Source organism: Actinoplanes sp. NPDC000266, assembly GCF_042899005.1.
Taxonomy (GTDB): Bacteria; Actinomycetota; Actinomycetes; order Mycobacteriales; family Micromonosporaceae; genus Actinoplanes.
The window spans coordinates 1-111,389 of sequence record NZ_JBIAZI010000010.1; the positions used below are offsets into that span (position 1 = coordinate 1).

112 protein-coding genes, 2 tRNA genes, 2 pseudogenes and 1 riboswitch (1 of these 117 running past the window's edge) are annotated in these 111,389 nt (G+C 70.7%); of the genes and pseudogenes, 60 read left to right on the forward strand and 56 right to left on the reverse strand.

Going from position 1 to position 111,389, the window contains the following annotated elements:
- Window positions 1-92: 92 nt before the first annotated feature.
- Genes ACFY36_RS35290 through ACFY36_RS35305 form a run of 4 tightly spaced genes read right to left on the reverse strand, consistent with a single transcriptional unit; the run spans window position 93 to window position 4,259 of the window.
- Complete coding sequence (locus ACFY36_RS35290; protein ID WP_499750246.1) at window positions 93-743, reverse strand: response regulator; 651 nt, start codon at window positions 741-743, stop codon at window positions 93-95.
- Entirely contained in the window at window positions 740-2,347 is a 1,608-nt protein-coding gene (locus ACFY36_RS35295; RefSeq protein WP_499750247.1) for a sensor histidine kinase, read from the reverse strand. Before ACFY36_RS35295 ends, ACFY36_RS35290 begins: the two co-directional genes overlap by 4 nt.
- 45 nt (window positions 2,348-2,392) lie before the next feature.
- Window positions 2,393-3,139: an SDR family oxidoreductase gene (locus tag ACFY36_RS35300; protein ID WP_499750248.1), complete on the reverse strand. Its 747-nt coding sequence runs from the start codon at window positions 3,137-3,139 to the stop codon at window positions 2,393-2,395.
- Window positions 3,140-3,161: 22 nt separating this feature from the next.
- Complete coding sequence (locus ACFY36_RS35305; protein ID WP_499750249.1) at window positions 3,162-4,259, reverse strand: saccharopine dehydrogenase family protein; 1,098 nt, start codon at window positions 4,257-4,259, stop codon at window positions 3,162-3,164.
- An 85-nt stretch (window positions 4,260-4,344) separates the two neighbouring features.
- Here ACFY36_RS35305 and ACFY36_RS35310 point away from each other — a divergent pair, with 85 nt between their 5' ends.
- Complete coding sequence (locus ACFY36_RS35310; protein ID WP_499750250.1) at window positions 4,345-4,905, forward strand: TetR/AcrR family transcriptional regulator; 561 nt, start codon at window positions 4,345-4,347, stop codon at window positions 4,903-4,905.
- Window positions 4,906-4,909: 4 nt separating this feature from the next.
- Here ACFY36_RS35310 and ACFY36_RS35315 read toward each other — a convergent pair whose 3' ends face one another.
- The 3 genes from ACFY36_RS35315 to ACFY36_RS35325 all read right to left on the reverse strand — a co-directional run bounded on the left by ACFY36_RS35315 (window position 4,910) and on the right by ACFY36_RS35325 (window position 7,722).
- The gene (locus ACFY36_RS35315) at window positions 4,910-5,713 is read right to left on the reverse strand and encodes an energy-coupling factor transporter transmembrane component T family protein (protein ID WP_499750251.1); all 804 of its coding nucleotides are present in this window, start codon (window positions 5,711-5,713) and stop codon (window positions 4,910-4,912) included.
- Entirely contained in the window at window positions 5,710-7,131 is a 1,422-nt protein-coding gene (locus ACFY36_RS35320) for an ABC transporter ATP-binding protein (protein WP_499750252.1), read from the reverse strand. The genes ACFY36_RS35315 and ACFY36_RS35320 overlap by 4 nt, the downstream gene beginning before the upstream one ends.
- Before the next feature lie 18 nt (window positions 7,132-7,149).
- Window positions 7,150-7,722 carry an ECF transporter S component gene (locus ACFY36_RS35325; RefSeq protein ID WP_499750253.1) on the reverse strand — a complete coding sequence of 191 codons (573 nt, stop codon included), beginning with the start codon at window positions 7,720-7,722 and terminating at the stop codon, window positions 7,150-7,152.
- Window positions 7,721-7,824: riboswitch (TPP riboswitch) on the reverse strand. It overlaps the preceding gene by 2 nt.
- A 60-nt stretch (window positions 7,825-7,884) precedes the next feature.
- Between ACFY36_RS35325 and ACFY36_RS35330 the strand changes: the two genes are divergently transcribed.
- Both ACFY36_RS35330 and ACFY36_RS35335 read left to right on the forward strand, forming a co-directional pair.
- The gene (locus ACFY36_RS35330; RefSeq protein WP_499750254.1) at window positions 7,885-8,703 is read left to right on the forward strand and encodes an alpha/beta fold hydrolase; all 819 of its coding nucleotides are present in this window, start codon (window positions 7,885-7,887) and stop codon (window positions 8,701-8,703) included.
- 52 nt (window positions 8,704-8,755) lie between these two features.
- A complete protein-coding gene (locus ACFY36_RS35335) occupies window positions 8,756-9,274 on the forward strand; it encodes a DUF6328 family protein (RefSeq protein WP_499750255.1) in 519 nt (172 codons plus the stop codon).
- Here the strand turns inward: ACFY36_RS35335 and ACFY36_RS35340 are convergent.
- Genes ACFY36_RS35340 through ACFY36_RS35370 form a run of 7 tightly spaced genes read right to left on the reverse strand, consistent with a single transcriptional unit; the run spans window position 9,240 to window position 13,433 of the window.
- The gene (locus ACFY36_RS35340; RefSeq protein WP_499750256.1) at window positions 9,240-9,848 is read right to left on the reverse strand and encodes a hypothetical protein; all 609 of its coding nucleotides are present in this window, start codon (window positions 9,846-9,848) and stop codon (window positions 9,240-9,242) included. The genes ACFY36_RS35335 and ACFY36_RS35340 overlap by 35 nt on opposite strands.
- Before the next feature lie 26 nt (window positions 9,849-9,874).
- Window positions 9,875-10,276 carry a Fur family transcriptional regulator gene (locus ACFY36_RS35345; protein ID WP_499750257.1) on the reverse strand — a complete coding sequence of 134 codons (402 nt, stop codon included), beginning with the start codon at window positions 10,274-10,276 and terminating at the stop codon, window positions 9,875-9,877.
- Window positions 10,273-10,563 carry an ArsR/SmtB family transcription factor gene (locus ACFY36_RS35350; RefSeq protein WP_498657737.1) on the reverse strand — a complete coding sequence of 97 codons (291 nt, stop codon included), beginning with the start codon at window positions 10,561-10,563 and terminating at the stop codon, window positions 10,273-10,275. Before ACFY36_RS35350 ends, ACFY36_RS35345 begins: the two co-directional genes overlap by 4 nt.
- A gap of 2 nt (window positions 10,564-10,565) precedes the next feature.
- A complete protein-coding gene (locus ACFY36_RS35355; protein ID WP_499750258.1) occupies window positions 10,566-11,435 on the reverse strand; it encodes a metal ABC transporter permease in 870 nt (289 codons plus the stop codon).
- 1 nt (window position 11,436) lies between these two features.
- Window positions 11,437-12,219, reverse strand: coding sequence for a metal ABC transporter ATP-binding protein (locus ACFY36_RS35360; RefSeq protein WP_499750259.1), 783 nt, complete (start codon window positions 12,217-12,219; stop codon window positions 11,437-11,439).
- A complete protein-coding gene (locus ACFY36_RS35365; protein WP_499750260.1) occupies window positions 12,216-13,130 on the reverse strand; it encodes a metal ABC transporter substrate-binding protein in 915 nt (304 codons plus the stop codon). Before ACFY36_RS35365 ends, ACFY36_RS35360 begins: the two co-directional genes overlap by 4 nt.
- A gap of 48 nt (window positions 13,131-13,178) precedes the next feature.
- On the reverse strand, window positions 13,179-13,433 hold the full coding sequence (locus tag ACFY36_RS35370) for a DUF6703 family protein (protein WP_499750261.1): 255 nt from the start codon (window positions 13,431-13,433) through the stop codon (window positions 13,179-13,181).
- A gap of 37 nt (window positions 13,434-13,470) precedes the next feature.
- Here ACFY36_RS35370 and ACFY36_RS35375 point away from each other — a divergent pair, with 37 nt between their 5' ends.
- The 3 genes from ACFY36_RS35375 (at window position 13,471) to ACFY36_RS35385 (ending at window position 15,767) form a co-directional block, all read left to right on the forward strand.
- Window positions 13,471-13,812: an antibiotic biosynthesis monooxygenase family protein gene (locus tag ACFY36_RS35375; RefSeq protein WP_499750262.1), complete on the forward strand. Its 342-nt coding sequence runs from the start codon at window positions 13,471-13,473 to the stop codon at window positions 13,810-13,812.
- Window positions 13,813-13,829: 17 nt separating this feature from the next.
- Window positions 13,830-14,330 carry a hypothetical protein gene (locus ACFY36_RS35380; RefSeq protein ID WP_499750263.1) on the forward strand — a complete coding sequence of 167 codons (501 nt, stop codon included), beginning with the start codon at window positions 13,830-13,832 and terminating at the stop codon, window positions 14,328-14,330.
- 63 nt (window positions 14,331-14,393) lie between these two features.
- Entirely contained in the window at window positions 14,394-15,767 is a 1,374-nt protein-coding gene (locus ACFY36_RS35385; RefSeq protein ID WP_499750264.1) for a glycine--tRNA ligase, read from the forward strand.
- Window positions 15,768-15,773: 6 nt separating this feature from the next.
- Here the strand turns inward: ACFY36_RS35385 and ACFY36_RS35390 are convergent, their stop codons facing one another.
- Window positions 15,774-16,220: an XdhC family protein gene (locus ACFY36_RS35390; protein WP_499750265.1), complete on the reverse strand. Its 447-nt coding sequence runs from the start codon at window positions 16,218-16,220 to the stop codon at window positions 15,774-15,776.
- 451 nt (window positions 16,221-16,671) lie between these two features.
- Between ACFY36_RS35390 and dusB the strand changes: the two genes are divergently transcribed.
- A complete protein-coding gene (gene dusB, locus ACFY36_RS35395; protein WP_499750617.1) occupies window positions 16,672-17,790 on the forward strand; it encodes a tRNA dihydrouridine synthase DusB in 1,119 nt (372 codons plus the stop codon).
- 7 nt (window positions 17,791-17,797) lie between these two features.
- Here dusB and ACFY36_RS35400 read toward each other — a convergent pair whose 3' ends face one another.
- The 6 genes from ACFY36_RS35400 to ACFY36_RS35425 all read right to left on the reverse strand — a co-directional run bounded on the left by ACFY36_RS35400 (window position 17,798) and on the right by ACFY36_RS35425 (window position 22,520).
- Complete coding sequence (locus ACFY36_RS35400) at window positions 17,798-18,898, reverse strand: MFS transporter (protein WP_499750266.1); 1,101 nt, start codon at window positions 18,896-18,898, stop codon at window positions 17,798-17,800.
- A 54-nt stretch (window positions 18,899-18,952) separates the two neighbouring features.
- Window positions 18,953-20,029: a DUF2786 domain-containing protein gene (locus ACFY36_RS35405; RefSeq protein WP_499750267.1), complete on the reverse strand. Its 1,077-nt coding sequence runs from the start codon at window positions 20,027-20,029 to the stop codon at window positions 18,953-18,955.
- Window positions 20,030-20,106: 77 nt separating this feature from the next.
- Window positions 20,107-20,478 (reverse strand): hypothetical protein, encoded by a 372-nt coding sequence (locus ACFY36_RS35410; protein WP_360252011.1) that lies wholly within the window; start codon window positions 20,476-20,478, stop codon window positions 20,107-20,109.
- A gap of 77 nt (window positions 20,479-20,555) precedes the next feature.
- Window positions 20,556-21,041 (reverse strand): roadblock/LC7 domain-containing protein, encoded by a 486-nt coding sequence (locus ACFY36_RS35415; RefSeq protein WP_499750268.1) that lies wholly within the window; start codon window positions 21,039-21,041, stop codon window positions 20,556-20,558.
- 45 nt (window positions 21,042-21,086) lie between these two features.
- Window positions 21,087-22,151, reverse strand: coding sequence for a DUF4388 domain-containing protein (locus tag ACFY36_RS35420; protein WP_499750269.1), 1,065 nt, complete (start codon window positions 22,149-22,151; stop codon window positions 21,087-21,089).
- Window positions 22,152-22,172: 21 nt separating this feature from the next.
- Window positions 22,173-22,520 carry a roadblock/LC7 domain-containing protein gene (locus ACFY36_RS35425; protein ID WP_360252020.1) on the reverse strand — a complete coding sequence of 116 codons (348 nt, stop codon included), beginning with the start codon at window positions 22,518-22,520 and terminating at the stop codon, window positions 22,173-22,175.
- Between the two features lie 266 nt (window positions 22,521-22,786).
- Between ACFY36_RS35425 and ACFY36_RS35430 the strand changes: the two genes are divergently transcribed.
- The 18 genes and pseudogenes from ACFY36_RS35430 to ACFY36_RS35515 all read left to right on the forward strand — a co-directional run bounded on the left by ACFY36_RS35430 (window position 22,787) and on the right by ACFY36_RS35515 (window position 43,550).
- On the forward strand, window positions 22,787-23,164 hold the full coding sequence (locus tag ACFY36_RS35430) for a VOC family protein (protein WP_499750270.1): 378 nt from the start codon (window positions 22,787-22,789) through the stop codon (window positions 23,162-23,164).
- Between the two features lie 10 nt (window positions 23,165-23,174).
- On the forward strand, window positions 23,175-24,389 hold the full coding sequence (locus ACFY36_RS35435) for a deoxyguanosinetriphosphate triphosphohydrolase (protein WP_499750271.1): 1,215 nt from the start codon (window positions 23,175-23,177) through the stop codon (window positions 24,387-24,389).
- A gap of 11 nt (window positions 24,390-24,400) precedes the next feature.
- Window positions 24,401-24,595 (forward strand): annotated as a pseudogene (locus ACFY36_RS35440) (CHC2 zinc finger domain-containing protein); the annotation flags it as partial.
- 696 nt (window positions 24,596-25,291) lie between these two features.
- Window positions 25,292-27,163 carry a DNA primase gene (gene dnaG, locus ACFY36_RS35445; protein ID WP_499750618.1) on the forward strand — a complete coding sequence of 624 codons (1,872 nt, stop codon included), beginning with the start codon at window positions 25,292-25,294 and terminating at the stop codon, window positions 27,161-27,163.
- Window positions 27,160-27,714 (forward strand): hypothetical protein, encoded by a 555-nt coding sequence (locus ACFY36_RS35450; protein WP_499750272.1) that lies wholly within the window; start codon window positions 27,160-27,162, stop codon window positions 27,712-27,714. Before dnaG ends, ACFY36_RS35450 begins: the two co-directional genes overlap by 4 nt.
- A gap of 36 nt (window positions 27,715-27,750) precedes the next feature.
- Complete coding sequence (locus ACFY36_RS35455) at window positions 27,751-28,674, forward strand: ABC transporter ATP-binding protein (protein WP_499750273.1); 924 nt, start codon at window positions 27,751-27,753, stop codon at window positions 28,672-28,674.
- Window positions 28,674-29,423 (forward strand): ABC transporter permease, encoded by a 750-nt coding sequence (locus tag ACFY36_RS35460; protein WP_499750274.1) that lies wholly within the window; start codon window positions 28,674-28,676, stop codon window positions 29,421-29,423. The genes ACFY36_RS35455 and ACFY36_RS35460 overlap by 1 nt, the downstream gene beginning before the upstream one ends.
- Window positions 29,424-29,454: 31 nt before the next feature.
- Window positions 29,455-30,222: an ABC transporter permease gene (locus ACFY36_RS35465; protein WP_499750619.1), complete on the forward strand. Its 768-nt coding sequence runs from the start codon at window positions 29,455-29,457 to the stop codon at window positions 30,220-30,222.
- A gap of 161 nt (window positions 30,223-30,383) precedes the next feature.
- Window positions 30,384-31,517, forward strand: coding sequence for a YihY/virulence factor BrkB family protein (locus ACFY36_RS35470; protein WP_499750275.1), 1,134 nt, complete (start codon window positions 30,384-30,386; stop codon window positions 31,515-31,517).
- A gap of 195 nt (window positions 31,518-31,712) precedes the next feature.
- Window positions 31,713-32,954: an ROK family transcriptional regulator gene (locus ACFY36_RS35475; protein WP_499750276.1), complete on the forward strand. Its 1,242-nt coding sequence runs from the start codon at window positions 31,713-31,715 to the stop codon at window positions 32,952-32,954.
- A complete protein-coding gene (locus ACFY36_RS35480) occupies window positions 32,951-34,489 on the forward strand; it encodes a sugar ABC transporter ATP-binding protein (protein ID WP_499750277.1) in 1,539 nt (512 codons plus the stop codon). The genes ACFY36_RS35475 and ACFY36_RS35480 overlap by 4 nt, the downstream gene beginning before the upstream one ends.
- Window positions 34,486-35,502: an ABC transporter permease gene (locus tag ACFY36_RS35485; RefSeq protein WP_499750278.1), complete on the forward strand. Its 1,017-nt coding sequence runs from the start codon at window positions 34,486-34,488 to the stop codon at window positions 35,500-35,502. Before ACFY36_RS35480 ends, ACFY36_RS35485 begins: the two co-directional genes overlap by 4 nt.
- Window positions 35,503-35,547: 45 nt before the next feature.
- On the forward strand, window positions 35,548-36,594 hold the full coding sequence (locus ACFY36_RS35490) for a substrate-binding domain-containing protein (protein WP_499750279.1): 1,047 nt from the start codon (window positions 35,548-35,550) through the stop codon (window positions 36,592-36,594).
- A gap of 10 nt (window positions 36,595-36,604) precedes the next feature.
- Window positions 36,605-37,780: a Gfo/Idh/MocA family protein gene (locus tag ACFY36_RS35495; protein WP_499750280.1), complete on the forward strand. Its 1,176-nt coding sequence runs from the start codon at window positions 36,605-36,607 to the stop codon at window positions 37,778-37,780.
- 142 nt (window positions 37,781-37,922) lie between these two features.
- Complete coding sequence (locus ACFY36_RS35500) at window positions 37,923-38,912, forward strand: endonuclease domain-containing protein (RefSeq protein ID WP_499750281.1); 990 nt, start codon at window positions 37,923-37,925, stop codon at window positions 38,910-38,912.
- A 2-nt stretch (window positions 38,913-38,914) separates the two neighbouring features.
- On the forward strand, window positions 38,915-39,550 hold the full coding sequence (locus ACFY36_RS35505; RefSeq protein WP_499750282.1) for a hypothetical protein: 636 nt from the start codon (window positions 38,915-38,917) through the stop codon (window positions 39,548-39,550).
- A complete protein-coding gene (locus ACFY36_RS35510) occupies window positions 39,550-43,224 on the forward strand; it encodes an ATP-binding protein (protein WP_499750283.1) in 3,675 nt (1,224 codons plus the stop codon). Before ACFY36_RS35505 ends, ACFY36_RS35510 begins: the two co-directional genes overlap by 1 nt.
- 110 nt (window positions 43,225-43,334) lie before the next feature.
- Window positions 43,335-43,550, forward strand: a complete 216-nt coding sequence (locus tag ACFY36_RS35515) for a hypothetical protein (RefSeq protein ID WP_097320188.1) — start codon at window positions 43,335-43,337, stop codon at window positions 43,548-43,550.
- Between the two features lie 7 nt (window positions 43,551-43,557).
- Here ACFY36_RS35515 and ACFY36_RS35520 read toward each other — a convergent pair whose 3' ends face one another.
- On the reverse strand, window positions 43,558-44,583 hold the full coding sequence (locus ACFY36_RS35520) for a glycoside hydrolase family 18 protein (protein WP_499750284.1): 1,026 nt from the start codon (window positions 44,581-44,583) through the stop codon (window positions 43,558-43,560).
- Window positions 44,584-44,746: 163 nt separating this feature from the next.
- Between ACFY36_RS35520 and ACFY36_RS35525 the strand changes: the two genes are divergently transcribed.
- A complete protein-coding gene (locus ACFY36_RS35525) occupies window positions 44,747-46,924 on the forward strand; it encodes a bifunctional polysaccharide deacetylase/glycosyltransferase family 2 protein (protein ID WP_499750285.1) in 2,178 nt (725 codons plus the stop codon).
- Window positions 46,925-46,929: 5 nt separating this feature from the next.
- Here the strand turns inward: ACFY36_RS35525 and ACFY36_RS35530 are convergent, their stop codons facing one another.
- The 6 genes from ACFY36_RS35530 to ACFY36_RS35555 form a co-directional block, all read right to left on the reverse strand.
- Window positions 46,930-47,628, reverse strand: a complete 699-nt coding sequence (locus tag ACFY36_RS35530) for a WXG100 family type VII secretion target (RefSeq protein ID WP_499750286.1) — start codon at window positions 47,626-47,628, stop codon at window positions 46,930-46,932.
- Window positions 47,625-47,936 (reverse strand): type VII secretion target, encoded by a 312-nt coding sequence (locus ACFY36_RS35535; RefSeq protein WP_499750287.1) that lies wholly within the window; start codon window positions 47,934-47,936, stop codon window positions 47,625-47,627. Before ACFY36_RS35535 ends, ACFY36_RS35530 begins: the two co-directional genes overlap by 4 nt.
- The gene (locus ACFY36_RS35540; protein ID WP_499750288.1) at window positions 47,929-48,312 is read right to left on the reverse strand and encodes a YbaB/EbfC family nucleoid-associated protein; all 384 of its coding nucleotides are present in this window, start codon (window positions 48,310-48,312) and stop codon (window positions 47,929-47,931) included. The genes ACFY36_RS35535 and ACFY36_RS35540 overlap by 8 nt, the downstream gene beginning before the upstream one ends.
- A gap of 25 nt (window positions 48,313-48,337) precedes the next feature.
- Window positions 48,338-48,694 carry a hypothetical protein gene (locus ACFY36_RS35545; protein WP_499750289.1) on the reverse strand — a complete coding sequence of 119 codons (357 nt, stop codon included), beginning with the start codon at window positions 48,692-48,694 and terminating at the stop codon, window positions 48,338-48,340.
- 3 nt (window positions 48,695-48,697) lie between these two features.
- On the reverse strand, window positions 48,698-49,294 hold the full coding sequence (locus tag ACFY36_RS35550; protein WP_499750290.1) for a hypothetical protein: 597 nt from the start codon (window positions 49,292-49,294) through the stop codon (window positions 48,698-48,700).
- A gap of 112 nt (window positions 49,295-49,406) precedes the next feature.
- Window positions 49,407-50,594 carry a DUF2786 domain-containing protein gene (locus ACFY36_RS35555; RefSeq protein ID WP_499750291.1) on the reverse strand — a complete coding sequence of 396 codons (1,188 nt, stop codon included), beginning with the start codon at window positions 50,592-50,594 and terminating at the stop codon, window positions 49,407-49,409.
- A gap of 137 nt (window positions 50,595-50,731) precedes the next feature.
- On the opposite strand from ACFY36_RS35555, the gene ACFY36_RS35560 reads away from it, so the two are divergent.
- The 3 genes from ACFY36_RS35560 to ACFY36_RS35570 are packed head-to-tail and all read left to right on the forward strand — an operon-like array spanning window position 50,732 to window position 53,178.
- A complete protein-coding gene (locus tag ACFY36_RS35560) occupies window positions 50,732-51,469 on the forward strand; it encodes a matrixin family metalloprotease (protein ID WP_499750292.1) in 738 nt (245 codons plus the stop codon).
- A gap of 21 nt (window positions 51,470-51,490) precedes the next feature.
- Window positions 51,491-52,381, forward strand: coding sequence for an NAD-dependent epimerase/dehydratase family protein (locus ACFY36_RS35565; protein WP_499750293.1), 891 nt, complete (start codon window positions 51,491-51,493; stop codon window positions 52,379-52,381).
- A 14-nt stretch (window positions 52,382-52,395) separates the two neighbouring features.
- A complete protein-coding gene (locus ACFY36_RS35570) occupies window positions 52,396-53,178 on the forward strand; it encodes an aldo/keto reductase (RefSeq protein WP_499750294.1) in 783 nt (260 codons plus the stop codon).
- Window positions 53,179-53,217: 39 nt separating this feature from the next.
- Here the strand turns inward: ACFY36_RS35570 and fdhA are convergent, their stop codons facing one another.
- Complete coding sequence (gene fdhA / locus ACFY36_RS35575; RefSeq protein WP_499750295.1) at window positions 53,218-54,444, reverse strand: formaldehyde dehydrogenase, glutathione-independent; 1,227 nt, start codon at window positions 54,442-54,444, stop codon at window positions 53,218-53,220.
- The gene (locus ACFY36_RS35580) at window positions 54,437-54,682 is read right to left on the reverse strand and encodes a hypothetical protein (RefSeq protein ID WP_499750296.1); all 246 of its coding nucleotides are present in this window, start codon (window positions 54,680-54,682) and stop codon (window positions 54,437-54,439) included. Before ACFY36_RS35580 ends, fdhA begins: the two co-directional genes overlap by 8 nt.
- Window positions 54,683-54,891: 209 nt before the next feature.
- Between ACFY36_RS35580 and ACFY36_RS35585 the strand changes: the two genes are divergently transcribed.
- The 4 genes from ACFY36_RS35585 to ACFY36_RS35600 are packed head-to-tail and all read left to right on the forward strand — an operon-like array spanning window position 54,892 to window position 60,898.
- Window positions 54,892-55,860 carry a hypothetical protein gene (locus tag ACFY36_RS35585; protein WP_499750297.1) on the forward strand — a complete coding sequence of 323 codons (969 nt, stop codon included), beginning with the start codon at window positions 54,892-54,894 and terminating at the stop codon, window positions 55,858-55,860.
- 59 nt (window positions 55,861-55,919) lie between these two features.
- Window positions 55,920-58,190 carry a CHAT domain-containing protein gene (locus ACFY36_RS35590; RefSeq protein ID WP_499750298.1) on the forward strand — a complete coding sequence of 757 codons (2,271 nt, stop codon included), beginning with the start codon at window positions 55,920-55,922 and terminating at the stop codon, window positions 58,188-58,190.
- Between the two features lie 23 nt (window positions 58,191-58,213).
- Window positions 58,214-60,736 carry a hypothetical protein gene (locus tag ACFY36_RS35595; RefSeq protein WP_499750299.1) on the forward strand — a complete coding sequence of 841 codons (2,523 nt, stop codon included), beginning with the start codon at window positions 58,214-58,216 and terminating at the stop codon, window positions 60,734-60,736.
- A gap of 12 nt (window positions 60,737-60,748) precedes the next feature.
- The gene (locus tag ACFY36_RS35600) at window positions 60,749-60,898 is read left to right on the forward strand and encodes a hypothetical protein (protein ID WP_499750300.1); all 150 of its coding nucleotides are present in this window, start codon (window positions 60,749-60,751) and stop codon (window positions 60,896-60,898) included.
- On the opposite strand, the gene ACFY36_RS35605 is transcribed toward ACFY36_RS35600, so the two are convergent.
- Entirely contained in the window at window positions 60,875-61,609 is a 735-nt protein-coding gene (locus ACFY36_RS35605; protein ID WP_499750301.1) for a hypothetical protein, read from the reverse strand. The genes ACFY36_RS35600 and ACFY36_RS35605 overlap by 24 nt on opposite strands.
- Before the next feature lie 123 nt (window positions 61,610-61,732).
- Here ACFY36_RS35605 and ACFY36_RS35610 point away from each other — a divergent pair, with 123 nt between their 5' ends.
- The 5 genes from ACFY36_RS35610 (at window position 61,733) to ACFY36_RS35630 (ending at window position 66,482) form a co-directional block, all read left to right on the forward strand.
- Window positions 61,733-62,059: a PadR family transcriptional regulator gene (locus ACFY36_RS35610; RefSeq protein WP_499750302.1), complete on the forward strand. Its 327-nt coding sequence runs from the start codon at window positions 61,733-61,735 to the stop codon at window positions 62,057-62,059.
- Window positions 62,056-63,276, forward strand: coding sequence for a hypothetical protein (locus ACFY36_RS35615; protein ID WP_499750303.1), 1,221 nt, complete (start codon window positions 62,056-62,058; stop codon window positions 63,274-63,276). The genes ACFY36_RS35610 and ACFY36_RS35615 overlap by 4 nt, the downstream gene beginning before the upstream one ends.
- Window positions 63,277-63,304: 28 nt before the next feature.
- Window positions 63,305-63,856 carry a Pycsar system effector family protein gene (locus ACFY36_RS35620; protein WP_499750304.1) on the forward strand — a complete coding sequence of 184 codons (552 nt, stop codon included), beginning with the start codon at window positions 63,305-63,307 and terminating at the stop codon, window positions 63,854-63,856.
- Window positions 63,857-64,326: 470 nt separating this feature from the next.
- Entirely contained in the window at window positions 64,327-65,337 is a 1,011-nt protein-coding gene (locus ACFY36_RS35625; protein WP_499750305.1) for a sugar phosphate isomerase/epimerase family protein, read from the forward strand.
- A gap of 137 nt (window positions 65,338-65,474) precedes the next feature.
- Window positions 65,475-66,482, forward strand: coding sequence for a sugar phosphate isomerase/epimerase family protein (locus ACFY36_RS35630; RefSeq protein ID WP_499750306.1), 1,008 nt, complete (start codon window positions 65,475-65,477; stop codon window positions 66,480-66,482).
- Between the two features lie 57 nt (window positions 66,483-66,539).
- Here the strand turns inward: ACFY36_RS35630 and ACFY36_RS35635 are convergent, their stop codons facing one another.
- Window positions 66,540-66,836 (reverse strand): hypothetical protein, encoded by a 297-nt coding sequence (locus ACFY36_RS35635; protein ID WP_499750307.1) that lies wholly within the window; start codon window positions 66,834-66,836, stop codon window positions 66,540-66,542.
- A 189-nt stretch (window positions 66,837-67,025) separates the two neighbouring features.
- Here ACFY36_RS35635 and ACFY36_RS35640 point away from each other — a divergent pair.
- Window positions 67,026-67,098 (forward strand) — tRNA-Asn (locus ACFY36_RS35640).
- Window positions 67,099-67,147: 49 nt separating this feature from the next.
- Here ACFY36_RS35640 and ACFY36_RS35645 read toward each other — a convergent pair.
- Window positions 67,148-68,428 carry a threonine/serine exporter family protein gene (locus ACFY36_RS35645; RefSeq protein ID WP_499750308.1) on the reverse strand — a complete coding sequence of 427 codons (1,281 nt, stop codon included), beginning with the start codon at window positions 68,426-68,428 and terminating at the stop codon, window positions 67,148-67,150.
- A 186-nt stretch (window positions 68,429-68,614) separates the two neighbouring features.
- On the opposite strand from ACFY36_RS35645, the gene ACFY36_RS35650 reads away from it, so the two are divergent.
- Window positions 68,615-69,886 carry an NAD(P)/FAD-dependent oxidoreductase gene (locus ACFY36_RS35650; protein ID WP_499750309.1) on the forward strand — a complete coding sequence of 424 codons (1,272 nt, stop codon included), beginning with the start codon at window positions 68,615-68,617 and terminating at the stop codon, window positions 69,884-69,886.
- A 72-nt stretch (window positions 69,887-69,958) separates the two neighbouring features.
- Window positions 69,959-70,032, forward strand: a tRNA-Ile gene (locus tag ACFY36_RS35655).
- 205 nt (window positions 70,033-70,237) lie between these two features.
- Here ACFY36_RS35655 and ACFY36_RS35660 read toward each other — a convergent pair.
- The 3 genes from ACFY36_RS35660 to ACFY36_RS35670 form a co-directional block, all read right to left on the reverse strand.
- The gene (locus ACFY36_RS35660) at window positions 70,238-70,522 is read right to left on the reverse strand and encodes a hypothetical protein (RefSeq protein WP_499750310.1); all 285 of its coding nucleotides are present in this window, start codon (window positions 70,520-70,522) and stop codon (window positions 70,238-70,240) included.
- Between the two features lie 106 nt (window positions 70,523-70,628).
- Window positions 70,629-71,147 (reverse strand): hypothetical protein, encoded by a 519-nt coding sequence (locus ACFY36_RS35665; protein WP_499750311.1) that lies wholly within the window; start codon window positions 71,145-71,147, stop codon window positions 70,629-70,631.
- A gap of 119 nt (window positions 71,148-71,266) precedes the next feature.
- Window positions 71,267-71,467 (reverse strand): hypothetical protein, encoded by a 201-nt coding sequence (locus ACFY36_RS35670; protein WP_499750312.1) that lies wholly within the window; start codon window positions 71,465-71,467, stop codon window positions 71,267-71,269.
- Between the two features lie 460 nt (window positions 71,468-71,927).
- Here ACFY36_RS35670 and ACFY36_RS35675 point away from each other — a divergent pair, with 460 nt between their 5' ends.
- Window positions 71,928-74,129 (forward strand): pectate lyase-like domain-containing protein, encoded by a 2,202-nt coding sequence (locus ACFY36_RS35675; protein WP_499750313.1) that lies wholly within the window; start codon window positions 71,928-71,930, stop codon window positions 74,127-74,129.
- 57 nt (window positions 74,130-74,186) lie between these two features.
- On the opposite strand, the gene ACFY36_RS35680 is transcribed toward ACFY36_RS35675, so the two are convergent.
- From ACFY36_RS35680 to ACFY36_RS35705, 6 genes are all read right to left on the reverse strand, one after another.
- Complete coding sequence (locus ACFY36_RS35680) at window positions 74,187-75,278, reverse strand: SGNH/GDSL hydrolase family protein (protein ID WP_499750314.1); 1,092 nt, start codon at window positions 75,276-75,278, stop codon at window positions 74,187-74,189.
- Window positions 75,279-75,347: 69 nt separating this feature from the next.
- Window positions 75,348-75,818 carry a hypothetical protein gene (locus ACFY36_RS35685; protein ID WP_499750315.1) on the reverse strand — a complete coding sequence of 157 codons (471 nt, stop codon included), beginning with the start codon at window positions 75,816-75,818 and terminating at the stop codon, window positions 75,348-75,350.
- A complete protein-coding gene (locus ACFY36_RS35690; protein WP_499750316.1) occupies window positions 75,818-76,165 on the reverse strand; it encodes a GntR family transcriptional regulator in 348 nt (115 codons plus the stop codon). Before ACFY36_RS35690 ends, ACFY36_RS35685 begins: the two co-directional genes overlap by 1 nt.
- Window positions 76,166-76,178: 13 nt before the next feature.
- Window positions 76,179-77,282 carry a sensor histidine kinase gene (locus ACFY36_RS35695; RefSeq protein ID WP_499750317.1) on the reverse strand — a complete coding sequence of 368 codons (1,104 nt, stop codon included), beginning with the start codon at window positions 77,280-77,282 and terminating at the stop codon, window positions 76,179-76,181.
- Window positions 77,283-77,346: 64 nt separating this feature from the next.
- The gene (locus ACFY36_RS35700; protein WP_499750318.1) at window positions 77,347-78,216 is read right to left on the reverse strand and encodes an NADP-dependent oxidoreductase; all 870 of its coding nucleotides are present in this window, start codon (window positions 78,214-78,216) and stop codon (window positions 77,347-77,349) included.
- Window position 78,217: 1 nt separating this feature from the next.
- The gene (locus ACFY36_RS35705; protein WP_499750319.1) at window positions 78,218-78,724 is read right to left on the reverse strand and encodes an HD domain-containing protein; all 507 of its coding nucleotides are present in this window, start codon (window positions 78,722-78,724) and stop codon (window positions 78,218-78,220) included.
- 125 nt (window positions 78,725-78,849) lie between these two features.
- On the opposite strand from ACFY36_RS35705, the pseudogene ACFY36_RS35710 reads away from it, so the two are divergent.
- From ACFY36_RS35710 to ACFY36_RS35720, 3 genes and pseudogenes are all read left to right on the forward strand, one after another.
- Window positions 78,850-78,978, forward strand: a pseudogene (locus tag ACFY36_RS35710) (AraC family transcriptional regulator); the annotation flags it as partial.
- 10 nt (window positions 78,979-78,988) lie between these two features.
- Window positions 78,989-79,360, forward strand: a complete 372-nt coding sequence (locus ACFY36_RS35715; RefSeq protein ID WP_499750320.1) for a DJ-1/PfpI family protein — start codon at window positions 78,989-78,991, stop codon at window positions 79,358-79,360.
- Between the two features lie 48 nt (window positions 79,361-79,408).
- On the forward strand, window positions 79,409-79,816 hold the full coding sequence (locus ACFY36_RS35720) for a VOC family protein (protein ID WP_499750321.1): 408 nt from the start codon (window positions 79,409-79,411) through the stop codon (window positions 79,814-79,816).
- Here the strand turns inward: ACFY36_RS35720 and ACFY36_RS35725 are convergent, their stop codons facing one another.
- Window positions 79,817-80,743, reverse strand: coding sequence for a nucleoside hydrolase (locus ACFY36_RS35725; protein WP_499750322.1), 927 nt, complete (start codon window positions 80,741-80,743; stop codon window positions 79,817-79,819).
- 80 nt (window positions 80,744-80,823) lie between these two features.
- Here ACFY36_RS35725 and ACFY36_RS35730 point away from each other — a divergent pair, with 80 nt between their 5' ends.
- The 3 genes from ACFY36_RS35730 (at window position 80,824) to ACFY36_RS35740 (ending at window position 84,166) form a co-directional block, all read left to right on the forward strand.
- On the forward strand, window positions 80,824-81,057 hold the full coding sequence (locus ACFY36_RS35730) for a TM2 domain-containing protein (RefSeq protein WP_499750323.1): 234 nt from the start codon (window positions 80,824-80,826) through the stop codon (window positions 81,055-81,057).
- 65 nt (window positions 81,058-81,122) lie between these two features.
- Window positions 81,123-83,879, forward strand: a complete 2,757-nt coding sequence (locus ACFY36_RS35735) for a tetratricopeptide repeat protein (RefSeq protein ID WP_499750324.1) — start codon at window positions 81,123-81,125, stop codon at window positions 83,877-83,879.
- Entirely contained in the window at window positions 83,867-84,166 is a 300-nt protein-coding gene (locus ACFY36_RS35740; RefSeq protein WP_499750325.1) for a tetratricopeptide repeat protein, read from the forward strand. Before ACFY36_RS35735 ends, ACFY36_RS35740 begins: the two co-directional genes overlap by 13 nt.
- A gap of 9 nt (window positions 84,167-84,175) precedes the next feature.
- On the opposite strand, the gene ACFY36_RS35745 is transcribed toward ACFY36_RS35740, so the two are convergent.
- On the reverse strand, window positions 84,176-84,721 hold the full coding sequence (locus tag ACFY36_RS35745; protein WP_499750326.1) for a hypothetical protein: 546 nt from the start codon (window positions 84,719-84,721) through the stop codon (window positions 84,176-84,178).
- A gap of 84 nt (window positions 84,722-84,805) precedes the next feature.
- Between ACFY36_RS35745 and ACFY36_RS35750 the strand changes: the two genes are divergently transcribed.
- From ACFY36_RS35750 to ACFY36_RS35780, 7 genes are all read left to right on the forward strand, one after another.
- On the forward strand, window positions 84,806-86,698 hold the full coding sequence (locus ACFY36_RS35750) for an AfsR/SARP family transcriptional regulator (RefSeq protein WP_499750327.1): 1,893 nt from the start codon (window positions 84,806-84,808) through the stop codon (window positions 86,696-86,698).
- A gap of 17 nt (window positions 86,699-86,715) precedes the next feature.
- Window positions 86,716-87,372, forward strand: a complete 657-nt coding sequence (locus tag ACFY36_RS35755; protein WP_499750328.1) for a peroxiredoxin — start codon at window positions 86,716-86,718, stop codon at window positions 87,370-87,372.
- Window positions 87,373-87,380: 8 nt separating this feature from the next.
- Window positions 87,381-88,490: an NAD(P)/FAD-dependent oxidoreductase gene (locus tag ACFY36_RS35760; RefSeq protein ID WP_499750329.1), complete on the forward strand. Its 1,110-nt coding sequence runs from the start codon at window positions 87,381-87,383 to the stop codon at window positions 88,488-88,490.
- A 62-nt stretch (window positions 88,491-88,552) separates the two neighbouring features.
- A complete protein-coding gene (locus ACFY36_RS35765) occupies window positions 88,553-89,740 on the forward strand; it encodes a type 2 periplasmic-binding domain-containing protein (protein WP_499750330.1) in 1,188 nt (395 codons plus the stop codon).
- Window positions 89,737-90,054, forward strand: a complete 318-nt coding sequence (locus tag ACFY36_RS35770) for a hypothetical protein (protein WP_499750331.1) — start codon at window positions 89,737-89,739, stop codon at window positions 90,052-90,054. Before ACFY36_RS35765 ends, ACFY36_RS35770 begins: the two co-directional genes overlap by 4 nt.
- A gap of 3 nt (window positions 90,055-90,057) precedes the next feature.
- Complete coding sequence (locus tag ACFY36_RS35775; protein ID WP_499750332.1) at window positions 90,058-90,612, forward strand: flavoprotein; 555 nt, start codon at window positions 90,058-90,060, stop codon at window positions 90,610-90,612.
- 39 nt (window positions 90,613-90,651) lie between these two features.
- Window positions 90,652-93,201 carry an ATP-binding protein gene (locus ACFY36_RS35780; protein ID WP_499750333.1) on the forward strand — a complete coding sequence of 850 codons (2,550 nt, stop codon included), beginning with the start codon at window positions 90,652-90,654 and terminating at the stop codon, window positions 93,199-93,201.
- On the opposite strand, the gene ACFY36_RS35785 is transcribed toward ACFY36_RS35780, so the two are convergent.
- The 5 genes from ACFY36_RS35785 to ACFY36_RS35805 are packed head-to-tail and all read right to left on the reverse strand — an operon-like array spanning window position 93,198 to window position 99,055.
- Window positions 93,198-96,695, reverse strand: coding sequence for a S8 family serine peptidase (locus ACFY36_RS35785; protein WP_499750620.1), 3,498 nt, complete (start codon window positions 96,693-96,695; stop codon window positions 93,198-93,200). The two genes, ACFY36_RS35780 and ACFY36_RS35785, sit on opposite strands and share 4 nt — an antisense overlap.
- Before the next feature lie 32 nt (window positions 96,696-96,727).
- The gene (locus ACFY36_RS35790; protein ID WP_499750334.1) at window positions 96,728-97,009 is read right to left on the reverse strand and encodes a hypothetical protein; all 282 of its coding nucleotides are present in this window, start codon (window positions 97,007-97,009) and stop codon (window positions 96,728-96,730) included.
- A gap of 28 nt (window positions 97,010-97,037) precedes the next feature.
- Window positions 97,038-97,625, reverse strand: coding sequence for a hypothetical protein (locus ACFY36_RS35795; protein WP_499750335.1), 588 nt, complete (start codon window positions 97,623-97,625; stop codon window positions 97,038-97,040).
- On the reverse strand, window positions 97,622-98,080 hold the full coding sequence (locus ACFY36_RS35800) for a hypothetical protein (protein ID WP_499750336.1): 459 nt from the start codon (window positions 98,078-98,080) through the stop codon (window positions 97,622-97,624). The genes ACFY36_RS35795 and ACFY36_RS35800 overlap by 4 nt, the downstream gene beginning before the upstream one ends.
- Before the next feature lie 12 nt (window positions 98,081-98,092).
- Window positions 98,093-99,055: a hypothetical protein gene (locus tag ACFY36_RS35805; protein ID WP_499750337.1), complete on the reverse strand. Its 963-nt coding sequence runs from the start codon at window positions 99,053-99,055 to the stop codon at window positions 98,093-98,095.
- 192 nt (window positions 99,056-99,247) lie between these two features.
- Here ACFY36_RS35805 and ACFY36_RS35810 point away from each other — a divergent pair, with 192 nt between their 5' ends.
- Window positions 99,248-99,988, forward strand: coding sequence for an AfsR/SARP family transcriptional regulator (locus ACFY36_RS35810; RefSeq protein ID WP_499750338.1), 741 nt, complete (start codon window positions 99,248-99,250; stop codon window positions 99,986-99,988).
- Window positions 99,989-99,998: 10 nt separating this feature from the next.
- Complete coding sequence (locus tag ACFY36_RS35815; RefSeq protein ID WP_499750339.1) at window positions 99,999-100,805, forward strand: class I SAM-dependent methyltransferase; 807 nt, start codon at window positions 99,999-100,001, stop codon at window positions 100,803-100,805.
- On the opposite strand, the gene ACFY36_RS35820 is transcribed toward ACFY36_RS35815, so the two are convergent.
- The 3 genes from ACFY36_RS35820 to ACFY36_RS35830 form a co-directional block, all read right to left on the reverse strand.
- Window positions 100,794-101,294 carry an SRPBCC family protein gene (locus ACFY36_RS35820; protein WP_499750340.1) on the reverse strand — a complete coding sequence of 167 codons (501 nt, stop codon included), beginning with the start codon at window positions 101,292-101,294 and terminating at the stop codon, window positions 100,794-100,796. The genes ACFY36_RS35815 and ACFY36_RS35820 overlap by 12 nt on opposite strands.
- A 51-nt stretch (window positions 101,295-101,345) precedes the next feature.
- Window positions 101,346-101,804 (reverse strand): protein-tyrosine phosphatase family protein, encoded by a 459-nt coding sequence (locus ACFY36_RS35825; protein WP_499750621.1) that lies wholly within the window; start codon window positions 101,802-101,804, stop codon window positions 101,346-101,348.
- 171 nt (window positions 101,805-101,975) lie between these two features.
- The gene (locus ACFY36_RS35830) at window positions 101,976-103,751 is read right to left on the reverse strand and encodes a dihydroxyacetone kinase family protein (RefSeq protein ID WP_499750341.1); all 1,776 of its coding nucleotides are present in this window, start codon (window positions 103,749-103,751) and stop codon (window positions 101,976-101,978) included.
- A 404-nt stretch (window positions 103,752-104,155) separates the two neighbouring features.
- Between ACFY36_RS35830 and argS the strand changes: the two genes are divergently transcribed.
- Window positions 104,156-105,769 (forward strand): arginine--tRNA ligase, encoded by a 1,614-nt coding sequence (gene argS, locus ACFY36_RS35835; RefSeq protein ID WP_499750342.1) that lies wholly within the window; start codon window positions 104,156-104,158, stop codon window positions 105,767-105,769.
- Window positions 105,770-105,832: 63 nt separating this feature from the next.
- Window positions 105,833-107,605: a bifunctional metallophosphatase/5'-nucleotidase gene (locus tag ACFY36_RS35840; protein WP_499750343.1), complete on the forward strand. Its 1,773-nt coding sequence runs from the start codon at window positions 105,833-105,835 to the stop codon at window positions 107,603-107,605.
- On the opposite strand, the gene ACFY36_RS35845 is transcribed toward ACFY36_RS35840, so the two are convergent.
- From ACFY36_RS35845 to ACFY36_RS35860, 4 genes are all read right to left on the reverse strand, one after another.
- Window positions 107,602-107,925, reverse strand: a complete 324-nt coding sequence (locus ACFY36_RS35845; protein ID WP_499750344.1) for a hypothetical protein — start codon at window positions 107,923-107,925, stop codon at window positions 107,602-107,604. The two genes, ACFY36_RS35840 and ACFY36_RS35845, sit on opposite strands and share 4 nt — an antisense overlap.
- 36 nt (window positions 107,926-107,961) lie before the next feature.
- Complete coding sequence (locus ACFY36_RS35850; protein WP_499750345.1) at window positions 107,962-108,816, reverse strand: MerR family transcriptional regulator; 855 nt, start codon at window positions 108,814-108,816, stop codon at window positions 107,962-107,964.
- Between the two features lie 36 nt (window positions 108,817-108,852).
- On the reverse strand, window positions 108,853-110,280 hold the full coding sequence (locus tag ACFY36_RS35855; RefSeq protein ID WP_499750346.1) for a serine/threonine-protein kinase: 1,428 nt from the start codon (window positions 110,278-110,280) through the stop codon (window positions 108,853-108,855).
- 220 nt (window positions 110,281-110,500) lie between these two features.
- A complete protein-coding gene (locus tag ACFY36_RS35860; protein WP_499750347.1) occupies window positions 110,501-110,920 on the reverse strand; it encodes a hypothetical protein in 420 nt (139 codons plus the stop codon).
- Window positions 110,921-111,244: 324 nt separating this feature from the next.
- Here ACFY36_RS35860 and ACFY36_RS35865 point away from each other — a divergent pair, with 324 nt between their 5' ends.
- On the forward strand, window positions 111,245-111,389 hold the 5' portion of the coding sequence (locus tag ACFY36_RS35865) for an STAS domain-containing protein (RefSeq protein WP_499750348.1). Its footprint extends 215 nt past the window's final position; 145 of the gene's 360 nt are visible here — the first part of the coding sequence; the start codon lies at window positions 111,245-111,247; its stop codon lies off the right edge, out of view.

The window sequence follows — 111,389 nt, forward strand, 5'->3', positions numbered from 1 at the left end:
CCTGGCGGTCCAGCTTCTGGTCCATCGACGGGGGCATAAGTCTCCAACGATCGGAGACCCCGATGTGTTAACAACCTCTGGCAGTTTTAGACCTAGACCAGTCCCGCCTCGTAGGCCAGGATCGCCGCCTGGACCCGGTTGCGGACGCCGAGACGGCTGAGCAGGCTGCTCACGTACGCCTTCACGGTGCCCTCGACCAGGAACAGGCGGCGGGCTATCTCGGCGTTGGACAGGCCGGCGCCGACCAGGGCCAGCACCTCACGTTCGCGCTCGGTCAGGCCGTCCACCCGGTCGCGGGCGGCGGCGCCCGCGTGCAGGCGCCGGCCGGCCAGCTCGGTGATCACCCGGTGGGCGACCTTCGGTGACAGGTAGGCGGCGCCGGCGGCCACCGCCCGTACGCCCGCGGTCAGCTCGCGCGGATCGCCCGCCTTGAGCAGGAAACCGGCGGCGCCGGAGGCGACGGCCTTGACGATGTACTCGTCCTCGCCGAACGTGGTCAGCACGACCACCCCGGTCTCCGGAGCCAGGCGGCGGATCTCGGCGGTGGCGGCCAGCCCGTCCAGCCGCGGCATCCGGATGTCCATGAGGACCACGGCCGGGCGATGACGCCGTACGGCCTCGACCGCCTCGGCGCCGTCGCCGGCCTCACCGATCACGTCGATCTCGGGATCGTTGGCCAGAATCGCCCGGATGCCGGCCCGGATCATCGCCTCGTCATCCGCGATCAGCACGGGAATGGTCACGCCACGTGGTCCTTCCGCACGAGCCGGCCGCCGCCGTCGAAGCACAGCCGGAAGGTGGCGTCGGCGAGCGGGAAGTTGCCGTCGCTGTAGTACTCGCAGCCCGGCTCCGGATCGCGCACCCAGGCCTGCCGTTCGGGCAGGTCGAGGTCGGCGCGGGCGGCGCCCAGCGGCATCCGTTCGAAAGCGTCCCCGCCCAGCACGGAGCCGTTCGCCGCGAACGGGTAGTAGGCGACGGCGGTGACCAGGGCCAGCGCGGCCGGGGTGAGCACGGCCGCGACAAGGCTGCGCCGCACCCGCCGCTTCATCTCCACGACGGGCTCGTCGACCGCGGGCGCGGCCCGGTGCGGAATCTCGGCCTCCAGCCGGAAACCCCCGCCGGGTCGAGGTCCGGCGGTCAGGGTCCCGCCATTGAGCCGTACGCGTTCCCGCAGCCCCACCAGCCCAAACCCACCCACCTCAGCCGTTCCCCCGGCCGCGCCCTCGCCCCTCCGCGCGCCCTCGCCCTTCCGCGCGCCCTCGCCCCTCCGAGCCGCCTCACCCTTCCGCGCGCCCTCGCCCTTGCCCATGCCGTGACCCCTGCCCGTGCCCACGCTTCCCGCGCCCTCATCCCCCGCGCCCTCATTTCCCGCGCTATGACGCCTGCCCGCAGCCTCGCCGTAGCCTTCTCCTGCCAGATTTGTCACGGTAATAGTGGACTTGTCGCCGGAGCGTGTCAGCTCGACCGTGATCGGTGCGCCGGGGGCGTGACGGCTCGCGTTCGTGAGCGCCTCCCGAACCACCCGGTAAGTCGTGCGCTCGACGGCGGCCGGGGCCGGATCGCCGGTGCGCTTCATGGTCACGGGCATGCCGGCCCTCGCCGCGTTGTCCACAAGCGACTCGACCGGCTCGTCCACCGGCTCCAGGGGCGCCGCCTCGCCCGGGTCGCGCAGTAGGCCGATGATCTCCCGTAGCTGGTCGGTGGCGGTGGCCGCCGACTCGCGGATCCGGGTGGCCGTCGCCCGGCGCTCCTCGGGCACGTCCGGGCTGGTCTCCAGGGCGCCCGCGCCGAGCGCGATCAGGCTCAGCTCGTGACCGAGCGAATCGTGCATCTCCTGGGCGATCCGCGAACGTTCCCGCAGCACCACCATGCGCCGCTCCGACTCCAGCCGGGCCGCCCGGTCCCAGCCCGCCGCCGCCAGCCGGCCGCGCTGGGCCCGATATCGGCCGACCAGCCACGGGAAGATGCCCAGGATCAGCAGGAACATCGCCAGCTCGAACCACTCGGCCGGGCCCACACCCAGCACGCCCAGGTTGAAGGCTGTGCCCGCGGCCGCGATCAGGGCGAAGGCGGCGGCCACCGGGCGGATCCGCTCGGTGCGCAGCCCGATCAGATAGCTGTGCACCGGGATCCCGAAGGCGAAGTTGCCGTCCACGATGGTGGCCAGCACGACGGCCAGCCACCCGGCCAGCGGCCATCGCCGCCCCAGCACGGTCGCCGCCACGCTGACCACGACGGCGGCCGCGGATCCGGCGACGCTCCCGCGCGTGGACTGGTTGGCCACCACCGGCGCCGCCAGCGCCAGCCCGAGCAGCCCGTCGAACACCCACTCCCGCCGAGCACCCATCCGGTCAGGCTAACCAGGGCCGTCCGGCCCGGGTACTGCCGAAAGTCAGGACTGCTGGGCCAGCCACTCGTCGAAGGTGGTCGGCGCGATCCGGACGTTACCGGGGTCGGGGAGCATGACCTTGCCGGCCATCTCGGTGCTGAAGGCGCCGTCCCAGGTGGGGATCAGCTTCACCACCCGGCCCCGCGCCTGGTGGGTGCGGCGGGCCATGTCGACCATGTCCTGCGGTTCGGGGCCGGCCAGGTCGGCGTAGCGGCCCCGCGGTTCGCCCGGCGCGAGCTCGGCCAGGACGCCGGCGACGTCGTCGGGGGCGACCGGCTGGAGGAGCAGGGGCGCGAGGGTGGCGGCGCCGTCGCGTTCGGTGCGGTCGGCGACCATGGCCGCGAAGTCGTGGAACTGGGTGGCCGGGACGATGGTCCACGGGACCGGGCCCTCGGTGACGACCTGTTCCTGTGCGCGCTTGGCGGCGTAGTGGGCGTTGCCGCCGACCCGGTAGAGGCAGGCGATCGACAGCAGGACGTGGTGGCGGACGCCGGCCCGTTCCTCGGCCGCGAGCAGGTTACGGGTGGAGGTGGTGAGCCAGGTGATGGCCTCCATGGGGTCGGCCGCCGGCCCGTTCAGGGTGTCGACGACGGCGTCCACACCGGACAGGGCGTCGCCGATCGCGTCCTCCTGGAGCAGGTCGATGCCGTGCGAGCGGCTGATCCGTACGACCTCGTGCCCGTCCCGTTCCAGAGCCGCGACGGTACGGGCCCCGATGTTCCCGGAGGCGCCGGCAACCGCGATACGCATGACGAGTCCCCTCTCGGAGTGGTCATGCCGACGGTAACCCAGCCAGGACGTAGTCGGCGCCGCAGGATTCGGCCAGGGACGGGCCGAAGAGGGTGGCCGGGAACGAGGCGCCGGGGCGGCCCTCGCCGGCCAGCAGGCGGCGGGTGACCTCGGCCGGGACGGCGCCGGTGAAGTCCTGTGCGTCGCCGAGGCGCAGCCAGCCCTCGCGGACGGTGCCGTCGGGCCAGGTGACGCGGGCGTGGCCCCACGAGTGCTCGCGCGGGCGGGGGCGGGCCTTCACCTCGAGGGCGGCCAGGCGGCGTACGGCAAATGACCGCAGCGGGCCGAAGCCCAGCAACGACGCGGCGAGGGGCATGAGCGCGCGGGCGATCGGCGCGGTGGGCGCCTCGCTCGACGCGGCGGTCACCGAGGGGGCGCCGCTCGCGCGCTGGGCGGCGACGAGCTCACCGAGCGGCATGCCGGCGGTGGTCACCGGCGATCCGCCGGGCAGGGTCAGGGTCTCGGCGTCACCGGCCAGCCGGGCCGGGGCGAGACGGCCGTCACGGTAGCGGCGGCCCTGGAACCGGCGGCCGCCCGGCACACCGGGAAGACCTTCGAGGATCGTGCCGGCCAGGGCCTCACCGAGCCGGCCGGCCTCGATCGCCAGCGAAGGGATCATGTCGACGCGTACGTCCGAGGGCGTGGGACGGTCCGCGCAAAGCTTGACCACAACGCTCTCCGTGGCGGTCACGCCGAAGCCGGCGCCGGTGACGAGCGAACGCCCGGCCTCGGCGGCGGCGTCATGCAGTGCGAGTACGCCCGACACGGCCGCGACGTCATTGGCCAGATCGACGTAATGACCGGCCGGCAGACAGGCCCGGATGATCGGCCCGGCCGTCACCCCGAACGGCCCGACCGTGTTGATCACAACGGCGGGCCGCTGCCGCCGGATCGCGTCGGCCGTTTCCACCGGCGTGCGCGCGACGAGCGTACGAACGCTCCCGAGGCTCGAGGCGGCGGCGGTCAGACGGGTGGCGTCACGCCCCACAAGCGTGGGGGTGATGCCCCGGCGCAGGAGTTCGGTGGCGATGGCCCGGGCGCTGCGGCCCGTGCCGCCCAGGATCCAGACTTCGTCGGTCATGGCGGTGCTCCCCAGAGGTGATGACATGGCGTGTCATGACTGTAGCCCGTGATGACACGTGATGTCATCACGTAGGATGGCGGGTGTGAGCAGATGGCGGCCCGGCGCGCGTGAGCGCCTCGAGGAAGCGGCCGTCGAGCTCTTCGTCGAGCAGGGCTTCGCGGCGACCACCGTTCCGCAGATCACCGCGCGGGCCGGCCTGACCACCCGCACGTTCTTCCGGCACTTCGCCGACAAGCGCGAGGTGCTCTTCGGCGGCGACGAGATCCCGGCCATGGCCACCCGCATGATCGAGGAGGCCCCGCCGGCCGACGCCCCGATGACCGTGATCCTCGAGGGCCTCCGGGCCGTCACCGCCGCCCGCTTCGAGAGCCGCCGCGACGAGCTCCGCGTACGGCGCGAGATCGTCCGCTCCGATCCCGGCCTCCGCGAGCGCGACCTGCGCAAACGAGACGCCTTGAGAAGCGCGATCAGCACGGGCTTCGAGGCCCGGGGCGTCCCGGCCCTCGAGGCCGCCCTGCTGGCCGAGACCGCCGTGATGCTGCTGTTCGTCTCGTTCGACGAGTGGCTCGACCAGCCCGGCGACCGCACCCTGATCGCCATCATCGAGGACGCCCTGGCTTCCCTGCGCCAGGCGATCGCCTGACCGGTCAGCCGATGATGGGGCGGAACAGGCCCAAGGCGATGCTCGTGCCGAGGGCGACGGCCGACAAGGCGAGCGCGCCCAGCAGCAGGGCCGTATCGGCTGTCGTGAAGGTCTGGCGTCGGGCGTAAGTGCGGGGGATGCCCGAGTCGAAACCGCGGGCGTCCATGGCCACGGCCAGCCGGCCGCCTCGGCGTAGGGCTCCTACCAGCAGGGCGAAGGCCGTCGAGATGAACAGGCGTAAGGCGGCCACGGGGTTACGGCCGGCGTCGACGCCTCGGGCCCGGCGGGCCAAGGTGATCATTTGCCACTCCTGGTCGAGCAGTGGGAGCAGGCGGAAGGCGGCCAGGGCGCCGATGGCGAAACGGGGTGGGGCCTTCGCGTTCTGGACCAGGGAGTCGGCCAGGTCGGTGGGGTCGGTGGTGGCGAAGACGATCACGCCGGGGACGGCTATCGCGAACAGGCGCAGGATCAGGCCCAGCGCCGACACCAGCACGCCGGTGGTGATGTCGAACGGGCCCAGGTCGAGCAGGAGGCGGCCGCTACGGTCGGCCGCGAAAAGGACCATCGTGGCCAGCAGGCCCAGCGCGGCGATCAGGAGCGGCCAGGCTCGGCGGGCCAGGACGGACAGGCGTACGCCGAAAAGAGGAAGCACCGCCAGCTCGATCGCCAGGGCGATCGCCGGGGTCAGCGGGTCGAGAGTGGACAGCAGGGGCAGCGTGAACAGCAGCGCCGCGCCCAGCTTGGCCGTCGGGTTGCGCCGGGCCAAGGGGGCCGCGGGGTCGGCCACCGGCTGAAGGACGAAGCTCACAAGCGCCGCCGGCGGGGGAGCGGGTCGGGCAGCCGGGGGGTGCCCAGCGGGAACGTTCGGTCGGCGACCGTCTGCACGAAGTCGTCGTCGTGGGTCACCGCCACGATCGCGTGGCCGTCGTCGCGCAGCGTCGCCAGCAGGGTGACCAGCTCGATCCAGGTGCGGCGGTCCTGGCCGAACGTGGGCTCGTCGAGCACCAGCAGGCGGGGCGCGGTGGCCAGGGCGGTGGCGACGCTGAGACGGCGGGCTTCGCCGCCGGAGAGGGTGTACGGGTTGGCCTGCGCCAGCTTCGTCAGGCGTAGCCGCTCCAGCAGGTCGTCGATCACCTGCTGGTCGAAGCGGCCCAGCCGGCGCGGGCCCAGGGCCAGCTCGTCGGCGACGCGGGTGGTCACGAACTGGTGTTCCGGGTTCTGGAAGACCGAGCCGATCCGGCCGGTGAGGGTGGCCGCCCGCCAGCGGTGCGGGGGCTTCGGGTCGCCGAACGCGTGCACCCGGCCCGATGACGGGGCGAGCAGGCCGCCCAGCAGCAGGGCGAGCGTCGACTTGCCGGCGCCGTTGGGGCCGGTCACGGCCAGGACCTCGCCCTCGCCGGCGGCGAGCGACACGGGGGCCATGCGTCCTGCGACTGTGGCCTGCTCCGTGCGTACGAGGGAAGGATCGGCCGTTGACCTTGATTTGAGCGGGGGAATCGTGAAGCCGGGAACCCAGACGCCCTCGTCGGCCAGACGATCGCCGTAGGCCGCGAACACGACCTCGGGCGCGCCGTCGGCCCGCACGCCCCCGCCCGGCTCGAGCACGACCACGCGGTCGACCAGCGGCAGGGCCTCGGCCACCCGGTGCTCCACAATGATCATGGAGGCGTCCAGGCGCAGGGCGGCGATGGCCTCGCGGACCAGCACGGCCCCGTCGGGGTCGAGGTTGGCGGTCGGCTCGTCGAGCAGCAGCAGGCGCGGGCGCAGGGCCAGCACACCGGCCAGGGCCAGCCGTTGCGCCTCGCCGCCGGACAGCGCCGCGGTCGAGCGGATGATCGGATAGGGGAAGCCGACCCGGTCGAGCGCGTCGCTGACCCGGGGCCAGATGTCGGCCGGCGGCACCCCGCGATTTTCCAGGCCGAACGCCACGTCGTCGCCGCTGCGGGCCATCACGAGCTGGGTCTGCGGATCCTGGAAGACGATGCCGACCTGGTCGCGGGCCTTGCGCGGATCGAGTCCGTCGATCTCGATCGTGCCCTCGGACTCGCCCGAGTCGTCGGGCAGCAGGCCGGCCAGCGCGGCCAGCAGGGTGCTCTTACCGGCCCCGGAGGGACCGAGCAGGAGCACCCGCTCGCCGTGCGCTATCCGCAGGTCGACGTCGCGGACGGCCCAGGCGCGACGGCCCGCGTGCCGCCAGCCGAAACCGCGGAGAACGACCTCACTCATGTCGGGAATGACACCAGATCAGACGAGCGCGCGCGAACGCCCCGCCGCGAACCGGTCGAGAACTCCGGTCTGTGCCAGCGCGCGGGTCAGCGCCACGCTGCCGAGACCGGCGATCACCAGCGACGACAGCGCGGTGATGACGATGTACCAGATCCGCATGGTGGCCCACGACGTGCCGCCGTACCAGACGAAGGCGTCGTAGACCGATGCCACCAGCCCGGCCGTGGTGGCGGCGAGCAGGGCCACCGGCAGGTTGTAGACCTTGTAGGCGAAGGCGGCGAACACGAGCTCGGCGCCGAGGGCCTCGAGCGGGCCCTGGATGACCAGGGTCCAGCCCCAGCTCGTGCCGATGGCGGCCGACACCAGGGCGGCCAGGGTGAGGGTGTAGAAGGCGGCGCCCGGCTTGCGGACGATCAGCGCGCCGAGCACGGCCGGCACCAGCCAGACGCCGTAGATCACGCACCGGCCGGGCAGGGGGATGGCGTCGGCCGGGCCGTTCCAGAGCAGGCCCCAGGCCCAGAAGATGACGCCGAAGGCGACGGCGATGATCGAGGCGATGACGATGTCGATGGTCCGCCAACGAGATGACATGTGGTTCCTCCCGAGCTTCCTGCGCTGGCATTACCCAGATCAGGTACGAGGGTCTGCGGTTGCCCGCACTCTCAGCGCTTGTGCGCTCCCCTGTCGGCCTGCATTAGTTTCGATGACGCTAACACTGCTGTTTCGTTCCGCCCAGCGAGGGAGTGATCACAGATGGAGATCAAAGCCCGGGGTCTGACATTCGACGTCTTCGATGGTGGCCCGTCGGAGGGCGACCCGGTTCTGCTGCTGCACGGCTTCCCCCAGGACCACCGCGAGTTCGATCTTCTCGCGCCGAAACTTCACGAGGCAGGTCTCAGGACGTACGCCGTGGATCAGCGCGGCGTCTCACCAGGCGCCCGCCCGGCCGATGTCGGCGCCTACCGGATCACCGAGGCCGTGGCCGACGCGGTCGGCGTGCTCGACGCCCTCGGCCTGGAGTCGGCGCACGTCATCGGCCACGACTGGGGCGCCAACGTCGGCTGGATGCTCGCCGCCTGGCATCCCGAGCGGGTCCGCACCCTCACCGCCGTCTCCGTCCCGCATCCCAAGGCGCTCCAGCTGGCGCTGCGGACCCGGCCCGCCCAGCGGGCCCGGATGGCGTACTTCAAGGTCTTCCAGTCGGCCGCCGCCGAGCGGCTGCTGCTCGCCCGCGACGCCGCCGCCCTGCGCTGGATGCTCAAGCCGATCGGGGAGCGGGCCGAGCTCTACGTCGAGGCCAACCGCGATCCGGGCCGGCTCACCGGCGGGCTGAACTGGTACCGGGCGCTGACCTTCGACCAGCTCAAGGACGTACGCCTGATCCGCGTGCCCACCACATATGTCTGGAGTGACCAGGACGGCGTGGTCTCGCTGACCGCGGCGCTGCGCACCCGGGACTGGGTCGACGCCGACTACCAGATGGTCGCTATGCGCGGTATCAGCCACTGGGTGCCCGAGCAGGCGGCGACTGCCCTTTCCGAGGCGGCCCTGGCTCGCATTCGGGGAGTTTGATTCACGTTCATCTTGGGGTATCCGTCGCGGCATGCCACCCGAGAAGCCGCGGATGAAGCACGAGTCGGAGAAACAACGCTGGGACCGCAACTTCGCCGATCTCCTCCAGGAGTTGCGGGTCGCGCAGACCGGCATCCAGATCCTGTTCGCCTTCCTGCTGACCCTGCCGTTCAGCAACGGCTTCCCCAAGGTCACACAATTCCAGAAGGACACGTACGTCGTGGCGCTGCTGGCCGCCGCCGGCGCCACCGCGATGATCATTGCCCCGGTCGCCTTCCACCGGGCGCTGTTCCGCCAGGGCCGCAAGCCCGAGCTGGTCCGTTACGCCCACCGGATGGCCACCGGCGGCCTGGCCTTCCTGCTGGTCTCGATGGCGGCCAGCGTCCTGCTGGTCACCGACTTCATCCTCGACCGGCCGATCGCCTTCGTCTTCAGCGCCCTCACCGCCCTGTTCTTCCTCACCTTCTGGGCGGGCATCCCGTGGCTGCGCCGCAACTGGATCGACGAGGATCCCGAGGACGAGGACTACGCGAACGCTAGCGGCGAGAACCGCGAAGACCGAGACGTCTGAGTTCCAGCTCGGCCAGGGCGTCGACCGCCTCGGGGTCGCCGTTGCGCCAGCTCTGCGCGATGTCCGGGCCCATCTTGGCCAGCCGGTTCAGGGGCTGGCTGGCCAGGGCCCGCAGGGCGAGCAGGTCGCGACCGGCGGGCTCGTCGCGTACGGAGGTGGCGACGGCGGCCCGGCGGATCCAGCGGATCCGCAACGGCAGCCAGAGGAAGAGCACCAGCGCCAGCGGCACGGCGACCACGGCCAGGGCGATGATGACGGCCATCTGGTCGACGATCTCCTGCTGCTGGCGCCCGGCGTCGGCCAGGTTGCGGGCCGCGTCGGCGGCGCCGGTGAACGGCTTGACCAGCTGGTCGCCGACCAGCGGCACCCGGCCGACCTTGCCGCCGGCGTCGGCCAGGTTGTCGGCGATGCCGCCGCCCGCGGTCTCCAGCTTGGCGCCGGGAACGCCCAGCTTCTCGACCATGTCGTTCACCCACAGGCCGGCGCGCACCCAGAGGTAGACCCAGATCACCACGACGATGTCGGTGATCAGCTGGCGGACGGCGGTGGGGATCCTGTCGGCATAGAGCTTCACGCCGTCAGGGTCCCACGTGGACTGTGCTACTGCTTAGTGGCGCAGTCCGGGCAGGTTCCGAAGATCTCCATCGTGTGAGAGACGTCGACGAAGCCGTGCTTGCCCGCCACCTTGTCGGCCCACGACTCGACGGCCGGGCCCTCCACCTCGACCGCGCGGCCGCACGAGCGGCACACCAGGTGGTGGTGGTGACCCTGGCTGCACCGGCGGTAGAGGTGCTCGCCGCCGGGCGGGCGCATCACGTCGATCTCGCCGGCGTCGGCCAGGCCCTGCAACGTGCGGTAGACGGTGGTCAGCCCCACCCGCTCACCCCGCTCGCGCAGAATGGCGTGCAGCTCCTGAGCGCTGTTGAAGCCCTCGGTCTCGGCCAGCACGGCGCTGACCGCGCTGCGCTGCTTGGTGTTGCGCTGCTGACTCTCGGTGCTCACGAACGAACCTCCCTCGCATGGCTGACGGCGTCGGCGACGATGTGCGCGACGTGGTCGTCCACCAGGGAGTATGCGATCTCCCGGCCTCGTCGCGCACCTCGCACCACGCCCGCGCCGCGCAGCACCCGCAGATGCTGCGAGACCAGCGGCTGTGGCGCCCCCAGCTTCTCCACCAGCTCGTGCACGCAGCGCTCGCCGGCGCCCAGCTCGGCCACGATCGCGACGCGGATCGGGGCCGAGAGCGCCCGCAGCAGCTCGCCGGCCGGCTCATATGCCTCGTAACCCATTGTCAGGCCTCCTGGAGAACCACGTCAGGGGGCTCCACCTCGCGGGGCGGCTGGGCCCGCCGGCGCAGGACCCGCCAGGTCGCGCCGCCGACGGCGATCGCGACGAAGATGGCCAGGGCCAGGATGACCGTGGTGGCGCCGGGCGGGGTGTCCGCCTCGGCCGAGAAGACCACGCCGGCCCCGGCCGCGCCGACGCCGATCAGCATGGCCGCCACCATCGTGCTGCGGAAGCCCCTGGTCACCTGCTGGGCGGCGGCCACCGGGATGACCATCAGGGCCGAGACCAGCAACAACCCGACGGTCCGCATGGCGATGGTCACGGTCACGGCGGTGGTCACGGCCATCAGGAGATTGAGCGTACGGACGGGGAGGCCGCTCACCCGGGCGTACTCCTCGTCGTTGCAGACCGCGAACAGTGCGGGCCGGAAAGCGAGCATGGCGATCAGCACCAGCGCGCCCATCACGGCGATCACCGTGATGTCGGCGGGCGACGTCGTGATGAGCGAGCCGAACAGATATTGGATCAGGCTGTTGCTGCTGGCGTCGTCGGAGAGCGACACCAGCACCACGCCGCCGGCGATGCCGCCGTAGAACAGCAGGGCCAGGGCGAGATCGCCCGAGGTGCGGCCGCGCTCGCGGATCAGCTCGACGCCGATCGCGCCCGCCGCCGAGACGATCACGGCGGCCAGCACGGGGGACTGGTTGAGCAGCAGGCCGACGCCGACGCCGGTCAGGGCGACGTGGCCGATGCCGTCGCCGATCAGCGACAGCCGCCGCTGCACCAGGTAGATGCCGAGCGACGGGGCGGCCAGGCCGATGATGAGCGCGCCGGCCAGGGCACGCATCATGAAGTCGTACTGGAAAAGGTCCATTTCAGTTGGCCGCCATGCGGTCCGTAGGGGCCCACTCGCAGATGCCCGCGGTGGGCTGGACGGCGTGCGGATGCACGTGGTCGTGATCGGGCTCGGCGTGATGGCCGGCCGGCTCCGGCGGCGCGCCCTCGAAGGCGATGCGGCCCTCGTGCACCACGACGGCCCGGTCGATCAGCGGGCGCAGCGGGCCGAGCTCGTGCGCCACCAGCAGGATCGTGCCGCCGCCGTCGCCGAAGCGGCCCAGCGCGGCGGCGAACGCCTCCTGGCTGGCCGCGTCCACGCCCGCGGTGGGCTCGTCCAGGACCAGCAGGTCCGGCTTTCCGGCCAGGGCGCGGGCGATCAACGTGCGCTGCTGCTGTCCACCCGAGAGGGTCGAGACGGGATCGTTGATCCGGTCGAGGAGACCGACGTCGGTCAGGGCGTCGCGCACGGCCGTCCGGTCGGCCGCGCCGGGCAGCCGGAAGATGCCGCGACGGGCCAGGCGGCCGGAGGCGACGACCTCGCCGACCGTGGCCGGCACCCCGCTTCCGGCGCCGAGACGCTGCGGCACATATCCGACCCGGGCCCATTGCTTGAAGCGCCGCTGGGGCGTACCGAAAAGATCGATCTCGCCGCGGCCGATCGGCACCAGGCCGAGGATCGTGCGGATCAGCGTGGACTTGCCGGAGCCGTTCGCGCCGAGGATCGCGACGACCTCTTTCTGATCGACGCTCAGGGAGACGTCGTGCAGGATCTCCCGGCCCTCGTATCCGACGGCCAGATGGCGTACGTCGACGATGCTCATGCTGTGCACCCCAGTGCGGTGGTGATGGCGGTCAGGTTCGCGCGCATCACGGAGAAATAATCTTGGGACGAGTCCGTCAGGCCTTCGAGAGGATCGAGGACGGCGGTCCTGGCGCCGACCTCGCGGGCGATGGTCTCGGCCACGGCCGGGCTGACCAGCGTCTCGAAGAAGATCGTGGTGGTGCCGGTCTCCTTGGCCGTCCGGGCCACCTCGGCCAGCCGCTGCGGTGAGGGCTCGGCCTCGGGGGAGATGCCGGTGATGCCGACCTCGGTGAGGTCGTAGCGGTCGGCCAGATAGTGGAACGCCTCGTGACTGGTCACCAGCTCGCGGCGCTCGCAGGTCTTGAGCCCGGTCGCATATTCGGTGTTCAGCTTGTCGAGCTCGGAGTGCAGGGCGGTGGCCCGGGCCTTGTAGTCGGCGGCGTGCTCGGGATCGGCCTGGCCGAGGCGCTCGCCCAGCTTGTCGGCGATGGTGGCGAAGCGGACCGGGTCGAGCCAGACGTGCGGGTCCATGCCGCCCTCGGCCGTCTCGTGCTCGTGCTCCTCGCCGTCGTGGTCGTCCTCGCTCGCCGGCAGCAGGGTGACCACCGAGGCGGCGTCGAACGCGTGGTCCTTGCCCTCCTGGGCCACGGCCTCGTCGACCGCCGGCTGGAAGCCCTTGAGATAGACGACCAGGCCGGCCCCGGCCACGTCGCCCACCTGGCGCGGGGTGAGCTCGATGTCGTGCGGCTCGGCGCCGGGCTTGGTGAGGTTGGAGACGCTCACCTGGTCGCCGCCGATGCGCTCGCTGAGGAACTGCAGCGGATAGAAGGCGGTGACCACGGCCAGCTTGCCGTCCTCGGCGCCGGAGCCACTGCCGCACCCGGCCAGGAACGACAGCGGGAGCAGAAGGGCGAGGAGGCGGCGGCGCATAGCACCTACTGTCGCCGACAATGATAATGATTGTCAAAAGCGCATAGGTCACAGTGCCTTGGCGAGCGCGGCCGCCAGCAGCAGAACGAGCATGATCAGCCGGATGACACGGGTCGGCGGGGACTGTACGGGCCAGGTTGTGAAGGTCAGCGTGGCCAGGCCCAGCCAGAGCAGGAACAGCAGCGCCGCCCCGACGATGCCGGGCAGGAACAGTCCCGCCACCAGAATCGCCAGCGCCACGATGAAGGCCGTGGTCGGGCTCACCCGGGCCAGCCGGCGCAGCACATTGTCGGACGGTGTCACCGCGTCACCCCTGTCTCGCCTCTCGTACCCTGTCGCCATGCTGGTGCTCAACCGCTTCGACGTGCCGCCGGACACGCGCGACGAATTCGTCGCCCAGGCCCACGCGGCCCTCGCCGCCCTCGCCGAACGGCCCGGATATCTCTCCGGGCGGCTCGCCCGCGCGCTCGAGGACCCCACCCGATGGACACTCGTCACCGAATGGGAGTCGGTGGGAGCCTACCGGCGCGCGCTGGGCGCCTTCGATGTGAAGGTGCACGCCACCCCGCTGCTCGCCCGCTCGCTCGACGAGCCGTCCGCGTTCGAGACGCTCGCCTCGGCCGAGCCGGGCTCGCCGGTGGTCGAGGCGGAGAGCGACCGGGCCTCCGAGCCCTGGCGCTGACGACTACTGTTGCGGTCATGACCACGGCGCCGCCTTTCGTCCCGCCACCCCCGCCGGGGCCCGGCGTGCAGCCGCCCTTCCCGGCGCCGCCGGTCGAGGGCAAAGGCCGGCGCATCGGCATGGGGCTCGGCATCGCCGGCGCGGTGATGGTGCTGGTCTGCGGCGGCGGCGTGGCGGCGCTCATCGGCCTGATCTCGGCCGGCACGAGCGCCATCCAGGAGCAGGCCCACGCGGCCGTCGAGGACTATCTGAACGCCCTGAAATCCGAGAACTACGCGGCGGCGTACGACGACCTCTGCGAAAGTGCCCGGCGCCGGGAAACCCAGGCCGAGTTCCGCACCCGTGTCTCGGCCGGCGAGCCGATCGTCTCGTGGCGTCTCGGCGAGGTCGAGGCGACGTACGGCATCTCCGTGCCCGTCGAGGCCACCTTCGCCGGCGGCGACGTGGAGCAGCTGACGGCCGAACTCGACCAGAACACGTCCACGGGCGAGTTCGAGGTCTGCGACATCGCGGAGTAAATTCTCTGTTCGTCCCGATCCATACTGATGTCCCCGCCGACACCCAGCCGGCGTAGGAGGAACATGCCCGCCGACCGTATCGATGCCGTCGTCAGCCTGGCCAAGCGCCGGGGCTTCGTCTTCCCCTCCAGCGAGATCTACGGAGGAACCCGCTCGGCCTGGGACTACGGTCCGCTGGGTGTGGAGCTGAAGGAGAACGTCCGCCGCCAGTGGTGGCGCACGATGGTCCAGCAGCGCGACGACATCGTCGGCCTCGACTCCGCCGTCATCCTCGCGCGCGACGTGTGGGCGGCCTCCGGCCACCTCGACGCGTTCGTCGACCCGCTGACCGAGTGCCAGTCCTGCCACAAGCGGTTCCGCGCCGACCACCTCGAGGAGGCGTGGGAGGCCAAGCACGGCTCGCTCCCGTCCTCGCTCCAGGAGCTCAACTGCCCGAACTGCGGCAACAAGGGCACCTTCACCGAGCCGAAGATGTTCAACGGCCTGATGAAGACCTACCTCGGCCCGACCGAGAGCGCCGAGGGCCTGCACTACCTGCGGCCCGAGACCGCGCAGGGCATCTTCGTCAACTACAACAACGTGGCCCAGGCCGCCCGCAAGAAGCCGCCGTTCGGCATCGCGCAGATCGGCAAGAGCTTCCGCAACGAGATCACGCCGGGCAACTTCATCTTCCGTACGCGTGAGTTCGAGCAGATGGAGATGGAGTTCTTCGTCGAGCCCGGCAGCGACGAGAAGTGGCACGACTACTGGCTCCAGGAGCGCTGGAACTGGTACCGCGACCTCGGCCTGTCGGAGTCGAACCTGCGCTTCTTCGAGCACCCGGCGGAGAAGCTGTCCCACTACTCCAAGCGCACCGTGGACATCGAATACAGGTTCCAGTTCGGTGGCACGGAGTTCGCGGAGCTCGAAGGCATCGCCAACCGCACCGACTTCGACCTGTCGACCCACTCCAAGCACTCGGGCGTGGACCTGTCGTACTTCGACCAGGAGAAGCAGGAACGCTGGGTGCCGTACGTGATCGAGCCGGCGGCCGGTCTCACCCGCGCGGTGCTGGCCTTCCTGCTCGAGGCGTACGACGAGGACGAGGCCCCGAACACCAAGGGCGGCGTCGACAAGCGGACGGTCATGCGTTTCGACCCCCGCCTGGCCCCGATCAAGGTGGCGGTGCTGCCGCTCTCGCGCAACCCCGACCTGTCCCCGAAGGCCCGGGGCCTGGCCGCCGACCTGCGCAAGCGCTGGATCGTCGAGTTCGACGACTCACAGGCGATCGGCCGCCGCTACCGCCGCCAGGACGAGATCGGCACCCCGTTCTGCGTGACGGTCGACTTCGACACCCTGACCGACGACGCGGTGACGGTGCGCGACCGCGACACGATGAAGCAGGAGCGGGTCGCCCTCTCCCAGATCGAGAGCTACCTGCTCGCCAAGGGCCTTTAGAGGCTCTTAGAAAGCGAAGCCGCCCGGTCGGCCGTTCCGGTCCGCGATCAGCCCGGCCAAGGTCGCCACAGCGATCTCGGCCGGCGTCCGCGACCCGATGTTCAGGCCGATCGGGCGGTGCACCCGCTTGATCTGCTCCTCGCCGACGCCACGCTCCCGCAGCGCGGCGACATGGGGCCCTTCGACCTTGGGGTTGCCCACGATCCCGATCCACCGGGTCTCGGCGGCCAGAGCTTGTTCGAGCAGCTCCCCGATCTCGGCCCGGTGGTGGTCACTCAGCACGACATCGGTGTGCTCGTCGAGACCGGCCGGCCCCAGATCGTGCACGAAGGTGTCCCCGTGAGCCCGGGGCAGCCCTTGAAGCCGTGTCTCATCCGGCTCCACGAGCACAGCCTGAAACCCGACGTCGACGGCAAGCCGCAACATGGCCTCACCGACCGCCGACTGAAACACGACCACAAGCTTCCGCGGACTCAGCTCATCACCCACGCGGCCGACTCTGCCAGATTCGTGGTGGCCGCAGTCATAGGCGTGCGACTACCGTCCGGAAAGCGTTGACCCCGGCAGCGGTTGGAGCCGTACCTTCGCGCCGTCGGCGGCAACCTTGCGGCGGCCTTGGATCTCTACGCCTGGAACTCTGAGATCTCCGCCGCGCCGATCCCGGCCATCTGCTGCAACACTGAGCTCAATCTGGGCTTCTGGCGGTTCCTTCTCGCCAGTCATTACGACCGCACGTTATGGCGGGAATGTCTGTACCGGGCCTTTCCTGGTCGGCCGCGACGGCAGGTACACGACGCGGTGGAGCGGCTCCACCTTGCGTTCGGTGTGCGGCCTGACGGTGACGTGGATTTTCGGTGGTCGTGAGGGGCATGGCATGCTCGAAGGCGTGACTCTCGCACCTCTCATGCTCGGCGATCGTGTCGTCAATCCGCCTGTCGTGCTGGCTCCCATGGCCGGCATCACCAACGTGGCGTTTCGGCGGCTGTGCCGGGAGCAAGGTGGTGGGGTCTACGTCTGCGAGATGATCACGACGCGGGCTCTCGTGGAGCGGATCCCCAAGACGCTCAAGATGGTGGCGTTCGCCGAGGACGAGGACTTTCGCAGCCTTCAGCTGTACGGGGTCGACCCCGATGTGACGGCCCGGGCCGTGCGGATGGTGGGCGAGGACAACCTGGCCGACCACGTCGACCTCAACTTCGGGTGCCCGGTGCCCAAGGTGACCCGGCGCGGCGGTGGGTCGGCTCTGCCGTGGCGGCGCAAGCTGTTCGGGCGGATCGTCAAGCAGGCCGTGGACGCGGCCGCCGAATACGGGATCCCGCTCACGATCAAGATGCGCAAGGGCATTGACGACGACCATTTGACGTACGTCGAGGCGGGGCTCATCGCGCAGGAAGCCGGTGTCGCCGCGGTGGCGCTGCATGCCCGTACGGCCGAACAAAGGTACTCGGGAAACGCGGACTGGGACGCCATCGCGACGTTGAAGCAGGCGCTCGACGTGCCCGTTCTCGGCAACGGGGACATCTGGGAGGGTTCCGACGCCCTGCGCATGGTGGAGCAGACCGGCGTCGACGGGGTCGTCGTCGGGCGCGGATGTCTGGGACGGCCGTGGCTGTTCGCCGACCTCGAGGCGGCCTTCACACAGGGTGGCGACTACAAGCCGGTGCTGCCGGCGCTGGGCGAGGTCGCGAAGATCATGTCGCGCCACGCGGAGCTGCTGGTGGACGCGCTCGAGGACGAGAAGCACGGGTGCGCCGATTTCCGTAAGCACATCGCCTGGTACCTGAAGGGCTTCCCGGTCGGTGGTGAGCTGCGCCGGGCCCTGTCGATGGTGTCGTCGCTGGCCCAGCTGGACGACCTGCTGGGCAAGCTCGACCCGTCGGTGCCGTTCCCGGAGGAGGAGCTCGGCAAGCCGCGGGGCCGCGTCAATGCGCCAGGCAAGGTCTCTTTGCCGTACGGCTGGCTCGACAGCCGCGACGACGAAAGCGTGCCCGAGGGCGCCGAGATGGAGAACAGCGGAGGCTAGCGGACGTTCACCGTCGGCGGGCGATCAGGGCGGTGAGCAGGAGCGGCGCCGAGCAGAGGGCGAAGAGTGCCGTGAGCGGCAGGTCGACGGCGAAGGCCAGGTAGAGCACGACGGAGAAGGCCTCGCTGGCGAAGCCGGCGACCGACAGCACGGTGGTCCGGGCCGGCCCGGTGATCCGCTCCTGGAGGCGGGCCTCGGCGCGGATCATCGCGTACTGCAGCAGGCCGAAGGCGGCCGAGACGGCGATCATTCCGGCGAGGTGCGGGGTGAGGGCGCCGGCCGCGAGAAGAACCGCCGCCCCGCCGAGCGCCCAGGAGAGTCCGCGCCCGCGACCGGCGAGAGCGCTTCCGGCGGCCATGGCGAGGGCGGTCAGGGCGAAGAGCAGGGGTACGGCCGCGGTCGGCGCCCCTTTGTCCCGCGCGAGAAGCGGCAGGAATTCGTCGAGCGCGCTGAACCCGGGCACGAGCGCCGCCACGAGAACCGCCCGCGCGACCACCCGGGTTCCGACGGCTTCCCGCACACCGCCCCGAAGGATGTGCCAGTACGACATTTCGGAAATATTCGGAGGGGCGGGGTCGGGTGTGGGCCCGGTGGTGGTTCGGGTTTCGGGCAGGCGCAGCGACAGCAGGGCGCCCAGGAGCTTCACGGCGATGCTCAGCGAGCCCACCAACAGATAACCGCCCGCCTGGAAGGCGGGAGTGGCCAACGCCGTGGCGGCCAGCATGGCCAGGATCGAGAGCGTCTCGGCTCGGCCTATCAAGCGGGCGTACGCGTTCTCCTCCGGCACCGCGTCGTAGACCAGCGCCTCCAGCGTGCCCGAGCCCAGCGAACCGCCCAGGCCCCACAGAGCGAACCCCACCGTGAAGCCCCAGTACGACGGCCACAACAGCCACATCGCGTAGCCGGCCGCCGTCAGGGTCTCGCCTATCGCGTACAGCCTCTTGCGGGACCAGGCGTCAGCCAGCGCGCCGGACGGGATCTCGGCCACGAAGGCGACCACGGACCAGATCGCGAACAGCGACGACACCTGGGCCGTGGTGAGGCCGGCGTCCGTGAACAGCAGCGCGTACACCGGGTAGAGCGGCACGCCCTCGGCGAGGGCCCGCACCGCGTAAAGGTTTCAGCGTCAAGCCGGATGCATGACCCCAGTTTGCCCCACCCGTCAACGCAATTGGGCCTCGTCGGCCGCGGCCCGGCCCGACTCCCAGCCCTCGAGGCTGTCGATGCGGCTGCCGCGGGCCCGGACCGTACGGGGAAAGGCCTTCCGCATGACCTCGCGCACCTGGACCTCGCGGTTGCGCAGCACCGGCAGCAGGTCGCTGTGCTGCTCGATCTCGTGCCGGGTGGCCTGGGAGAGGCGTTCGCCGATGCGGACCGCGTACGCCACCAGGAAGCTGCGCCGGAACGCCTTGATCCGGGCCTTGCCCTTGGCCGGCTCGTCGCGGGCCATCGCCCGGTTCGCCTGCACCAGCAGCGACGTGTAGAGCAGCTCGACGCCGTCGATGTCCGCGTCGTAGCCGAAGATCGTGGAGAAGCCGAGCTCGGGCGACCACACCGTGTGGCAGTGGTTGGCCCGCGCCACCGCGTCCAGCAGAGAGGCCTTTTCGCTTTCGTACGGATGGTCGACACCGATCCGCCGCGCGAACGGGACCACCTCCGCGCGCCCGGCCGTGGTCAGCGCCTCCTCGATGCTGTGCCGGGCGATCAGCTCCTGCGCCTTGGCCGAGTACGCCTCCGCCTCGGCCGGGAAGTCCGTCGCCTCGGCCTTGGCCAGCAGAGCCCGTACGCGATCAAGGATCCTGTTGTCTGATTTGTACGATAGATCGGACACAGTCCCCGGAGGCGGAATCAGCACTTCGATCATCGGCAGTTGGCGCAGAGAGGTCAGTAGGCCTATCGACGCGTCCAGCAAGGTGATCCGATCGGGGTGCCGGCCGGCCGGCGGCAACGAGGACGCCTGGGCCGCCCAGCGCGGATCAACGGCGGAGAACCGCCCCGCGTAACCGGCGGCGGCTGTGGACACCATGCCCGCTTTGAGCGGATCGCCCAGGCGGGCGATCACCCGGTACAGCTCGGACGGCTGCCATCCGCCCCGGAAGAGCCGGTCGAAGGCGTCGTTCAGCGCCGCGCGAAGGGCCGCGTCGACCTCGCCCGCCGGCGCCACGGTCAGCGCGTCGAGCCCCGCCTCATAACCGATCGCCCCGCTGACCACCTCACGGACGACGTCCTCCACTGACACACCGACGACGGTACCGACGACGACGGGGAGGGCCGTGCTCGGCCCTCCCCGTCGTGACGCCGGATACCAGGCAAAACTCAGACGTCGAGGTCGCTCTCGATGCGCTTGAGCTGATGCCGCGCCATGGCCAGGTTCGAGCGGTCGCGGCGCAGGGCCACGTACAGGAACAGCCCCTTCCCGGCCCGGCTCGTCAGCGGCCGGATCAGGTGATACTGCGTGTCCAGAGTGATGAGGATGTCCTCGATCTTCTCCGTGATGTTCAGCATCTCCATCGCCCGGAGCTTGGCCCGCACCACATCCGTGTTGCCGGCCGCGGCGACCGTCAGGTCGAGCTCCTTGCCGCCGCCGACCGTGCCGAGGGCCATGCCGCTCGTGTGGTCGACCAGCGCGACGCCGAAGGCGCCGTCGATTTCCATGATTTCCTTGAGTGCGGTGTCCATGTCGCCCATGGATGGGTCCTCCGTTGCGGTGGGATGGCGGGCCGCCACCCGGCGGCGCCGTTCGGTCGCGGCGGATGCCGCGTTTCTCAACCCGCCGCCTGCCGACGACGAGCATTGGTCGTGAGGGTGGACAAGGGGCTGCGCCGGGTCAGCGCCGCCGGTCCCGCCTGCTGCGGGATCTCCGGGCGCGGCTGCGGCTTCGTTTCCAACTTCAAGATCCGGATGAGCCGCCGTACGCATCGCCGGGCCTCCAGGTGCACCATGGCGAGGTTCGCGTCGCCCGAGGTGACCACCGTGAGCAGCGCGGTCGGGCCCGCGGTGTACGAGGTGATGTAGCCTCGGTCGCATTCGACCACCGACTCGCGCAGCTCACCGTGGTTCACCGCGTGGGCGAACCGGCGGGCCAGCGCCAGGTGGGCGGCGGCCAGCGCCGCGATGCTGTCCGGTTCGATGCCGTGCGCGTCGTGCGCGATCACCAGCCCGTCGGTGGAGGCCAGGACGCTGCCGGAGAGCTCCGGCACCCGGCCTCTCAGGCGGTCGAGCTCCTCGAGCACCGCCGGATCCACCGTCATCCTCGGCCTCTCTTTCTGCGAGTTCTGCGAGCGGGGGCGCGCGTGTCACCGCAAGGCTCGCAATGCCGTACGGATGCGCTTGAGCAGGACTTCATCGGTGCCGGGATGCACCGGTGGCGAGGGTTCGCCGGCGACTTCCTTGGGCAGCTTGGCCCCGGGTTTGCGCCGGGCGAGGCGAGGCGGGGAGAGCGAGTTGCGCGGCGGCTCCGCGGGCGGTGGCGGATCGGGCACCGGCATCGGTGGTGAGGGAGCCGGCCTCGGCGACGGAGGAGCCGGCGCCGGTGGTGGGGGAGCCGGCACCGCCGCCCGGGCGCCGCTCACCACCGGCACGGTCGGTGCGTCGTCCGGCTTGATCACCGGGCGTTTGACGTCGACCGCGGTGCCGCGCACTCGCGGCAGCCGGACCAGCTCCGGGGCCTCCACCGCCCGTACCTCCGGAAGCTCCAGAAGGCCCATCGCGGCCATCCGGCGCAGCTCCTGGATCGTCGCGTAACCGGCCTTGCCGAGCAGCAGGGCCAGGTCGGCCGGGGTGCGCTGGCCGTCCGCGTTGATCAGCAGCTCCCACTGGAGGGCCGTGATCGTCACCCGCTCGCGGGGCGGGCGCGACACCGGGATGACCGGCGCCGTGTCCACCCGGGCGTCCGGGAAGATCTCGTCGAGCAGGCGCACGCGCCGGCGTACCTCCCGGGTTATCGCACCCGGGTCGATGTGCGCGACCGGACCGAGCCAGTGGGTCGCGCCGGGCAGGAAGTCGATCGGCGCCTCCGGCGCCGACAGGGTGAAGTACGCCGCGTCGTACGTCGCCCCGAGCACGCACAACTCCAGCTCGCCCTGGGTGAGATGGCCCTGCTCGACCAGCAGCCGGCCGACCCGGGCGGTGGAGGTGCCCAGGTCGAGCGCGTTCTGCCAGGTGCGGCCGGCGAGCCGGCCGGACGAGGTGAGCAGCTCGCCGACACCGGGCGCGGCCGGCGACTCGGCGTAGATCACCCGCCCCTCGAGGACGTAGACCGCGCCGCCCGGGTGGCCACCGACCACCAGGGTGCCGGTCTGCCGCTCGCCCGTGACCTGCGTGAGCAGGCGGGACGGGGCGGCCGTCCGCAAGGTTGTCACCATTTCCCCTTTGGCGTCGTTTTACGTGGCGACGAGTTCGTCGGCGAGGGTCTGCATGCGGCGGCGGGCCACCGCGAGGTTCCCCTGGACCCGGTCGAGCCAGAGGTAGAGGACGAGCCGGCTGTCGAAGTCGGTCTGCACCGGCCGCAGCAGGTGATAGCCGCCGGCGGTCGTGATGATCAGGTCTTCGAGCAGGTCGTGCGGTAGGGCCGAGACGTAGAGCGATCGGGTGGTCGCGGCCTGGACCACGTCCGCGGTGCCCGCGGCCGCGGCCTCGTGGTCGTTGTTGGGTGCGGCTCCCGTCGTGGCGACCGGGAACCCGGTGGTGTAGTCGACGATGCTGGCGCCGACCGCGCCAGGGATCGCCATGGCCTCCTGTAGACAGTGGTCGACGCCGGGCACTTCTCTCCTCAGCGCTGTGCTGCTGCCGCCGCCGGGCCGTGCCTCGTTGCCGCGGCCACCGGCGAACCTCGGGTTCGGTGGCGGCGGAACACCTCTCCCGCCGTCACCGTGGGCCATCCTCCGGCGACCCTGCGGCGGGCAGTCGCACCCCGTGTGCGTCATGTTCGACGGCTTCGCGGCGCTGGTCGGGTGCGCGTAACATGATCGCCACTTTTCGATAAGGGAGGCGCCATATGGCGTTGCAGTGGGAGCAGATCGTGGTGGACGCCCAGGACGCCGGGCGCCTGGCGCGGTGGTGGGCGGAGGCCCTCGGCGGCTGGGTCATCGTGACCGACCAGCCGGACGAGGTGGAGATCCGCAAGAGCCCCGATCAGCTGCCCGGACTGCTGTTCACGCCGGTGCCCGAGGCCAAGACGGTGAAGAACCGCCTCCACATCGACCTGCGCCCCGACGACCAGGAGGCCGAGGTCGAGCGCCTGATCGACATGGGCGCCCGGCACGCCGACGTCGGACAGGGCAGCGACGTCACCTGGGTCGTGCTGGCCGATCCCGAGGGCAACGAGTTCTGCGTCCTGTCCTCAAAGCCCTTGCCGCCAGACGAGGCCAACTAATCTTGGTCGCATGACGGCGTTCGACGCCCAGCGGTTCGTCGCTGAGCCGGCTAAGGACAGCGGCTACGGGCGTACCCCGTTCCAGCGGGACCGGGCGCGGGTGCTGCACTCGGCGGGCTTCCGCCGGCTCGCGGCCAAGACCCAGGTGCACACGGCCGGCTCCGACGACTTCCTGCGCACCCGGCTGACCCATTCGCTGGAGGTCGCGCAGATCTCCCGCGAGATGGGCGAGCGCCTGGGCTGCGACCCCGACGTGGTCGACGTGGCCGGGCTCGCCCACGACCTGGGCCACCCGCCGTTCGGCCACAACGGCGAACACGCCCTGCACGCCGTCGCCGAGCCGTGCGGCGGTTTCGAGGGCAACGCGCAGACCCTGCGCGTGCTGACCCGGCTCGAGGCCAAGGTGCCCGGCGCCGGCCTCAACCTGACCCGGGCCTCGCTCGACGCCAGCTGCAAATATCCGTGGCCGCTGAAGCCGGGAAGACGCAAATTCGGGGTGTACGCCGATGACCGCGCCGTCTTCGACTGGGCCCGCCCGGCCGAGCTGGGCGAACGGCGCTGCCTGGAGGCCCAGGTCATGGACTGGGCCGACGACGTGGCGTACTCGGTGCACGACGTCGAGGACGGCGTGCACGGCGGCTATCTGGCCCTGCGCCCGCTGCTGGCCGACCCGGCCGAGCGGGCCGCCCTCTGCGCCGACGTGGCGGCCACCTATTCCGACGAGAGCACCGACGAGCTGGCCGGCGCCCTCGATCAGCTGCTGGCCGACCCGGTGGTGACCGAGGTCGCCGGATACGACGGCACGTTCCGCGCCCAGGCCGCCCTCAAACGGATGACCAGCGTCCTGACCGGCCGCTTCGTCGCCTCGGCGGTCGGCGCCACGCAGAGCCGGTACGGGAGCGGGAAGGTCCGCCGCTACGACGCCGACCTCGTCGTGCCGCGCACGGTGCGTAATCAGTGCGCGCTGCTGAAAGGCATGGCGTTGCGGTACGTGATGAGGGCCCGGGCGGCCGAGTCCTGGTACGAGGAGCAGAGGACCATCCTCGTCGAGCTCGTGCACGCTCTCACCCGTACACCCGAAGCTCTTGACCCGGTCTTCGCCCCTCTGTTCGAAGCTGCGCAGAGTGACGCGGAAGCACTGCGGGTGGTGATCGACCAGGTCGCGTCGCTCACCGACCCGGCCGCCGTGGCCTGGCACCGGACCCTGGTGGCGGCTCGTACCTGAGGCGAGGCAGGATGTATGCCGTGGCGGGCAGGGTCAAGGACGAGGACATCGCGCTGGTCCGTGACCGGACCTCGATCGCAGACATCATCAGCGAGTCGGTGACGTTGCGCCCGGCCGGCGGCGGCAACTTGAAGGGCTTGTGCCCTTTCCACGACGAGAAGACCCCGTCGTTCACCGTGGCGCCGGCGCGGAACGTGTACTACTGCCTCGCGGGGGAGACCCGGGTCATCACCGACCAGGGCATCCGCGAGATCCGCGATCTCGCGGGAGCCTCGCACCGGGTCATCACCACACACGGCCGTTTCGTCGAGGCGCCGTTCTACTCGTTCGGCGAACAGCCGCTCCTGCATCTTCACCTGTCGAGAAACGGGCAGAAGAAGACGATCCGGGCGACCGCCGAGCATCGTTGGTTCATCGACGGTCGCGAAAAGCGCGCGGAGCGCATCACGGCGGAGCTCAGGCCGGGCGATAGGCTCTCCGACGTCTTCGATGGGCGTGCCCTCGCTCCTTCCCCGTTCGGCGTTGTCAGGGGCGTCGTCTTCGGTGACGGCACGCTTCTCGACGAGGGAAGCATCGCTCTCCTGTCCGGCGGGAAAGACCGTGAGCTGCTGAAGTGGTTCCCGCTCAACGACACGTACGTCTCGGGCGAAGCGATTGTCGTCACCGGCCTTCCGGCGTACTTCAAGACCGATCTGCCTCCGCTTTCCGAGTCGCCTTCTTACCTCTTCGGATGGTTGGCGGGATATTTCGCGGCGAACGGGGACGTGGCCGCGGACGGAAGCATCTCGCTCGACTCGGATCGCCGCGAGCACCTTGACCATGTGCGTGACCTCTGTACGCGGATCGGCGTCGGGACGTACGGCATCCAGGAATCCACCGGGCCCGTCCATCGGCTGACCCTCATGGGTGAAGACCTTCCCGAGGATTTCTTCCTCATCTCGGCCCATCGCGACCGCTTCACCTCAGCGCGCAAGAAGTTCGAGCGCCGGGGCTGGGTGGTCGAGGCGATCGAGGACCACGGCGAGGTGGAAGAGGTCTTCTGTCCCGTGGTCGAGGGCACCCATGCCTTCGTTCTCGAAGACAACATCCTCACCGGCAACTGCCACGGTTGTGGGCAGGGTGGCGATGCCATCAAGTTCCTGATGGACGCCGAGCATCTGTCGTTCATCGAGTCGATCGAGCGGCTGGCCGGGCGGGCCGGCATTCAGCTGCGGTACGAGACCGACGACTCGCGGCCCAGCGCGCCCCGGCCCCAGGCCGGGCAGAAGCAGCGACTTCTCGCGGCTCATGTGGCGGCGGCCGAGTTCTATCAAGGGCAGCTCTCCACGCCGGGGGCGCGCAAGGCGCGGGAGTTCCTCGCCCAGCGTGGCTTCGGGCGGGACGCGGCCGAGAAATACGGGTGTGGCTTCGCGCCGGACACGTGGGACTCGCTGGCCAAGCATCTGCGGCAGAAGGGCTTCTCGGCCGAGGAGCTGAACACCGCCGGGCTGACCAAGCCGGCCCGGTCCGGGTCGCTGATCGACCGGTTCCGGGGGCGGCTGCTGTGGCCGATCAAGGACCTGTCCGGCGATGTGATCGGTTTCGGCGCGCGCAAGCTGTTCGACGAGGACGACGGGCCGAAATATCTGAACACGCCCGAGACGCCGCTCTACAAGAAGTCGCACGTGCTCTACGGCATCGACCAGGCCAAGCGTGAGATGGCCAAGCGGGGCCGGGCCGTGATCGTCGAGGGCTACACCGACGTGATGGCCTGTCACGAGGCGGGCGAGCCGACCGCCGTGGCCACCTGCGGCACGTCGTTCGGCGTCGACCACATCGGGGTGCTGCGGCGGCTGCTGCTCGACAGCGACAGCGTGGTCGGCGAGATCATCTACACGTTCGACGGCGACGCGGCCGGTCAGAAGGCGGCGCTGCGCGCCTTCGAGGAGGATCAGCGGTTCGTCGGGCGTACGTTCATCGCGGTCAGCCCGGACAACATGGACCCGTGCGAGTTGCGCCTGGCCAAGGGTGATCTCGCGGTCCGCGACATGATCGCCGGGCGGGAGCCGCTGGTCGACTTCGCGTTGCGGCACACGATCGGGCGTTTCAACCTCGACACGGTCGAGGGACGGGTCGAGGCGATGCGCCGTGCGGCTCCTCTGGTCGCCAAGATCAAAGACCGGGAGATGAGGCCCGAGTACGCCCGTAAGCTCGCGGCCGATCTCGGCATGGACCTCGAGCCGGTGCAGCGGGCGGTGAACTCGGCCCTGCGCGGCGCCCAGGACCAGGCGGCCCCGGCCCGGGCCAAGGCCGCCCCCGACTCGCCGCAGCGGCTGGTCGAGCGCGAGTCGCTGAAACTGGCCCTTCAGGAGCCGGTCATGGCGGGCCCGATGTTCGACTCGCTGGGCGCCGAGAACTACGCCGATCCGGTCTACGCGGCGATCCGCTCGGCGGTGGCCGCGGCCGGTGGCGCCTCCTCGGTCTCGTCCGGTGGCGTGGTCTGGATCGAGAAGGTCCGGGACAGCTGCGACGACCTGGCCGGTCAGGGCCTGATCTCCGAGCTCTCGGTGGAGCCGTTGTACGTGGACGGGGCCGTCGACCCGCGTTATGTGCAGATCACCCTGGCCCGGTTGCAGGTGGGCTATGTGACCACCCGGATCCGGGACCTGAAGTCCAAGGTGCAGCGGCTGAACCCGGTCGCGCACAAGGACGAATATCTGGCCCTGGCGGGCGAGCTCTTCTCCCTCGAACAGCAGGCGCGTGCCCTGCGTGACCAGGCGGCAGGTGGATTGTGAGCTTGTTTCGTCGGCGTCCGTCGCTTCCGGCGGCGCTCAAGCCCGCTCTCGCCCCCGAGGAGCGGGTGGTGGCCTGGGCGGCGGTGGAGCCGGAGCAGGCCGTGGTGGTGACCAACCATGGCCTGTGGCTGCCGTCGCGGGGCCGGCTGGGCTGGCACGAGATCCACAAGGCGGCCTGGTCGGGGCGCGAGCTGCGGATCACGCCGGCCGAGGTGGCCGAGGAGCGTGACGGCTACACGGTGATGGTCGACGGGCCGGCCGAGGCCTTCCTGCTGCTCGATCCGGGGCAGGTGCCCGACCAGGTGCGCATGCGCGTGTCGAAGTCGGTGGCCTACACCACCCATCACCCGGTGCAGGTGTCGACGAACCGGCCCGACAAGCCGTTCCTGGTCGGCGGGGTGCGGATCGTCGGGCGGCGGGTGAGCGGGCGGGACGGCCTGTCGTGGGCGGTCCGCTACGACTCGGGCACCCCGGTGTCGCACCAGACGGTGATCGAGGTGACGGCGACCCTGGTCTCGGCGGCCCGGGAGGGCATGGCCGGACCGGACTGAGGATTTCTGTCGTACCCCCCTCCTAGGGTCCAGGGTGTGACTTCCCTCATTCGTGCCCGTGGTCTGGTCAAGCGGTTCGGCGACTTCACGGCCGTCGACGGCATCGACGTCGACGTGCGCCGGGGTGAGGCGTTCGGCTTCCTCGGTCCCAACGGCGCCGGCAAGAGCTCCACCATGCGCATGATCGGCTGCGTGTCGCCGCCGACCGGCGGGGTGCTCGAGATCCTCGGGCTCGACCCGGTGCGTGACGGCCCGCGCATCCGGGCCAGGCTCGGGGTCTGCCCCCAGCTCGACAACCTCGACATCGAGTTGAGCGTGCGGGAAAACCTGACGACGTACGCCCGTTTCTTCGGCATCGCCCGCAAGGTGGCCCGCCGCCGCGCCGACGAGTTGCTCGAGTTCGTCCAGCTCACCGAGCGCGCCGACAGCAAGGTGGAGCCGCTGTCGGGCGGCATGAAACGCCGGTTGACCATCGCGCGGGCGCTGGTCAACGAGCCCGAGATCGTGTTGCTCGACGAGCCGACGACCGGCCTCGACCCGCAGGCCCGCCACCTGGTATGGGAGCGGCTGTTCCGGCTCAAGCAGCAGGGCGTGACGCTGGTGCTCACGACCCATTACATGGACGAGGCGGAGCAGCTCTGCGACCGCCTGGTGGTGATGGACGGCGGCCGGATCGCGGCTGAGGGCTCGCCGCGAGAGTTGATCGAGCGCTATTCCACGCGTGAGGTCGTCGAGCTGAGATTCAACGCCGAGTCCCAGGAGCCGTACGCCTCGAAGCTCGAGGGCGTCGGCGAACGGCTCGAGGTGCTGCCCGACCGCATTCTGCTCTATGTGGCCGACGGCGACGGGGCGGTGGCCGAGGTCCACCGGCGTTCGCTGAGCCCGGCCAGCGTGCTGGTGCGCCGCAGCAGCCTCGAGGACGTCTTTCTTCATCTCACCGGCCGGACGCTGGTCGACTGATGCTGACCGTCTTCGAATATCACCTGGTCAACTACCGCCGCACGTGGCGGGGGAGCGCGCTGTCCTCGCTGGTGCTGCCGCTGCTCACGATGCTGGGTTTCGGCGTGGGCGTGGGGTCCTATGTGCGGGGCGGCGTCGAGGGGGTGTCCTACCTCGACTGGATCGTGCCCGGCCTGATCGCCTCGACCGCCATGCAGACGGCGATCGGCGAGTCGACGTGGCCGGTGCTGAGCGCGTTCGAGTGGCTGAAGACGTACTTCGCGCAGGCGGCGGCGCCGCTGCGGGTGGCCGACATCCTCGGCGGCCATCTGGCCTTCATGCTGTTCCGGGTGCTGATCAGCGCGGCCGCCTTCCTGGCCATCGCGCTGGCCTTCGGCACGTTGCATTCGTGGTGGTCGCCGGTGGCGCTGATCGTGGCGGCGCTGGTCGGCCTGTCGGTGGCGGCGCCGACGGCCGCGTACGCGGCGACCATCACCAGCGACAGCTACCTGGCGATCCTGCTGCGCTTCGCGGTCCTGCCGATGTCGTTGTTCTCGGGCGTCTTCTTCCCGGTCGAGTCGTTGCCGGTGGTGCTGCGCTGGATCGCGTACGCGCTGCCGCTGTGGCACGGCGTCGACCTCTCGCGCGACGCCACCCTCGGGCTGAACCCGGGGTGGCTGGGCCTGATCCACGCGGCCTATCTGATCGCCTGGTGCGCCGGCGGCTGCTGGCTGGCGCATCTCCGCTACCGCCGAAGGCTGGTGATCTGACGTGGTGACACGGCTGCTCCTGACGGAGGGGATGGCGCGGCGGTCGGTGTCGGTGACCGAGCGGAACGTGGCCACGCTGCGCTCGGCGTACTGGATCGTGATGGTCTCCGGCTTCCTGGAGCCGGTGCTCTATCTGTTCTCGATCGGGGTGGGCGTCGGCGGCCTCATCGGCGACATCACACTGCCCGGCGGCGAGGTGGTGGGCTACGCGGCCTTCGTGGCGCCGGCGATGCTGGCCGCGTCGGCGATGACCGGGGCGCTGTCCGAGACGACCTTCAACTTCTTCGGGAAGATGAAGTTCATGCGCCTGTACGAGGGCATCCTGGCCACGCCGGTCCGCCCGATCGAGATAGCGCTGGGCGAGCTGCTGTGGGCGATGGTGCGGGGCGCCCTCTATTCGGCCGCCTTCCTGGCCATCATGGTGGCGATCGACCTGACCACGTGGCCCCGGGCGCTGGCCATGTTCCCGGCCACCATCCTGGTCGGCTTCGCCTTCGGCGCCCTGGGCATGACCGTCTCCACGCTGATCCGCAGCTGGCAGGACTTCGACCTGATCGCATCGGGCCAGTTCGCCCTGTTCCTGTTCTCCGGCACGTTCGTGCCCCTGACCGCCTACCCGGCCGCCCTGCGCTGGCTGGTCGAGATCACCCCGCTCTACCGCTCGGTCCACCTGATCCGGGCGCTGAGCACGGGCACGGCCGGCTGGCTTCAGCTGCTCGACGTCCTCTACCTGCTGGCCCTGCTCACCCTGGGCCTGACCATCGCCGGCCGCCGCATGTCCCGCCTGCTCTGCAAGTAACAAGCCGGCCATCGCATCCGCACGGTGCGGCCTTTTGTTGCGGTGGGGCAAGTTCCTGTCGGGTGAAGGTGGTTAGGGCGCCTCCGTGGCGGGCATCACTGTTGCAGGTCGCGCCGAGGCGGCCACGCGCTACAGATATGCCTGCGCCTGGAGGTACGGCGATGAAGCTTTTTCACAAGCATGATGAGGAAACGGCTACCGCCGGATCGGTGAAGGAAGGGCAGCGGGACGACCGCGAGACGGCGTCGGCCCGGGACAAGGGCGCCCGTGACTACGACGTCGCGACCACGAAGACGGGGGAGGACCGGGAGAACGACCTGAGCGCGGTGCCGCCCGAGGCCGGGCCCGACAGCCCGGCCGAGCTCAAGGGCAAGGGCGTCTTCGCCGCGGTCAAGCGGACCTTCAAGCAGTTCTCCGAGGACAACATCTCCGACTGGGCGGCCGCGCTCACCTACTACGGTGTGCTGTCGATCTTCCCGGGGGCCGTGGTGCTCGTGTCGATCCTGGGGATGCTGAGCAGCGACGGCAAGCAGACCGTCACGCAGACGATCGACGACATCTCCGGTGGGAACACGCAGATCAAGGATCTCGTCAACACCGTGCTCAACCAGGTCGGTGACACCGGTACGGCCAGCTTCGCCGCGATCATCGGTCTGCTCCTCGCCTTCTGGTCGGCCTCCGGCTACATCGCCGCCTTCATGCGGGCCTCCAACGCCGTCTACGACGTGCCCGAGGGCCGGCCGATCTGGAAGACCCTGCCGATCCGGGTCGGCGTCACCGCCGTCATCGGCCTCATGCTGATCGTCTCGGCCTTCATCGTGGTCTTCACCGGTGACCTGTCGCGGGTCGTCGGCGAGAAGATCGGCCTCGGTGACGCCGCCGTGATGACCTGGAACATCGCCAAGTGGCCGGTGCTGGTGCTGCTGGTCAGCCTGATGTTCGCGATCCTCTACTGGGCCTCGCCCAACGCCAAGACCGGCGGCTTCCGCTGGGTCAGCCCGGGCGGCATCTTCGCCGTGGTGCTGTGGCTGGTCGCCTCCGGCGCCTTCGCGATCTACCTGGGCAACTTCGCCAACTACGACAAGACCTACGGCGCCCTGGGCGGTGTCATCGCGTTCCTGGTCTGGCTGTGGATCTCGAACATCGCGATCCTGCTCGGTGCCGAGCTCGACGCCGAGCTGGAACGGGGGCGGGCCATCGCGGCCGGTCACGACCCCTCCGACGAGCCGTTCCTCGAGCTTCGCGACGACCGCAAGATCAAAAAGGGCAGCGAACAGGGTCTCAGCAGCAGTTGATCTAGCTGAAGCGGGAAGCGCCGGGCACCAAAGCCCGGCGCTTTTTCGTGTCCCGGAGCGGATCACTTTTGCTCATATAGACAAAAGTTAGGAATGATCTTCGAGAAGGTATGGACTCCTGAGGCGGAACGGGCCTACTGTGACGGGCACAACACCGCACGGTTACCGCGGTGTGAAGCGCCCCCGGAGGTCTCCGTGCACCTGGCCGATGCTCCCCACCTGCGCATTCTGCGCCTGCTGCGCGACGAGGGACCCGTGTCCCGCGCCGAGCTGGGGGACCGTCTGGAGCTCACCCGCCCGCGTCTGCTGGCCGAGGTCGAGCGGCTCGTCGCGGCCGGCCTGATCGCCGAGGCGGGCATGGCCGCCTCCCGTGGCGGGCGCCGGTCCACCCTGGTCGAGCTGCACCCGCGGCTGCGGTTCGCGGCGGTCGACCTGGGCGCCAGCTCCATCGACATCGAGGTCACGAACGGCCGCCTCGAGCCGGTCGCGCTCTATCAGGAGGCGGCGGACATCCGCTCGGGGCCGCGCACGATCCTCCACCGGGTGAGCGAGATCCTCTCCAAGGCGCGCACCGACGGGGCCTTCGACCGGCTCGACGCGGTCGGCATCGGCGTCCCGGGCCCGGTCAGCTTCCGCGACGGCGTGCCCGTCTCCCCGCCGATCATGCCGGGCTGGGACCGCTACCCCGTGCGCGAGTTCCTGGCCCGCGAGCACGGCTGCCCGGCCGTGGTCGACAACGACGTGAACATCATGGCCATCGGCGAGCGCCACGGCGGGGTCGCCCACTCGGTCGACGACTTCCTGTTCGTCAAGATCGGCACGGGCATCGGCTGTGGCATCCACCTGAGCGGCACCGTCTACCGCGGGGTGGACGGCTGCGCCGGCGACATCGGCCACATCCAGGTCGACCCGAACGGGCCGGTCTGCTCCTGCGGGAACACCGGCTGCCTGGAGGCGCTGTTCAGCGGCGCCGCCCTGTCCCGCGACGCGCTCGCCGCCGCCCGCTCCGGCGAGTCGCCCGCGCTGGCCGAGCGCCTCGCCGGCTATCAGGCCGCGGCCCGCCAGGCCGCCGAGACCGAGGGGGCCGACTACGAAGCCCTCGAGGAACGCATCACGATCACCGCCCGCGACGTCGCCGACGGCGCCGCCGAGGGTGATGTGACCTGCATCCGATTGATAAGAGAGGGCGGCCGCCGTGTCGGTGGGGTCCTCGCCACCCTGGTGTCCTTCAGCAACCCTTCGATGATCGTCATCGGCGGGGGCCTGGCCCAGCTGGGTCATGTGCTGCTCGCCGAGATCCGCAGTGTGGTCTACCGCCGGTCGCTGCCCCTGGCCACCGGCAACCTACCCGTCGTCCTCAGCGAGTTGGGCAGCCGAGCCGGCGTCACCGGCGCCGCGGTGCTGGCCAGCGACACGGCATTCGAGCAGGCCTCATGACGATTCCCGCACAACGCGAAGCTTCCGAAGACGTCGTCCTCCGACTCACCGATGTGGTCAAGACCTTCCCCGGCGTGCGCGCGCTCGACGGCGTGCAACTAGAGGTCCGGGCGGGCGAGGTGCACTGCCTTCTCGGGCAGAACGGCGCCGGCAAGTCCACATTGATCAAGACACTGGCCGGCGTCCACCACGCCGACGGCGGCGAGATCACCTGGCTCGGCGAGCCGTTCGCCCCGGCCACTCCGCAGGCCGCGATGCGCGCCGGCATCGCCACCATCTATCAGGAGCTCGACCTCGTCGACGATCTCTCGGTCGCCGAGAACGCGTTCCTGGGCCACGAGCAGACCCGCTTCGGCTTCACCAAGCGGCGCTCGACCGCGTCGCGGACCAAGGAGATCCTGGCCCGGCTGGGCCACGGGGAGATCCCGCCGCGGCAGGCCGTGCGCAGCCTTCCGGCGGCCGGCAAGCAGATCGTCAGCATGGCCCGCGCGCTGTCGCACGAGGCCAAGCTGATCGTCATGGACGAGCCCAGCGCCGTGCTCGCTCATGACGAGGTGGAAAACCTGTTCCGGATCATCCGGGAGCTCACGGCCGAGAACATCGCGGTCATCTACATCTCGCACCGGCTCGAGGAGATCCGCGAGATCGGCGACCGGGTGACCGTGCTCAAGGACGGCCGCACGACCGCGGCCAACCTTCCGGCCCGCACCACGCCGACGCGCGACCTGGTCAGCAAGATGACCGGGCGGACCATCGAGTACGTCTTCCCGGAGCGCCGCACCCTCGAGGAGAAGCCGCCGCTGCTCGTGGTCGACGGTCTCACCCGCGAGGGCGAGTTCGCCGACGTGAGCCTGACCGTCGCCCCGGGCGAGATCGTCGGCATCGCCGGCCTGGTCGGCTCGGGCCGTTCCGAACTGCTCGAGACCATCTTCGGCGCGCGCCGTCCCGACAGCGGCACGATCACCCTCGACGGCAAGCGCATCCGGTCGCTGGGCACAGCCGTACGCAAGGGAATGGGAATGGCCCCCGAGGAGCGCAAGAGCCAGGCGCTGCTCCTCGACGAGCCGATCTACAAGAACATGACGCTCTCGTCGTTCTCCGGGTTCGCCCGCGCCGGCTTCACCGACGCGGCCGGCGAGCGCAAGGCGGCCGAGCGCACGGCCGACTCGCTGGAACTGCGCCCGCGCGACGTGATGCGCCCGGTCCGCACGCTCTCCGGCGGCAACCAGCAGAAGGTGGTCGTCGGCCGGTGGCTGCTCGGCGACACCCGGCTGCTGCTGCTCGACGAGCCGACCCGCGGCGTCGACGTCGGCGCGCGGGCCGAGCTCTACCAGGTCATCCAGGGCCTGGCCGAGAGCGGGGTCGGGGTGCTGCTCGTCTCGAGCGAGGTGCCCGAGGTGCTCGGATTGTCCGACCGGGTGCTGGTCATGCGGGAGGGTCACCTGATCCATCAGGCCCCGGCCGGCGAGATCGATGAGGACACCGTGCTCGACCTCGTGATGTCGGGGTCGTTGATGGAGGGAGAGCCAGCATGATCACCGAGACTGCGCCTCCCGAGGTGCAAAAACGCTCGCAACGCCGGCACATCGACGACAACGTCATCCGCAATCTCGGCCTGGTCGGGGTCCTGATCCTGCTGATCGTCGTCGGCATCATCACCAAGCCGGATCTCTACAGCGACCCGACCTGGGTCAAGAACAACTTCCTGACGATCCTCCAGCAGGCGTCCGCGATCGGCGTGGTCACGGTCGGCATGACCTTCGTGATCATCGGAGGTGGCATCGACCTCTCGGTCGGCGCGATCATCGCCCTGTCCGGTGTGTGGGCCACTACGCTGGCCACGCAGAGCTACGGCGCCGCGGGCATGATCTTCACAGCGCTGGTGGTGGGACTCTGCGTGGGGCTCGTCAACGGGGTGCTCATCTCGTACGGCAAGCTGGTGCCCTTCATCGCGACCCTGGCGATGCTGGTCGCGGCCCGTGGTCTCGCCGCACAGATCTCCGGCAAGCAGACTCAGGTCTCGGCCAATACGTTCATCAACGACCTGGCCGCCAACAAGCTTCTGGGCATCCCGATGCTGGTCTGGATCCTGGGTCTGGTCGTGGCGGCCGGGTGGGTGCTGCTCAACCGCACGACCTTCGGCCGCCGCACGGTCGCGGTCGGCGGCAACCCCGAGGCGGCCCGGCTGGCCGGCATCAACGTCAAACGACACACCCTGCTCCTGTACGCCCTGTCGGGGCTCTGCTGCGGCATCGCCGCCATCATGTTGACGTCCCAGGCGACCAGTGCTCAGGCCGCCATGGCGAACCTGTACGAGCTCGACGCGATCGCCGCCGCGATCATCGGCGGCACGCTGCTCAGTGGCGGTCGCGGCACCATCATCGGCGCCCTCTTCGGGGTGCTGGTGTTCTCCACGATCACGAACCTGTTCGCGATCAACAATCTCTCCACCGAGGTTCAGAACATGGTCAAGGGCGGGATCATCGTGCTCGCCGTCCTGATCCAGCAGTTCCGTTATCGCTCCCTCACGCAACTCCTCAAGCGCTGATCTCTCGCCCGGTCGCTCTTTCCGGGTACCCCCTTGGGAGGATTCATGTCCGCTTTGTCCCGTAGGCGCGTTCTGTTCGGCGGTGCTGCCGTCGGCGCCGGAGCGCTTCTCACCGCGTGCACGAGCAACACCCCCGAGAACAACGCGCAGGTGAACACCAACACCGACGCGTCGGCCAACCCGAACGCCGCCCCCGGCCAGAAGGTGGTCATCGGGTTCACCGCGCCCGCCGCCGACCACGGCTGGATCGCGGCCATCACCAACAACGCCAAGGCGCAGGCCGCGGCGTACCCCGACGTCGAGTTCAAGCCGGTCGAGGCCGGCGCCGACGCCGCGGCCCAGCGGGCCGCCATCTCCACGCTGATCTCGCAGAAGCCCACCGTGATCGTGATGCTCCCGCACGACGGCAAGGAGCTCAACGCGGCCGGCATCGAGGCCATGGCCGCCGGCATCCCGGTGATCAACCTCGACCGGGCGTTCCCGTCCATGGCGGCCTACCGGCTGCAGATCAAGGGCGACAACTTCGGCATGGGCCTGGCCGCCGGCAACTACATCAGCGAGCAGCTCAAGGCCAAGGGCGTCACGAACCCGGTCATCGGCGAGATTCCCGGCATCGACTCGCTGGAGCTGACCCAGGAACGCTCGGAGGGCTTCAAGAACGCCCTCGCGGCGCACGGCTTCAAGGTCGCCAACCGCCGCCCGGCCGAGTTCACGGCCGACAGCGGCCAGGCCGCCGCGACCGCGCTGCTGCAGGCGCTGCCCAAGATGGACGCGCTGTGGAACCACGACGACGACCAGGGCATCGGTGTGCTGGCCGCGATCAAGCAGGCCAACCGCAGCGAGTTCTTCATGGTCGGCGGCGCCGGATCCAAGCAGGCCATCGACGCCATCACGGCCGACAACAGCGTCCTCAAGGCGACGGTCACCTACAGCCCGTCGATGGCCTCGTCGGCGATCTCGCTGGCCCGGCTCATCGGCCAGGGCAAGGGGATGAGCGACCTGGTCGAGCTGCAGGTGCCCAAGGAGATCACGCTCGCCTCGGAGACGATCACCAAGGACAACGCTTCGCAGTACGCGAAGCTCGGTTTCTAAGGGGTTGTAGATGTCGGAACAGCTGCGGGTCGGCATGGTCGGCTACGCGTTCATGGGGGCCGCGCACTCGCAAGCGTGGCGCACGGTCAACCATGCGTTCGACCTGCCGCTGTCGGCACGGATGACCGCGGTGGCCGGCCGCTCCGAGGATGCGGTGGCGGCCGCCGCGGCCAAGCTCGGATGGGCCGAGCACACCACCGACTGGCGGTCGCTGATCGACCGGGACGACATCGATCTGATCGACATCTGCACGCCGGGCGACACCCACCGCGAGATCGCGCTGGCCGCGCTCGCCGCCGGCAAGCACGTCCTGTGCGAGAAGCCCCTGGCCAACACGGTGGCCGAGGCCCAGGAGATGGCGGCGGCCGCGGCGCAGGCCCGCGGTGTGTTCGCGATGTGCGGTTTCAACTACCGGCGTGTGCCGGCGGTCGCGCTCATGCGTGAGCTCGTCGCCGCCGGCCGCATCGGCAAGCTGCACCACGTGCGGGCGACGTATCTGCAGGACTGGATCGTCGACCCGGAGTTCCCGCTGGTGTGGCGTCTGCAGAAGGACGTGGCCGGATCGGGGGCGCTGGGCGACATCGGCGCGCACATCGTCGACCTCACCCAGTTCGTCACCGGCCAGTCGATCGCCGCGGTGTCGGCCCTGACCGAGACGTTCGTCAAGTCCCGGCCGCTGCCGTCGGCGTCGGCCGGGCTCTCCGCCTCCGGCACGTCGTCGTACGGCGAGGTCACCGTCGACGACGCGGCGCTGTTCCTGGCCCGGCTCGACGGCGGGGCGGTGGCCACGTACGAGGCGACACGCTTCGCCACCGGCCGCAAGAACGCGCTGCGGGTGGAGCTCAACGGCTCGCTCGGCTCGCTGGTCTTCGACTTCGAGCGGATGAACGAGCTCGCCTTCTACGACGGCGCGCTGCCGGCGGAGGAGCAGGGCTTCAGCACGATCCTGGTGACCGAGCCGAACCATCCGTACATGTCGGCGTGGTGGCCGGCCGGCCACGGCATCGGCTACGAGCACACCTTCACCCACGAGGTCCGCGACCTCATCGAGGCGATCGCCGCGGGCACCCAGCCCACACCGTCGTTCGCCGACGCGTTGCAGGTCCAGCTCGTGCTCGACGCGGTCTCCCGGTCGGCCGAGTCGTCCCAGTGGTGCGAGGTGAAACCGGCCCTCGAGCCGGTCTGACCGATCTGGTCGTCCGTCGCGGATCGGCGAGGGATGGTGCGGTTGCGCCCCGCACCAGCCGATCCGCGACGGAACCGGGCTTCGGAATCCGACGAATGGCCGGTGGCGTCTGTCCACAGGTTCTTCGTAACCTGGTGCTTCCATGACCACGACCTACCCACTCGACGGCGTTCCGGCCGATCGGGTCGTCGAGGTCCGCGGCGCCCACGCCGGTGACCTCGCCCATGCCCTGGCCGGGCACAGCACCGACCTCGCGGCGGTGGTGACCCGTCCCGGCGCCGGCTGGTCGACCCCACGCGAGTTCGTCGGCGCGATGCTGGACGACCTCGAACGTGTCGCCGCGGAACTGCTCCCCGCGTGGCTGCCGGACGCCTCCGACATCACCCGGGCCGACCTCGGCGGCACGGCCGCGATCCGGATCATGGCCGCGGCCCGAGCATCGCGGGCCCACTACAGCCGATCGTTCCTGACCGACCTGGCCCTTCTCGCCGTGACCGGGCACCGGGACGGCGGCCACGACGTGCCGGTCCGGGCGCGCGTCACCCAGCTCGCCCGTCTGGTCGCGGAAGCCTTCGGGCGCACCCGCTGCGTTCTGCTGGTGCCCGTACCCCCGGACGCGACCCCGGGCCAGCGCGCGGCGATCGTGGCCGGCGGCGAATGGCTCACCCACAACGCCAAGGTCGGTGTCTGGCTGCTGGGCCGGCCGGGTCTCGACGCGGGCCGGGTGCCGGTCGCGACGGTGGACGGCCTGCCCTCCGGGCGCTCGGCCCCGATCGGCAAGCCCCACCCGGCCAGCGCGGTCGAGTCCGCTCTGGAGGCCGCGCTCGCCGGGGAGAGCTGGGCCGCCGGACGGCACTGGAACCACACCTATCGATCGACACCGCTCAGTCCGCCGATCCGGCTCGACCTCGTCTGGCCCGGCGAGCGGTGCGTCGTCGAGCTGGACGGCCCGGAGCACTGCCACCCAGTGCGCTTCGAGGCCGATCGGCGGCGCGACGTCCAGTTGCAACTCGACGGCTACGCCGTCCTCCGGTTCACCAACGCACGGGTCGTCCACGACGTGGGCGCGGTCGTGCATCAGATCGGCACCTACCTCCAGGGCCGGCGTCGCGAAACAGTGGAAGGACCATGACCATGGCCGGCGAAGACCTCACCCCCGCCGAGAACGCCATCCTGATCGTTCTCATGGCGGAGGCCCGGGAGATCCTCAACACCGAGCTCAAAGCGGTGTACGGCCTCGACGTCGGCAAGCCGAGCCGGGACAAGCTCGGCCGCAAGCAGTACGTGGCCAGCCGCAAGAGCGGGCGCACTTATGCGCTGCAACTCGACGACAAGGGTTGGGTGCACGTCCAGGACGAGCTGAACTTCCGGTCGAACGGCTCGACGGCCCAGGCCGCCGCGATATCCGCCGTCCTGGCCGGTCTGCGTGATCGCGTGCTCGACCGGAGCGGCTGCACGTCGTTCGCCGAGCTCTTCGCGCTGAGCGACCTGCGCGGTCCCGCGGCCGCCCCCGACCTGCGGCCCCGGATCATCGGCGTCTACGACGCCCTCAAGGACGAGCCCCAGGGCTGGGTCAGCCTCACCCGCCTGCGGTTGTGCTTCGCCGACGTGCCGCGTGCGGCCCTCGATGAGGCTCTTCGCCAGGTCAGTCGCGAGCCCGGCGTCACCCTCGCCCCGCAGTCGAACCAGAAGGTGCTGACCGCGGCGGATCGTGACGCCGCCCTCCACATCGGTGGTCAGGACAAGCACGTTCTGTCGATCGGTGCGTGATGGAGGAGCGGGAGCGCGCCGCCCTGGCCGCGCTGAGGTTCAACTGGGCGCCCGTTCCCGATGACGTCTGGCGGCCCATGCCGTTCCACGTCGACGGCCTGCACACGACGGTGGCCCGCGATGTGCTCGACGGTGTGGCGGACGCCCGGGCCAGCGACGGCGGAAGCCCGATCGGCCTCGTGGTGCAGGGACAACGCGGCTCCGGGAAGACACATCTGCTCGGCTGGGTCCGTCAGCAGGTGCAGGACCAGGAGGGCTACTTCTTCCTCGTCGGGCTCCTCGACGCGGCCGGCTTCTGGGACAGCGTGCTGGCCGCCATGCTGGACGGGCTTTCCCGTACGGTCCCCGGCCGCACCGAGACGCAGCTGGTGCTCCTGCTGCGGCGGCTGTCGGCGATGGTCGGCGCCCCGCGCAAGGCGCGCCGGGCCGTCATGGGCGAGACCGAGCTGACCCGGCCCTCGCTGGACGCGTTCATCGAAGGCCTGGGCGAGTTCGACCGGCAGGTCGCGCGGGCCAGTCAGGACACCGCCCGGGCGCTCGCGCTCAGCGCGTCCGAGGACGTCGGTCATCGGGATCTCGCCGAGAACTACTTCCTCTCCGGCGAGGAATCCGAGCCGGGCGAGCGCGCCGAGTGGGGCATGCGCCGGGCGCCGCGGCGCGCCCAGCAGATCGTGCAGGACCTGTCGTGGCTCCTGGCGCTGACCGGCCCGTCGGTCATCGCCATCGACCAGATCGACACGATCATCGCGCAGAGCTCGATCGCCGCCGGATCCCGCCTGACCGAGGCGGCGCGGGTCAGCCCGGAGCAGGCTCTCATGCTGAGCCAGATCGCGGACGGCCTGATGGCGCTGCGCCAGATGACCCGCCGCACGCTCACCGTCGTGGCCTGCATCCCGGACTCGTGGGCAACCATCAGGACGATGGCCTCGGACACGGTCGGCGACCGGTTCCGGCTGGCGCCGAAACTAGAGGTCATCAAGGACGACGTCCTGGCCCGGGCGATCATCGAGAAGAGGTTCGCGGTCCGCTACGGGGAGATGGGGTTCGTTCCGCCCTACCCGTCCTGGCCGGTGCGGCCGGAGGCCTTCACCTCGGCCGGCGACTACACGCCGAGGCAGCTGCTCATCGAGATCGACACGCACATCCGCGCGTGCATCGCGGCGGAGGAGATCAGGGAACTCGACCACCTCGGCGTACCTCCGGCCGTGGAAGCCCCCGAGCCGCGCCCGGTGGCGACCGGTGAGATGGAGAGGTTCGACGCCCGCTTCGCCGAACTGAAGAAGACGGCGGACGTCGTCACCCCGCTCGAGAAGACGGGCGAGGACGGCACCGTGCCGGAGCTGCTGGCGGCCGGGCTCACGGCCTGGATCATCGAACGGGGCGACGCCGGCGAGGCGTTCTCCGTCGACTCGCCGCCGAGTACCAACCCGCCCCTGCACGCCCGGATCAGGCTAACGCTGAACGAAAGCACCGAGGACCAGGTCCACTGGTGCTTCCGGGCGGTGAGCGCCGGGCATCACGGCAACGCGGCGCTGTCCCGGCTGCGCAAGGCGGCGATGGCGACCGGCCTCGACAGCCGGGTACCCAAGCGCAAGCTGTTCCTGCTGCGCAACGGCGGCTGGTCCGGCCCGGCGACGATGCGGGCCCTCGACAGCTTCCACGCGGAGGGCGGCCGAATCCTCACCGTGGACGACGAGGACCTGCGAGTGCTGTCCGCCCTGCGGATCATGCTGGCCGAGGAGAGCATCGACCTGCAGTCCTGGCTGACCGCCCGCCGCCCGGCCAGTGCCATCGGGCTGATAAATGAGGCTTTGTCCGATGCGGACGGCTGGCGCCAGGACGGGGCTCCGGCCTCCCGGCCCGCACCCGCACCCGCGCCTGCCCGCGCCTCCGCGCCCGCGCCCGCCTCCGGTCTCGCGCCTGCCTCCGGTCTCGCGCCTGCCTCCGGTCTCGCGCCTGCCTCCGGTCTCGCGCCTGCCCGCGCCTCCGTACCTGCCCCTGCCGCCGCCTCTGCGCCCGCGCCTGCCCGCGCTTCCGGTCCCGCTCCTGCCTCCGGTCCCGCGCCTACCCGCGCTCCCGCGCCTGCCCACGCCTCCGCGCCCGCGCATGTCCCTTCCCGGGCCTCCGCGCCCGCGCCTGCCCCTTCCCGGGCCTCCGCGCCCGCGCCTGCCCCTTCCCGGGCCTCCGCGCCCGCGCCTGCCCAGGTCCCGCTGGCGCCCGATTTGTCCTCCCCGACGGCGGCGACGTCTCCTTCGGCGCCCGATTCGTCCCCGCGGGTGGCCGCGTCACCCTCGTCAACGGCCGCGTCGTCTTTGGCGGCGGCCACGTCGTCTTTGTCAGCGTCCGATTCGTCCCCGTGGGCGGGAGCGTTCTCCTCGGCGTCGTCTTCGCCGGCGCCTGATCCGCTCCCGTCGCCGCCCGCTTTGTCCAGCTTGGGGCCGCGCGATTCCTTCATCATCGGACACGGTTACGACTCACAGGCGCCGGCGCGACTCGGGCTGACGTCGCTCCGTAAGCACATGACCATCTTCGCGGGTTCCGGATCGGGTAAAACCGTCCTTATCCGCCGGATCGTCGAGGAATGCGCCCTGCAAGGCGTCTCCAGCATCGTCCTCGATCCGAACAACGACCTGGCCCGGCTCGGCGAAGGCTGGCCGGAACCACCACCGCAGTGGCGGGCGGACGACCCGGCCAAAGCGGCCGACTATCTGACCAATACGGACATCGTCGTCTGGACGCCGCGGCGCATGTCGGGCCGTCCTCTCAGCTTCCAGCCCCTGCCCGATTTCCGCGGTGTGCTGGACGATCCGGACGAGTTCGACGAGGCTGTCGACGCCGCGGTCGCCTCGCTCGCCCCTCGGGCCATGGTGGCCGGGCGCGCCCCGAAAGCTCATCTGGGACTCGCCGTTCTCCGCAAGGCGGTCGAGTATTACGGCCGTCGCGGCGGCACCCGGATCAAAGGGCTGATCGACACTTTGTACGCCTTCCCGGACGGGATCATCGACCTCGACGGCGCCGACAAGATCGCGCTCGGCCTGGCCCAGACCTTGACCGCGGCCATGGTCAACGACCCGTTGTTCGGCGGCGAGGGCACACCGATGGACCCGGGCACCCTGCTCACGCCCGAGCACGGCAAACGGGCCCGGGTCTCGGTCATCAGCCTGATCGGGTTGCCGTCGGACGAGGCGCGGCAGAGTTTCGTCAACCAGCTGCAGATGGCCCTGTTCGCCTGGATCAAGCGGAATCCCGCGGGTGACCGGCCGCTTCTCGGCCTTCTCGTGATGGACGAGGCGCAGACCTTCGCGCCGTCCGGGGCCATGACGGCGTGTACCCAGAGCACGCTGGCCCTGGCCGCCCAGGCCCGCAAGTACGGCCTCGGACTGATCTTCGCCACCCAGGCGCCGAAGGGTCTGCACAACCGGATCCCCGGCAACGCGGCCACGCAGCTCTACGGCCTGCTGAACAGCCCGATCCAGATCGAGGCGGCCCGGGACATGGCGAAGGCCAAGGGCGGCGACGTGCCGGATGTCTCCCGGCTGACCGTGGGCGAGTTCTATCTGGCCGCGGAGGGTCAGGCCCCCGCGAAGATCCGGACGCCGCTGTCGTTGAGCCACCACCCGCACAGCCCGCTGACCGTCGAAGAGGTGCTCCGGGTAGCCCGCCGAGCTGGGTAGACACAGAGGTTTCGAGGATCAGACATAGGTTCCCCGTAGAAACGGCTCCTACTTTGCTGGGCGATGGCGGGTCCGCTGAGACCCGCCCGCGCTCGGAGGGAACCACAATCATGATCTACGCCTCGGCACGGCTGCACGAGAACGACGGCGCCAAGGTTTTCGTCGACGCGACCGGCCGGCGCAAGAGGCTTTTGGTGATGTCGGGCGTGGCGGCGGCGCTGGCCGCCGTGGTCTACATCGGCGTGGTGGCGATGAGCGTCGTGCAGGCGCCGTCGGCCGACCTGCCGACCAAGGGGACGATCTCCACGCCCGCCTCCGAACGCTGACAGGGTGTCACTTCCCGTAGCCGGAGAACAGGGACGTGAAGGCGTAGTCGCTCTGGGTGATACCGCTGCACGTACCGCTCAGGCTGCCCGATGCGCAGTTGCCGTTGTCGCGGTTGATCGACCAGAACCTGATGAACGCCAGGTTCTTCTGTTCGGCGTACGTCAGCAAGGTCTTGGCATTGGCGACCGTCGTGACCGGGCCGGTGTCGTTGACCCCGATCATCGGGGTGATGCCGAGCATCGCGTAGAGCTGGGCGCTGGTCCGGCCGGTCCAGATCGCCTTCAGGTCGGTGTGCACGGCCTCCGTAGCGGCGATCATCGCGGCGCCCCAGCCGCCGCTCGCGTCGAAATTCATGATCATCGGGTTGACGGTGACCTCGACGCCGGCGTTCTTGACGCTGCGCAGCAGGGCGATGCTCGTGGCGGTCAGCCCGACGGTCATGCCGCCGACCGGCACGGTGAGGCTGATCGCGGTGCCGCGCGCGGCCTGCAATGTGGCGAGTGCCTTGGCCACGGTCTCGGGTGCGACCGTCTGCTCGATGTCGACGTCGAGGGCGTTGCTCCCGGTGGCATTCAGAGCTTGGGTGTACGCCTTCGCGAGCTGGGCCGAGGTGCAGACGCTCTCGAGATACGTGCCGGTGGCGCCTCCGCTGGAGACGACGACCTTGCCGCCGAGCGTGGCGATCTTTTTGACCTGCGCCTGGACGGTGCTGTCGGTCAGCGCCTTCGTGCCGCCCCAGGTGGGAGAGCACGACGTCGTGCTCTTGGCCAGGATGAAGGCCAGCGAAAAATCAGTCATTCCGGTCTTGGCGGAAATCTTGCTGATGTCGGTGGTTCCGCTGGTGACGTCGATGTACGGCGCCACGGCCGGAGTCTTCTTCTCGACGGCGGCCGTGGGCGAGGCGCTGGTCGCGATCGCTGTGGTCGCGTGGGGGAGAGGGCTGGCGTCGGCCGCGTCGCTCGCCTTGCAGCCGGCGGCGAGCATCAGCGCGGCCGCCGTGAGGCAGACCATCGAGCGGCGTTTCGGATTCATGCCCGAGATCTTGGCATTTATCCCTGTGATCGATGCCTAACTATCAGCATTAAGGCGGTTAAATCGGACGTCCTTTGTGGGTTCTTTTTAGCCGCGAATCGGACGGAGAGCGTACGTAAGCAATCGCTTTTTGCGGTTTAAATCACAATTTGAAGGGTTGGTCGTGACCGTCTACACCTCGAGGAAGCCGCCACCGCCGGCCGAGAAGCCGGCGCCGGAGCCGGCGACAGCCAGACGCCGCCTCCGCGTGCCGGAGCCGCGCTGGATCGTCTTCGCCGTGGTGGTGAGCCTGTTCGCCAGCATGCTGCTGGTCAACGGCCTGGTGACGGGCGAGTTCACCCAGGACGGCGCGGCCGAGTCCACCGCCGAGACCGACAAGGTGCCGAAGGCGGCCCTCGACGGCGGCCCGATCATCCAGACCGACGGCACCACCACCAAGACGGTCAGCACCCCCAGCAAGCAGATCGTGCTGACCTTCGACGACGGCCCCGACCCGGAGTACACCCCGGAGATCCTCAAGGTGCTGGCCCAGTACCACGTGCCCGGCACGTTCTTCATGATCGGCTCGGAGATCGCCAAGTACCCCGGCCTCGTACGCCAGGTGAAGGACGAGGGCCACGAGATCGGCATCCACACGTTCACCCATCCGGAGATGTCCACCAAGAACGAGTGGCGTCGCACCGTCGAGATGCGGGAGACGCAGCTCGCCCTGGCCGGCGCGGCCGGCGTCTCCAGCGTGATCTTCCGGCCGCCGTACTCGTCGACCGTCGACGCGCTCGACAACACCAACTGGACCGTCATCCAGGACATGGGGGAGCGCGGCTACCTCACCGTCGTCAACAACCTCGACAGCCGCGACTGGGAACCCTCGGTCAGCATCGACGACATCATCAAGGCGGTCACCCCCGAGGACGACGACGGCGCCATCCTGCTGTTCCACGACGGCGGAGGCGACCGGTCCCGTACGGCGTCGGCCCTGTCCACGGTCATCCCCGAGCTCCTGAAGAAGGGCTACAGCTTCACCACGGTCGCCGACGTGACCGGCATGTCGACGGTCAACCCGGCCGCGTCGGCCGACTCGCGGATCCTCGGCGGCGGCATCGTCCTGGCCGTGCTGATCGCCCAGCTCGTCACCCATTGGTTCACCTGGCTGCTGGTGGCTTTCGGCGTGCTGACGATCGCCCGGCTCGCGCTCATGCTGATCCTGGGCCGCCGCCACGCCCGCCGTCATCGGCGCTCCCGCCAGATCCGGTATGAGAAACCGGTGACGGTGGTCGTGCCCGCGTACAACGAAAAGGAATGCATTGCCGACACCGTCCGATCGCTGGCCGCCAGCACCTATCCGATCCGCGTCATAGTGGTGGACGACGGCTCGACGGATGGCACGGCCGAAATCGCCGATTCCCTGGGCTTCAAGAATGTGACGGTGATCTGGCAACCCAACGCGGGAAAGCCGGCCGCCCTGAACACCGGGATAGCCGCCGCGACGACCGAAGTCGTGGTGATGATGGACGGCGACACCGTCTTCGAGCCGGACACGGTACGTCACCTCGTGCAGCCCTTCGCCGACAAGTCGATCGGCGCCGTGGCCGGCAACGCGAAGGTCGCCAACCGCAAGGGCATGATCGCCCGCTGGCAGCACATCGAATACGTGGTCGGTTTCAGCATCGACCGCCGCGCCTACGACGAGATGCGCTGCATGGCCACGGTCCCCGGGGCGATCGGAGCGTTCCGCCGCACGGCCCTGTCCCAGGTGAACGGTCTCAGCGACGACACGCTGGCCGAGGACACGGACCTGACGATCGCCATCATCCGGGCGGGCTGGCGCGTGGTCTACGAGGAGAACGCCCGAGCCTGGACGGAGGCCCCGACAACGATCCGCCAGCTGTGGCGCCAGCGTTACCGCTGGAGCTACGGCACGATGCAGGCGATGTGGAAGCACCGCCGGGCCTTGATCGAACGGGGCCCCGGCGGAAAGTTCGGCCGCCGGGGCCTGATCAACCTGGCCCTCTTCCAGACCTTGATGCCCCTGCTGTCCCCGCTGATCGACGTCTTCCTGATCTACGGCCTGATCTTCCTGGATCCGCTCGAAACACTGATCGCCTGGTTCGCGATGCTGGGCATCCAGCTGGCCAGCACGGCGTACGCCTTCCGCCTGGACCGAGAGTCCCTGAAACCGATGTGGGCCGTCCCGCTGCAGCAGTTCGTCTACCGCCAGCTCATGTACCTGGTCCTGATCCAGTCCACATTGGCCGCCCTGGGCGGTATCCGCCTCGGCTGGCAGAAACTGCAGAGGGCGGGAGGCTTGAGCGCTCTGCTGGGAACCCGCTCGAAAGCGTGACGCTGTCAGCCCTGCATGAGGCGGGTCAGGTTGGTGAGGCTGGTGATGAGGGCGGTGGTGTAGCCGAGGATGCGGCCGGCCCATTTGACGACGGCCGAGGCGATCTGGGCGGCGACGATCGGGATGGTGATGACCAGGAGCGCCTCGGCGGCCCAGACGATGACGCGGGCCACCAGGTCGGCGATGAGGTCGCGGACGATGTCGCGGGTGAAGGTGACCAGGTTGCCGGCGGCCTCGGTGGCCGAGGACATGGTGGCGGCGAGGACGCTGAGTCCGCCCAGGGCGTCGACGTTGTTGGCCATCAGGGACTGGTATGTGGTGGCGGCCGGACCCTGCCAGTCGGGAAGATCGGCGGCCAGATGCCCTTGGAGGTCGGCGGACATCGACTGAAGCTCGCCGGAGATGTTCTGCCAGGTGGCGGCGTGGGAGGCGACACGGTCGGGAATGCCGGCGAGCTTGTCGAGAACCTCGCGCAGCGGCTCGAAATACTCCATGGCCCATCCGAGCCCGTTGGCCAGCAGCGAACTGAAGGGGTCGAGCACGGTGGCGGTGGCCTCGAGGGCGAAGGCGCCCCCGGCGAGGGCGCCGTCGACCCAGTTGCGGCTGCTCACGGACTGGTGCAGCCCTTGAAAGCTGTCGACGAGGGAGGCGCCGGTGGTGCTGCCGCCCGGGTTGATGACGTTGGCGACCAGCGAGGAGCTCACAGGTTGCCCGCCTTCCGCAGACGCTGGGCGGCCGCGTCATCGACCTGCTCGTAGCCGGCGCCGGTCTGCCGCAGAGCATCACCGGCGAGCCGCAGATTCTCCTCGACGTACGCGATGAGCTGGTCCTGCCGCACGTGCCGCGACTCCAGGATCCCGGAGATCCAGCCACAGAGCAGCCCGTACGCGGCGTCGTCCTGAGTGATGGCGGAGCTGGCCGCTTTGACAGCGGAGAACCGCTCCTGCACAGCGTCAATCTTGGCGGCGTGCGCCCGGATCTGCGCGGCGTCAACCGAGAACCCGTCAGCCATGCTGTTCCAGCCGTTCGCCGATGACCCGCCCGGCAAGGGAGTCGGCCCCCACGGTGTCCACGATGATCGCCTGGGTCCGCCGGCCGGCCTCGTGCCGAGCCTCGCGCAGAGCAGCCATGACGGCCCGCCCGACAACATCCGGCGCAACCCGCTGAATCCGATCGGTGAAGCGAATATCCCGCAACACCCCAGAGGCATCAACGGTGATTTCGACCAGATCATTGCCATCACGCCCGGCGGCGCGCAGTTCACCGAGCCGCTCACTCAGAGCTTGAGCGTTGACAGCATTCTGATCGACGCGCTGCTTCCAGTCCCGAAGATAGGCGCGCGAGCCGTCGGGCGTGAGAAAGTCACTTTCACCGAGAGCGCCAGTCATGCCTATGGATGCTAGGAGGCGAGCGCTACCCCTTGGCAGCAGCGATCACCGAGCGAAGAGTCTCGAGGAGCCGGCGGAGGTAGACATCGGCCGAGGCGTCCGTCGGGTCGTCCAGACCACGGTTCCCGTCACCGGCGACGAGGCGGAGGAGCGTTCCCTCGGGCTGAGGCTCGGAAAGGATGGTTTCCAAGGCGACCTGGTATTGCTCGAGGAAGAGGGTGTTGGTCTCCGCCGTGTCCTGGAGCTCTTCACGGACCTCTTCGAAGCTGTCCGCGTCGTGGACGTAGCTGTGCAGCAGTGCGCGCACCTTGTCGATGGGCGAAAGCGCCGACCGCTCCGCGATGCGCGCGCGAAGCGACTCGGGCAGGCCTGACGTGTCCATGATTCAAGACCCTAGCGCCGCCGGGTAGGCGGTGAGGAGGTAAGGCTGTGCCGGATCGGCGTCCTTCACGAGCTTTATGCGGATCCTGACGAGACTGGTCGTGATGTACTCGGCCTGACGTGGGCCGACGCCATACATGCCGTTGTTGTAGTAACCCTCGCCGATCCGATGACCCGCGTTGAACAAGCCGTCGTGAGATTCCTCCAATGCCAGGTCGTCGCGGATGCGCGACCAGTTCTGCTGGATGTAGCCGTTGATCTCTCGATGCATGGTCGAGGGATCGGTCCATCTGAGAGAGGCGTTGACGGCGTCGTTCCATTCGCCATCCCCATAGATACGCCCCTCGACGGTCTTCGGTCCGAGGTGCCGTTGGAGAGGGATGTCCGGCCCGTGATGATCGAGTGTGTGAGCACGCCGATGCGCGGCTTCGTTCTCGGCGATGTTGAACCGTGGTGGCTCGTCTCCCAGTTGCTCGTAGCGCCTCATGACCGCGGCCATCTCGACGTCGCCCGCGGTCGGCGCGGGCCGCGGAGCCGAATGGGCGGTGCCCGGTCGGCCGGCGCCGGCGACCATCGCCACGGTGTCGTGGGCGTCGTCCACGTTGGTCGGGACTCTGGGCCTTGGTGGGCGTGGAGGACCGCTGTCGCCTTCGTGGGGCCTTGGCCTGGCGGTCATGGCTCTCGACGCTAACAAGGGAAGTCCATCTATGTCGTCAGCGGTTCGTCACCTCCTGGCGGGCGTGCAAGGCTGCTCGGTCGGCGGCTGCTCGGCCTGACAGCCAGCCGGCTCTGTTGCTTACCGTTGTTGTTCTGTGGGTTACGTGGGGGAACTGCTTGTCGAGCTCCTCGTCGACCTCGTCGTCCCGGGCGGCCAGCACCGGCAGCAAGTCGGCCGCGGGGGTCACCTCCTGGACGGCCGCGGTCAGGCGTTCGCCTATGCGGGAGGCGTATGCCGTCAGGAACGACTGGCGGAAGGATCTCGCGCTTGATCTCTCGTGGGTCATCGCCCTGGTCGCCTGCACCAGCAGGGAGGTGAAGAGGATCTCGGTGGTGTTCAGGTCGGTGGGGAAGCCGATCAAGGTGGAGAAGCCGAATCTCTTCGTCCACACCGCTCGGCAGCTGTTGGCCTCGGCGACCACCTGGAGGAGCAGGGTCTTCGGGGCCTCGTACGGGCTGTCGACCGCCACCCTCAAGCTGGCCGGCCGGTCACGACGGCCCGTCTTCACCGTCAGCAGGGCGTGGTCGATGCGGTGGCGGGCCATCAGCTCCTGCGCCTTCGCCGTGCACGCCTCGGCCTCCTCGGGGAAGTCGGTCGACTCGGCCTTGGCCAGCAGGGCGCGCACCTTGAGCAGCGTGCGCTGGTCGAGATCGGCCGTCTCCGTGAAGGAAGACGGCGCGCCGGGCGGCGGGATGATCTGCTCGATCGCGGGCAGGGAGTCGAGCAGGCAGAGGGCCTCGACCACCGTGACGATCGCGGTCAGGCGGGGGAGGCTTTCGCGCTCGGCCCATGCCGTCAGATAAAGGTCGTCGTGTTCCCACCACACCGTGGCGCCCAGGTCGGCGATCTGTGCCTGCCACCGGTGGTCGGTGGTGGCGGCCGCGTGGGCGCGCATCTCGGCCGCCATGGCGTCGCCCATCAGCTTGGCGTGGCGCGCCGACTGGTCGCGGCGGGCGCACCGGGCCAGCTCGGCCGGCTGCCATCCCTGTCGCCAGCAGCGTCGGACGGCGCCTAGCAGGGCCGTGAGCAGGGCGCGGTTGACCTCCTGCTCGCCGAGGGGGCCGGTCAGCAGCATGAGGCTGTCTTCGAGCTCGTGCAGCCGGCCGCCCCGGGCGGCCTGTACCGCCTGGTCGACGGTCTCGTCGGCCAACTGCGGGCGTGTTTCATCACTGTTTCTGCGCATTTGACCTCCGTTCGATCGACCGACAGTACCGAAGGCGCGGAAGATCGTGCGGGGGCTGTGGATAACTACCGAACGGCAACTCGGATCGGGGCGCGGGCTGCCGATCTTCGGGGTCCGCAAGAGAATCGGAGTCCCCCATGCCCCGCTGGTCCCGTGCCGCCTTCGCCGTCGTCGCCGCCCTGCCCTTGATCATCATGCAGCCGGGCGTCGCGCAGGCCGCGGGCAACGCGAAGGCCTACAAACTGCTCAGCCAGACCGACGGCAAAGGGCCGGTCGCCCGCTGGAATCCGTGCTCAGGCCCCATCGATTACCGCGTCAATCTGACCCGCGCCCCGCAGAATTCCCTGCCCGAGGTCAAGACAGCATTCGCCAACGTCGCCAAGGCGACGGGCCTGACTTTCCGGTACGCGGGGACGACGGCGGCCATCCCCTCGGCCAACAAGGGCTACAGCGGCGTCTATCCGTCCGGCACCGAGATCGTGATCGCCTGGGTCACCCCGGGCGTGCACAGCAGCATGCTCGGAAAGACCACGACCACGGCCGGAATGGGCGGCTACATGGCCCGCGGCGCCTTTACCGCGTCCGGCGCCCAGGCATGGAGCATGACCGAGGGCCGGGTCGTTCTCAATGCCACCCTCACCAAGAAGATGGCGCGCGGTTTCGCGGCCGGAAAGGGCGGCACCACCGGCCAGTTGCTGATGCACGAGATCGGTCACGCGGTCGGTCTCGACCACCCGAAGATCAGCGACAAGTACGAGATCATGTACCCGATGCTGACCACCAAGAAGGCCACCTGGGGCGCCGGCGACCTGGTCGGCCTGCGGCTGGTCGGCAAGAGCGCCGGCTGCCTGTACGCGGTCAACCCGAAGGCTTGACGGGCGCGCGACGATGCGTACGTGCGAATTCTCGTCGTCGGTGGAAGCGGCCTGATCGGTGCCCAAGTCGTGGAGGTGCTGCGCGAGCGCGGGCACAAGGCGATAACGGCCGCGCGGAGTCCGCGCCCCGGCGTCGACCACGCCTTCGATGTCAAGAGCGGGGATCCGCGGCCCATTCTGTCCGGTTGCGACGGCGTCGTCCTGGCCACGCGCACCGACGAGCAGAAACCGTTGCCCCAGCCGATCTACCCCGCCTTTCGGCGGGACATGATCGACCCGGTCGTACGCCTTTTCGCCGCGGCCCGGGAAGAGGGCCTCACCCGGGGCGCCCTCATGGGTTCGTACTACACGTATTTCGACCGCCTGCATCCACAATGGCGGTTGACCGAGCACCACACGTACATCCGCTGTCGCCGGGAACAGGCACATGAGGGCCGCGCCGCCGCCGGCCCGGATCTGCCGGTAGCCGTACTGGAACTGCCTTTCGTCTTCGGCCGATCCGGCGACCGCCTCCCGAACTGGTCGGGCCCTCTCGGCAAATGGGCCCGCTCACGGTTCCCTCTCGTGGCGCCGCCCGGAGGCACCGCCGTCACCACCGCCCGGCATGTGGCCGAGACGACCGTGGACGCCCTCGAGAACCGCAGCGGCGACGACATCCCGGTCGCCGATCAGAACCTGACGTGGGCCGAGATGATCGCCCGCATAGCCGGCCCGGCGCGCCAGGTGCGACCGCTCCCGGCCGCCGTCGTGCGAGCGGCCCTGAGCGCCGGCGGCGCCCTCCAGAGGGCGACCCGCAAACAGTCCGGCGTCGACCCCTCGCACGCCGCGGCCCTGCTGCTCACCGACCTCTTCGTCGAGCCGCCCACCGGCCGCCCGGTCGACGAGGCGATCCGCGAGTCCTTCCCGCGATGAGCGCGATGAGCGCGATGAGCACGATGAAACGGCGTATCGGCTTCGGCGCCATGCACCTGCCGACGGCACCGGCGGCGGCCCGCGAGTCCGCCCTCGCCGTGGCCCGCCGGGCGGTCGAGCTGGGCGTCACGCTGATCGACACCGCGTATCTGTACGGCGGCGGCGCCAACGAGGAGTTGCTCGCCGAGGCCCTCCACCCCTATCCGCAGGGCCTGGTCATCACGACCAAGGTCGGCGTCGAACGATCCGGCCCGGACGGCGAGTGGCGGCTCGACGGCCGCCCGTCCGTCCTGCGGGACCAGGTCGACCGGGCGCTGCGGCGGTTGCGGGTGGAACGGATCGACCTGCTCCAGCTCCATCGGATCGACCCCGAGATGCCACTGGCCGACCAGGTCGGCACCCTGCGCGATCTTCGGAACGAGGGCAAGATCGGCCGGATCGGGCTGTCCGAGGTGACCGTCGACGAGCTTGCTCAGGCCCGGGGGATCGTCGAGGTGGCCAGCGTGCAGAACCGGTACAACCTGCTCGACCGCGAGCACGAACCGGTGCTCGCCGCCTGCGAGCGAGACGGCATCGCGTTCCTGCCGTGGCGGCCCGTGGCGGCGGGGACGTCGGGCCAGAACGATCGGATCGCCGCCGTCGCGGCCGAGATCGGCGCCACCGCGACCCAGGTCGCGCTCGCGTGGCTGTTGCGCCGGTCGCCGGTCATGGTTCCGATTCCCGGCACCGCGAGCATCGCCCACCTGGAGGAGAACCTCGCCGCGGAAGGGCTTCGGCTGCCCGCCGGCTTCGATTAGGCGAGCGGGCAGGCCGGATGGCCTGCCCGCTCGAAGAGGTCAGGCCGCTCGCTTGCCCACGACGCCGTGCGGGTCGAGGACGTACTTGCGGGCCGCGCCCTTGTCGAACTCCTGGTAGCCCTGCGGGGCCTGGTCGAGGGAGATCGGCGTGGCGTTGACGTTCTTCGCGATCTGCACCTTGTCGTGCAGGATCGCCATCATCAGGTTGCGGTTGTACTTCATCACCGGGCACTGGCCGGTGACGAAGGAGTGGGACTTGGCCCAGCCCAGGCCCAGGCGCAGCGAGAGCGAACCCTCCTTGGCCGCCTCGTCGACGCCGCCCGGGTCGCCCGTCACGTAGAGGCCGGGCACGCCGATCGCGCCGCCGGCACGGGTGATCGTCATCAGGGAGTTGAGGACCGTGGCCGGCATCTCGGTCTGCGCGTTCTGGCCGTGGCCGCGGGCCTCGAAGCCGACCGCGTCGACCGCCGCGTCGACCAGCGGCTCGCCGATGGCCGGGGCGTCGCGGCCGAGGATCTGGCGCACCTGGTCGGTCGGGTCGCCCTGCGCGACGTTCACCGTCTCGCAGCCGAAGCTGCGGGCCTGGGCCAGCCGCTCCTCGTTCAGGTCACCGACGATCACCACGGCCGCGCCCAGCAGGTAGGCCGAGGTCGCCGCGGCCAGGCCGACCGGGCCGGCGCCGGCGACGTACACCGTGGAACCGGTCGTGACGCCCGCGCTGACGCAGCCGTGATAGCCGGTCGGGAAGATGTCGCTCAGCATCGTGAGATCGAGGATCTTCTCGAGCGCCTGGTCGCGGTCGGGGAACCGGAGCAGGTTCCAGTCCGCGTACGGCACCAGCACGTACTCCGCCTGCCCGCCGATCCAGCCGCCCATGTCGACGTAGCCGTACGCCGATCCGGGCCGGTCCGGGTTCACGTTCAGGCAGATGCCGGTCTTGCCCTCCTTGCAGTTGCGGCACCGGCCGCAGGCGATGTTGAACGGCACCGAGCACACGTCACCGACCTTGACGAACTCGACGTCCGGTCCCGCCTCGACCACCTCGCCGGTGATCTCGTGACCGAGCACCAGGCCGGCCGGGGCGGTGGTCCGCCCGCGCACCATGTGCTGGTCGCTGCCGCAGATGTTGCTGGCGATCGTCTTGAGGACGACGCCGTGCCTTGCCTGGCGCCCGATGTTCGCCTTGTTGACGCCCGGGCCGTCCTTCAGCTCGAACGTCGGATAGTCGATCTCGTGGACCGCGACCTGGCCTGGGCCCTCATACACCACTGCTCGGTTTCCTGGCATCGTTGCCTCCGTCCAGAAGTGAAGAACTGCCTTCATCAGTCTTCTCCGGACAGGGCTCCGAATAACGAGAGTTTGTCGCGTCTCCCGCCGATCCCGGCAATTCGGCCAGCATCGCCTCAATACGGCGGAGGCGAGCCTCGAGGTCGACGTTCGACGCGCGCAGCTCCGACCGCAGGTAGTCGGACAGGGCGTCCGGTGCCGGTTCGTCGCCGCTCATCGCTCCAGGTTTTCACACTCCCGGGCTAAGTCGTTCACCCGATGCCATCCTCCTTCCGACGCTCTCTTGTGGACCATGTTGCCGGAATGCCTCCTCTGAGCCGGTGGCCGCGCTGCCTGACCGGCGGCCAGAACAAAACATGTCGCTGTTCACCGTCCGCGACTTCCTGGGTCAGGGTGAGTCACCTTGAGATTTCCTGGGAGGGCGCGGTGCTGGGAACGACCCACACGAACGGCGTCGACGAGGTTCGCGACCTGGCGAGCCGGGGTCTGCTGGCCGCCACGATCGCGAGCATGTCGGGACCGGACCGGCTGCGGCTGACCGGCGCCACGTACGCCATCGCCTGGCCGGTCGTCTATCGGCGGCTCACGCAGAAGATCGAGCTGGGCCGGGGGCACGCGGGCTGCGCGAGCTCGGTGAGCCGCCTGGCCGCCGACTGCCTGGACCGCTTCGAGAACGACGTCGAGGCGGTCGTCGAGGACGTCACCCGCCGGGCGAGCACGCCGATCGAGAACCTGGAGGGCTGGATCGCCAGCCGCCTGGTGCCGGCCACCGTGGACGGGCACCGACGCCGGCGCGGCGCGAACGGCGCCCTGCAACGCCCGCGGGTGCCGGCCTGGCTGGCCACCGAGCTCGGCGGCGACGCCTGGCTGATCGACCTGGCCACCCAGATCCTGATCTGGGTGGGCACGCCGGCCACGGCCGGACACGACCTGTGGCCGGTCGACAGCTGGATCGTGCGGCGCTGCGAGCGCCACGGTGGGTGGTCGTCGTACGGCGAGTCCGACGTGCGCGCCGACATCCGGGCTGTGCTCGGCGCCATGAACAAGCGGCCGCAGTGGTACGAGCAGTACGTGGAGGTGCCGCTGGGCCACAAACAGCCGCCGGTCGTCTCGGCCGCGCAGCTGGAGGGCCGGGGCGAGCCCGCCACCGACGCCGCCGACGAGCACGAGCGCCTGCTCACCGCCCTGGCCCACGGCGCCGTGCGGCTCATCCGGGCCCGGCTGGCCCGCGGCGAGCCGGCCCGCGTCGTGGTGGTCGAGGTGCTGACCACGGTCTTCGGCGCCGATCCGGACGAGCCGGCCGGCGTGGTCGAGCGGGTGCTCGGCGACGCCGAGCGACTCGACCGGATCGTGTCGACGGTGCTGGAGATCCTGCGTACCGAAGACGAACGCTAGCCGCCCACCCGGGCCGTCGTCCGTCAGAACCAGGTGGACGCACGACGAGGGGGAGAGCGATGGCACGACCGGACGACAACATCGCCGCGCGGCTGGACGCGCTGATGGCCGCGGTGTCGCGGCGCGGCCCCGTCGACGCGAGCGGGGTGAAGGCCGAGCTGGCGAGCCTGTCCGAGGAGTACGGCGCCGACCCGCGACTGCGGACGTTGTTCGACACCATGCACACGGCGGTGTCGGCCACCGACGCCGCCTCCATGAGGGAAGCACTGGCCCGCCTCGGCGGTCTCGCGGGCGGTGCTCCCGGCATCGCGCCGATGATGGACCTGATGCCCGGCTACTTCGAGGCGATCGAGGCGCACGAGAACGGCGACGACATGGCCGCCGCGGCGAGGTTCTCCGACGTGCTGGCCCGCTCCGGCGATCTGCCCGAGGGCAACCCGCTGCGCGAGGCGATGGCCGAGGTCGGGCCGACCCTCACCGCGATGTTGACGGGTACGGCCCTGCCCGAGCCGCCGCCGGGCGCGAACGATGCCGAGCGGGCGTTCCACCTGATGGCCGGCGGTGGCCTGAGCGGCGAGGTGGACGAGGTGCGGCAGGCGCTGGAGCTGACCCCGCCGGGCCACCCGCAGCGCGTGTTCTGCCTGGCCACGCTCGCGCTGACCCTCAACCGCCGGTCGGAGGCGACCGGCGCGCTGGCCGACGTGGACGAGGCGATCGACCTGCTGACCGAGGCCCGCGCCGAGGCCGGCGGCCCCGAGCACCAGCACTGGTCGTTCGTCAACGAGATGCTGGCCGGCCTGCACCGCCGCCGGGGCGACTCGGCCCCGGCCCGGCTGGCCGCGCTGGAGGGCCTGCGCGGATATGTCTGGCGGATCCTGCTCCAGCCCGACCCGGCGTCGGCCCGCGCGGTCGCGGCCGAGGCGGCGCGGGAGGCCATGGCCGCGGCCAGCCGCTGCCTGATCGACCACCAGCCCGCGGACGCGCTGCGCGCCCTGGACGCCGGGCGCGGGCTGATGCTGTTCGCCACCACGGAGCTCCGCGACCCGTGCACCCGGCTGGCCGACGCCGGGCACCGCGACCTGGCCGACCGGTGGCGGGCCACCTCGGCGCCGTCGCCGCGGCTGCGCGAGCAGGTCCTGGAGGTGCTGGCAAGCGACACCGGCCTGCTCGACCCGCCCGACCTGGACGAGATCCAGCGGGCGCTGGCCCGGCTGGGCGCCGACGCGCTGGTCTATCTCGTGCCCGCCGAGGCGCCGGCGCCGGGCTGGGCGGTGATCGCGCCGGTAGAGGGCCCGGCCCGCTACGTGCCCCTGCCGCATCTCGTCCTCGCCGAGGGCGTCCACCTGACCGCGGCCGCGACCCGCGACGTGGGTGAGGACGACGAGCCGGTCGACGACAGCCTCGACGCGCTGTGCGCGTGGGCCTGGAAGGCTGCGATGGGCCCGCTGACCGCGTCCTATCCGAGCGGGGACCGGGTGCCGCGGCTCGTGCTGATCCCCATGGGCGACCTGGCCCGGGTGCCGTGGCAGGCGGCGCGCGACCCCGAGGGGACGTACGTGGTGGAACGGGTCGCCCTGTCGCAGGCGGCCTCGGCCCGGATGCTCTGCGACACCGCCGCCGCCGATCCGGTCCGGATCACGCGGGCCGGTCTGGTGCTGGCCGATCCGGACACCGGCGGGCGGGCGCCCGATCTGCGGTCGGCGCGCCTCGAGGCGTACGCCATCCACCGCTCTTTCTATCCGGGCGCGACCTACGTCGGCCGGAGGCCGGACGGGCGGGTCAGTCTCTCCGGCGCCGGCACTGCCGATGACGTACGCCGGTGGCTGCGCGCCGACAGCAGCGAGGCCGGCACCATGCTGCACCTCGCCTCACACGGCGTCATGACCACCGACCGGGCCGCCGCGTCGTCGCATCTGCTGCTGGCCGGCGGCGACCTGACCGCCGGCGAGCTCGTCGGTGTGATGGCGTCGGTCGAGCGGGAAGTGGCGCTGGTCGTGCTGGCCGCCTGCCACACCGGCCGGTCGATCCACGGCTACGACGAGGCGTACAGCATCGGCACGATGTTCCTGGCCGGCGGCGCCCGCTCGGTGCTGTCCACCCAGTGGAGCATCCCCGACCAGGACACCTCCCTGCTCATGTACATGTTCCACCACTTCCTGACGGCCGAGGGCCGCCCGCCGTGGGACGCGCTGCGCCAGGCGCAGATGTGGATGCTCGACGACGGCCGGCGGCCGCCCGAGGGCATGCCGCCCCCGCTGCGCCGCATGCTCGCGGACACCGAGCCGGCGCGTGTCGTGTCGTGGGCGGGCTTCGTCCACTGGGGCCAGTGACTTTTCGAAAGGGTGGCGAGACCGTGGACGACGACATCGCGAGGGTCCGGGACGAGCTGTCCCGGCTGGACGGCCCGGCCCGGCTCCCGAAGCTGGCCGAGCTCGGGCAGATGCTCAACAAGCGCTACTGGACGGCCGGTCCGGGACAACCGGCGGCCCTGCCCCACCTGTCGGCCGCGATCGAGGTGTGGGACGAGGCGTACCGGCTCCTGGACCCGGGCGACCCGGCCCGGGGGCAGGTGGCGGTGCAGCTCGGCACCTATCTCGCGGCGCGGCACGGCACCCACGGCGGCAGCACCAAGGATCGGGACACCGCCGTCTTCGTCCTGGACGAGGCCCTGAAGTTCCCGAGCGTCCCGCCGGCGCAGGTCGTCATGGCCAGGTTCTATCTGGGCCAGCTCTATCTGGCACGGGCCACCGAGGCCATGAACCCGGCCGCCGCCCGCGGCGGATTTCTGCACGGGGCGCCGACCGGCGCCGGCGACGACATCGACCGCGCGGCCCGGCTCTTCCGCGAGATTCTGGACGGGCCGGCGATGAGCGAGGACATCGCCACGATGGCCCGGACCATGCTCACCCTGGCCGAGGCGCTGGGGCCGCTGCTCAGCGGCAACGTGGCCGGCTTCGACATCGGCAAGCTCATGGAGTCGATGGCGGTGATGCAGCGGCTTCAGCAACAGGGCATGCCGAAGATGAACTGGACCATCGGCGACCCGCTCACCTATCCGACCACGGTCATGGACGCCCCGGCCCACCAGCCGCCGACGGTGCCGCCGCGCCGCCCGGCGCCGGTGCCGGCGCCCCGGTCCGAGCCCGGCTCGGCCCGCCGGGCGGCCCACGACCGGCTGGCGTCGCTGGTTCCCGATCCCCGGCGGCCCGTGTGGGACCAGGCCCGTGATCTGCTGCTGGCGGGTCCGTCGGCGGTGGCGCCGGGCGATCTCGACGCCTTCGTGGGCGCGGCGGCCAACGCGGCTCCGGAGGACGGCGTCGACCGGCTGCTGCTGGCGGTCGGCCTGTCCCTGCGCGAGCGGCGCGACGGCAACGGCTGGGGCGACACTGACGACGGCGCCTTCGACGGCGCCCGTGCCGAACTCCGGGCCGCGATGGCCGACGTGCCGCCCGACCATCCGGCGGCGGTCGTGGTGGTGGAGGCCGTCGGGGGAGTGCTCGACGAGGAGCGCCCGCTGGCCGGGGCGATCACCGAGATCTCCTCGTACGCCGAGAAGATCCCCTCCCTGACTCCGGCCGCGGCCGACCTCGCGGCCCTGTGCCGCCGCGAGCCGTTCCAGATCACCGTGCCGTCCGGCCACCCCTGGCACGACATGCTGACCACAGCGGCCGAGCATGCCCAACTGCTTGCGGATGTACGAGGGGGAGCGCACCTCGCCCTCGAAAAGGAACCGATCTCCACGGCGGAACGGCTCGTGGGTGAACTCGAGGACGGCGGCCGGCGCACGCGGGCCTGGTGGCGCCTCGCCTCGGCATACCACGACCGCGGCGACGCCGAGCTCAGCCGGCGGGCGGGAATGGAGGCCCTGCGCGGCCCGGAGCCGTACCGGGAGAACGCGCTTCTCTTCGCCGGCTGGATGCTCGCGGAGGGCCGGGCGGCCGAAGCGCTCACCGCCTTCGAGGTGGCGGCGGCGTCACCCCGGTCGCCGCAGGACCCGGACAGCCTGGACGCCGTCGAGGCGATCACCGGCGTCACGCTGCCCGCACGTCCCGCCGTCCCGGTGCCGTCACCGGACGCGATCGCCGCCGCGGTCCGGAAACTCGGCGCGCCGGCGCTCCTCTACGCGCATCCGTCCGGCGGCCTGCTGCGCCTCGACGCGGCCACGGCCCGGCTCGACGTGCCGGATTCCGTTCCCCCGGAAAACCTTCTGGTGGCTGGTCTTCTGCCTGACCCTCCGGCTTCCGGGATCTCGTACGTCTCGTCGGGCGCCCAGGCGATCCGGCTGGCCTCCCGGGAAGCCACGGCGGGCCCGTCCCTTTTCGTGGTCAACCCGCGCGGCGACCGTGACCCGGCGATGCCCGAGGTCATGGCGGTACGCCGGCTGTTCTACCCGGAGTCCCTCTGCGCCGGGCGTGCCCTCGAACCGGTGGACGCCCCCGGCACGGCCGAGGACGTGCTCCGGCACCTGCCCACGGCCGGTCTGACCCACCTGGCCTGCGGCATCGACGGCACCGAGGCCGAACTGGCCGGCGGTTCGCGGCTGGACCTGACGACGTCGCACGGCGCGGGCGGCCTGGTGATCCTCGCCGAGGGCGCGGCCGACCCGGCGTTGCTGGACGCGGGTTTCACCGGCGTGGTCGGCTGGCTGCGGCCGGTTCCGCCGCCGGTCGCCGCCCTGGCCCTGTTCATGCTCCACCTGCGTCTGGTCGACGACCGGCTGGCGCCGGCGGCCGCGGTCGCCGCCGTACGCCGATGGATGAGGGACCCCGACCGTCCGCTGTCGCCCCTGCTCACCGGGGCCCACCTGCACACCGTCCGGACCACCGACCTGACCCGGCCGGAGCTGTGGGCCGCGCTGGCGTACTGCGGCCGCTGACAGGAGCCCACGATGACCGACACTCTCGAAGACCTGTTGCTGGCGGAGCTCCGCCGTGCGGTCGCGGCCCGCGACGGCGTGCCCGCGGCGGAGACGACGGCCGAGCTGCGCCGCCGTCTGCGCCGCCTCCAGGAGGACTTACGCCGGGGCGGCACGGCCTGACAGTCCGTCGAGGATCCCCGTCACATCGGCGGTCCACCGCCGCGCGGGACGGCCGGCGGCCTCGACGGCGACCGTGACCTCGGCGCCGTCCCGCGCCGAGCGGCAGACCCGGAGGTCGATCCGCAGCTCACGCTCGGCCGGGATCGGCGCACCGGTCTCGCACACGCGGCCATCGAGCAGGACGGTGACGGTGCCGGCCGCCGGCGCTCCGTCGACCCGAACCCGCAACGTCGTCCGGTCGGAGGACAACGCGAGACCGACCTGGACGGCCGGCGGGGTAGGGGCCGCCGGGTTCAGGGCCGCCGGGTTCGGAGCCGCCGGGTTCGGGGCCGCCGGGCTCGTGGCGGCTGGGGGTGCTTCGGCCCGCGTTCGTGAGCCGCTGGGCGCCATGGCGGGTCCGGACGGGGCGGTCGCGCTCGGCTCAGGCTCGGCCGGACGACTGCGCGGACTCAGCGCCGCCCTGCTCGGCGCCGCCCTGCTCGGCGCGCTCGAAGGCGACGCCGTGGCGGGGGTCGGCGTGGCGTGCTGGTGAGCGGGCGGAGGCGCTACGGCCCTCGGCGCCGGCCGGTCGATGGGCAGGCTGATCAGGAAGAAGCAGACGGTCGCCACGACGGCCGTCGACAGCACCATCAGCAGCGCCCAGCCGAGGAGAAGGACGATCAGCTGGATCTTGGCGAGGAACCCCGGCGAGGACCTGTTTCCGGCGCGCACATCTGCACAACGGCGCCGGGCCCGCGATGACACGGCGGCCCGATATCCGGCCCCGCCCGTATCCGAATATTTCGGGCACCGTTGACAGTTGGGTATCCGACCGAGGCGGTAAGGACCGGTGTCATGAGGCTGCGGAATCTGACCAGGGCCGGAGGCGTGATTGTCACCGAGATCCTTCGACGGCCCGCGCACGGCCTGGCGATAAGCCGGCGAACCGGGCTGTCCGTCCCCTCCGTCTTCAAGGCGCTGGTGACCTTGGAGAAAGCCGGGTTCGTCGAGGGCCGATGGGAGGAGCCGGACCCGGCCGGCGGACCCCCGTGCCGGATCTACCACGTGACCGCGGCCGGCCGCGTCGAACTCGCGGCGTGGCGAGCGGCGGCGCCGGCCGCGCGCACGACATGGCTGAACGTCACCTCGCCGGCCGCCTGGGCGTGGGGACCTGACCGGTGACGCCGCGGGACGACGAGGGCGGGTGTTTACGAGGCGTACGCCTGGCCGCCGCGACTGTCCACGGCGGCGCCGTCGCGGCCGTGGCCGGATGGCTGGACGGCGTCTTCTGGGCTGCCTGCTTCGGCTCGGCCTCGCTCGCTCTGTCGTGGTTCGTGACGGGCTGGCTGAGCCGGGCCGGGCGGCGCGTCCGGGACGGGGTGGAGCGGTCCGACGAGGAGACCGGATACGCGGCCCAGGACATCGTCGAGGACGCCGCCGGCGTTCCCAGCCGGCTCCCGGCCGACGTCAATCACGCTTTCGCGATGCTGTCCGTCGCGCTGATCGCGATCGGCCGCGAGATGGCTTCCGGCGATTTCCGCGGAACGGCCCGCGAGGTGTGGGCGGCCTTCGCCGGCAATGCGCGCAGCGAGCGTCCTTACACGCCGATCGGCCAGGTCGCCATCGCCACCCGCATGCTCGGGACATATGCGGGTCAGCGGCTTCTGGACGTACGGCGTCTGCTCGTTCTCCATTCCCCGATCGATCGGAGTGATGTGCCGGTGGACGCGGTACCCGCCGCCTCGGTCCCATTCGCCGAAGTGCTGCCGATGCCGGATCCGCGGCGGATGGCCGGCGCCCGCGCGCCGGACATCGGGCGGTCCTCGGCGGCGGCCCAGCTGCGGTCACGGCTCGCCTTCGGTGTCGACCTCGTCCGGTACACCGACCGGGACGGCCCCGGCATGGAGGAGGCGCAGGAGAGGATCGCCGAGATCGTCGGCCGTACGCTCGGCCGCCTGGGCCTGGCCCTGGAGGACCTGGACTGGCAGCCCGACGGCGATGGCATGAAGGTCGTCATCCCGGACAGTTGCGCGTGGCAGGACGCGGTGTCCGGCGTGCTCGACGGCCTCCGCCTCGAACTGGCCGCGGACAACGCCGAGCACGCGGACCGGCTGCGGCTGCGATGCGCGATCTCGTCCGGGCTGATCGCCCGTTCCCGGCTCGGCTACATCGGTGATCTGATGATTCATATTCACCGGTTCCTGGAAAGCGGGCCGCTGCGGGAGGCCTTTCTCGGCAATGCGGAAGCCGATGTGGTCGCGCTTCTGTCGGATCACGTACACAGCTGCGTGGTGAAACCGAACTGGGCACCACTTTCCCAGGCCGACATGCGGCCCGTGGACATCGAGGTGAAAGGGTACAAAGCCAAGGTCTGGCTCTGGGTTCCGCGGCGCGGATAACGTGAGGCCGTGCGAGGAGGTGACGCTGGTGAATTTCACCCGCAGTCGTCGGTCCCGGCCCTCCATTGTTCCTTCGTCCGAGCCCTCACCCGAGGACGCGTGGCGCGCGCTGTTCCTGATGGTCGAATGGATCAGGCACGCCGACGGGAAGGCCACCGCGGCCCTCGCCTCGGCCGGCGTCACCGGCAGCCTGCTCTACACGCTGGTCAACACGGCCGACCGGCGCGGGACGGCCCTCGCGATATCGGCCGCGGCCTGCGCGCTCGCGATCATCGCGGCCGCCACGGCGGCCGGCATGGCCCTGCTTCCCCGGCTGGCCGGCCGCCCGGAGCCGACCGGGCTGATCTACTACCGCGCGATCAGCGAACGCTTCGGCACGGACGCTGACGCCTACGCCGCCGCGTACTCCGCCCTGGCCACCGACCAGCCCGCGCTCTTCGCCGCGTTGACCCGGCAGGTCTGGGCCACCGCGAGCGTCGCCACCCGCAAGTACCGCGCGATCAACGTCTCGATCGCGGCGCTGCTGCCCGCCCTGCTTCTGCTCGCCGTGACGGCGGTTCTGAGCCTGCTCGGCCGCTGACGGGCACCCGTTCGGGTGACGGCACGCGTAACCCGGGCGGAGAGCGTCCAGGAGCGGCGAATGCCTGGTGCAGCCTGTCGTGCGGGTGCATGAGTGATCGTTTCGTGCATGCCCGAAATTGCACATGGCGCACATCGATGAACGCCAAGGGAACCCTTGCGGGTGGGGGTGCGGGGGGTCTACTGGCTGGTCACCAAGGGCCAAGACATCGCCGTACGTCGATTCGTCTCGGTCGGCGAGATCATGTTTGCGCGGGTCACCGCGTCGCACGACGGGTACGCCGCTGATCCTGTGGACGCATGACTCTCGTATCCGAGGGCAGAAGTTTCCACGGATGGAGGCGTCATGGCAGTGCGACGGCCGGCAACGCGCGCGTCGAGCACCGGCGGCCGCATGGTCCATACTGGACCGGTGAGCACGTGCGGATGCACGTGCAGATGCGCCGGGGCTCTGGTCCGGGGAGGACTCGTATGCGGCTGAGACACCCCTCCGGCCGGATCGTGCACCTAGGTTGTGAGATCGCTCCGCGATCTTCAAGTGGATCGGCGAGCAATCTACCGGGCGTCGTCCGGCAGCTCGATACCTACGGCGCGGTTCGCGCCCGCCTCGGCGCCGACGCGCTCGGCGTCAATCTCTGGCTTCCTCCCGCACTCGCCGCCGCCCTCGCCGTCGAGAGCCGCGCCCGCACCCGGCTTCGTGCCGAAATCGACGCCCGCCGGCTCGAAGTCGTCACGTTGAGCGGCGCGCTCTTCGCCGAGGGCGGCGGCGAGACCTCAAGACCTGACTCACACGCGGGTGCCTCCCCCGCGGGCGCCTCCGCCGTCGTCGCTCCCCCCAACAGCGACGCGGCGGAGGCCGCCGAAAAAAGCTGGACCGACCCCGCCCGGCGCGAGTACACGTTGGATCTCGCGCGGGTGCTGCTCGACCTCCTCGACGACGACGCCGTCCGGGGCACGGTCAGCACCATCGGCCTGGGCCCGCGCGAGGGCTGGGCCGAGGCCGAGGACAAGGCCGCCCTGGGCATCCTCCGCCGGCTGTCGCACGGCCTGGCCGACCTCGCCTGGCAGAACGGCCGCGCCGTCCGTGTCGGCTTCCAGCCCGCCGAGGGATACGTCCTGGACAGTCCCGAGCAGACGGTCGCCGCCCTCAGCCGCGTCGACAAGGACCGGCTCGGCGTCTGCCTCGACCTCGGACACTGCGCCCGCACCTGGGACGACCCGGCCGCCGGCATCGAGACCATCACCGACGCCGGCCTGGCCATCGTCGAGGTCCGCGTCGTCGCCGTTCCCGGCGCGACCACGAGCGGGTGGCGCGACGGCCTCCGTCAGCTGTTCGGCTCCGAGGGGCCCCTCACGGAGAACCTCACGCTGGTCAGTGCGACCCCCACCGCCGATCAGATCACCAACGACGTGACGTACCTGCTGGCCGAGCTGGCCGCCCTCGGCCTCCAGCCGGAAAACGAGCCTTGCGCCGCCCGCTGAGTTGTCTAGAGTCGGTGGTGGCGAGCCGGCCATCGGGAGGCGCAATCCCGGTCCGGCGTTAATGCGCCGTGCACCACCTTTGGGCGGCCTCCCTCGCCGCCCGCCTCATCACGGCTGCCCGAGGGAGAAAAACGGCAATGGCACGTCCCATCACGCTCTTCACCGGCCAATGGGCCGATCTGCCCTTCGACGAGGTGTGCCGGCTCGCGTCCGAGTGGGGCTACGACGGGCTCGAGATCGCCTGCTGGGGTGACCACTTCGAGGTCGACCGGGCGCTCGCCGAGCCCGACTACGTCGACCGCAAGCGCGAACAGCTCGCCAAATACAACCTCAAGGTCTTCGCGATCTCCAACCATCTCGTCGGCCAGGCCGTCTGCGACCACCCGATCGACGAGCGCCACCAGGACATCCTGCCCGCCGCCATCTGGGGCGACGGCGACCCCGAGGGCGTACGGCAGCGGGCCGCCGACCGCATGAAAGACACCGCCCGCGCCGCCGCGAAGCTGGGCGTGAACACGGTTGTCGGCTTCACCGGCTCGTCCATCTGGCACACCGTCGCCATGTTCCCGCCGGTCCCGCCGGCCATGATCGAGCGCGGCTACCAGGACTTCGCCGACCGGTGGAACCCCATCCTCGACGTGTTCGACGAGGTCGGGGTGCGCTTCGCGCACGAGGTCCACCCCAGCGAGATCGCGTACGACTACTGGACCACCCGCCGCACCCTCGAGGCCATCGGCGACCGGCCGGCGTTCGGGCTCAACTGGGACCCGTCACACTTCGTGTGGCAGGAGCTCGACCCGGTCAACTTCATCCTCGAGTTCAAGGACCGCATCTACCACGTCGACTGCAAGGACGCGAAGGTCCGCACCGGCGACGGCCGCCGGGGCCGGCTCAGCTCCCACCTGCCCTGGGCCGACCTGCGCCGCGGCTGGGACTTCGTCTCGACCGGGCACGGCGACGTGCCGTGGGAGGACTGCTTCCGCGCCCTGAACGCGATCGGCTACGACGGCCCGATCTCGATCGAGTGGGAGGACGCCGGCATGGACCGCCTGATCGGCGCGCCCGAGGCGTTGCAGTTCGTCCGTCGGCTCGCCTTCGACGCCCCGACGGCCGCGTTCGACGCCGCCTTCTCGTCGGCGTCCTGACCCCGTACAGGAAACCGCCCCGGACCTTGATGGCCCGGGGCGGTTCCCAATGAGAAATCAGTACGTCGAAGAGGACGTGCTCGTGGTCGACGTGCTGGGCGTCGTCACCGAGTCGGACGACTCCGCCGTCACGTGCAGCTTCTCGCCGAGCTTCGACGACTGGAGCTTGTCCTTGCTCTCCGAGTAGAGCTTGTTGGCCTGCGCCTGGGCGACACCGGCGGCTTCTTGCACCGACGGGTGCTCCCACACCTTCTTCGCGTTGGCCCGGATCTCCTCGTACTTCTCCCGGCCGGCACGGCTGCCCAGGACGAAGCCCGCCGCGAGACCGGTGATGAACATCAGCTTTCCGCGCATGATGGCGGCTCCTTCCGTTCGTGACGCGCGCTTGCGTCGATGAGACCGTGCATACCCATCCTGCCGGTCACTCATTCCTGATCCCGGCGATTCGCCCGGACGCGGCGAGCCGGGTATCCCCTTCGCGGAGGTCCCCCATCGTCATGTACTCTGTTCCCCGGCACCAGGAACGACAGGTGCCACGCACGATCCCCTGTAGCTCAATTGGCAGAGCAGCCGGCTGTTAACCGGCAGGTTATTGGTTCGAGTCCAATCGGGGGAGCGAGAAGTTCCGAGGCCACCCCAGCGGTGGCCTTTTCTTTTGCCCAGGTTCACCTCTCTTCCTGTACAGGGTGAGCCTGCTCCCCGGCGCCGAAGGAGTCCAGGGAGCGGGCTATGGCTCGGTAGACCGGGTGGCCGCAGAGGACGCCCAGGGCCACGGCGAGCATGGAGGCCATGGCGTTCAGCAGGTCTTCGGAGGCCTGGGCCTTGTCGGCGCCCAAGGCCTCGGTGACGCCGATCAGGCTCAGGGCGCCGGGGACCAGCAGCCAGAAGCCGGGCAGGAAGCTGACCAGGGCGGGCGGGCCCGAAGGCAGGCGTTCCACCAGGCAGGCGACCACGGTGAGGACCAGGGCACCGACGAAACCGCTCAAGTAGCCGCCCAGCAGGATGTTTCCGAAATACTGGCCGATCCACGCCGCGTAGAGGACCAGGCACAGCCAGCCCAGCGTGCGCCGCGGCGCCGAATGCACCAGGTAGCTGCCGACGGCGACGATCAGGGCGCCCAGCCAGGGCGCCCACGGGCCGAGCGAATGCTGGAACGCCTCGGTCTGCGTCTCCACCCTTGGCAGGCCTACCGTCTGGGCCGCGCCGACGATGCCGAACGCGAGCAGCAGCAACTGCAGCACCCCGGTGACCAGGCGGCTCGCCCCGGTCACCATCTCGGCCGCCGAGATCTCCACCACACCCATGGTGAGCATGGCCCCGGGCAGGAAGGTGGCCAGCGGCGCCACCATGGCCCGCAGGTCGGCGTGGGCCCAGCCGGTGTCGGCCAGCAGGAAGGTCACCGCCGACACGGTGAACGCGGCCACCACCGGCATGATCATCTGGACGCTGACCCAGCGCGAGCCGACCAGCTTGAGCGCGCCCACCATGGCCCCGAAGATCACCGACAGCAGCAGATCGCCCCAGGTGGGCTGCAGGACCAGGCAGATGCCGCCGGTCAGCACCGCGTACGAGCCGATCTGCAGCGCCGGGCGGAAACGCGCCCGCATCGCGACGATCCGCTCAATCCGGCCGATGCCCTCGGCCGGCTCCGGTTGGCCCTGCTCGGCCTCCTTGAGCAGGGCATAGACGGCGGCGACCTGGTCGAGCCGCAAACCCCCGCGCAACTGACGGGTGGGTTCGAGGGTGGCGGGCCGTCCCGGTTCCAAAGAGACCACGAGGTACGTCGGAAGCACGCTCACCCGGGCCTGAGGGGCGCCGTAGGCGGCGGCCACGCGCCGGAGCCGGTCCTCGATCTGGTTGACGGCCTCGCCGGCGGCGGTCAGGGCACTACCCAGATAGAGCAGGAACTGCTGGAGCTCCCGCCGCTCGTGCTCGGTGTCCGCCATGACCGGCACGCTAGATCGGCGATCACGTCCGGAAATCCTCCCGGGGGAGTGAGGTCGGGGCGGAGGGGTATCTCAGGGGCGGGCTTTCCGGCGTACGCCAAAGAGAAGCGTCACCGAATCGCCTGCCCGGACCCAACGCCGCCGTTAGTCTTGGGCTTGCCTGGTTCGTCCCCTTGTGAGGTGCCCGTGTCGCAGCCAATTGAGGTGGACGTCGTCATCGTCGGCGGCGGTCTCGCCGGCCTCTCCGCAGCTCGCCGCCTTGATCGGGCCGGCGTCGAGTGGCTGCTGGTCGAGGCTTCGGACCGCATCGGCGGCCGCGTCACCACCGACACCGTCGACGGCTGGCACCTCGACCGCGGGTTTCAGATCCTGAACACGGCCTATCCGCGCGTGCCGGCGCTGGTCGACGTGGCCGCGCTGGACATGCGCTACTTCACCCCCGGCGTGCTGGTGCGCCGCGGTGGCGAGCTGCATCGGCTGGAGAACCCGGCCCGTGATCCGCTGGCCGCCGCGCAGGCGCTGACCTCCGGGGTCGGCACGCTCAGCGACCGGCTGAAGTTCGCGGCGCTGGCCACCCGCTGCGCGACGGTGCCCGCGGCCAAGCTGCTGGAAGCGCGAGAGACGACGACGCAGGAGTTCCTCCGCAAGGCGGGCATGTCCCACCGCATGATCGAAGAGGTGTTGCGGCCGTTCCTCTCGGGCGTCTTCGGCGACCGTTCGCTGGACACGTCGAGCCACGTCTTCGCCATGATCCTGCGCTCGTTCGCGCGGGGCCGGATGGGAGTGCCGGCCGCCGGCATGGCGGCATTCCCCGCGGCGATCGCGGGCCCGTTGCCGTACCCCCAGTTGTTGATCGGCGCCCGAACCCTGTCCATCGGCCCGGGAATGGTCGTCACCGAAGGCGGCCAGATCAACTGCCGCGCGGTGATCGTCGCGACGGACCCGCCCTCGGCGGCGGCCCTGCTGCCGGACCGGCTGCCGGTGCCGGACATGCACGGCCTGACGACGTTCTATTTCGGGGCCGACCGGGCCCCGCTGGACGAGCCGACGCTGGTCCTGGACGGCGACCGCCGCGAGATCATCGCGAATACGGTGGTGGTGAGCAACGCGGCCCCCGAATACGCGCCGACGGGCAAGTCCCTGATCGCGGCGTCGGTGGTCGGCGTCTCGGCCCCGTCCAGCGCCTCGGAGGCGGTGATCAGGGTGGAGCTCTCCCGCCTCTACGGCACCCCGGCCGACGACTGGGACCTGCTGGAAGTGATCAGCATCCCGAACGCCCTCCCGTCGGCCCGCGTCCCGCAGGCCAACCTCCGCAAGCCGGTCGACCTGGGCGACGGCCTGTTCGTGGCCGGCGACCACCGCGACAGCCCGTCGATCCAGGGCGCGCTGGCCGGCGGCTGGCGCACAGCCGGCGCCGTCCTGTCCTGGCTCGGCGCGGGCGTAGGAGCCGCCCGATGAGGCAGCGCTGCATAAGCTCGGGATGATCGCTGGCTGTGAACAGGGCCCACGGGTTAGGATCGCCGCCGGTAAGGGGCGGTAGCTCAGTGGGTTAGAGCAGGGGACTCATAATCCCTCGGTCGCGGGTTCGAGTCCCGCCCGCCCCACCGTACCTACTCCGGGGGCGACCCCCGGACCCCACGGTGTCGTGGTCAGCCTTCAGCGGTCCGCCGCCGGATGGCGGGTGGCTGAGCTCGGCCTACGGCCACCCCGGATCCGCCGAGCGCGTTCCGCTTTCGCGACAGAGCAGCCGCGAGCGTCAGGCATGGTGCTCGAATGGTGAGGCGGCCGAGGCTGTCCGGCGCCTCGCCGCTATCGGCGGGTCTTTCGGATTTCGGTGGCTCTCAGGGCGAGGTCCTCGGCCGCCTGGCCCAGGGCGGGAGCGTCGCCGTCCTTGCCGCAGCATGGAGGTTTGGTGCGCTTCTCCGAAGGCTCGGGCTCATGACCGACGAGACGGTACAACTCGGCGTAGATGTTGACGTCAGGATCGCTGTCATCATGGTCGGCGACCAATAGGAGCCATGCCGTCTGTTCAGACTCGAACGCCACGATGACGCGGAGACGGCCACCCAAGTGCTTGTCGCACAGTCGCTCCAACGGATCTGATCCGGTGAGCCGGTAGGAGAGTGCCGCGCAGCCTTAGACCGACTCCTCAACTGTTGGTCAGCGCGCGGCGTCCGGAAAATCTTCACCGACATGCGAACTACTCTGCGATCCCGAGATCTCGCTCCAGCTCATCGATGTCAGTCGGGATACCGTCACCCCGGCGCATCTGCGCGAGGCTGTCCCGCAGATCCGACCGCTCGAGCACCACGCTGTCGGCGAGCCGATCCCACACCTTATTGAGTAGGTCATGGGTCTGGCCGGCGGCACGCAAGTCGCGGACCACAGCGATGACCTCGTACAAGCGACGCACATCAAGGCCGCTGTCCTGCCCATCGGCATAGATCAGCAGACCGCGACGCGTCCAGCTCCGAACCGTCGGCTCACTCACCCCGAGCAAAGGAGCTGCCACCGACACCGGGACCGGGTCCAGATCGCTCAGGACTTCTCTGCTCACCCGCAGCAGCTCGGCACGGCTCTGATCATCTTCGGTGAATCGGCTGGCGATCCGCTCCAGATCCCCCACCCGCGACATGACCTTCTCCACCTCGGCCCGCCGCGACCGGCGGTAGTGCTTCGGCCGCGCACGCCGCTTGGCCTTGTCGGCCGCGTAGCCCATACTCTCAACCTCCTGCCGGTTCGCACTTTCGAGTATGGGGCCATTTTCCGAAAGTTGCCAGGAGCTACCTGATGACCACGGGAGGGCGCCATACGAGGGGTGTGGTGATCTATGGCGGTCTAGAAGGTGACGGTGACGCTCCCGGAAGAGCTGGTCGAGGCCCTCGGGTTGACGGCGCGCGAGGATGGGGTTCCGTTGTCGCGGCTGGTGGCGAATGCTGCGGAGAGGACGATTCCTTCCTTCTCCAGCGCCCGACAGATCTGGTTGACCTGCTGCCTGGGATAGACGCCGGCGGCAACCGAAAGCCGATCTTCGTCCATCGGCTGTCCACTACGGCGTAAAGCCTCCAATATCCGATGGCGATTCGATGCTGCCGACATCCAGCGAGTATCAACCAACGCCCATCCAGGGCGACCCTGGATCTCACGGCGAGGCGGTCGCGCCTGGCTCGGCGACATCTGGCGCATCGCCGCGAGCGCCGTGGTCAGGCTAGCCAGGAGCACTGCCCACTCCGCGTTACGGACCAACTGCTCTTATCGCGCGCGATAACAGTTTTTTGTTGATTGATTTTCTGAATGGGCTGAGCTGAAGGGGCAGATCAGACGGCCCTTTGTTGCCGAGATATTGACGCCTGGCGACGGGGAAGTAAAACTCCGGAAAGCGCTCTCTCCCTCCGCCGTTCGTCTGTCCCCAACGGACGTGCGGCGCTCCCCGTCCCGAGAAAGCAGGCTCATGACATCCCCGACACTGACGTCCCCACCGCCGCGCAGACGCCGTGGAATGGTCGCGTTGAGCGCGATCGTCGCCGGCGCTCTCGGCCTCACCGTTGTCACGGTCGCCGGCAATGCCAGCGCCGCCGAAGTTCCGCTGTCGCAGGGCAAGCCGGCCACCGCCTCGTCCGTCGAGAGTGCCGCCTTCCCCGCCTCGGCCGCGGTCGACGGCAACGCCGGCACCCGCTGGTCCAGCACCTTCGCCGATCCGCAGTGGTTGCAGGTCGACCTCGGCAGCACCCAGACCATCAGCCGTGTCGTCCTGAACTGGGAGGCGGCGTACGCCTCGTCCTTCACCATCCAGACCTCGCCGAACGGCACCAGCTGGACCACCATCTCGCCGGCCACGGCGGGCAAGGCCGGCGAGCAGACCTTGAACGTCTCCGGCAGCGGCCGGTACGTGCGGATGAACGGCACCACCCGGGCCACCCCGTACGGCTACTCGCTCTGGGAGTTCCAAGTCTTCGGCAACAGCGTCAGCCCGACCACGCCCACGCCGACCCCCAGCGGGCCGGCACTGCCGACCTCCGACACCCCTGACTTCGGGGCCAACGTACGGATCTTCGACCCGTCCACTCCGGCCGCGACCATCCAGTCGGCGGTGGATACGGCGTTCAACGCTCAGCTGCGCAGCCCGACCGCGCAGTTCGGCACCCAGCGCCACGTGTTCCTCTTCAAGCCCGGCACGTACGGGCGGGTGTGGGCCAACGTCGGCTTCTACACGACGGTCGCCGGTCTCGGCCTCAACCCCGACGACGTGACGATCAACGGCGCGGTCAACGTCGACTCCGGCTGGAACTACGGCGACGAGAAGAACGCGACCCAGAACTTCTGGCGCAGCATGGAGAACCTGTCGATCGTGCCCGAGGGCGGCACCAACCGGTGGGCCGTCTCGCAGGCCGCCCCGATGCGCCGCGTGCACATCAAGGGCAACCTGACCCTGGCGCCCTCCAACCAGGACAACGGGCAGGGCTACTCCAGCGGCGGCTACCTGGCCGACTCCGTCGTCGACGGCGTCGTCTCCTCGGGTTCGCAGCAGCAGTGGTACACCCGCGACAGCCGGATCGCCCGCTGGGACGGCGGCGTCTGGAACATGGTCTTCTCCGGCGTGCAGGGCGCACCGGCCAACGCTTTCCCGAACCCGCCGCACACCACGCTGGCGACGACTCCCGTCACCAGGGAGAAGCCTTTCCTGTACGTCGACAGCGCCGGCCTTTACCGCGTCTTCGTGCCCGCCCTGCGGCGCAACTCGACCGGCGCCAGCTGGCCGAACACCGCCGGCACCTCGATTCCGATGCGGGAGTTCTACGTCGCCAAGCCCGGTGACAGCGCCGCCCGCATCAACTCCGCCCTGGCTCAGGGCCTGAACCTCTTCTTCACCCCCGGCACGTACGCCCTGAACGACACGATCCGGGTCACCCGCCCGAACACGGTGGTGACCGGCATCGGCTATCCGACGCTGATCCCGAGCAACGGGGTCGAGGCGCTGAACATCGCCGACGTCGACGGGGTCAAGGTCAGCGGCCTGACCTTCGACGCCGGCACGACGAACAGCCCGACGCTGATGAGCGTCGGCCGGGCCGGCGTCCACACCGACCACTCGGCCAACCCGACCAGCCTGCAGGACGTCTTCTTCCGCATCGGCAGCAGCGTCCAGGGCAAGGCCACCACCACCCTGGCCGTGCACAGCGACGACACGCTCATCGACCACATCTGGGCCTGGCGGGCCGACCACGGCGGCGCACCCACCGGCTGGACGGTCAACACGGGCGACACGGGCCTGATCGTGAACGGCGACGACGTCCTGGCCACAGGCCTGTTCGTCGAGCACTACCAGAAGTACGAGGTGATCTGGAACGGCAACCGCGGCCGTACGATCTTCTTCCAGAACGAGAAGCCGTACGACGTACCGAACCAGGCGGCCTGGATCGGCCCCCGAGGAAACGGCTACGCCGCCTACAAGGTCGCCGACAACGTCACCGACCACGAACTGTGGGGCGGCGGCTCGTACGCCTACTTCAACGTCAACCCGAGCGTCCGAGTGGACCGCGCCTTCGAGGTGCCGAACCGCTCAGGCGTACGACTCCGCAGCATCCTGACCGTCTCCTTGGGCGACGTGGGCACCATCGCCAACGTCGTCAACGACACCGGCGGCGCCGTCCCCAACCCGGCCGGCAACACCACCCCACGCCAGGTGGTGGCCTACCCCTGACCCGAAGCGCGACAACATGAAGGCGGCGGCCACCAGTGCGATCGGCACTGGTGGCCGCTATCGCCCGGCGTTGGTGAGGTACGGGTCGTCGGACAGCCACGTGGATACGAGGCGGGTGCGGGTCTCGTAGTGGGCCGCCACCAGGACCCGGACGGTTCTGGTGACCTTTCGGGTCTCGTAGTGGGCCTTTTTCCAGACCCGGTTCTTGCCGTACCGGCCCTTGACCCAGACCTTGGCGGTCCTGGTGACCGTCTTGGTGGCGTAGTGCGGCTTGACGTGGACCAGATACGGCTCGGCCGCGATGTCGGGGCGCTGCCACACGGTGCGCAGGGTCCAGGGGCTGCATTCGGCGTGCCACGTCTTCTTGCCGGTCACGGTTTTGTTGATCCGGAAGCACAGGGTGGCGGTCATGGCCTCGTACGGGTTGGTGCCGGCGTTGTCGCCGGTGATCGCGCGGTAGAGGTTGTAGGCCATCTTGGCGTAGCCGAGGTCGTTGGGGTGCAGGTTGTCGAAGAGGGACAGGCCGCCGATCGACGACTGGTCGACCAGGTGGACCCTGGCGTCCTTGCCGGCCACGATGCCGGGGATCGTCCTGTTGTAGGCCGCGATCCGGCTCTTGTACGGCTCGATGTGGCCCTGGACCAGCTGCTGCACGAAGATGTCGGCGTCCGGGCGGGCGGTGCGGATCTGGTCGATCAGCGCGGACAGGCCGGCCGCCGTGGCGTCGACGCTCCTGTTCTGGGCCATGTCGTTGGTGCCGATGTGCAGCAGGACCACGTCCGGCCGATAGGTGCCGAGCCAGCCGTCGACGTTCGCGGCGATCTGGTCGATGCGCCAGCCGGGGTGGCCCTCGTTGTCGCGGTCCGACCCGGCCGGGCCGGCCTGCTGCGAGCCGACGAAGTCCACGTCCAGGCCGGCGGATTCGAGTCGCTCCCGCAGGTCGGCGCGGTAGCCGCTGGCCGTGAGCGCGCCGGTCCGGTTGCCGACCCGCGAGTCCGCGCTGCCGCTGCCCCAGGTGATCGAGTCACCGAGCGGCATCACCTTGAGCGGCGCGCCCGAGTCGGCGGCGACCGCGACGGCCGGCCCGGCCAGGATGGCGGCCGCGGTGAGGAGGAGGCCGCCGAGGCGGGCAGCGAGACGACTGTTCACGTCTGGGGCATCGGCCTGAACGACGCTTCCACGAGTGCCGCCACGGTCGCGAACGGTTGCGAAGCGGCCTCAGCGCGCCGAGGCTTCGCGGAGGATCGTGAGGGCGGCGTGCGGGTCCGGCACGGTGATGGTCACTCGGTGGCCGCTGTGCAAGGTCAGCCGCAAGGCCGGGCCGGAGCGGACCGCGTAATAGGTGTGACTCGGTGTCCACCAGAAACCGAGGGGCAGGCGCCACAACGAAGGTGGCAGGTCGACGACCTCGGCGCTTGCGATTTCTTTCAGGTGGTACGTCCGGCGCGGCCACCCGGCCACGCCGCAGCGGACCGAGACGCCGTTGGGGCCGGCCGCCGTTCGTACGCTCAAACCGGTCAGCGCGACGACCAGCAGGACCGCGACCGGGAGGGCGGGGCCGGCCGGGTCGAGCCAGCTGCCGTGGGACAGGCTGCCCAGCAGCGCCAACGGCGCCAGCAGGGCGGCGCTGAGGGCCGCCACCAGGGGCCAGTTGGCCAGCCGGCCGGTGTAGATCGAATATCTGGTCATCACGTCAGCCTCTCGATGAGCCGGAGCAGGTCGTGGCGTCCGAGGCCGTGCCGGCGGGCGACCTCGACCAGCGTCCGGGCCGCCTCGGTGACCGGGGCCGGCTCGGTGACGGCGGACGCGACCCGGGCCCCGCGGCCGCGCCGGAACTCCAGCACGCCGTCGTCGCGCAGCCGCCGGTACGCGGCCAGAACGGTGTTGCGGTCGACCGACAGCGCCTTGGCCAGCTCGGCCGCGGGCGGCAGCTGCTCGCCGACGGCCAGCTCGCCCGAAGCCACGCCCCGGCGGGCGCACGCCTCGATCTGGGACGACAGCGGCTCCCGCGACGAATGATCAACAGTCCATCTCATGGTGCTAGCATTATTAGCACCATCCGCCGCGCGGCGCTAGTGCTGTCACCCGGTAACCGCCGTCGGGGGTGGGGCCGGCGTGGAAGGTGCCACCCAGGGCGGTCACGCGGTGGCGCAGGCCGGGCAGGCCGTTCCCGCCGGGCGGGCCGGGAAGTGGGCGGCGGGCCGGCGCGGTGTTGCGGACCTCGACGTGCACGGAGCCGCCGATGACGGCGACGTCGACGGCCACCTTGCTGCCCGGGGCGTGCCGGGCCGCGTTGGCGAGCGATTCCTGTACGACGCGTGTGGTGACCAGAGTGGACTCGTACGAAGGATCCAGCCGTGCCTCCACCTCCATGCCGGCCGCGCGGGCCCGGTCGATCAGCGTGCGGACACCGGTGGGGGCGGTGGCCAGCGTGCCGACGAGCCGGCGCATGTCGTTCAGGGCGTCGCGCGACGCCCCGGCGATCGCCGTGAACTCGGCGTGGTGGGCCTCCGGCCGGCTGTGCAGGCGGTACGGGGCGGACTCGGCCCGCACCGCGATCAGCGACATGTGGTGACCGACCACGTCGTGCAGCTCCCGCGCCAGCAGGCTGCGCTGCTCGGCCAGCGCTCGCCGGGTCTGCTCCGCCGTCTGCCGCGCCACCACGCGGCGGCGGACCTGGACGCCCGTCACGGCGACCAGCGCGATCAGCACGATGACGGTCACCGCGTCCTGGGCCGGCACCCTCAGGAGCATCGCCGCGCCCGACAGGGCCGCCGTCCAGGCGACCGCGGCCGGGCGGTGCCGCAGCGCCACCGCCAGGACCGTGCCGGGAAGCACCACCAACTGGATCGGGTGCCAGGGCCAGGCCAGGCCGCCCGGGACGATCTCGGGCGGGACCGTCACCAGCGTGGACAGGAAGGCCAGCCGCCAGGCGATGATCGGGCTGCCGTGCACCAGCGCCACCGGGCCGGCCGCCGCCACCGCGAGGACGGCACGGACCAGCGGCGGCGCCGGCGAGGGCCCGGCCAGGACGTAGATCGCGACGGCGACGGCCAGGACCGGCCACACCATGGCCCCGGGGCGGCGGCGGGCCGGCGCGCGGTCCGGGTCGAGAAGTGCCGTGCGCAGTCCCACCAGAACGTCAGCAACCATGGCTTTCAGTCTCGGCCGGCGGCCACGGCCGCTCCATCCCGCTGACCCCCGGCCGCCGGTGGGGTTAAGTCCCCTCCGCGCGCACCTCGACGACGCCCCGGACGCGCCCGGTGAACGAGCCGAGCGACTGCACAGTGCCGACCAGCGGTGTGAGCCGGCCCGTCCGGACGCGTTCGGCCAGATCGGCCAGGCGGACGCGGTCCGGCTCGACGATGAAGAAGACGGCCCCGGGGAAGGGCTCGGCGATCGTGACGAGGGCGCCGCCCGGGCGTACCAGGGCCGCCGACCGGGCCAGGACCTCGCCGCCGAGGACATCGAGGACCACGTCCACCTCGCCCGCCTCTTCCAGGGCGGCCGTCTCGAGGAACGCGTGCGCGCCCAGGCCGAGTGCGACGTCGCGGTGGGCGGGACGCCCGGTGGCGATCACGCGGGCGCCGGCCTCGCGGGCCAGCTGGACGGCGACGGAGCCGACGCTGCCGGCCGCGCCGTGGATGAGGACCGTCTGGCCGGTCCGCAGGTGGCCGTGGTCGAACAGGCCCTGCCACGCGGTCAGGCCCGAGATCGGCAGCGCGGCCGCCACCGTGTGGGCGATGCCGGCCGGGAGCGGGGCCAGGTTGCGGGCCTCGACCGCGGTGTATTCGGCCAGGGTGCCGTTGCGGGCCCAGTCGGTCAGGCCGAACACCCGCTGGCCCACGGTCAGGCCGGTGGTTCCGGGCCCGAGCTCGGCCACCACGCCGGACAGGTCGTGCCCGGGGATGCTCGGCGCCCGGTCGCGGCCGGCGCGGTCCCTGAACGTGGCCGGCCAGTCCAGCTCGCCGGGAGTGAAGCCGGCCGCGTGGACGCGGACGATGACGTCGTTCTCGGCGGCGTACGGATAAGGCATCTCGGTCAGCGAGAGGCCCGAGTCGCGGTCGTGTGCGGTGATTGCTCGCATGTCAGCTCGGCCAGGGTGAGTTGAGGACGCGCTCGACGGTCGTCGTGCGCCGGAAGCCGGGAACGAAGTGCTCGAGAACGTCGGCGTTGACCGTGCCGTTCGTCGTTTCCGGGCGGTGCCGGATCCCTTCCAGATACGCCTGGAGGAAGCCGTTCTTGAAGTCACCTCGTGGGTGAGCGTCCAGAAGGGCGATCGCCGTCCAGACCGTCTCGGCCGCGGGCGCCGGGAAACCGCGCTCCAGCAGAAACGACCGCGCGGTGTCGGCGCTGTCCAGTTCGAAGCGCTGATCGCCGCCGGAGAGCAGGCCGGCGTCGTGGAACAGAGCCGACAGATAGAGCAGCTCGGGGTCCGGGGCCAGGCCGAGCCGGCCGGCGTGGATCAGGCCGAAGAAGAAGATCCGCCGGGAGTGGTGGTAGATGAGTGGGGTGGCCGTCCGCCGGATCAGCTCGGTCGCCTCGGCGACCGCCGCCGTCTCCGGGACCGCCAGCCCCGCGATGACTTCTGACATGACGTCATGGTGCTCGCCGGGCGGTAGGCGCCGCCGCCTTCGTCCGGCCGGGAACCCCTCGAATCCGGACGGCCGTGTGCTACCAAAGGTTGGTGCATCGGGTCGCGGTCCTCGTCTACGACGGCGTGACGTTGCTGGACGTCGCCGGTCCGGCCGAGGTGTTCAAGGAGGCGAACCGGTTCGGCGCCGGCTACCGGATCTCGCTGGTGTCGCCGGACGGCGCCGACGTGGTGTCGAACCTCGGGTTCCGGGTGGCGGTCGAGGGTGCTCCGGACGCGCCCGCCGACACGCTGCTGGTGCCCGGTTCCGACCTCTGTCCGCGGGCACCGGTCCCGGCCGCTGACGACAGCGGTCCAAGTCTCCGAAAAGAAGAGGGTCGCGTCGATCTGCACCGGCGCGTTCATCCTGGCCGCGGCCGGGCTCCTCGACGGCAAGCGCGCCACCACCCACTGGAAGGTCACCAACGAGCTGGCCGCCCGTCATCCGGTCGAGGAGGACCACGGGCCCGGCATGGCCCGCGATGTCGCCCGCATGCTGGTGGTCTACATGCAGCGGGCCGGCGGCCAGTCGCAGTTCTCGGCGCCGTTGCAGGGGCCGGCGCCCCGCACGCCGGCCTTCACGACGACGAAGAAGTGAGCACGATTGAAGAAGCCGCCGGCGGCCTGGCCTCTCTAGCCTGAACCCATGATTACGAAGCTGAACGTCACGACCCTGTTCGTCCGGGACAAGGACGAGGCGCTGGAGTTCTACGTCGGCATGCTCGGGCTCGAGAAAGGCAACGACGTCCAGCAGGGCGACTACCGCTGGCTGACCGTCCGCGTGCCCGGCGGCGACGGTACCGAGATCTCGCTGGAGCAGCCGGGCGCGCCGCTGCACGACGAGGCGACGGCCCAGCAGCTCCGTGAGCTGCTCGCCAAGGGCGCCCTCAACGGCCTCGTCCTCAACACCGATGACGTTCAGGGGTTGTACGACTCGTTGAAGGCCCGCGGCTTCACCGACTTCACCCAGGAACCGGCCACCCACTTCTACGGCACCGACATGGGCCTGCGCGATCCGTCCGGCAACGCCGTCCGGATCCTGCAGCAGGGCTGATCATCTCGCCACGGCCGCCATCAGCATCCGCCAGAAAAGATCAACTTCCAGACCCAGGGCGACTTCGGCATTGGGCGTACGGCCGCTGCGGTCATGAAGATCGACTACGGTCGCTCCGCGGGTGTGCGTGCCGCTCAGCTCGACGGCGACGGGAACGGCGGCCGTGCGGAGGATCGAGGGGTCGGCGACGGCCGCCACCGCGATCGGATCGTGCACCGGCGGGTGGTCGAAGCCGAAGACCTGGCGGTACGTGCCCGCGAAGAACGTCATCAGCTCCGCGCAGACCGCGCCGATGGGGGTGCCCATCCCGCGGAACTCGGCGATGATCTCGTCGGTGGCCAGGGCCTGATGGGTGACGTTGAGGCCGATCATCGTGACCGGCACGCCCGAGCGCAGCACGATGTCGGCCGCCTCGGGATCGGTGACGATATTGAATTCGCCGTACGGGGTGGTGTTGCCCCGCTCGGTGGAGCCGCCCATGAAGACGATCCGGCGCACGCCCGGCACCACCTCGGGGTGCAGGCGCAGCAGCAGCGCGACGTTGGTCAGCGGCCCGGTGGCGATCAGGGTGACCGGCTCGGCCGACCCGGCGATCAGCCGTCGCGTCAGCTCGACCGCGTGCAGCGGCTCGACCTCGGCGACCGGCCCGTCGAGGTCGGGCCCGTCGAGCCCCGAGGCGCCGTGGATGTCGTCGGCCACGACCAGGTCGCCCACGAGGGGCCGGTCGCAGCCGGCGGCCACCGGCACATCGGTGACGCCGGCCAGGGCGAGGATCCGCAACGCGTTCCGCGTCGTCTTCTCGAGGGTCTGGTTGCCGGCCACGGTGGTGACACCGAGAAGCCGGAGCCGGGGGTCGCCGGCGGCCAGCAGCAGAGCCAGCGCGTCGTCATGACCCGGATCGCAGTCGACGATCACCGGGATATCCACCCTGGTGATGATAGTTGCCTGCGCATCCGCTATCGTGCATCGATTTTGATGCATACCCTCCACAGAGGAGACATAGCGATATGACCGCCACTCAGACCGCCGCGGCCACGGGCTCCAAGTCCTGGATCGTCACGCTGCTGCTCTGCTTCTTCCTCGGCACGCTCGGCGTCCACCGCTTCTACGTCGGTAAGATCGGCACGGGCATCCTCATGCTGATCACCGTCGGCGGCTTCGGCATCTGGACCCTGATCGACTTCATCATGATCGCCGTCGGCAAGTTCTCTGACAAGCAGGGCCTCGCCCTCGCGCGCTGACCCCGCAGGTGGACGGCCCGGGAGAGTGACTCCCGGGCCGGCCCGGGCCGCAGTATCGTGTCGGCGTGTCCGGTCGACTGCGGCGGGGCCTGTTTTCCGGTCTGATCGTGGCCGGACTGGCCGCTGCCGCCTCCTGGGCCTCGATCGCCGACCACAAGGTCGGCCTGACCGTCGTGACGGCGGCGATCGCGGCCGTTGCCGGGGCGTTCGCGCCCACCCTCGTCGGCCTTCTGTGGTCGCGCGGAGACTCGCATGCCGGCCTGGCGGAGCTGGCCGACCGGCTCGCCGTCCGCATGCTGGCCCAGACCCGCGCGAGCTCCCTGCGCGCCCGGCTGCACCGGCCGATGCCGTTGCGGGTCCGCTTCCGCACCGTCGGGGGCGCCGGCGCGACCCGCCCGGCGGTGACCGGCGAGCCGGAACAGTCCTGGCAGGCGTCGCCGCTGACCGGCCACGTCGGGCAGATCGCCTCGGTCCTCCGCGACCTGCCCTGGCGCCAGCTGGTCGTCATCGGCGAGCGTGGCGCCGGCAAGACGGTGCTGACGATGATGCTGGTCGACCAGCTTCTCGACAACCGGCCCGGCGAGGAACCCGTCCCCGTCCTGCTCGGTGTCGCCTCCTGGAATCCGGTCACCGAATCGGTGGCCGACTTCGTGGCGCGCCGCATCGCCGAGGATTTCGGCGCCGACCGGGACGCCGCCCGGCAGCTCGCCCACGATCCGCGTGCCTCCGGCCGGTGGTGGGTCATGCCGGTGCTCGATGGACTGGACGAGATCGACGCCGCCCTGTACACGCGGGCCCTGGAACGGGTGGAGGAATTCGCCGCCGCCGACCGCCCGGTCGTCCTGACCTGCCGGCTCCGGGAATATCTGTGGGCCGAGTCCCAGGCCGGGGCCCTCGCGCGGGCAGCCGTGGTCAAGATGGAGCCGCTGGAGGTGGGCGAGGTCACCGAGTTCCTGGCCGACCCGTCGGAGTCACGCGAACATCTGTGGGCCCCCGTCTTCGCCCGGATGCGGGCGCGACCCACCGGCGTCCTGGCCGCGACGCTGGCCTCGCCCCTGATGGCGGGCCTGGCCAAGGACACCTTCCGGCTGGGCGACCCGAGTGTCCTCCTCAGGCTCACCACCCGCCTGGAGATCGAACAGCGGCTGATCGACGGCTACGTCGACATCGTCTACCGAGGACAGGACCGGCGGGCGGCGCGCTGGCTGAGCACCCTCGCCTATCTCGGCTATCTCGGCGACACCCGCGATCTGTGCTGGTGGCGGATGCGCTGGACCGATCTGGCGGTCCGGCCCCAGCGACTGCGGAGCCGTTCGCTCTACGCCGGCGCGAGCGCGGCCGTGGTCGCGGGTTCCTTTCTCGCTCACTTCTGGTGGCCCTGGGACTGGGGCTGGGCGATTCTGATGGGTCTGCTCGCCGGCGGGCTCCTCGCCGCGTGTGCCGGCGGGCGGTTGAGCCGGGTGTTCGCGCACGAGTTCCAGCCGGCTGTGCCCGGCCGGCGACGGCATGCCGAACATGCCGTCTACGGGCTGGCCGGTGGCATGCTGATCGGCTCGATCGCCGGCGGTCCCTGGCGTGGAGTGGTCGCCGGTCTGGTCTGCGCGGCCCTGTCGCTGACCGCACCCGTGCCGGGAGGCCGCTCGCCGGACGGCCCTCGTGGCACGCTCCGGGCGAACCATCTCTCCGCCGCCGCGCTGGCGCTGCGGATGGCGGTGATCGCGGCGGCCGCGTTCGGCCTGGCCGGCCTGGGGTCCTCGGCCGGTTCCCTCTTCTGGGCCATCGCCGGCGCGGCGACGTTCGGGCTGACCGCCCTGGCCGGGACCGAGCATGCGTGGTTGCGCTTTCGGATCTGCCAGCTCTTGTTCGCCGTACGGACCGGACGGTCACCCGCGGCGCTTCCCGTACGCCTCGTCGCCTTCCTGACCGACGGCACCCATCCGGACAGGGCGACGCTGCGTGTCAACGGGTCCGCGTGGCAGTTCCGCCACGCCAACATCCAGGACCATCTGCTGCGGACCGCCCAGGTCGACCTCTGGCGCCGCCGCGCCCGGTCCGGCGCGCTCGAGGTGAGCGAGCAGACCGTCCAGCTGCTGCGCGAGAACGGCCTGTACGAGGAGGCGGTCGACGTGCTGGTCCGGCTCGGCGCCGGCGCGCAGTGGACGCGGCACCGCGTGGCCGACCTGCTCCGCGAGCAGGGCAACGTCGGCGAGCTGCGGCGCATGACCGACGGAGGCGACGGATACGCCCGGCGGCAGCTGGTGAGCCTGCTTTGCGACCGCGGCGAGGCGGATGAGGCGATCGGCACGCTCCGGAAGCTCACGGCGACCGGGGACGACTTCGCCGAGCGCCAGCTGGCGGACCTTCTCCTCAGCCTGGGCGACGTCGCGGCCGCGAAAGAGATCTTCGTGCGCAGGGCCGGCATCGGGGACGGCGATGCGCGGCGACGGCTCGCTGACCTGTCGCGGCCGCCTGAGACGCAACCGCGAGTCTCAACCGCGCCGACAGCGCCGACAGCGCCGACTGCTCCAACTGCTCCGACTCCGACTGCGGACACCCCGGTCGAGTATCGCTCGCACGAGGAGGATTACGGCCCGCAGAAGCGGCTCTTGGTGTCGCTCCGGAAGGAGGGGAACGAGCCGAGCTCCGCCGGTTGTCGGACAGGGGTGGGGCCTTCGCGCTGGAGCAACTGGTGCAGCTGCTCCAGGACCGGGGTGACGTGGACGCCGCCGTCGAGCTGTTGCGTCACGACGAACGCCTCGGGATCTACGGGTTCCGCTGGATGCTCGAGCTTCTACGGGCACGCGGCAGCGTGGACGAGCTGAGGCGCCTGGCGGCGGCCGGAGACACGTACGCCCGTGACCAACTGGTCGGTCTGCTGCGCGACCGCGGGAACCTCGACGAGGCCGTCGCCGTGCTGCGCCGCCCGGCCGACAGTGGCGACGGCTGGGCGGCCCGCGAACTGGTGCGCCTGCTGAGTGAGCAGGGGCGCTTCGACGAGGCGATCACCCTCATGGACAGGCGGGCGACCGCGGGCGACGAATATGCCCGTCACCAGCTCCGAGTGCTGCGCCGCCGTCAGCGGGAACAAGGGGAGCAGGCAGCCGGGTGACCGACGGCTTCACTCGCCGTTGGTCACCGGGGTGGCTGTGCAGCTGGCCTCGGCCCGGTCGACGATCAGGTCTTCCGGTGTGGGGTACTTGCGGTGCAGGGCGGCCAGGGCGTGGTCGTACGCGATCTGGTGGAACGGGGTCTCGCGCATCTTCACGACCGAGGCGCGGACGGCGGCGGCGAAATCGTCGGGCCAGCGGACCGTGTGCAGGGCCTTGACGATGTTCGTGTCGCAGTCGACCAGCACGATCTGCACCAGCGGGTCGGCGTCGACGCCCGGCAGCCCGTCGGCCGGGTCGAACAGGTGTGGGCTGTACGCCGTGAACGACCACGTCAGCAGTGGCCCCAGGCGGTAGAGCAGCAGGCCCGCCTGTTCGCCGTCGACCCACGCGAACTGGGTCGGCGGCGTCGAGACGGCCTGGATCTCGAGTTCGTGCGGATGGCTCAGGAAGAGCATCAGCTGGACGGGCTCGCCGGCGAACATGGACAGGGCCGCGCCTTCCGGCCAGCTGATGTCCGGGTTCAACTGGCTTCCCACGTCGACGACCGCGTGCATGCCACCAGCCTAGGCGCGAATCCTCTCCGAAGTGTGCGGGTCGGCCAGGGAGGCCTATGAGACTCGTGTGGCACCATTCTCTTCGTGATCGCGGATTTGCGGATCGACCTTTTCGGTGGTTTCCGGGTTGTTGTCGGCGGGCGGGCGATTACTCCGGAAACCTGGTCCCGGCGGGCGCCGTCCGCCCTGGTCAAGATGCTGGCGCTGGCTTACGGCGCCCGGCTGCGCCGGGAGCGGGTGACCGATGCGCTCTGGCCCGATCTGGATCCGCCGGCGGCCGGCGCCAATTTGCGGAAGGCGCTGCATTCGGCGCGGCGGAATGTCGCCATCATTTCCGCGGGTGATCTGCTTTGCCTTCCCGAGGGCGCGGAAATCGACGTAAATGACTATTGGGCGTTGTCGGCCGCCGCGCGCCGGGACCGCGACCCGGCGGCGTACGAGGCGGCGATCGGGATCTACCGGGACGGGCTGCTCCCGGAGGACCTGTACGAGGACTGGGCGAGCGGCCCGCGCGACGAGCTCCGGTCCGATTGGCTGGCCCTGCTCGCGGAGCACGCGAGCCTGCTCGAGGCCGGCGGTGACCTCAACGGCGCCCTGCGCGCGGTGCGGCGACGGGTCACGGCCGAGCCGCTCGCCGAGGAGGATCACGCCTGGCTGATGCGGCTGTACGCCCTGGCCGGCCGGCGCGACGAGGCCGGACGGCAGTACGAGACTCTCCGCGCCCTGCTCGGCGAGGAGCTGGGCATCGGGCCTTCACCACAGACCCAGCGGTTGTACGAGGAGATCCGCGCGGCCCAGGCGCGGGAGCCGGCCCTGGACGCGGGCCTGTGGGAGCGCGTCGGCGATCTCCGCATGCAGTCCGGGGACGGCGCCGGCGCGGTCAAGGCGTACGAGCTGTCGGGGAATCCGGCCAAAACCGCGGCCGCCTGGCTGCTCCAGCATCGGCCGGACGAGGCCGAACGGGCGCTGGCGGACGCGGAGAGCCCGGGACTGAGAGCGTCCATCGCGCTGGAACGGGGTGACCTGGACGAGGCCCAGCGCTTCGCCCGGGAGGCCCATGACGCGGCGGCCGATCCCGACGACGTGACCGCCGCGCTGGAGACCCTGGCGCTCGTCTCCCACATGCGGGGCGACTGGCGTCCCGGCCTTCAGGACCAGATCAAGCGGCTGGCCGCGAACATCCGGGTGGCCCGGTTCTGCGACTTCAACCACTGCCTCAGTCAGTACCAGCTCTACGGCGACGACTTCGCGGCCGACGTCGGCGACTACGCCCGTGAGACTCTCGCGCTCGCGGAGCGCGTGTCGGCCGTACCCGCGCAAGCTTTTGCCTGGTGTCTGTTGGGTGAGTCGTTCCTGCTGAGGGCCGAGTGGGACGAGGCCGCCGCCTGCCTCGAGCGCAGCTGCGAGCTGTACGAGCCGCTGGGCAGCCGGACCGTGGCCCTGCCCTGGCTCCGCCGGGCCGAACTGGCCGCCAGCGTCGGTGACCGGCGGGCCGCCGAGCAGAGCCTGAAGCGGGCCACGGCCATCGCCACGGTGACCCCGATGGCCCGCCACGCGTGGGCCCGCCTGCACGCCACCGCCGCCTTCGCGGCCATGGAGCGCGGCGAGCCCGAGCTGGTCATCCGCGAGGTGCGCGCGACCCGGGCCAAGGCCGCCCGCTTCGGTGCCTGCCCCACGTGCAGCGCGCTGCTCAACCCGGTCGGCGCACAGGCGTACGCCATGGTCGGAGATCTCGAAAGCGCGCGCGGCCTGGCCGAGGCGGCCGAGCAGTTCGCCGGCTCCTTCACCAGCGCGGCGTGGCTCGCCATGGCCGACTCCGCCGCGGCCCACGCCACCGCCGACCCGGCGCGGCGCGAGAGGGCCGCCGACGGCTACGACCGGGCCGGCCATGTCTTCTGGAGCGCGAGGGAACGGAGAGGGAACGCCGCGCCCCTAACGTCCTTCTCGCCGGACGAACAGACCGGACGGACAGACTGAACGGCGAGAGGGAAACAATGAGCCTGACCATCGGTGACGTCGCCCCCGACTTCACGGCCGAGACCACTGACGGCCCGATCCGCTTCCACGAGTGGATCGGCGACTCGTGGGCCGTGCTCTTCTCGCACCCGAAAGACTTCACCCCGATCTGCACGACCGAGCTCGGCTACATGGCCCGGATTAAGCCGGAGTTCGACCGCCGCCGCGTCAAGATCATGGCGCTCTCGGTGGACCCGGTCGGCAAGCACGCCCAGTGGGCGGCCGACATCGAGGAGACGCAGGGCGCGGCGCCCAACTATCCGATGATCGGCGACGCCGATTTCAAGGTCTCCCAGGCGTACGGGATGCTCGGGGCTGACGTCAGCGGCGATCCGGCCGACCGCACGGCCGCCGACAACCAGGCCGTCCGCGGCGTGTACGTGATCGGGCCGGACAAGAAGGTCAAGCTGATCCTGCTGTACCCGATGACCACGGGCCGCAACTTCGACGAGATCCTGCGGGTGATCGACTCCCTGCAGTTGACTGCGAAGCACAAGGTCGCGACGCCGGTGAACTGGCGCGTCGGCGACGACGTCGTGATCGCCGGCTCGGTCAGCGACGCGCAGGCCGCCGAGGTCTTCGGCGAGTGGAAGGCCCCCAAGCCGTACATCCGGATCGTTCCGCAGCCCGCTTAGGAGATGTCATGAGAGTCCTCGTTCTGGGAGCCGGCTTCGGCGGTCTGGAGTTGTCGGCGCGGCTGTCGGAGGAGCTGGGGGACCGGGCCGACGTCACGCTGATCGACAAGGGTGAGGGGTTCGTCTTCGGCTTCTCCAAGCTCGACGTCATGTTCGGCCGGGCCGCCGGGGAGGCGGTGCGGCATTCGTACGACGACGTCGTCAAGCCGGGGGTGCGGTTCGTGCGCACGACGATCCGGTCGATCGACCCGGAGCGCAAGCGGGTGGAGACCGGCGCCGGGCCGTTCGAGGGGGACGTGCTCGTCGTCGCGCTCGGCGCCGACCTCGAGCCGGCCGCGACGCCGGGGCTGGTGGAGAACGGGCACGAGTTCTACACCGTCGAGGGCGCGTTCGCGGCGCGTGGCGTGCTCGAGGGCTTCGAGGGCGGGCGGGTGATCGTGGGGGTGACCTCCACGCCGTTCAAGTGCCCGCCGGCGCCGAGCGAGACCGTGCTGATGCTGCACGACTACCTGAGCGCGCGCGGGCTTCGCGAGCGGTCGGAGATCGCTCTGGTCATGCCGCTCGGCGCGCCCATCCCGCCGTCGCCCGACGCGTCGAAGGCGCTGCTGGCCGCGTTCGCCGAGCGGGGGATCGCCTGGCATCCGGAGAGTCTCGTGCGCGAGATCCTGCCGGGGCGGGCCGTGCTGGCCGACGGGCGGGAGATGCCGTTCGACCTGTTCCTCGGTGTGCCCCGGCACCGGGTGCCGGACGTCGTGCGTGATTCCGGGATGTGCGCCGACGGCTGGATCCCGGTCGATCCTCGGACCCTGGAGACGAAATTCCCCGGTGTGTACGCCGTGGGCGACGTGACCAGTGTCGGCACCCCGAAGGCGGGGGTGTTCGCCGAGGGACAGGCGGCGGTGGTGGCCGAGCAGATCCTGAGCCGGGAGAAGACGTACGACGGCACCGGCGTCTGTTACATCGAGTTCGGCGGCGATCGGATCGCCAAGGTGCAGGTGACCTTCCGGGCCGGCGAGCGGCCGGTCGGCCGCTACGACGACGCGTCGGAACTGCTGCGGGCCGACAAGACGGCGTTCGGGGCGGACCGGGTGAAGCGGTGGTTCGGGCGCGCCCGGTAGTGACTGGGATCACGAGATCGACATTCATCGAGTACCGTCGGTAGGCGCGAACGGAGGCGCGGATGACGGAGCTCTACTCACGACGGTCGTTCCTGGCCGGGGCGCTCACGGCCGGCATGGTGTCGGCCTCGGCCAGCTACCTTTTGACCCGTCGTGAGGAGGTCAAGCTCACGCTGGTCACCGGCTCCGACGCCACGGGCGGGCGGCGGCTGCTGGTGCAGATGTGGAACGACCTCAACCCGTACATCAAGATCGAGACGGTTGAGATCAACAGCTCGACCCGGGACCAGTACGAGAAGTTCATCTCCAGCCGGGCCGACATCTTCAACCTCGACGTCATCCACATCCCCAAGTTCGCGGACGAGAAGCGGATCGTGCCGATCACCCCGCGCAACGACATCTCGCTGCTGGCGCCGGTGCGGCGGCTGAGCGCCCGCCCGGACACCGACGACTTCTGGGCCGTGCCGTTCAACACCGACGTCGGCGTGCTCTACCGGCGGGTCGCCGACAAGGCCGAGGCCGGTCCCGACCCCACGCTGGCCCAGGTCATGTCGTCCAGCTCGCGCAGCTTCGTCGGCCAGCTCGACACCGTCGGCTCCCAGACCGACGAGGCGTTCCTGGTGAACGTGCTCGAGCACGCGCTGTCGCAGGACGAGGCCATCCTCGACGAGACCGGGCAGCTGTCGTTCAGCCTCGGCCAGTGGCGTTCGGCGCTCGGCCCGCTGGCCGCCGCCATCCGGGGCCGCCGGGTCGGCGCCGAGGCCGGCGAGGACGACACCAACCGCACCTACCAGCGCAGCGGCCTGCGCTACATGCGCAACTGGCCGGTCTACTACCCGGCCATCGATCGCGCCGAGCGCACCAAACCGACCACCGACGAGATCCGCCTGGGCCGCCTGCCGATCGGCATCATCGGCGGGCAGAGCCTGGCCGTCTCGGCCGACAGCGACCACCAGGACGAGGCCGTGGAGGCCATCCACTTCCTCACCGACGCCCACGCCCAGCTGCTGCTGGCCAAGTACGGCTTCGCGCCCACCGGCCTCGACGCGTACATCGACCCGGTCGTGACCGAGACGATGCCGCACCTGAAGGTCATCCGGAACGGGGTGGAGTCGTCGCGGCCGCGGCCGATGCACCACAACTACGCGGCGTTCGCCGAGACGTTCGCCGGGCACATGCACAGATTCCTGTACGACGGCGAGCAGCTCACCCAGCAGTTCATCACCGACATCCAGGGGAAGCTGCGATGAACGGCATCGAGGCGTGGCAGATCTGCATCGTGGTGACCGCCGCCATCGTCCTGATCGAGACCGGCATCCACCTGATCCGCAAGAGGGTCCCCGGCCTGTCACCGCCGAGCTGGTGGCGCACCGCGTTGCTGGTGCTGCTGGTGGTGCTCACCGTCGTCGTCTTCGTGGCGGCGCTCGGCACGAGCCTGGCCGACCAACTGTCCAGTGTGGCCGCCGCGGTGGCCGCGGTCGGGGCGCTCTGGCTCGCGTACCGGTCCTACAACACGAAAGCCGATAAAAAGCCCGAGGAACCCGATCATCCGACAGAATCGTAAGCTATGGGTGACTTACGGGTGGTGGTTTGCGGCGGATCGGCGGCCGCGGGTGTGCTCGGCCTGATCGAGACGGCGATGGGGCGTGGCTGGTCGGTCGACGTCACGGCGACACAGAACGCGCTCGAGTTCATCGAACCGGCCCAGGTCGCCCGGGTCAGCGGCAAACCGGTGCGCACCACGTACAAGTTCGCGCCCGACGGCACCAGGATCTCGCCGCCGGCTGACGCGCTGATCGTGGCCCCCGCGACCTTCAACACCATCAACAAACTCGCCCTGGGCATAGCCGACACGTACGCGCTGAGCTCGGTCGCCGACGTGATCGGCCGCGGCGTCCCGACCGTCGTGGTGCCGGCGGTCAACGAGGCGCTGGCCGCCCGCCGCCCCTTCCGCCGCTCCCTCGACGAGCTGCGCGCCGAGGGCGTGCGCGTGCTCTTCGGCCCGGTCGACGGCTGGGTGCCCGGCAACAAGGCCGACTTCCCCTGGATCAAGGCCCTCGATCTGGTCGAGGACGTCTTCGGCCTGAACACGGTCGACCGGCACACCACACCTGTCATATAAGCGCTAGGCCCGGCGCCGGGTCACGCCTAGCCTGAGGCCGTGACGGACCTGCTCGAGCGCTCGGGCGAGCTCGCCGCGCTGGACCGCCTGCTCGCGGAGTCCGCCGCCGGTGGGCGCGTCGCCGTGGTCAGCGGCGAGGCCGGGGCCGGCAAATCCACCCTGGCCGCCGCGTTCGCCGAGGCCGCCGGGCCGCGGGCGCAGACCCTGTGGGGCGCGTGCGACCCGCTGCTCACCCCGCGCGCTCTCGGTCCCCTGCACGACATCGCCCGCCGCCTCGGCGGCGCCCTGCGCGAACGGATCACCGCGGGCGCCCGGGCCGAGGTGTTCGACCTGCTGCTCGAGGCGCTCGACCGCCCGCCGCAGGCGGCCCGGCCGGTCGTGGTCCTGGAAGATCTGCACTGGGCCGACGAGGCGACGCTCGACATGGTCGTGTTCCTGGGCCGGCGGCTCGCCCTCTGCCGGGCGCTGCTGCTGATCACGTACCGGGAAGAGGAGATCGGCACCGGCCACCGGTTGCGGGCCGTCCTGGCCGGACTGCCGCCGGGCCTGGTCCGGCGGGTCAGCCTGCCGCCGCTCACCCCGGCCGCGGTCGGTGAGCTGGCGCGGCGGGCGGGACGACAGGCTTCGGAGGTGTACGACGTGACGGGCGGCAATCCGCTGCTCGTGACCGAGGTCCTGGCCGCTCCCGCGGACGGGGTGCCGCCGACCGTACGAGATCTGGTCCTGTCCCGCGTCGCCACCCTGTCGCCGGAGGCGCGCGAGGTGGCCCACCTGGTGTCCGTGGTGCCGTCGCAGGCGGGCTTCGTCGTCGACCGGCTGACCGCGGTCGAGGAATGCCTCGACCGAGGCGTCCTCACGGCCCGGGGACAGGGCGTGGCCTTTCGGCACGAGCTGCTGCGGCAGGCGGTGGAGGAGTCGCTTTCCCCGGTACGCCGGGCCGCCCTGCACGCCGAGATCCTGGCCGGGCACGCGGGACGGGCCAGCGTCGAGCCGGCCCGCATGGTCCACCACGCCCACCACGCGGGCGACACGGCCGCCGTGCTGCGCTGGGCCCCGATCGCCGCGCGGCGGGCCGCCTCGCTGGGCGCCTACCGGCAGGCGGCCGCCCACTATCTGCAGGCGTTGCCGCTCGCGGGCACTACCGGCGATCACGACCGGGCGGCGCTGCTGGAGGAATACTCGGTGGCGGCCTATCACGGTGGGCTCACCCCCGAGGCGCTCGACGCCCGGCGCGAGGCGCTGGCCCTGCGGACCGGGCTCGGCGACGAGGTGCGCGTGGGGGAGAACCTGCGCTGGATCTCCCGTCTGAGCTGGTGGCTCGGACGGCCGGAGGAGGCGCGGGACGCCGGCTTCCGGGCCGTCGAGGTTCTCGAGGCACAGCCGCCGGGGCGGGAGCTCGCCGCGGCGTACAGCAATCTCTCGCAGTTGTTCATGCTCCGCCACGAGGTCGAGCGCGCGATCGGCTGGGGCGTGCGCGCCACCGAGCTGGCCCGGCGCCTCGGTGACCTCGACACCGAGGTGCACGCGCTGGTCAACATCGGCTCGGCCCGGACCCTGTCCGGCGACCTCGCGGGCATCGCCGAGCTGCGGCGCGCGCACGAGCTGGCCCTGGCCGCCGGCCTGGACGACCACGCGGGGCGGGCGCTGGTCAACCTGGCCAGCTTCGCCGTCGACGGCTACGAGCTGACGATCGCCGAGGAGACCCTGGAGCGGATCATCCCGTTCCTGGTCTCGCGCGACCTCGACGGCTACGTCCGCCACCTGCTCGGTCACCGCGCCCGGCTCCGTCTGGCCCGGGGCGACTGGGACAGCGCCCTGCGCGACGCCGAGCAGGCCCTGGACGGGCCGCCCCAGCCCGGCGGCGCGGTGGTGCCGGCGATGGTCGTCCGGGCGGTGGTCAAGGCGCGGCGCGGTGAGCCCGGCGCGCTCGACGACGCCCAGACGGCGGCCGACCACGGCTATCCGACGGGGGAGGCGCAGTTCCTGTGCCCGGCCGCGATCGCCCTGGCCGAGGCGCACTGGCTGGCCGGCTCGTACGAGCGGGCCGCCATCGAGGCCAAGAAGGGCCTGGCCGTGGCCGAGCGGTTCGGCCAGCAGTGGTTCATCGGTGAGCTGGCGTTCTGGCTGTGGCGCTGCGGTTCTCAGGAGACCGTGGCCGCGGCCACACCGTTCCGGCTGCTCATCGCGGGCGACTGGCGCGGCGCCGCGGCGTACTGGCAGGAGCGTGACTGTCCGTACGCCCGAGCGGAAGCCCTCGCCCACGGTGACGAGGCCGCGGTGACCGAGGCCTTGCGGACCTTCGACCGTCTGGGCGCGGCCGCCCGCGCCCGCGTGCTCCGCGCCGACCTGCGCGAACGCGGCCTCCCGGTCCCGCGCGGCCCCCGCCGCCCGTCCGAGGCCGGCCTGACCGCACGCCAATACGAGGTCCTGGCTCTGCTCGCCGAGGGCCTGAGCAACGCCGACATAGCGGCCCGCCTTACCGTTTCCGCCAAGACCGTCGGCCATCATGTCTCGGCGGTGCTGGCCAAGCTCGAGGTGAGCTCCCGGGGCAGGGCGGCCGCCGAGGCCCGGGAGCGCGGGCTGCTTTAGCTCGGCGGGTCGAACGAGACGGACAGGCCCTCGTTCCAGGCGACCGGCACGGTCCGTCCGACGGTGCGCCGGGTCGCCTGGCCCCAGTCATTGGGCCGGTGAAAGAGCACCACAGGGACGTCCCAGATGCCGACGACCGGACACAGGTATGCCTTACGGGTGCCGCCGCGCAGTGGCGGGATCGTCCCGCTCCGATCCGTGCCGAGAGTGTGCAGCGTGCTGAACGTCCGGCTCCGCGACGCGGTGAAGGTCAGGCTCTCGGCGACGCTCTGACTCCACTTGACGCTGGTGCTGGACGAGCCACCGAACTTCATACCCACGTTGAACATGTCGCCGATCTTGAGGCCGCCGGAGGCCTCCCATTCCTGCTTCTCCTCATGGGTGACGTCGGTGCCCCGAGTGACAGTGGTGTTGACACCGACGACCGTCTCGCCGCCCACGGTCCGGGTGTTGCTTTCGCTGACGGAGATTTTGTAATCCTGCGGGACACCGGTGCTGTTGGCGAAGATCAGCCTCCGATGCTCCGAATCGTCGAGGATGACCGACCGGTGGTTGTGACGCTGCCCCACCATCATCTCAATCGGATTGACCAGGTAGAACGAGAGGGACCGCTGGGTGACGAACTCGTCGCCGGAGAGGCCCTGGCGCCAGCGGTAGATCGCGTCGAGGGAACAGCGTGGGTGATCCGGGTTGTACGCGGACAGCAGCGTCGCCCGCCGCAACGCGAATTCTTGGACGTACGAGGTGTCCGGGGGCACGTCTTGGGTGCGGACCCGTTTGTAGACCCGGCCCTTCTCCTGACCATCGAGCGGCACGTCGAGGCTTTGCCCGTTGCCCATGTCGACCCGTAGCCGCAAGTCGAACGCGGCGTCGTGGAGCTCGACGAAGCGGTCGAACGGGTTGGTCACACGGATCCGGAACTTGCAGTCGCCCCCGCCGGTTGGCCCCGAAGTCAGGTAATAGAGGTGGTCCTTACCGCTGTGGCCGGGCGTCAGCGTCAGATCCACCCACTCCAGAGTGGCCTTGCCGGCCCGAGTGGCCTCCGCCGCGGGATGGATCTCCGTGTCCACCTCGGCCTCGGCCACGGACTCCGCCACGGATTCCAGCACCGGCGCGGCTTTCCCCGCCGCGCGGGCGGCGATCGCGGTCAGGTCGAGAGGACCCGGATCCCAATGCTGGTTCCCTGGCACGTGCTGGTGACCACAGACACCGTCGAAGTCGCGCCAGGCGACGTCCTTCAGCCGGGTCGCCGACTTGACGCCGTACGCCTGCTCGCCCAGCGTCGGCAGGACATTGCGGAGATTGATCGGCAGCAGCCGGGAGACCGGGCCGAGCACCCGGTCGGCGAGCCAGTCGAGAACGTCGACGGAGACGCCGTCCATGTCGCGCGCGTAGCCCCAGCATTCCACCTGGATCGCCCGCATCCGGTTGGTCTCCACCGTGCCTTTGGGATGGGCCAGCGCGTACGCGGCCCGATCGAGCGGGATGACCTGGAGCAACAGGTCGGCCGAGGGCATCGCCCACAGATGCGGCGGGTTCTCATGGCGTGCCGCCATGGCCCGGAAGTCCGCGGCCGAGGGGCGGCCCTCGATGGTGTGGAACACGAATCGCCAGGGCACGCCGCCCACGTAGGAGAGGCCGGCGCTCTTGGGGTGGGGCAGGCGCTCGGCCGTCGGCATCCAGAGTTCCGTCGCGCCGGTAGCCTCCGAAGAGATGGGCCCGGCGAGCAGCCGGCGGGAGTCCCGAGGGGAATAGAGCATGATCATCGCCTCTTTCGGTGCGGTCCGCCGCGGTGCGCCGGCCCGGGCTGCGGCGAGTAGCCGGTCGAGGTCGAGGCAGCCGTTACCGGTCCGGTACGGGTCGCCGGCGCCGTCGGTCGACGGCGCCAGGGTGGTGATCAGCAGCCGGCGGGCCTCGGCCACGTCGAGGGGCCGGCCGGCGGCCTCGTAGAGGCACGCGATCGCGCCGGTGACGTGGGGCGCGGCCATGCTGGTGCCGGACTTGCGGGTCAGGCCGTGCGGTCCGTCGGGACCGGGCGCCGATCGGGCCGCGAGGACGTCGACGCCCGTGGCCGTGAGGTTGGGCCGGCGCCGGCCGTCCGCGGTAGGCCCGCTGCTGCTGAAGGGTGCGACCGGCCGCCCGTCGGTGTGCCCGTCGACAGCCCCCACCGCAACCGTGTGGAAGCCGCAGGCGATGCTGCCCAGCGTGGCCGTGGCGACCACGTCCGGCTCGGCGAAGAAACTCTGGTGACGAGGGTCGTCCCGCTCGACCCAGAGATCGACCCGGCCGTCGGTGACGTCCTCGCCGATGAGCGTGATCCGCCAGTCGCCGCCGGGCGCCTTCGGGCCCATGAAGATCTGGAAGTGGTTCAGGCCGGTCGTGGAGTCGGCCCGCCGGTGATAGAGGCGGCAATGCGGCGTCTCGGCCCGCTCGCCGAGCGGCACCGCCGTCTCCTCACCGTCGGGAGAGCGGACCACCACGCGGATCCGGTCGCCGCCGGCATACCAGGCCTCGAGCTCGTTCGCGGTGGGATCGCGCGGTTCGACCTGCCATGTCAGCTCGTGGTGGCCACCGGGAGCCAGTTCGGCTGAGGCGTGTGCCCGGCGACGGTAGTAGTTGCCCGCGCTCTGACAGCAGAAGCGCCCGGCGCGCCTGGTCACCAGTTGGTCGAGCGCCTGTTCGACCAGGCTGATGCCACGGTGATGCCCGCCCTGACGGCCGACGCTGAGATTGATCGAGCACGGATCGTCCCCGGCCTCGGCGTCAACGAAATGCAGCCCCTCCAGCAGGGAGGCCGAGGTTCCGAGGTCGACCCGCTGTCTGGGCGACCGCTCGGACAGATGGACCAGTACCAGATCGGCGCCGGGGGCCACTCCCGAGATCCCCAAGTAGTGCGTGCCGGCCGCGATGCTCGTGACGTGGGTGCCGTGGCTGCCCCGCGCCGCCTCCGGGCTCTGCCACGGCGGATTTCCCAATTCCCGGTACGGATCAGCGGTGCGCAGCGCGGCGTCGATCTCCTCACGGCGGAGCACCCGGCCATAGCCGTAAGGCTGCGGGGTCCGCCCCGGGCCCCCGCGGGCGCCCTGGTGCCAGAAAGCCCGTACCCGGGACCGGCCGTCCGGGTGGCGCAGCGCCGGATGGACCAGGTCGAAGTGCCAGTCCAGTACACCGATCACGGTGGTGCGCCCGGTCGCCGGGTCGGCCGACGGGCCGCGGACGTCGGTGGGACCGGGGAGGTCATCCCCGGTGCCCGTGCCGCCCGGCTCGGCGTCGGCGGGTGTGATCGGCACGGCCGCCTTGAGGCTGGTCACCTCGTCGAGCGCATGCACGCCCAGGGCGTCGCCCCGCCGGACCCGGCCAGTGACCACATCACCGAACCGGGCCACCACCCGCACCCCTGCCGGCGTCTCATCGGGGTGGCGCAGGCGCAGCACCACGTCGATCTCCTCGTCGGCGGGTCCCTCCGCGATCTCCTCCCACAGCGCGGGATCCATCTGTTCCACGGCTCGTCCCGTCGGGTCACTGCCTAGCCGGCCTCGGTGGCCGTCTTCGAGGCGGCCGTCGGCTGGTTCCCGTCTCCGCTGCGCGTGCCGGCGCCTTTGCCGCCGCTTTTGCCGTCGCTGCCGCCTTTGTCGCCGCCGCCCGGGCGGTCGGCGCGTTGATCGAGCGCGCTCGAGACGAGCACCGCGCCCACGAGCGGCGACGGAGCCGCCGCGCCGAGAAGGGCGAACGGCGCCTGTTCGTCCTCGGGCACGCCCTCCCGAGTGGCCAGCGCCTTGCCGATGACCAAGCCGATGAGGTTCAGCATCGCGAGCTTCCTTCCCGTCGAGTCCGGATCACTTCAGCCCGCCACTCAACGCGAGCACCAGCAGCAGCCCGTTGGAGCCGGAGAGCATCCCGCCCCCGCCGTATCCACCGTTGGCCTGGCCGTCCGGTGTGCTGCCGCCCCCGCTCATCGAGGGGTCGGCGAGCAGGAGCAGCAGGAGCAGGTTCTTGGAACCGCTGCCGCCGCCACCGGACAACAGAGCGCCGAGAACCGCCAGTTCCCGCGTGCTGGACAGGCCGCGGTCGAAGCGCTGGGCCTGCTGGGTCTGCCCGGCCTGCACGTTGCGGAACGCCCGGCCGGTGCGGTCGGCCAGATCGTTGAGCTGTGTGGTCGTGGCGCGAGCGCCACCCTTCAAACGGTCGATGTCGCTCGCCACTCGTTGCAGCGCCCGGGTCAGCTCGGCCCGCGATACCGTGCCGGGCGCGGCCGGCCCGGAGACGTACTGCGACGGGCGCGTTCGCGGCGGCCCGACCGTCGGCCGGTACATCGGGCCGCGGCGGCTGGACCGGCTCTCCGGCTCGTAGTCCGGCCATTCCTCCGTGCTGTCGCCGTCGAAGTGGTAAGCCTCCGGCTCGTACTCGAAAACTGGTGCGGTCATGGGTCAACTCCGTCCTGAGGAGGGCCGGCTTCGGCGGAGAGCCGGTCGAGCAACGGCCGGACGAGCGACCAGAAGGCCTCCTCGTCGATCGGCCGGGTTCCGGGCGTGCCGGTGCCGTGGCAGTCCGAGCAGTCCGGCTCGCGGCCCAGGCAGCTCGGGCAGGCGCCCAACGCGCCCGCGACGTGCCTCAGGGCCGTGTGGCAGCGGTTCAGCTCGGCGTCGAGCAGCGCCCCGTATCCCTGGATCTCGCCGCCGCCCGGCGGAACCGGCGCCGTCGGGCTGACGTCGCCGGCGTCGAGGCCGAGCAGCGGCATGAGGTCGCGCAGCCCGGGGTCGCCGCTGAGCCGGGCCAGCAGGAGACGCTGGAGCAGCTCCTGCGAGGCGACCTCGCGGGCCGCGGAGGATCGGCGCTTGGCCCGGGCCCGGGTGCGTGTCGTCGAAGGAGTATCAGTCATGGCATCCGCCGATCAGGGACTCGGAGCCGGGCCGAGGATCTCGTCGAGGGCCTGATCGAACTCCCAGAGCTGCTCGATGCCGTAGACGGTGGGTGCGGTTCCGCCCAGGTCGGGCGGGGCGTACGAGACGAACGGGTCGCCGCCGGGCTCCGGTGCCGGATACGCGGGCGGCGGCTGCCCGTAGGCGGGCGGCGGGGCCGCATATCCGGGCGGCGGCTGCCCGTAGGCGGGCGGTGGGGCCACATATCCGGAAGGCGCCGGATATCCGGGCGGGGGCGCGTACGCCGGCTGCTGGTTCACCGTGGTCACCTGGGTCGGCCGGCCCGAAGGGTCCAGTGCTCTGACCAGCACCGCAGCCCTCAGGACGGGATCGACCCGGGAACGCCCGTAGAAGGGCTGCCGCGTCCGGTGGTCGCGGATCTCCGCCTCCGCCAGGTATTCCGGCAGCTCGCTCTCGCCGTTGGCCTGCTCGGCGACCACCTGGTCGGCCGCCTCCCGCAACAGCTCGGCGAAGGCCACTGCCGGCACGTCTTCACCGCTGGGCAGTTTGACCTGTCCGCCGGTCCGGTTCTGCGCGAGCTGCACGAGTGCCTGCTGCACCGCCGGGTTGGCGAGCAGCCCGAGCATCCCGGCGCCGGCGGTCGGCGGTGCCGCGCCGTTCGGCGCCTGCTGCCCCGCTCCCGCGCCGGGCTGGGCGCTCAGCCCGCCGAGCAGGCCGCCGACGATCGCGCCGGCCGGTCCTGCGGCGGCGCCGGAGGCCGCGCCGGCGGCGATGGCGGGCAGCCGCTGGACGATCGCCTTGCCAAAGCTGCGGAGGCCGGACAAGAAATCCTCCGTGGCTATCGGATCGGCACCGGTCTCGGACGCGACGGCCTCGGCGAGCTCGTCGTCCGGCAGTGCCGCGAGCTCCGGCCGCACCACCGCCCTCAGTTCGGGAAAGACTGTCGTGGTCGCGCCATAAGCAGAAAAGGGCATGGTTCCTCCCGCGATTGCCCGGGAATTCAACTCCGTTCTACCGACCCACCCGCACCACACCGTCAGTGTCATGTCAGCGCGGCGTCAGCACAGCGTCACGTGCGTCCGGCAGTTGCTTGACAAGCGGTCCGCGCAATCGTGAGCCTCGAATGGTTGACGGCGTGGCAGGGGGTGCCCATGGTTGGCCGTGGCGTGCCGATCGAGCTTGCCCTCTTCGGCGCGTTCAGCCTGGTCGAGGACAGCACCGCGGTCCGGGTCCCGCTCTCCGAGCAGCGGCTGCTCGCGTTTCTCGGCGTCCTCGGCCCGTCCGAGCGGCAGACCGTGGCGGGCGCGCTGTGGCCCGACGTCATCGGCGCCCGCGCGTCGAGCAGCCTCCGCACGGTGCTCTCCAAGGTGCGGCGCCGCTGCGGCGGCGTGGTACGCGACGGGGGGAGCCATCTCGCCCTCTGCACCGGCGTGGCGGTCGACGTGCAACAGCTGCGCGCGGTTGCCGCGCGGGTCGTCGGCGGCATTCCGGTCGACGTGGACGACGCGCTCCAGCTGCTGCACCTGCGCGGCGATCTGTTGCCCGCCTGGGACGACGAATGGCTGATCTTCGAGCGGGAGGAGATCAGGCAAGTTCGGTTGCAGGCGCTGGAGTGCTGTGCCGACTGGCTGTGCCGCGCGGGCGACTTCGGCCCGGCGATGATGTTGGTCTACGAGGCGGTCCGCGTCGACCCGCTGCGCGAGAGCGCCCATCGCAAGCTCATCGGCATCCATCTGGCCCAGGGCAACCGGGTGCAGGCAATGCGCGCATATCAGACCTTCAGCCGGCAGCTGTGGCGGGAGTGCGGGGTACAACCGTCGCCGATGCTGGAGGAGTTGGTCAGCGCCCGGGGCGGCGGCGCCAAGATAGGTAACTCTCCCCATGCGTTCGGACCAGCGAATTCCTAGCGTCGAAGGCATGACGGAACTGGTACTCGAAGGAATCAAAGCCAAACAGCAGAAGACCTGGGCCAGCGGCGACTACGGCGCCGTGGCGGCCCTGATCCACCCGATGGCCGAGGCGACCGTGCAGGCCGCCGACCTGTCGGCCGGCGCGCGCGTGCTCGATGTGGCCGCCGGTACGGGCAACGCGTCGCTCGCGGCCGCGCGCTGCGGGGCCGACGTGCTCGCCACCGACTATGTGGGCGCGCTGCTCGACCGGGCCCGGGAGCGGGCGGCGGCCGAGCACCTGCCGATCTCCACCGAGGTCGCGGACGCGGAGAACCTGCCCTATCCGGACGCGCGCTTCGACGCGGTGTTCTCCGTGGTCGGCGCGATGTTCGCCCCCGACCAGGAGAAGGTGGCGGCCGAGCTGACCCGGGTGTGCCGCCCGGGCGGGACGATCGCCATGGCCAACTGGACGCCCGACGGCTTCATCGGCGAGATGTTCCGCACCGTCGGACGGCGGGTTCCGCCGCCGCCCGGCATCCGCGGACCCGTCGAATGGGGCAGCGAGGCGCGGGTGCGCGAGCTGTTCGGCGACCGGGCCGAGGTGACCGCGACCGTGCGGACGTTCGTGTTCCGCTTCGCCTCACCGGAGGCCTTCACCGACTACTTCCGGCAGGTCTACGGCCCGACGGTGAAGGCGTTCGAGGCGCTCGGCCCGGACGGCGGCAAGCCGCTCTACGACGACCTGGTCGCCCTGGCCGGCCGATCGAACACGGCCACCGACGGCACCTGCAAGATCCCGTCGACCTATCTGGAGGTCGTGGCCCTACGTAGGTAGCTCACCGAGCACTGTGGACGGCGCCGGGGGAAACTGCACCTCGGCCGTCCGCATGCCGGCCAGCGCGTTGAGGGCACCGGTCAGCGCCACGGCGCTGGCCGTGCCGAACTTCTCGAACTCGACCCGCATCAGCGGCGTGGCCAGCTTGGCCAGGCCGTGCATTTCGAGCTCCACGCGGTACGTCACCTCGGCGCCCGCGGCCAACGGCCGTACGGTGACCGCGTCGGTGCAGGTGGCGCCCTCGTTGCGCCCGTGGAAGAGCAGGCGGCCGGGCTCGGTGGCGACCAGCGTGTAGACCATCTCGGTGGTGAGCCCGAGAATCCGGCAGACCTGAAGCCAGCTGGCGCCGGGCCGGATCGGGCCGGCGTCCTGCCGGGCGGTGCGCTGCACGGCCGGATCCCAGGCCGCGGTGTTACCGAAATCGGTCAGATATCCGAGCACCGGACCGGCGGCGGCGGTCACCGCCAAGGTGCGCTCCACGACGATCATCAAACCCCCCAGGGCCTCGGCGTGCGGCTCCAGAGTAATGGCCGCTTCTGATCATCGCCCTGGGTTTGCCCCGTGCCTGAGCTGTGCGACGAACCTCTTCTGCCACGGCGTCTCGACGGCCCGCCGGTGATACCCCTCCCGCACAAAGGCGACGGCGTCGGCCGCCGGCACCCCGTCGAGCACAGCGAGCCAGGCCAGAGCGGTTCCGGTGCGCCCGCGCCCGCCCCAACAGGCGATCTCCACCCGTTCCTGTCCGCTGCGGTCAAGAGCTTCGATCAAGACCGTTTCCGCGTACGCCCGGTCAGCCGGCAGCCGAAAATCAGGCCACCGGACCCACCGGCTCTCCCACCCGAACTCGGGCGGCGCACCACCGAGCAGATAGACCCCGAACGTGGGCGGATGCCCCGACGGCATGGCCTCCCGTAGCCCACGCCCCCGAACGAGCCGCCCGCTGGGCAGCCGCAAAACCCCCGCCTCACCGGCCCGCCACAGTTGCCGCTCCACGGCCATTCCCACCGCTTCCTCCACCACTTCCGCCCACGCCTGCCGCGCGCTTCCGCCCACGCCTGCCGCGCGCTTCCGCCCACGCCTGCCGCGCGCTTCCGCCCACGCCTGCCGCGCGCTTCCGCCTTTCCCCGCGCGCCACCTAGACGGCGGCCCGCGTGGTCGTGACGTCGCGGCTCATGGTCGCAGGGTCGCGGCCAGCGCGGCCAGCCAGCTCCAGACTGCCACCGCGCCCGGGTCGGGGTGGCCCAGGACCCGGTCGCCCAGATAGCTGGAGCGGCCCAGCCGGGCACGGACCTCGGCCGTGGCGGCGGCGCCGACCTTGGCCGCCTCGACCGCGGACTCCAGCGCCGAGTGCCAGTCGTTGCCCGCCTCCAGGCTGCCGGCGAAGGCGTCCGCCGCGGGCTGGAGCGCGTCGACCATGGTGCGGTCGCCCATCGCGGCGTCGCCGACCTCGCGTACCCCGGACACCGCGGCGCGGAAGGCCACCGCCCAGTCGGCCGGCGTGGGGGAGGGCGAGCCGGAGGGGGATGGGGAGGGCGAGCCGGAGAGGGAAGGCGGGCCGGAGGAAGGGGAGAGCGAGCCGCTGGTGGAGGAGGAGCCGGGGAGGGCTGACGCGGCCCGGAGCAGCAGGACGGCGTACAGCGGACCCGAAGTGCCGCCGACCGAACGGCGGACCGTGGCCGAGGCGGCTCGCAGGACCGCGGCCGGGCCCTCGGCGCCGGGATAGCCGGGGCACTCGGCCAGGATGGCGGCCGCGCCCCGGGCCAGGCTGATGCCGAGGTCACCGTCGCCGACCTCACGGTCGAGGTCGGTCAGCTCGTCGCGGGCCGAGATCAGCGTCTCGGCCACGGCCTCCAGCGCCCGGCGCAGCGGATCGGTCACGCCCAGCTCGCCGGCCGGGGTCTCGGCCGTGGGCGGGGCCGGAATCGTCGACGGGCCGGGCCGTGACACCACGCCGGGCCAGGCGGGCGCGGACGTCGGCGCGTCCAGCAGGGCCAGCAGGTCGTCGTCGACCGGCAGGATGCTCAGCGAGGCGCCGGCCATGTCGAGGGCGGTCAGGAAGTTGCCGGCCCAGAGCCGCTCGACCAGCATCCCGCGTTCGGTCAGTTCACGGACGGCCGCGTCGGCCATGATGGACAACTCCATCGGCGGGGTGGCGCCCAGACCGTTGACCAGCACAGCCACCCGGGCGCCGGACTCGACGCGGCGATCGTCGACGATCGCTTGCGCCAGGCGCGCGACTGTCGCCCGTACGGGAAGAAGCGCCCCTCGCTCCACCCCCGGCTCGCCGTGGATGCCCAGCCCCCACTCCACCTCGTCCCCGTCGAGCAGGAAACCGGGCTGCCCGGCGGCCGGAACGGTGCAGGCGCTCAACGCCACCCCCATGGTCCCGACCGTGTCGGCCACCTGCCGGGCCCGCGCCGCCACCTCGGCCAGCGGAAGCCCGGCGGCGGCGGCCGCACCCGCCACCTTGTGCACCAGCACGGTCCCGGCGATGCCGCGCCGCCCGGCCCCATCGGCCGCCGCCAGCGCCACATCGTCGGCGACCACCACGATCGCCGTCTCGATCCCCTCGGACCGGGCCAGCTCGGCCGCGAGCCCGAAGTTGAGCCGGTCCCCGGTGTAGTTCTTGACGATCAGCAACACCCCGCCGTCCGAGCCCACGGCCTGGATCGCCTCGAGAACGGCGTCGACCGACGGCGACGTGAAAACCTCACCGGACACGGCCGCGGTGAGCATGCCGCCACCGACGTATCCCGCGTGAGCAGGTTCGTGCCCGGCCCCACCACCGGAGATCACCGCGACGTGCCCGGCGCTCCGCAGCTCACCGACGTCGGCGCGGATCGCCGTGTTCGAGCCGCCCAGCCGCGCCACCGGCGCCGCCGTCCGGGTGAGTCCGTCCAGGGATTCGGCGACCACGACCGCGGGGTCGTTGATGAGCTTCTTCACGCTTCACATCTTGCCGCCCCCACCACGGTCCCGCAGAGATTGCCCACCCGGCACAACAGCTCCTACCCAAAGATCGCCGCGCCACGTCGGCAGTCTGGCGTTCACCCCAGACCTGAGGGGAGTGGCCACTTCGGCAGAGTCACGTCGTCGCCGGCGAGGTCGCGAGCTTTCGGATGTCCATGGAAGCGGACCCCCTTGCGGTCGGCTGACGCGCGTCTGCGGTTACTTGCTCGTGGCCGAGGTGGGCGTCCGCTACAGTGGCGGCCATGCAGACCTTCAGTGAGCGACGCCGGCGTTCTGACGACCGCCGCTGATCTCTGCGTTTCTCCCGGCGGGTCGAGCCCGCCGGATCGCTTCACCGATACCGGTCGACCCGTCTTCGCCGTACGTCGATGGGTCTGATCATGAATGTCGAAGAACTTCTCTCCGAGCCGCTCGCCGCGGCCTTCCAAGCCGTGGCCGGGCGGCCGGTTGATCCGCTGGTGCGGGCGTCGCAGCACGCCGACTTCCAATCGGGGGCTGCTCTCGGCCTGGCCAAGGAACTCGGGAAACCGCCACGGGACATAGCCACTGATGTGGCGAAAAAAGTCGACCTGTCCGGTTTGGCGACAGTGGACCTGTCAGGACCGGGCTTTCTCAACCTCACGGTCGACGACGAGGTGCTCAAAGGGGAACCGCCCCAAATACCGCAAACCGCCGACCCCGAGCGGATCGTGATCGACTACTCCGGGCCCAACGTGGCCAAGGAGCTGCACGTCGGTCATCTGCGGTCGACGATCATCGGGGACGCGCTGGCCCGGCTCCTCGAAGCTACCGGCCACGACGTGGTCCGGGTCAACCATCTCGGTGACTGGGGCACCCAGTTCGGCATGCTGATCGAATACATGGCCGGGAATGACCATGACTCGGCGACGATCGGGGACCTCACCGAGTTCTATCGGCGGGCCCGGGCCCGGTTCGACGGTGACGACGACTTCCGGACCCGGGCGCGGCTGCGGGTCGTCGCCCTCCAGAGCGGCGACCCCACCTCACGGGCGCTGTGGGAACGGCTGGTCGCTCAGTCCGAGCAGTCCTTCATGGACTCCTACGCGCGGCTCGGTATCGGCCTCGCCCGGGACGACTTCACCGGTGAGAGCTTCTACCAGCCCCTGCTGGCCGGCGTCGTGGACGAGCTGACCGCCAAGGGGCTGCTGGTCGAGAGCGAGGGCGCCCTCTGCGCGTTCCCGCCCGGCGAGACCGGACGGGACGGCGAACCGCTTCCGCTGATCGTGCGCAAGAGCGACGGCGGCTTCGGATACGCCGCCACCGATCTCGCCGCCCTCCGGTTCCGGGTGCGGGAGCTCAAGGCCACCAGGCTTCTGTACGTCGTCGGCACCCCACAACAGCAGCATTTCCGGATGGTCTTCGCCGTCGCCCGGGCCGCCGGCTGGCTGGACGGGACGGCGGTCGAGCACATCGGCTTCGGATCGATCCTGGGCCCGGACGGCAAGATGCTCAAGACCCGGGCCGGCGACACGATCAAGCTCGCCGACCTGCTCGACGAGGCGGTCGGCCGGGCCACCAGCCCGGCCATCGGCATCGGCGCCGTCAAGTACGCCGACCTGGCCGGCGACCGGCACGGCGACTACGTCTTCGACTGGGATCGGATGCTCGCTGCCACCGGCAACACCGGCCCCTACCTGCAGTACGCGGTCGCCCGGATCCGCTCCGTCCTCTACAGGGCGACCACCGCGCCCGGTCCCGTCCGGATCAGCGACCCGGCCGAGCGGCGGCTGGCCCTGGCGCTGCTCGGTTTCGAACCGGCGGTCATGGCCGCGACGGGCCTGCGGGAGCCGCACCGGCTGGCCGGCTATCTGCACGACCTCGCCGTCGCCTTCACCCACTTCTACGAGAAGTGCCCGATCCTCAAGTCCGAAGGCGACGTCCGGGCGAGCCGGCTGACCCTGGCCGAGCGGACCGGCCGGACGCTCACCCTCGGGCTCGATCTCCTGGGGATCCAGGTACCGGACGTCATGTGATCACGGGGTTATCGAAGACGGTTAGTGTGCGTTGGTTAGGTTCAAGACCTGAAAGGCCCCGACATGACCCTCTCGCGGCGTACCGTCCTGGCCGCCTCGGCGGCGACGGTGGCGGCTCCGCTCGCCGTCTCCGACGCGGCGCAGGCCCACCCGAAGAACGGCCCGGAGACCTATCACCTGACGGTGCTGGGCACATCGGACACCCACGGCAACGTCTACAACTGGGATTACTACAAGGACGCCGAGTACGACGACAGCGCGCACAACGACGTCGGTGTCGCCAAGCTCGCGGCCCTGGTGACCAAGCTGCGCAGGGAGGCGAAGGGCGCGACCCTGGTCCTGGACGCCGGCGACACCATCCAGGGCACGCCGCTGGCCACGTACTACGCCAAGCAGGAGCCGATCACCACGACCGGTGAGAAGCACCCGATGGCCCGGGCCATGAACGTGCTCCACTACGACGCCATCACGCTGGGCAACCACGAGTTCAATTACGGCCTTCCGCTGCTGAACCTGTGGATCCGCCAGTTCGGGTTCCCGGCCCTGGCCGCGAACGCGGTGAGCGCCAGGACGGGACGGCCGGCCTTCACGCCGTACATCATCAAGAAGGTCTCTCTGGGTAAGCACGCGCCGACCCTGCGCGTGGGCATCCTCGGCCTCACCAACCCGGGCGTGGCGATCTGGGACAAGGGCAACGTCGAGGGCAAGCTGAACTTCCTCGACATGGTGAGCACGGCGGCCAAGTGGGTGCCGGTCATGCGGGCCCGCGGCGCCGACATCGTGCTGATCTCGGCGCACGGCGGCGACAGCGGCACGTCGAGCTACGGTCCCGAGCTGCCGAACGAGAACCCGGCCGCGCTGATCGCCCAGAACGTGCCCGGCATCGACGCCATCCTGTTCGGCCACGCCCACCAGGAGATCGCGCAGCGCTTCGTGACGAACACGAAGACCGGGCGGCAGGTGCTCATGTCGGAGCCGTCGAAGTGGGGCCAGCGCCTCACGAAGATGGACTTCGACCTGGTGCGCGAGAAGGGCCGCTGGCAGATCACGGCCAAGGCGGCGGTCACGCTCAACACCAACACGGTCGAGGCCGACCCCAAGGTCCTGGCCGCGGTCAAGAGCCAGCACACCAAGACCGTGGCGTACGTCAACCAGGTCGTGGCCACCTCGACCGAGGAGCTCTCGGCCGTCACCTCGCGCTACGAGGACACTCCGATCCTCGACTACATCAACAAGGTGCAGACCGACACGGTGACCGCGGCCCTGGCCGGCACCGAGTACGCGAGCCTGCCGGTGCTGTCGATCGCGGCGCCGTTCAGCCGTACGGCCGTGTTCCCGAAGGGCGAGGTCAGGATCAAGGACGTCGCCGGGCTCTACATCTACGACAACACGCTCGAGGCCGTCGTGCTGACCGGCGCCGAGGTGAAGGCGTACCTCGAATATTCGGCGAAGTTCTTCGTCACGCTGGCGCCGGGCGCACCGGTCGACCCGGCCGCGATCAGCGACCCGGCCGTCCCGGACTACAACTACGACGTGTTCTCCGGCGCCGACTACGACATCGACATCAGCAAGCCGGTCGGGTCGCGGATCACCCGCCTCCAGATCGCCGGGGCCGACGTCGACCCGGCCGCGCGCTTCGTGGTGGCGGTGAACAACTACCGGCGTTCCGGCGGCGGCAACTTCCCCGGCATCGTGAAGACGCAGGTCTACAACGCGCAGCAGGAGATCCGCCAGCTGCTGATCGACTGGGCCCAGGCCAAGGGCTCGATCAACCCGGCCGACTTCTATGTCAGGAACTGGCAGCTGGTCCGCGAGGGCGTGCCGGTCGTCTTCTAGATCGCTTTCTCCAGGAGGGCGATGACCAGCGCGACCGTCGTCAGGACGGTCGCGCCGAACACGATCCAATAGGGGTGACCCTCGTGGCGTCCGCGCCGGGCCTCCCGGGCCCGGCGCGTCGCCGAGACGACCCCCGGCAGGACGCCGAGGAGAGTCCAGAGGATCACCGGCAGCCAGGAGGGTGCCTGCGGTCGCGCGGTCGGGTCCATCTCTTCGGGGTACGCCACGAGCAGCCGGCCGGGAGGGGACCAGGGCTCAGCCTCGGCCGCCTCCGGGCGCGACGGCGGGATGGCCCAGGGCGGTGCCGTCGGATAGGTCATGCGCGACCCATCGGCCGCGTCTTTCGCTTCTTTAGGTTAGTTTTCGGGAGCAGTTCTCACGGGAACCTGTAGCTCGGTCACCCACTTGTCGAAGTCGCCCGGCGGGCAGTCGAGGTAGACCTCGCGGGCGAAGCCGGGCCCGATGGCCCGGTGGCCGTTGTCGTCGATCCAGTTGGCGATCTTCTGCCCGGTGCGGAACGCCTCGGACATCGAGCCGTGGTGCAGCGCCGTCGCCGCCCGCTCGACCGGGGGCAGCTCCACCACCTCGAAGCCGGCGTCCGCGCCCACCTCGGCCCCGCCGATCGGGAACGCCGCGTGCACCCTGATCGTCTCGTCGCCCGGCTCGGTGGGCGCCGGCTCGTACCAGGCGAGCGGCGCGCCGGTCATGGCCACGCCGTGCTTCTCCATCAGCTCCATGAGGCGCGGATAGAGCGGCGTGAGGTTCTCGGTGATCGACGTCGGGTGGTCGTAGCCCTCGGCCGTGCCGGACAGCTGCGCCACCCGCAACGCCGGGATGGTCTTGAGGACGACGTCTCCGGTGTCCATGTGCCCCTCGCTCTCGATCATGCGGAGGCGCGCGTCGACCTGGGCCAGGCGCGCGGTGTCCTGCCGCATGCGCGAGGCCAGCTCGGCCCGGCGCAGGCGCAGCATGCCGCGCAGCTCGGCCGTCTCCACCTTTTCGTCGATCAGCGTCTGCACCTCGTGCAGGCTGAAGCCCAGGTCCTTCAGGGCGGTCACCCGGTTGAGCAGGCGCAGCTGGGCCGCGGTGTAGAAGCGGTAGCCGCTGTGCGGGTCGACGTGGGCGGGACGAAGCAGGCCGATGGCGTCGTAGTGGCGCAGCATGCGCACCGACACCCGGCCCAGGCCGGCGAACTCTCCGATGGAAAACACAGTCCGCTCAGCCTGAGGCCTGACACCGTGTCAGGGTCAAGGCTTCGTGCCCGCGCCCTCGCCGCCGGCCTCGGGTGTGGTCGGCGGGGTGGTGGGCGGCGTCGTCGGCGGGGTGGTCGGCGGCGTGGTGGGCGGGGTGGTCGTCGGCTGTGTCGTCGGGGCCGTGGTGGTCGGCCTCGTGGTCGGCGGCGTGGTGGTGGGCTGCGTGGTCGGCGCCGTCGAGGTCGCGGTCACCGACGGGGTCGGGCTGGACGAACGGGACTGGCCGCTGCCGCCGCGGTTGGTCTGGCGGCTCGTCTCCTCGGAGCTGGGCGTGGTCTCGGTCGGCTCGGTGGTCGGCTCGGCCGACGCGGTCGGGACCGGGGCGTTGTTGGTCCCGTTGTCGTTGTTCTTCGCGTCGTCGTTGCCGTCGCCGGTGAACGCGATCGCGAAGGCGAGGCCACCCGCGAGCACGAGCAGGGCGACCACGGCGATCAGCAGCGCGGTCTGGCTGCGCGGCGGGCGCCGGGCCGCCGTGGTGGCGGCGGCGGGCGCGGGCGCGAGGGGGAGGTCGCGGGGCAGCGGCACGGCCCGGGTCGGGGCGGCCGGGCTCAGCGGGGCGACCTTCAGGGTGCCGGTGAGCCTTTTCCAGTCGAGCGGGCCGGCCGCCGCGAACGCGGCCTCGGCGAACTCGGCGGCGGTCTCGAACCGGTCGGCCGGCTGCTTGGCCATCGCCTTGTAGATGAGGTGGACGACCTCGTCGGGCACCTCGGCCGGCAGCGGCTCGGGCTCGTCCTCGAGGTGGCGCAATGCGACCTGGAGGGCGTTGTCGCCGTCGAAGGGCGGGTGGCCCGAGATGCAGTGATAGGCGACCGCGCCCAGCGCGTAGATGTCGGTGGCGGGGGAGACGTTGCCCTTGGCGACCTGCTCGGGCGCCATGTAGAGCGCGGTGCCGACGATCGCGTTGACCGCCGTGACGCTCGTCACGGCGTTCGACCGGGCGACACCGAAGTCGACGAGCACGACCGTGCCGTTCGGCTTCACGATCAGGTTGCCGGGCTTGACGTCGCGGTGGACCGTGCCGTTCAGGTGGGCCGCGTGCAGCGCCTCGGCCGCCTGGGCCACGATCGACATGACCTCGGCCACCGGCATCGGGCCCTGCTTGACCCGGGTGGAGAGCGGCTCGCCCTCCACGTAGGCCATCACCAGATAGGCGACCGAGTCCTCACCGCCGTCCTCGTCGGCGCCGGCGTAGTCGTAGACCTCCACGACGCCGGGGTGACGGAACGCCGCCATCATCCGGGCCTCGCCGTAGAACCGGGCGGCGAACTCGGGGTCGGACAGCATGGCGGAGCGCAGCACCTTGACCGCGATGGTGCGGCCCAGCACGACGTCGGTGCCGCGCCAGACGTCACCCATGCCGCCCGTGGCGATGCGCTCGTCCAACCGGTATCGGTTGCCCAGGAGGTGTCCCGCAGTGAGCACCAAGGGACCTTATCTAATCGGGTGGCGGGGCCACAGCGGTGAGAAACGTGAGAGCCGAGCAGCGCTCAACTTTAGCGACTCCCGCCGATCGGCAGGGGGCCGCCTTCGGCCGACCACACACCCTGCCCGATTTGTCGGGAAAGCGCCAGTTTCTGGGTATGCCTGGTCGCCGGGCGGCAAAGGGCTCCGTCCGGCGACCAGGGATCAAGGGGTGTCGGTGCTACTTCGTGTCGTACGTGGGGGTGACCACGACCGCGGTCTCGGCCAGCTCGAGCTCCTCGTTCTCGGCCTGGCGCTCGAGCGCGGCCCGCGCCGAGCTCGCCGCCGCCCAGCCGATCGCGGCCCCGAGCAGGCCCACGCCCACGATCAGGCCCCACGGGCGGCCCGGCCGACGGCCGGCGAGGGCCCCGTACGCGGCGTTCGCCCTGGTCCAGGCCACGTCGGCCTTGTCGCTGGCCTTGCCCGCGAGCTTGTAGCTCTGCTTGCTCGCCTTGCGGCTGGCCTTCCGGGCCTTGCGGCCCGCCTTGCCCGCCAGGTCCGCGGTGTCCTTGGCGCTGTCACCGGCCGCGGCCATGGCGGACGACAGGTAGTCCCAGGCCTGGGCGGCCGTACGCTCGGCCTTGCTCTTGCTGGTGAACATGTCTCCTCCTGCGGCTCGCCTACATCGTTAACCCTGCCCATGTGCGCCATTGGTGAAACGTGTCCCGTGTGGACGCCATCACGTTTCGGAAACGACTTGCCACGCCCCGGTAGTCTTGACCCGGTTCACACGAGGCACTCAGGTGCCTAACAGGTTCGCGGCCTAACCTTTCGGTCAGTCTCACCGAACCTTTCGAGGTGGGTTTAGCTCTATCAGAGCTGGTCACCCTCGAGCGCGGGCGACGACGGCGTCGACACGCCGTGCAGTGGTCAGTGCAGTGGAGGAACGACGCCTGGAGATTCCGGGTGGGTGGAGGGAATTGGCGTGACGCTGTCGATAATGACGTCGACGCTTGCCGGCGATGTGGTGGAGGTCTCGCCCAACGGCGAGATCGACGTCGAGAACGCGTACGAGATCCGTGAGGCCGTTGGCGAGCAGCTCGCCGCCGGGCCGCCCGGCCGCATCGAGC

Excerpts from the sequence above, each read along its gene's own strand:
- ACFY36_RS35295 (WP_499750247.1), bottom strand. The coding sequence starts at position 2,347 with ATGGGTGCTCGGCGGGAGTGGGTGTTCGACGGGCTGCTCGGGCTGGCG.
- ACFY36_RS35300 (WP_499750248.1), bottom strand. The coding sequence starts at position 3,139 with ATGCGTATCGCGGTTGCCGGCGCCTCCGGGAACATCGGGGCCCGTACC.
- ACFY36_RS35305 (WP_499750249.1), bottom strand. The coding sequence starts at position 4,259 with ATGACCGACGAAGTCTGGATCCTGGGCGGCACGGGCCGCAGCGCCCGG.
- ACFY36_RS35320 (WP_499750252.1), bottom strand. The coding sequence starts at position 7,131 with ATGAGTGAGGTCGTTCTCCGCGGTTTCGGCTGGCGGCACGCGGGCCGT.
- ACFY36_RS35325 (WP_499750253.1), bottom strand. The coding sequence starts at position 7,722 with ATGTCATCTCGTTGGCGGACCATCGACATCGTCATCGCCTCGATCATC.
- ACFY36_RS35330 (WP_499750254.1), top strand. The coding sequence starts at position 7,885 with ATGGAGATCAAAGCCCGGGGTCTGACATTCGACGTCTTCGATGGTGGC.
- ACFY36_RS35335 (WP_499750255.1), top strand. The coding sequence starts at position 8,756 with ATGAAGCACGAGTCGGAGAAACAACGCTGGGACCGCAACTTCGCCGAT.
- ACFY36_RS35350 (WP_498657737.1), bottom strand. The coding sequence starts at position 10,563 with ATGGGTTACGAGGCATATGAGCCGGCCGGCGAGCTGCTGCGGGCGCTC.
- ACFY36_RS35355 (WP_499750258.1), bottom strand. The coding sequence starts at position 11,435 with ATGGACCTTTTCCAGTACGACTTCATGATGCGTGCCCTGGCCGGCGCG.
- ACFY36_RS35360 (WP_499750259.1), bottom strand. The coding sequence starts at position 12,219 with ATGAGCATCGTCGACGTACGCCATCTGGCCGTCGGATACGAGGGCCGG.
- ACFY36_RS35365 (WP_499750260.1), bottom strand. The coding sequence starts at position 13,130 with ATGCGCCGCCGCCTCCTCGCCCTTCTGCTCCCGCTGTCGTTCCTGGCC.
- ACFY36_RS35375 (WP_499750262.1), top strand. The coding sequence starts at position 13,471 with ATGCTGGTGCTCAACCGCTTCGACGTGCCGCCGGACACGCGCGACGAA.
- ACFY36_RS35380 (WP_499750263.1), top strand. The coding sequence starts at position 13,830 with ATGACCACGGCGCCGCCTTTCGTCCCGCCACCCCCGCCGGGGCCCGGC.
- ACFY36_RS35385 (WP_499750264.1), top strand. The coding sequence starts at position 14,394 with ATGCCCGCCGACCGTATCGATGCCGTCGTCAGCCTGGCCAAGCGCCGG.
- dusB (WP_499750617.1), top strand. The coding sequence starts at position 16,672 with ATGCTCGGCGATCGTGTCGTCAATCCGCCTGTCGTGCTGGCTCCCATG.
- ACFY36_RS35410 (WP_360252011.1), bottom strand. The coding sequence starts at position 20,478 with ATGGGCGACATGGACACCGCACTCAAGGAAATCATGGAAATCGACGGC.
- ACFY36_RS35415 (WP_499750268.1), bottom strand. The coding sequence starts at position 21,041 with ATGACGGTGGATCCGGCGGTGCTCGAGGAGCTCGACCGCCTGAGAGGC.
- ACFY36_RS35425 (WP_360252020.1), bottom strand. The coding sequence starts at position 22,520 with ATGGCGATCCCTGGCGCGGTCGGCGCCAGCATCGTCGACTACACCACC.
- ACFY36_RS35430 (WP_499750270.1), top strand. The coding sequence starts at position 22,787 with ATGGCGTTGCAGTGGGAGCAGATCGTGGTGGACGCCCAGGACGCCGGG.
- ACFY36_RS35435 (WP_499750271.1), top strand. The coding sequence starts at position 23,175 with ATGACGGCGTTCGACGCCCAGCGGTTCGTCGCTGAGCCGGCTAAGGAC.
- dnaG (WP_499750618.1), top strand. The coding sequence starts at position 25,292 with ATGGGTGAAGACCTTCCCGAGGATTTCTTCCTCATCTCGGCCCATCGC.
- ACFY36_RS35460 (WP_499750274.1), top strand. The coding sequence starts at position 28,674 with ATGCTGACCGTCTTCGAATATCACCTGGTCAACTACCGCCGCACGTGG.
- ACFY36_RS35465 (WP_499750619.1), top strand. The coding sequence starts at position 29,455 with ATGGCGCGGCGGTCGGTGTCGGTGACCGAGCGGAACGTGGCCACGCTG.
- ACFY36_RS35470 (WP_499750275.1), top strand. The coding sequence starts at position 30,384 with ATGAAGCTTTTTCACAAGCATGATGAGGAAACGGCTACCGCCGGATCG.
- ACFY36_RS35480 (WP_499750277.1), top strand. The coding sequence starts at position 32,951 with ATGACGATTCCCGCACAACGCGAAGCTTCCGAAGACGTCGTCCTCCGA.
- ACFY36_RS35485 (WP_499750278.1), top strand. The coding sequence starts at position 34,486 with ATGATCACCGAGACTGCGCCTCCCGAGGTGCAAAAACGCTCGCAACGC.
- ACFY36_RS35490 (WP_499750279.1), top strand. The coding sequence starts at position 35,548 with ATGTCCGCTTTGTCCCGTAGGCGCGTTCTGTTCGGCGGTGCTGCCGTC.
- ACFY36_RS35495 (WP_499750280.1), top strand. The coding sequence starts at position 36,605 with ATGTCGGAACAGCTGCGGGTCGGCATGGTCGGCTACGCGTTCATGGGG.
- ACFY36_RS35500 (WP_499750281.1), top strand. The coding sequence starts at position 37,923 with ATGACCACGACCTACCCACTCGACGGCGTTCCGGCCGATCGGGTCGTC.
- ACFY36_RS35505 (WP_499750282.1), top strand. The coding sequence starts at position 38,915 with ATGGCCGGCGAAGACCTCACCCCCGCCGAGAACGCCATCCTGATCGTT.
- ACFY36_RS35510 (WP_499750283.1), top strand. The coding sequence starts at position 39,550 with ATGGAGGAGCGGGAGCGCGCCGCCCTGGCCGCGCTGAGGTTCAACTGG.
- ACFY36_RS35515 (WP_097320188.1), top strand. The coding sequence starts at position 43,335 with ATGATCTACGCCTCGGCACGGCTGCACGAGAACGACGGCGCCAAGGTT.
- ACFY36_RS35520 (WP_499750284.1), bottom strand. The coding sequence starts at position 44,583 with ATGAATCCGAAACGCCGCTCGATGGTCTGCCTCACGGCGGCCGCGCTG.
- ACFY36_RS35535 (WP_499750287.1), bottom strand. The coding sequence starts at position 47,936 with ATGGCTGACGGGTTCTCGGTTGACGCCGCGCAGATCCGGGCGCACGCC.
- ACFY36_RS35540 (WP_499750288.1), bottom strand. The coding sequence starts at position 48,312 with ATGACTGGCGCTCTCGGTGAAAGTGACTTTCTCACGCCCGACGGCTCG.
- ACFY36_RS35545 (WP_499750289.1), bottom strand. The coding sequence starts at position 48,694 with ATGGACACGTCAGGCCTGCCCGAGTCGCTTCGCGCGCGCATCGCGGAG.
- ACFY36_RS35555 (WP_499750291.1), bottom strand. The coding sequence starts at position 50,594 with ATGCGCAGAAACAGTGATGAAACACGCCCGCAGTTGGCCGACGAGACC.
- ACFY36_RS35560 (WP_499750292.1), top strand. The coding sequence starts at position 50,732 with ATGCCCCGCTGGTCCCGTGCCGCCTTCGCCGTCGTCGCCGCCCTGCCC.
- ACFY36_RS35570 (WP_499750294.1), top strand. The coding sequence starts at position 52,396 with ATGAGCACGATGAAACGGCGTATCGGCTTCGGCGCCATGCACCTGCCG.
- ACFY36_RS35580 (WP_499750296.1), bottom strand. The coding sequence starts at position 54,682 with ATGAGCGGCGACGAACCGGCACCGGACGCCCTGTCCGACTACCTGCGG.
- ACFY36_RS35590 (WP_499750298.1), top strand. The coding sequence starts at position 55,920 with ATGGCACGACCGGACGACAACATCGCCGCGCGGCTGGACGCGCTGATG.
- ACFY36_RS35600 (WP_499750300.1), top strand. The coding sequence starts at position 60,749 with ATGACCGACACTCTCGAAGACCTGTTGCTGGCGGAGCTCCGCCGTGCG.
- ACFY36_RS35610 (WP_499750302.1), top strand. The coding sequence starts at position 61,733 with ATGAGGCTGCGGAATCTGACCAGGGCCGGAGGCGTGATTGTCACCGAG.
- ACFY36_RS35625 (WP_499750305.1), top strand. The coding sequence starts at position 64,327 with ATGCGGCTGAGACACCCCTCCGGCCGGATCGTGCACCTAGGTTGTGAG.
- ACFY36_RS35630 (WP_499750306.1), top strand. The coding sequence starts at position 65,475 with ATGGCACGTCCCATCACGCTCTTCACCGGCCAATGGGCCGATCTGCCC.
- ACFY36_RS35635 (WP_499750307.1), bottom strand. The coding sequence starts at position 66,836 with ATGCGCGGAAAGCTGATGTTCATCACCGGTCTCGCGGCGGGCTTCGTC.
- ACFY36_RS35645 (WP_499750308.1), bottom strand. The coding sequence starts at position 68,428 with ATGGCGGACACCGAGCACGAGCGGCGGGAGCTCCAGCAGTTCCTGCTC.
- ACFY36_RS35665 (WP_499750311.1), bottom strand. The coding sequence starts at position 71,147 with ATGGGCTACGCGGCCGACAAGGCCAAGCGGCGTGCGCGGCCGAAGCAC.
- ACFY36_RS35670 (WP_499750312.1), bottom strand. The coding sequence starts at position 71,467 with ATGGACGAAGATCGGCTTTCGGTTGCCGCCGGCGTCTATCCCAGGCAG.
- ACFY36_RS35675 (WP_499750313.1), top strand. The coding sequence starts at position 71,928 with ATGGTCGCGTTGAGCGCGATCGTCGCCGGCGCTCTCGGCCTCACCGTT.
- ACFY36_RS35685 (WP_499750315.1), bottom strand. The coding sequence starts at position 75,818 with ATGACCAGATATTCGATCTACACCGGCCGGCTGGCCAACTGGCCCCTG.
- ACFY36_RS35690 (WP_499750316.1), bottom strand. The coding sequence starts at position 76,165 with ATGAGATGGACTGTTGATCATTCGTCGCGGGAGCCGCTGTCGTCCCAG.
- ACFY36_RS35695 (WP_499750317.1), bottom strand. The coding sequence starts at position 77,282 with ATGGTTGCTGACGTTCTGGTGGGACTGCGCACGGCACTTCTCGACCCG.
- ACFY36_RS35700 (WP_499750318.1), bottom strand. The coding sequence starts at position 78,216 with ATGCGAGCAATCACCGCACACGACCGCGACTCGGGCCTCTCGCTGACC.
- ACFY36_RS35705 (WP_499750319.1), bottom strand. The coding sequence starts at position 78,724 with ATGTCAGAAGTCATCGCGGGGCTGGCGGTCCCGGAGACGGCGGCGGTC.
- ACFY36_RS35720 (WP_499750321.1), top strand. The coding sequence starts at position 79,409 with ATGATTACGAAGCTGAACGTCACGACCCTGTTCGTCCGGGACAAGGAC.
- ACFY36_RS35730 (WP_499750323.1), top strand. The coding sequence starts at position 80,824 with ATGACCGCCACTCAGACCGCCGCGGCCACGGGCTCCAAGTCCTGGATC.
- ACFY36_RS35745 (WP_499750326.1), bottom strand. The coding sequence starts at position 84,721 with ATGCACGCGGTCGTCGACGTGGGAAGCCAGTTGAACCCGGACATCAGC.
- ACFY36_RS35755 (WP_499750328.1), top strand. The coding sequence starts at position 86,716 with ATGAGCCTGACCATCGGTGACGTCGCCCCCGACTTCACGGCCGAGACC.
- ACFY36_RS35760 (WP_499750329.1), top strand. The coding sequence starts at position 87,381 with ATGAGAGTCCTCGTTCTGGGAGCCGGCTTCGGCGGTCTGGAGTTGTCG.
- ACFY36_RS35765 (WP_499750330.1), top strand. The coding sequence starts at position 88,553 with ATGACGGAGCTCTACTCACGACGGTCGTTCCTGGCCGGGGCGCTCACG.
- ACFY36_RS35770 (WP_499750331.1), top strand. The coding sequence starts at position 89,737 with ATGAACGGCATCGAGGCGTGGCAGATCTGCATCGTGGTGACCGCCGCC.
- ACFY36_RS35775 (WP_499750332.1), top strand. The coding sequence starts at position 90,058 with ATGGGTGACTTACGGGTGGTGGTTTGCGGCGGATCGGCGGCCGCGGGT.
- ACFY36_RS35785 (WP_499750620.1), bottom strand. The coding sequence starts at position 96,695 with ATGGATCCCGCGCTGTGGGAGGAGATCGCGGAGGGACCCGCCGACGAG.
- ACFY36_RS35790 (WP_499750334.1), bottom strand. The coding sequence starts at position 97,009 with ATGCTGAACCTCATCGGCTTGGTCATCGGCAAGGCGCTGGCCACTCGG.
- ACFY36_RS35795 (WP_499750335.1), bottom strand. The coding sequence starts at position 97,625 with ATGACCGCACCAGTTTTCGAGTACGAGCCGGAGGCTTACCACTTCGAC.
- ACFY36_RS35800 (WP_499750336.1), bottom strand. The coding sequence starts at position 98,080 with ATGACTGATACTCCTTCGACGACACGCACCCGGGCCCGGGCCAAGCGC.
- ACFY36_RS35805 (WP_499750337.1), bottom strand. The coding sequence starts at position 99,055 with ATGCCCTTTTCTGCTTATGGCGCGACCACGACAGTCTTTCCCGAACTG.
- ACFY36_RS35815 (WP_499750339.1), top strand. The coding sequence starts at position 99,999 with ATGACGGAACTGGTACTCGAAGGAATCAAAGCCAAACAGCAGAAGACC.
- ACFY36_RS35820 (WP_499750340.1), bottom strand. The coding sequence starts at position 101,294 with ATGATCGTCGTGGAGCGCACCTTGGCGGTGACCGCCGCCGCCGGTCCG.
- ACFY36_RS35825 (WP_499750621.1), bottom strand. The coding sequence starts at position 101,804 with ATGGCCGTGGAGCGGCAACTGTGGCGGGCCGGTGAGGCGGGGGTTTTG.
- argS (WP_499750342.1), top strand. The coding sequence starts at position 104,156 with ATGAATGTCGAAGAACTTCTCTCCGAGCCGCTCGCCGCGGCCTTCCAA.
- ACFY36_RS35840 (WP_499750343.1), top strand. The coding sequence starts at position 105,833 with ATGACCCTCTCGCGGCGTACCGTCCTGGCCGCCTCGGCGGCGACGGTG.
- ACFY36_RS35845 (WP_499750344.1), bottom strand. The coding sequence starts at position 107,925 with ATGACCTATCCGACGGCACCGCCCTGGGCCATCCCGCCGTCGCGCCCG.
- ACFY36_RS35860 (WP_499750347.1), bottom strand. The coding sequence starts at position 110,920 with ATGTTCACCAGCAAGAGCAAGGCCGAGCGTACGGCCGCCCAGGCCTGG.